Source organism: Amycolatopsis sp. NPDC004378 (assembly GCF_053602455.1).
In genome coordinates this window covers 225,064-324,523 of the sequence record NZ_JBSGDR010000009.1, presented here as the reverse complement: position 1 = coordinate 324,523, position 99,460 = coordinate 225,064, and the positions used below count along the sequence as shown (strand labels likewise).

Below are 99,460 nucleotides of genomic sequence, written 5' to 3'. Positions count from 1 at the left end.
CAAATATTAATTTTTTTTTTTGGTTTTTTTTGTTTTTCTGTGTTTTCTAGTGATCTTTGTTGTTTCCGGGGGTGTCGGATCCGCCCTGAACACTCACGACCAGCCGCGGCGGACCCGCTCAGCCGGAGTCGCGCTTGCCCATCAGGGAGAACGCCACCACCAGGGCCACCGCGACCCACGTCAGCAGCGTGCCGCCGCCGGTGAGCGGGCCGAGGTAGGTCGCCGAGTCCGTCTTGAGCTGGGCCGTGCTCAGCTGCTCCGCCGCCGACGCCGGGAAGTACGCGAGGATGTCGCGCTGGACCCACGCCGGCAGGAACGCGCCCAGGATCGCCGGGGCGAAGATGAAGCCGATCGCCGTCGCGATGGCGCCCGCCGCGCTGCGGAACATCACGCCGAACGCCAGCGCCAGCAACGCGAACGCGGCCATCTCCGCGCCCCAGCCGAGCAGGCTGCGCAGCACGCCCGGGCCGCCGAGGCCGAGCGTCGGGATGTCCGGGTTGATGCCGAGGACGAGCTGGCCGATGAAGAACGCCGCCGCCGCGAACACCGTGCCGAGCACGAAGGACAGCAGCCCGACGACCACGGCCTTCGAGATGAGGACCCGGCCGCGGTGCGGGGTGATGGCCAGGGTCAGGCGCATCATCCCGGTCGAGTACTCGCCGGACACGGCGAGCGCGCCGAGCACCGACAGCAGGATCAGGCCGAGGTTCATCCCGACCATGCTGGTGCCGGCCGCGTCGAAGTCGATGCGCTGCTCGCCGGGCAGGTTCTTGTAGTCCTGTTCGGTCAGGAAGCTGAACAGCACGGAGAACCCGACGCTGACCACCGCCGCGGCGATGACGACGAGCCAGGTCGACCGGACCGACCGGAGCTTGGTCCACTCCGCGGTGAGCGTGTTCGTGATGCCGGGCGAGGTCTTCGCCGCCGGCAGGGCAGCCGTTGCCGTCGTCACGTCACTCACTCCCTTCCGCCGCGAGCGCGCGGGCCGTCTCGAGAACCTTGTGCTCCTCCGGCGGCGCGCCGTTGTGGGAGCGGTACTGCACGCTGTCCTTGGTGAGGTCCATGAACGCGGCCTCGAGGCTCGCGCGGACCGGCGTCAGCTCGTGCAACCCGAGCCGGCGTTCCAGGGCCAGGTCACCGATCTCCGGCGCGTCCATGCCGACGACGTTGAGCGAACCGTCGTCCAGCTTGGTCACCTTGCCGCCCGCGCGCTCGAGCGCTTCGGCGAGCTCGGCGGCCTGCGGCGAGACCACGTGGACGTGGCTGCGCGCGCTGCGCTGGGTGAAGTCGGTGATCGGCATGTCGGCGATCAGCTCGCCGCGGCCGATCACGATGACGTGCGCGGCGGTCTCTTCCATCTCGTTCATCAGGTGGCTGGACACGAAGACCGTCCGCCCTTCGGCGGCGAGGTCCTGCATCAGCGTCCTGATCCAGAAGATGCCTTCCGGGTCGAGGCCGTTGACCGGCTCGTCGAACAGCAGCGTCGGCGGGTCGCCCAGCAGGGCCGTGGCGATGCCGAGCCGCTGGTACATGCCGAGGGAGAAGTTCCCCACCTTCTTGCCCGCGACGTCGGTGAGGCCGACGGTGTCGAGCACCTCGTCGACGCGTTTGCGGGGGATGCCGCCGGCCTGCGCCACCCACTGCAGGTGCCGGTACGCCGTGCGGGATCCCTGGACGGCCTTCGCGTCGAGCAGCGCACCCACCTCGCGCATCGGCGCGGGCAGGTCGCGGTAAGCCTTGCCGTTGACCGTGACCGAGCCACCGCTCGGGGTGTCCAGGCCGAGGATCATCCGCATGGTGGTCGACTTGCCGGCCCCGTTCGGGCCCAGGAAACCGGTCACGACGCCAGGCTTGATGTCGAAGGACAAGCCGTGGACGGCGGTCGTGTCCCCGTATCGCTTCGTCAGATCTCGTGCTGTGATCAAGCGCTTGCTCCGTATTCGATCCTGGATATCGCTGTACCTGACTACCAGTCAACCGGCTGTTCCCCCGGCCGGGCTACTGCAGAAGGTCGCTTGTCACCGCAACCAAAGTTGCAACCCCCCGTACCAGCGTGATCGTCCCAGCACCGGGAGCGACCCGCAACCCGGGCAACGTCAACTTTCGATGGTCGGAAGACGACTTTCGAGGACTCACAACGCTGTGCGGCGTGTGCTTGAATCGATCACAAGAGATTTCGTCGACCCTCGTTCCAAAGGAGTTTCAAATGGCGAAAGACCAAGGTGGACGGCCGTTCGTTTCCCTCGTCATGGGATTGATTCTCGTCGCGGGCGGGATCGCGATCATCATCAACGCGGGCCAGCACACGATCGGCGTGGTCGGCGGCGGCGTGACGATAGTGGTGGGACTGCTGTTCTTCGTCCGCAGCGCGACGGCGCGCCGCACGACGGCCCAGGGGAGGCGCCGCTTCTTCATCTCCTGAAAAACGACCGCGGCGGAACTCGGCGGCCGTCCTGGTGTCCTTTGTCGGGGAAGGACACCGGGGCGGCCGCTTCCGTTCGTCCGCGCTTTCCTATTCTTCGGCTCCCAGCGCCAGCCGCACGAGGTCGTCGACGGCCATGTCGCCGAAGTCGTCCTCTTCCGGGTCCGGCACCTCGCGGCCGCTCAGTTTCAGCAGTGCCTCCAGCAACCCCGCTTCCCGGAACCGCGCCACCGGAATCGACGCCAGCGCCGCCCGGATCTCGTGCTCTTCCGCGTCCGCACCGGACTCCGGGAACAGTTCCTCGCCCAGGTACCCGGCCAGCGCCGCCGGGGTCGGGTAGTCGAAGATCAGCGTCGCCGGCAGGCGGACGCCGCTCGCGGTGCTCAGCCGGTTGCGCAGCTCGACCGCGGTCAGCGAGTCGAAGCCCAGCTCCTTGAACACCCGCGCCGGGTCCACGCTTTCCGGGCCGTAGCCCAGCACCGCGCCCACCTGCGCGCACACCAGCTCCAGCAGCGCCTCCCGCCGGTGCTCGCCGGACGCGGCCGCGAGCCGCTCCCGCAGGTCCGCCGGCGCCGCGGCCGCCGCCCGGCGCCGGACCGTGGTCCGGACCACTCCGCGCAGCTGGTCCGGAACCTCGCTCATCGCCCGCACGTCGACCAGCATCGGCACGAGCACCGCGTCCGGCGCGCCCAGGCCCGCGTCGAACAACGCCAAGCCCTGCTCGACGGGGAGTGGCGGCAGCCCGGACCGCGACATGCGCCGCACGTCGGCGTCGGTCAGCCCGGCCGTCATGCCGCCGGCCGGCAGCCACGGCCCCCACGCCAGCGCCAGCGCCGGCAGGCCCGCCGAGCGACGCCGGCGGGCGAGCCCGTCGAGGAAGGCGTTCGCGGCCGCGTAGTTCGCCTGCCCGGGTGCGCCGAGCACGCCCGCCGCCGACGAGAACAGCACGAACGCCGACAGGTCCAGGTCCCGCGTCAGCGCGTCCAGGTGGGCCGCGGCGGACGCCTTGGGCCGCAGCACGGCGTCCAGCCGGTCCGGGGTGAGCGAGCCGACGAGCCCGTCGTCGAGCACCCCGGCCGCGTGCACCACGGCGGTCAGCGGGTGGTCCGCCGGGACGTCGGCGAGCACCCGCGCCAGCGCGTCCCGGTCGGCCGCGTCGCAGGCGGCGAACGAAGTTTCGGCGCCCAGGGCGGAAAGCTCGGCCCGCAGCTCCTCGGCGCCCGAAGCGGCCGGACCACGCCGCGAAGCCAGCAGCAGGTGCCGGACGCCGGAGGACGCCAGGTGCCGGGCCAGCAGCCGGCCCAGACCGCCGGTGCCGCCGGTGATCAGCACGGTGCCGTCGGGATCGAGCGGCGCGGGCACGGTGAGCACGACCTTGCCGACGTGCTTCGCCTGGCTCACGTGCCGGAACGCCGCCGGCGCGTGCCGGACGTCCCACGCGGTGACCGGCAGCGGCGTCAGCACCCCGGCTTCGAACCACCCCAGCAGCCGGTCGAACAGCTCGCGGATCCGGTCGTACCCGGCTTCGACGAGGTCGAACGCCTGGTACCGGACGCCCGGGTGATCGGCCGCGACGCGCTCGGGATCGCGCACGTCGGTCTTGCCCATCTCCAGGAACCGGCCGCCGCGGGGCAGCAGCCGCAGGGACGCGTCGACGAAGTCGCCGGCGAGCGAGTCGAGCACGACGTCGACGCCGCGCCCGTCCGTCGCCGCCCGGAACTCGTGCTCGAAGTCGAGGGTCCGCGAGGACGCGATGTGGTCGTCCGTCAAGCCCGACTCCCGCAGCGTGTCCCACTTCCCGGTGCTCGCGGTGCCGTACACCTCGGCGCCGAGCTGACGCGCGAGTTGCACCGCGGCCATGCCGACACCGCCCGCCGCCGCGTGCACCAGGACGGTTTCGCCGGGACGCAGATCACCGAGGTCGGTCAGGGCGTAGAGCGCGGTCAGGAACACGACCGGCACCGAAGCGCCCTGGGCGAACGACATCCCGGCGGGCAACCGGCAGAGCAGGCGTTCGTCGACCTCCGCCACCGGCCCGAACGCGCCGCCGAACATGCCCATGACGCGGTCGCCGGGCGCGAAGCGCGTGACATCCTCGCCGACCGCCGTGACCACCCCGGCGCCCTCCAGCCCCGGCGAGGTGGCCGGGCCCGGGTACATGCCGAGGGTGTTGAGCACGTCCCGGAAGTTGACCCCGGCCGCGCGCACGGCGATCCGGACCGCGCCCGGCGCCACCGGCCCGGCGAACTCCGGGCAGGCCACCACGGTCAGCCCGTCGAGGGTGCCGCGCTCGGCGATGTCGAGCCGCCAGTCGCCCGCGGGCACGGTCAGCGCGTCCGTTTCCTTGGCCAGCCGCGCGACCCGGACCGTGCCGCCGCGGACGGCGACCTGGTTCTCCCCCGTCGCCACCGCGTCGGCGACGTCGAGGGAGCCGTCGGAATCCACCAGCACGAACCGGCCCGGGTGTTCCGACTGCGCCGAGCGCACCAGGCCCCAGACCGCGGCGAGCGCCGGATCCCCCGGCCCGTCGCCGTCCTCGGCGACGACCGCGCCGGAGGTCAGCAGCACGAGCTTGGCCGGGCGGTCTTCGGCGAGCCAGGACTGGATCAAGGTGAGCGCGGCCCGCGTCGCTTCCCGCACCGGCCGGGTCTCGAAGGGAACCACCTCGACGTCGGGCAGGCCGACCGGGTCGCCGTCGTACGCGGGCCAGGTCAGCCGGTACAGCGCGTCCGGCCGGGCGGTGAGCTGGTCGGGCGAGAACTCCCGCAGGGCCAGGGATTCCACGGTCGCGACGGCTCGCCCGGCGGAGTCGGCGACGGTGATCGCGAGGGACTCGGCACCGGTGCGGGTGAGCCGCACCCGCAGCGCACGCGCGCCCTCCGCGTGCAAGGACACCCCGCGCCAGGAGAACGGCAGGCGCCCGTTCGGGGCCGGGGGGAAGGGCAGGAACGCGGCCGCGTGCAGGACGGCGTCGAGCAGCGCCGGGTGCAGCCCGAACGCCCCGTCCGCGGTGTCCTCGGGCAGCTCGACCTCGGCGTAGACGTCCTCGCCGTGCCGCCACGCCCGCCGCAGGCCCCGGAAGACGGGCCCGTAGCCGAAGCCGCTGTCCGCGAGCCGCTCGTTGAGCCCGCCCGTCTCGAGGGTTTTCGCGCCGGCAGGCGGCCAGGCGGCGAGGTCGGCGCCGCGTACCGGGACCGCCGGGGTCAGCACGCCGCTCGCGTGCAACGTCCACGGGGTGTCGGCAGCCGCGTCTTCCGGGCGCGAGTGGATGGTCAGTGCGCGGGCCCCGGACTCGTCCGGCGCGCCGGTCAGCACCTGGAGCCGGACGCCGCCGGACGCGGGCAGCACCAGTGGCGCGCCGAGCGTCAGCTCCTCGACCTGGGCGCAGCCGGCGCGGTCGCCCGCGTCGACGGCCAGGTCGACGAACGCCGTGCCGGGGAAGAGCACCGAGCCGCCGATGGCGTGGTCGGCGAGCCACGGGTGCGTGCGCAGGGAGATCCGGCCGGTGCCGAGGACACCCGCGTCCCCGGCCAGTTCGGCGGTGGCGCCGAGGAACGGGTGCGGGCTGGCCGCCAGCCCGGCGGTCGCGACGTCGCCCGCGCGGCCCGCGGCCGTGCCGGGCCAGAACCGGCGGCGCTGGAACGCGTAGGTCGGCAACTCCGCCCGTGCACCCGGCGGGATCAGCTTCGCCCAGTCCGGGGAGAAACCGTGCACGTGCGCTTCGGCCACCGCGGTCAGCACGGCCTCGACGGCCGGCCGCGTGCGCCGCTGGGTCGCGGTCACGAACACCGCGTCTTCGACGCATTCGGGGACCATCGCCGAGAGCACCGCGTCCGGCCCGACCTCGACGAACCGCGTGACCCCCCGGGAGGCCAGCCAGCCGACGCCGTCGGCGAACCGGACCTCGTCCCGCACGTGCCGGACCCAGTGCTCGGGCGAGCGCAGTTCGGCGGCGGTGGCGAGCCGGCCGGTGCGGTTCGAGACCACGCCCAGCACCGGGTCCGCGGTGGACAGTCCGGCGGCGATCTCCCGGAACGGCGCGAGCATCGGGTCCATCAGCGGGGAGTGGAACGCGTGGCTGGTGCGCAGCCGCTTGGTTTCCCGGCCCAGCCGGGTGAAGTGCGCGGCGATGCCGAGGACGTCGTCCTCCACTCCGGACACCACGACCGACGCCGGGCCGTTGACGGCGGCGATCCCCGCCGACGCGGTGAGCAGCGGGCGGACTTCTTCTTCCGTCGCGCGCAGGGCCACCATCGCACCCGACGCGGGCAGCGCCTGCATGAGCCGGCCACGCGCGGCGACCAGCGTGCAGGCGTCCTCGAGCGTCAGCACCCCCGCGACGTGGGCCGCCGCCAGCTCGCCGATCGAGTGGCCCAGGACGAAGTCCGGGGTCAGGCCCCACGACTCCAGCAGGCGGAACAACGCGACCTCGACCGCGAACAGCGCGGGCTGCGTGAACCGCGTCCGGTCCAGCTGCTCGCCGCCCTCGGCGATGACGTCGCGCAGCGGGACGTCCAGTTCGGCGTCGAAGAGCGCGCAGGCCGCGTCGAAGGTCTCGGCGAACACCGGGAACTCCTCGCGCAGCGCGAGTCCCATGCCCGCGCGTTGCGCGCCCTGACCGGTGAACAGGAACGCCGTGCGACCCTCGCCGGTGACGCGGCCGCGCACGACGCCGGGGCCTTCGCCACCCTCGGCCAGCAGGCGCAGGTTCCGCAGCGCGGTGTCCCGGTCGGGCGCGAGCACGACGGCCCGGTGGTCGAACACCGTCCGGGCGGCCAGCGCGGCACCGATGCCGTCGAGACCGGCCGAAGCCACCGGAACCACTGCCGCGGCCTGAGCGGCCAGGGCCGCCTCGGTGTGGCCGGACAACGGCCACAGCACGGACTTCGACGGCTCCACAGTGGACTCGGCGGCGGGCGCCTCTTCCAGCACGGCGTGCGCGTTGGTGCCGCTGAAGCCGAACGCGGACACGGCGGCCCGGCGCGGCCGGTCCGCGGCCGGCCAGGCGACCGGCTCGGTCAGCAGCCGGACCTGCCCGGCGGCCCAGTCGACGCGCTCCGAGGGGACGTCGGCGTGCAGGGTCCGCGGCAGCACCTCGTGGTTCAGCGCCAGGACCATCTTGAGCACGCCGGCGACCCCGGCGGCGGCCTGGGTGTGGCCGAGGTTCGACTTGACCGCGCCGAGCCACAGTGGACGTTCGCGGTCCTGCCCGTAGGTGGCGAGCAGCGCCTGGGCTTCGATCGGGTCGCCGAGCCGGGTGCCGGTGCCGTGTGCCTCCACGGCGTCCACATCGGACGGTTCGAGCCCGGCGTCGGCCAGCGCGGCCCGGATGACGCGTTGCTGTGACGGGCCGTTGGGCGCGGTGAGGCCGTTGCTCGCCCCGTCCTGGTTCACCGCCGAGCCGCGCAGCACCGCCAGCACCCGGCGGCCGTTGCGCCGGGCGTCGGAAAGCCGTTCCAGCAGCAGGATCCCGGCGCCCTCGGACCAGCCGGTCCCGTCGGCGGCCTCGCCGAACGCCTTGCAGCGGCCGTCTTCGGCCAGCCCGCGCTGCCGGCTGAACTCGACGAACCCGGCGGGGCTGGCCATCACCGTGACACCGCCGGCCAGCGCCAGCGAGCACTCACCGGACCGCAGCGACTGCGCCGCGAGGTGCAGCGCGACCAGCGAAGACGAGCACGCCGTGTCGACGGTGACGGCCGGGCCTTCGAGCCCGAAGGTGTAGGAGACGCGGCCGGACAGCACGCTGGCCGCGTTGCCGGTGCCGAGGTGCCCGGCGACGTCGTCGGGCGAATCTCGCAACAGCGTCGAGTAGTCCTGGCCGTTGGTCCCGGCGAACACGCCGGTGCGGCTGCCGCGCAGCACCGACGGGTCGATCCCGGCGCGTTCGAACGCCTCCCAGGCGGTCTCCAGCAACAGCCGCTGCTGCGGGTCCATGGCGACGGCTTCCCGCGGCGACACCTCGAAGAACTCCGGGTCGAACCCGGCCGCGTCGTCGAGGAAACCGCCTTCCCGCGTGTAGCAGGTGCCGGGGTGGTCGGGGTCCGGGTGGTAGAGCGTGTCCAGGTCCCAGCCGCGGTCGGCGGGGAACGGCGCGATGACGTCCCGGCCGGTCTCGAGGAGCTCCCACAGCTGCTCGGGCGTGCTGACGCCGCCGGGGAACCGGCAGCTCATCGCGACGATCGCGATCGGCTCGTCGGCGGCCCGGGCCGCCGGCTCGGCGGGTCCGCGGTCGGCGGCGCCCAGGAGGTGTTCGGCGAGCGCGCGCGGTGTCGGGTGATCGAAGATCAGCGTCGACGGCAGGGCCAGGCCGGTCTCGCGGGCGAGGGCGTTGCGCAGCTCGACCGCGGTCAGCGAGTCGAACCCGAAGTCGGCGAAGGGCCGGTCCGCACGCACGCTCGCCGTCGAGGCGTGGCCGAGGACCGCGGCCACCTGGGCCCGGACCAGCTCGAGCGCGTCGGCGGGGACGCCGGACGAGGTGGCCGCCTCCCCGGTGAGACCGCTCAGCAGCGGCCGCGTGGCGTCGAGGTCGTCGGCGGCGAGATCGATCGGCACGACCAGGGCTTCGGGACCGGCCAACGCGCGGTCGAACAGGCGCAACGCGTCCCGGACCGGCAGCGGCCGGACACCGCCGTGGCGCATGCGGGCGACGTCCGCATCGGTCAGCTGCCCGGTCATCCCGCCGTCCGGGACCCACGGGCCCCAGGCCAGCGACACCGCGGGCAGCCCGTTCGCCCGCCGGTGCGCGGCGAGTGCGTCGAGAAAGGTGTTGCCCGCCGCGTAGTTGCCCTGCCCGGCGCCGCCGAGGACCCCGGCGGCCGAGGAGAACAGGACGAAGGCGGACAGGCCGTCGGTGAGTTCGTGCAGGTGCCAGGCCGCGTCGAGCTTGGGCCGCAGGACGGCGTCGAGCCGCTCGGGGGTGAGCGCGGCGACCACGCCGTCGTCGAGCACGCCGGCCGCGTGCACCACCGCGGTGAGCGGGCCGATCTCGCCGAGCAGGGCGGCCAGGGCGTCCCGGTCGGTGACGTCACAGGCGGCGAGCACGACCTCGGCCCCCTCCGCGGCCAGCTCGGCCTCGAGTTCCCGCGCGCCCGGCGCCTCCGGACCGCGCCGGCTCACGAGGACGAGCCGCCGCACGTCGTGCGCGCGGACCAGGTGCCGGGCCAGCTCGCCGCCGAGCGAACCGGCCCCGCCGGTGATGAGGACGGTCCCTTCCAGACGGACACCGCGTTCGTCAGAAGTGGACTCGACGAGCCGCGGCACGGTGACTTCGCCTCGGACGTAGGTGGCTTCCGGCTCCTCGACGACGAACGCGGCGGGAAGTTCGTCGGCGTCGGCCAGGACGAACCGGCCGGGGTGCTCGGCCTGCGCGGAGCGGACCAGGCCGCGCACCGCGGCACCGGCGAGGCCCCGGGTGACGAAGACCAGCTTGGACTGCGCGTAGCGGTCGTCGCTCAGCCACTTCCGCAGCAGCGCCAGGACTTCCCGGGCCTGGGCGTGGGCCGCCTCGACGACGTCGCCTTCGGCCTCGCACCGGAAGAACACGACCGGGGGGACGTCCCCGGCCAGGTCGTGCCAGTCGACGGCCGGGCTGGTGGCGGTCGCCGGGACCCGCTCGACGCGGTACAGCGCGCCGGACGGGGTGACCGCGCGCTGCCCGTCGAGCCAGTAGCGCTCGCGCTGGAAGGCGTAGGTCGGCAGGTCCACGACCCGCGCGCCCCGGCCGGCGAACACGGCCGCCCAGTCCGGGCCGAACCCGGCGACGTGCAGCCGCCCGACGGCTTCGGTGAAGGTGCGCACCTCGTCCCGGTCCCTGCGCAGGACGGGCACCACCAGCGCGTCCGGCACGCAGTCCCCGGCCATCGCGGCGGCCGCGCCGCCGGGCCCGGGCGTGACGAAGCGCGTCACCCGGTGCTCGGCGAGCCAGCGCATGCCGTCGTGGAAGCGGACGGTGGCCCGGATGTGCCCGGCCCAGTACTCCGCCGAGGCGACGTCCGAAGGCTCACCGGTCACATTGGACACCACGGGAATCTTAGGCGCCGCATAGGAAATCGTCTCGGCGACCGCGCGGAACGCGTCCAGGATCGAGTCCATGTGCGCCGAGTGGAAGGCATGGCTGACCCGCAGCCGCTTCGCTCCGGCGAACTGCGCGGCAACCTCGTCGACGGCGTCGACGTCCCCGGAGACGACCACCGCCTTCGGTCCGTTGATCGCGGCGATGCCCACGCCCTCGCGCAGCCGCGACCGGACCTCGTCCTCGGTGGCGGGCACGGAAGCCATCGCCCCTTCGGCGGACACGGACTGCATGAGCCGCGCCCGCGCGGCGACCAGGCGGCACGCGTCTTCCACCGAGAACACCCCGGCGACGTGCGCCGCGGCCAGCTCGCCGATCGAGTGACCCAGGACGAAGTCCGGGGTCAGGCCCCAGGATTCCAGGAGCCGGTAGAGCGCGACCTCCACGGCGAACAACGCGGGCTGCGTCACTTCGGTGCGGTCCAGGTCGCCGCCGTCGAAGACCAGCTCGCGCAGTCCGGCGAAGGCCGCGCAGATCTCGTCGAAGGCTTGCGCGAACACGGGGAACGCCGCGTACAACCCGCGTCCCATGCCCGGCTGCTGCGCGCCCTGACCCGCGAAGACGTACGCCGTCTTGCCCGGGACGGTTTCACCGGCGGACGTCAGCTCGGTGAGCCCGTCCCGCAGTTCCTCGGCCGTCTCCGCGACGACGACCGCGCGATGGTCGAACGCGGCCCGCGTGGTGGCCAGCGAAAACGCCAGGTCGACCGGTCGGTGTCCATCCACATGCGACAGAAGCCGGGCAGCCTGCTCCCGCAACGCCTCGGGACTCTTCGCCGACAGGACCACCGGAACCAGGCCAGGAGAGCCGGCGTCTTCGACGACCCCTTCGAGTTCGGGTGCCTGCTCGATGATCGTGTGGGCGTTCGTTCCGCTGACGCCGAACGACGAGACCCCGGCCCGGCGCGGCCGCTCGCCCGCGGGCCAGGCGACGGCCTCCTGCAGCAGCTCGACTTCCCCGGCGTCCCAGTCCACTTTGGACGTGGGCTCGGCGGCGTGCAGGGTGCGCGGCAGCAGTTCGTTGCGCAGCGCCATCACCATCTTGATCACCCCGCCGACTCCGGCCGCCGCCTGCGTGTGGCCGATGTTCGACTTCGCGGAGCCCAGCCACAGCGGCGCCCGTCCCGCGCGTTCACGGCCGTAGGTCGCCAGCAGCGCCTGCACTTCGATCGGGTCGCCGAGGGTGGTCCCGGTGCCGTGCCCTTCGACGACGTCGATGTCCGAAGAGGACAGTCCGGCGTCGGCGAGCGCGGCCCGGATGACCCGCTGCTGCGAAGGCCCGTTCGGCGCGGTGAGCCCGCTGCTCGCGCCGTCGGAGTTGACGGCCGAGCCCCGCACCACGGCGAGCACCGGATGCCCGTTGCGCCGCGCGTCGGAAAGCCGTTCCAGCAGGAGGAACCCGGCACCCTCGCCCCAGCCCGTCCCGTCGGCGGCATCGGCGTACGAGCGGCACCGGCCGTCCGGCGAGAGGCCGCGCTGCCGGCTGAACCCGATGAACGTCACCGGCGTCGACATCACCGCGACCCCGCCGGCCAGCGCGAGCGAGCAGTCGCCGCGCCGCAGGGCCTGCGCGGCCCAGTGCAGGGCGACCAGCGATGACGAGCAGGCGGTGTCGACGGTGACGGCCGGGCCCTCCAGCCCGAAGGTGTAGGCCACCCGGCCGGACGCGATGCTGGCCGCGCTTCCGTTGCCCACATAGCCTTCGAGGCTCGCGGGCAGGTCGGTCAGGCGCGTGGCGTAGTCGTTGTACATCACCCCGGCGAACACGCCGGTGCTGCTGCCGCGCAGCGTCGCCGGGTCGATCCCGCCGCGCTCGAACGCCTCCCAGGCCGTTTCGAGCAGCAGCCGCTGCTGCGGGTCGATCGTCTGCGCTTCACGCGGGGAGATCCCGAAGAACTCGGGATCGAACCGGTCGGCGTCGTGCAGGAAACCACCGTGGCGCGTATAGCACTTCCCGGCCCGCTCGGGGTCGGGGTCGTAGAGCGCGTCGAGGTCCCAGCCGCGGTTGACGGGAAACCCCGAGATCGCGTCGCGGCCCGAGGCCACGAGGTCCCAGAGGTCCTCCGGCGAGCGGACGCCGCCGGGGTAGCGGCAGCTCATCGCCACGATGGCGATCGGCTCGTGCTCGCGGTCCTCCGCGTCGCGCAGCCGCTCGCGTGTCCGGTACAGGTCCGCGGTGACCTTCTTGAGGTACCCGCGCAGCTTGTCGTCGTCGCTCATGCCCGTTCTCCGTCGGTGGAACGCACGGCTTGTTCGAGGACGTCCGCCGCCCGCCTGGCGCCCCCGGACGTCTCGATCGCGGCCCGCATCCGCGCGACCTCGGCCGCCACGGCCCGGTCGGCGGCCACGGCCAGGACGGCGTCGCGCACGTCGTCCCCGGTCACGTCTTCGAGCAACGCGCGGCCCAGGCCCAGGCGTTCGACCTGCTGGGCCGTCACCCGCGCCTCGGGCCGCTGCGGCACGGCGACCACCGGGACGCCGTGGCCGAACGCGTCCATCAGCGACCCCGTCCCCGCCTGGCAGACGACGACGTCGGTGTGCGGCAGGACCGCGCGGTGGTCGAGCCAGGAGTGCAGCTCGACGTTGTCCGGCATGGCCGCCGCGACGTCGTCGCCGACGTGCCCGGCGGTGGTCATCACGACGCGCCAGCCGGTGCCCGCGAAGGCCTGGCCGCAGGCGGTGAAGAAGCCGGGGTTGCTGTTGGACGACGTGCCCAGTGACACCAGCACGACCGGGTCCGTCGCGGGCGGGGCCCAGCCGCCGCGCACCGGGCCGCCGTCGCCGCCGGTCGGGCCGACGAACACGAACTCCTCGCCGAAGCACTCGGCGCGCGGCTGGAAGGCGCGGGGCACGAACACGAGGTTCGCGACCACCGCACCGCCCCGGGCGGAGTCCTGCGGACTGTCCAAACCGAACTCCGCGAGCCGCGCTTTCACCCGTTCACCGCAGGCGGCCAGCACGGGGTGCGCGGGGTCGAGCGGCTCGGCAAGCTCGGTTTCACTGCCGTTGAGCGGAACTTCGTCGTTGCCGCCGAACCCGGCGAACAGGCGGACGACGCCGCAGCCGGCGCGGCGCGCGACGAACCCGCCGACGTCGGTGCTCAGCACGTCCTCGACGACGAGGTCGACCGGGTGGTCCGCGAACGCCCGCCACGCGGTGGCCAGCGGCGCGAACGCTTCGTCGAGGTAGTGCGCGAGGACGGTCGCCAGGTCGTCGGCGGTGTGGACGTCCGGCATCGACTCGGGGAAGTCCGAGTGGTAGGTGAACACGTTCGCGCCGGTTTCGCGGACCACACCGGCGAACCGTTCGGCGACCACGTAGGACACTTCGTGCCCGCGCGCGAGCAGCTCGCGGACCACCGGCAGCGTCGGCCGGATGTGCCCGAAGCCCGGAAAACCGAAAAAGGCGACATGCCTGGCGGAGACGTCCACGCCGGTCACCCTAGGTCGGCCGGGGCCCGCTCCCCGGGCGCGCACAGGGAATCCAATGAATCAACTAGTGTCCCCGCGGAGCCGCCGGAAAGACCAGCATTCCTCCTAGTTTCTCCTCGCTACAACTGAGGACATCCCGTCCGCCGGCAACGCGAGGTGAATCGATGGACCGTCACACCGGCACCGGCTTGCTCCGCAAACCGGACGTGACGCTGCCCCACCGGCTGGCGAAGTCGGCGGCCGCCATCGACGGCGTCGCGACCCCGAACGCGCACCTGGCCGAGTGGATCGCCGAGCGCAACCTCGCCCACCACCACGAGGTGCGGCGCATCGAGTTCGGCGAGCTGCGCCAGTGGGGCTTCGACGCCGGGAGCGGGAACCTGCGCCACGAAAGCGGCCGCTTCTTCGGCGTCGAGGGGCTGGCGGTCGACACCGACCACGGCCCGGTCACGCACTGGTCCCAGCCGATCATCAACCAGCCGGAGATCGGCATCCTCGGCATCCTCGTCAAGGAGATCGACGGCGTCCTGCACTGCCTGATGCAGGCGAAGTCCGAACCGGGCAACGTCAACGGCGTCCAGGTTTCGCCGACCGTCCAGGCGACGAAGAGCAACTACACGCGCGTCCACGGCGGCCGGCCGGTCCCCTACCTCGAACACTTCCGCGACCCCGACCCGGAAACCGTGCTCGCCGACGTCCTGCAGTCCGAGCAGGGCTCCTGGTTCTACCGCAAGCGCAACCGGAACATGATCGTCGAAGCCCCGGAGTACGCCGTGGACGGCGAACTGCCCGACGACTTCCGGTGGCTCACCCTCGGCCAGCTGCACGAGCTGCTCAAGCAGGACAACCTCGTCAACATGGACGCCCGCACGGTGCTGTCCTGCATGCCCGCCGGGATCGAGGGGCACGAGGGCGACGCCGTGAGCGAGCTCGCCGCTTCGGTGGCGCGGTCGTCGGCCCAGCACACCGGCAGCCTGCACACCCGCACCGAGGTGCTCAGCTGGATCACCTCGCGGCAGGCGCAGCACGTCGTGCGCACCAGCCCGCTCCCGCTGCGCGACGTCGCGAACTGGGTCCGGACGCCGTCCGCGATCTCGCACGAGCTCGGCCTGTTCTTCAGCATCATCGCCGTCGACATCGCCACCAACGGGCGCGAAGTCGCGCAGTGGACCCAGCCGCTGGTCCGCCCGCACGGCGCGGGCGTGGTCGCGCTGCTGGTCAAGCGCGTCGACGGCGTGCTGCACGCGTTGCTCAACGCGCGGGTCGAGCCCGGCTACCTCGACGTCGTGGAGCTCGCGCCGACCGTCCAGTGCACCCCGGACAACTACGTGTTCACCGCACCACCGGACCGGCCGCCGTTCCTCGACATGGTGCTCGCCAGGAGCGAGGACCAAGTCCTCTTCTCCGCCCAGCTCTCCGAAGAGGGCGGGCGCTTCCACCACGCCTACAGCGACTACCAGATCATCGAGGTGCCCGCGGACTTCCCGGACGCCGGGCTGCCCGACTTCCGCTGGCTCACCCTCGCCCAGCTCAACGAGCTGCTGCGGCACAGCCACTACGTCAACGTGCAGGCCCGGAGCCTGATCGCGTGCCTGCGGGGCCTGCGGTGACCGGGGCGATCCGGCTCGGCGCGCTCGGCTGTTCGTCGATCGCCGCGCGGCGCACGCTGCCCGCCCTGGCCGGGGTGGCCGAGCTCGAACTGACCGAGGTCGCGGCGCGCTCGCCGGAGAAGGCGAAGGAGTTCGCCCGGCGTTTCGGCGTCACCGCCTCGACCTACGACGAGCTGCTGGACAGCTCCGACGTCGACGCCGTGTACATCTCGCTGCCGACCGCGCTGCACCACGAGTGGACCCGAAAAGCCCTGCTGGCCGGGAAACACGTGCTGTGCGAGAAGCCGCTCACGCTGAACCGGCAGCAGGCCGAGGACCTGGCCGGGCTGGCCACGAAGCAGGACCTGGTGCTGCGCGAGAACTTCACGTTCGTGCACCACCCGCAGCACACGCGGGTGCGCGAGCTCGTCGAGGGCGGCCGGCTCGGTGAGCTGCGGACGTTCACCGCGGCGTTCGGCATCCCGCCGCTGCCCGGCGACGACATCCGCTACCAGCCGTCGCTCGGCGGCGGGGCCCTGCTCGACGTCGGCGTCTACCCGCTGCGGGCCGCGCTCTTCCTGCTGGGCCCCGGGCTCCGGGTCACCGGCGCCACCCTGCGCTTCGACGAGACCGGCGTGGACGTCGCCGGGCACGCCCTGCTCACTTCCCCGACCGGCGTGACCGCGTCCGTGGAATTCGGGTTCGAGCACAGCTACCGCTCGCGCTACGACCTGTGGGGCAGCACCGCCGCGCTTTCGCTCGACCGCGCGTTCACCCCGCCGCCGGGGCGGCAACCCGTGCTGCGCATCGAAGAACAGGACCACGTCGAGGAGCTCTGGCTGCCCCCGGCGCACCAGTTCGAGCTGTCGGTGCGCTCGTTCGCCCGCGCCGCGCTGGCCGGGCGTGACGAGGGTGAAGCGGCGTGGCTGACCTCGTCCGCCGAAACCGCGCGCCTCGCCGACGACGTGCGCGCGAGCGCCACCGAGGCGGTGACCCCCTGATGGAGATCATCGGCAACGGCTTCATCGCGCGCCACACCCGGCGCTTCTTCGGCGACCGGCACCCGGACGTCACGCTCATCGCGGCGGGCGTGTCGACGGTGCTCGTCAACGACGTGTCGGCGTTCCAGCGCGAGGCGACGCTGGTCTACGACGTGATCCACCGCTGCCGCGCGGCCGGGCGCACCGTGATCTTCCTGTCCACGGCGTCGACCGGCATGTACGGCGCCGACCAGTCGATGGGCAGCGAGGCCGGCGCGGTCTTCCCGCTCACCCCGTACGGCAGGCACAAGCTCTGCCTCGAACGCGTCTGCGCGCTCTCCGGCGCGCGGTGGCTGGTGCTGCGGCTGTCGCACATCGTCGGGCCGGGCCAGCAGCCGCACCAGCTGCTGCCGTCGCTGACCCGTCAACTGCTCTCCGGCTCGGTCACCCTGCACTCGGGGGTGTCCCGCGACCTGCTCGACGTCGGCGACATGCTGGGGATGCTCGACTCGCTGCTCACCCAGGGCGTGCGGGACGAGGTGGTCAACGTGGCCAGCGGGCGCTCCGAGACCATCGAGCGCATCGTCGACGAGCTGGAGCGGCGCCTCGGCACCCGCGCCGAGCGCAAGCTGGTCGAAACCCCGGCCAAGCGCGGCGAGGTCCGGATCGACAAGCTGCGCGGCCTGGTCCCCGGGTTCGACGAGTTCGGCATCGGTCCCGGCTACCTGAAGTCGCTGCTGGACCGCAACATCGACGAGCTGACCGAGAACGCCCGGCGGCACCTCGAGGCCGAGCCCGCCGTCGGCCGGTTCTAGCCACCCGGCTCCCGTCCTTTTCGGACCACTGGTGGCGGTACGACGTCCGGCGCACCGTACTGGGGGCTGGGTGGCCGGACGTCGTACCTCGCAGGCGGGAGGGGGGAGTTCTCCCGCCGGGTCTTCGGGAGCGGTTCCGCGCGGTGGGGTGCTCGCCCGCGGTGGGTCGCGAGTTCGCTCATCGATTTCCCCCTCCGTCGCGGGCGGACCGCCCGCGCGGTGCTCCGGATATGAGCTAACCGGGAACGGCACCGGCCGGGCTAGGGGAAAAGGTCGCTGACGCCGACAACCTAAGTTGATCGTCTTGGTGTTCTCTCAGCACGAATGGAGTAAGAACACCGGGAAAATCGCGGGAATCACCATTCTTTTCGTTTTTCGGCTGTGGTAAGCACCGGTTCGAGAAGCCGCCGCGGCGTGTTGATCGCCGCCGACACCGCGTCGGGTTCGCCGGGCGCCGGCTCGAAGCCCGGGCCCGGCTCGATCCGGATCTCGGGCACCGGGACCACCGCGCCGCAGTCGCGGCACCGGCCGTCCGGATCCAGCAGGCCGCCGTCCCGGTCGTGCCGGACCGTGCGCTTCTCGCCGGCCGGCGAGTAGAACGCGTCGCCCCAGCCCATCAGCGCGCGCACGACCGGCCACAGCGCGAGGCCCTTGTCGGTCAGCCGGTATTCGCCGTCCGCGTGGACCAGGACGCCTTCCCGCACGAGGGACTTCAGCCGGCTGGTGAGGACCGCGCGCGGGATCCCGAGCTGGGCGGCGAAGTCCCCGAACCGCCGCACGCCGAAGAACGCGTCGCGGACGATCAGGAGCGTCCACCGCTCGCCGACGACCTCCAGCGCCCGCGCCAGCGAGCAGTTGCGGTCGGAGTAGGTGCTCGGAAGGGCCATGTCCCCAGCGTACGCCCTCGCAGTTCGTTCACTGAACTGCGTCGTGCTACGGTGACCTGGTTCAGTGAATGAACTCCACGGGAGGATGCGATGTACCTCGTCACCGGCGCGGCCGGCAAGACCGGGCGCGCGACGATCGACCTGCTGCTCGCCGGCGGCCACCAGGTCCGGGCCATGGTCCGCCGGGACGACGAACGCTCGCGCGCACTCGCCGCGGCGGGCGCCGAGGTGGTCCAAGCGGACTTCCTGGACCTCGACGGCGTCACGGCCGCCCTGCGCGGGATCAGCGGCGCCTATTTCTGCTACCCGATCCGCGAAGGCCTGCTCGAAGCGACCGCCGTCTTCGCCCAGGCGGCCACGGAAACCGGCGTCCGATCGGTCGTCGGCATGTCGCAGATCTCCGCCCGCCGCGACGCGCGCAGCAACGCGGCCCGGCAGCACTGGCTCGCCGAACGCCTGCTGGACCGGACCCCGCTGCTCACCACCCACCTCCGGCCGACGTTCTTCGCCGAGTGGCTGCCGACGTGGTGGGAACTGCGGGCCGGCGAAGGCCGCCTGCGTCTCCCGTTCGGCGACGGCCGGCACGCCCCGATCGCCGCGGCCGACCAGGCCCGCGTGATCGCCGCGGTCCTGACCGACCCCGAGCCGCACGACCGCGCCGCGTACTCCCTGCACGGCCCGGTCGAGCTCGACCACCACGAGATCGCCCGCGCCATGGCCGCCGCCCTCGGCCTCCCGGTGCGCTACGAGCCGATCAGCGTCGAGGAGTTCACCACGGCGATGACGGAACGCGGGTTTCCCGCGCACCTGGTGCAGCACCTGGGCCACGTCGCGATCGACTACCGCAACGGCGTGTTCGCGGGCACCAACGACGTCGTCGAGCGGATCGGCGGCCGGGCCCCGCAGTCGGTCGAGCAGTTCGTCCTGGCCCACAAGGCCGCCTTCGCCGGCAGCGGCCCCTACTTCGTCCCCTGAGGAGCACCATGTCGTCCATCCTGATCACCGGTGCCTCCCGGGGCATCGGCCGCGCCATCGCGCTCGAACTGACGCGCCGCGGGCACCGGGTGATCGCCACCGCCCGCCGGCCGGAGGCGCTCGCCGACCTCCCCGTCGCGGCGCGCCTGCGCCTCGACGTCACCGACCAGGACAGCGTCGACCAGGCGCTGCGCGAGGCCGGCGTCGTCGACGTCCTGGTGAGCAACGCCGGCGAGACCGTCCGGTCGCCACTGGAAAGCGTTCCGCTCGCCGAAGTCGAGCGGCTGTTCCGGCTCAACACCCTGGGCGCGCTGCGGGTCGCCCAAGGCGTGCTGCCGGCGATGCGCGAACGCGGGACGGGTCACCTCGTCTTCGTCTCGAGCGTCCAGGGCCGGCTGGTGCTGCCGGTCATCGGCCCGTACGGCGCCAGCAAGTGGGCGCTGGAGGCGATCGCGGAGACGCTCGCGCTGGAGACGGGTCACTTCGGCGTCAAGGTGAGCATCGTCCAGCCGGGCGCGGTCTCCTCGGGCGGCGCCGAGCGCGCGAAGGTGTTCGTCGCGGAAGAGGACCCCTATGCGGCGCTCTACAAGGCACTTCCGGCCCTTCGCGGCGAAGCGGTGACGCCGGAGGAAGTGGCCGTCGCGGTCGCCTCCACGATCGAGCAGACGACTCCTCCGCTGCGGGTGCCGGTCGGCGCCCCGGCCGGGAAAGCCTTGCGGGCGCGCAAAGAAGCACCGGAGGACCGGCCGTTCCTGCCCGTGGAGATCGACTGGTAGCCCGCAAGATACTTGAACGGGCAACTAGACGGGAGTACTAGTGGTGTCAGGACCGGCACGGTCCGTTCACTCTTCAGGGGAGAATTCATGAAGTTGGGGTTCAGCCTTCCGGTGTTCGGCAAGGCGGCGGCCACGCCGGGCGGGATCGCCCGGTACGCGCGCGAAGCCGAACAGGCGGGGGCGGCCAGCCTGTGGGTCGGTGACCGGTTGCTGTCGCCGGTCGCGCCGGTGGTGCCCTACCCGGGCTACGACACCATGCCCGAGGAGTTCCACACGGCGCAGGACCCGTTCACCGCACTGGCCGTCGCGGCCGCGGTGACCGAGACGGCGATCCTCGGGTCCAGCACGATCAACGCGACCCAGTACCAGCCCGCGAACTTCGCGCGGCTGCTGACCAGCATCGACGTGGCGAGCAACGGCCGGCTGCTGCCGGGCCTGGGCATCGGCTGGTCGCCCGACGAGTACGCGGCCGTCGGCATCCCGATGTCCGAGCGCGGCAAGCGGCTCGACGACCTGCTCGACCTGCTCGAGACCTGGTGGACCGAGGAGACGGTGACGCACGAGGGCGTCGGCTACACGATCGCGGAGTCGCACGTCGACCTGAAGCCGGTCCGCAAGCCGCCGGTGCACCTGGCCGGCTTCGGCGAGAAGTCCCTGCGCCGCGTCGCCGAGCGCGCCGACGGCTGGCTGCCGGTCTGGTCGGTGCCCGAGCAGTTCCCGGCGGACGTCCTGACGTCCACGGTGGCCAAGCTCCGCGCCGACGCCGAAAAGGCCGGCCGCGACCCGCAGGCGCTCGGCCTGGCGCTGCGGGTGAACGCCGCGCCGGAAACGGAACCGGAGCTGATCGCCGAGTCCGTGACGAAGATCGTCTCGGTGCTGGAGCCGGACCACACGTTCGTCGACCTGACCTACCTGACGAGCACCGTGGAGGAGCACCTCGACCTCACGGGCCGCTTGCTGGAGCTGACCGCGAAGGGCTGACCGCAGGCCCCTCCGGCCGTGCTTGCGGCCGGAGGGGTCATCCCGCCGGCGCTCGCGAGTTCGCGGAGGCGACGTCGCGCGTCAGCGGTGGGTGACCGTCACCCGGCGGATCACGACCTGGCCGAAGTTGCCCTCGTCGCAGGGCGAGCTGGTGCCGCAGTTGGCCTGGGTGTAGGCCCCGGCCTTGAAGTAGGCCCCGGAGAACTTCTTCGCGATCGTCGCCTTCAGCTCGCCGTTGTAGTACGCCTGGATCTTCCCGCCGCTCACCACGAACTTGGCCTCGAACGTCGTGCCGAGGACGTAGCCGGACGTGATGAGCTGGTAGTGGCTGTCGTCGCCGTTGGTGACGTAGAGATCGCCGCCTTCGAGGCGGAACACCGCGACGTCGTCGTCGGCGTCGTGGATCTGCCCGGCCACGACGTACGGCCGGCCGGCGGGCAGGTTCGTGACCGCCTCGGAGATCGTCATCGTGTGCGTGCCCGACGTCGACGACCACGACGCGTCTTCGCGGCCGTTGCCCGTCATCTCGCGCAGCTCGGAACGCGGGTTCTTCGAGCCGCTCGTCGTCACGCCGTCGACCGCGGCCCGGAACTGCACGCCGTCGCACCCGGCGGTGGGCACGAACCACGGCGACTTGACGTAGGTGGCCAGCGCGGGCTGCCGGATCTCGGCCGGGTTGCCGGCCGACCCGATCGGCAGCGTCTCCTTCCAGTTCGCCAGGTCGAGGACCTGCGCGGGGTACTGGCACGACGCCGCGGCGGCCGTACCGCCGGACACCCCCGCGAGGCTCGCCCCGGCGACGCAGCACCCCACCAGAACCGCACGGACCCTCATCGGACCCCCACTCGGTGCATCGATTTACCAAGTTGATCGACGAACACGCTAGGTCGGTACATCAAAAACATCAAGAGCAGCACTTTTGCCGGTACACCGATACACTCACGCCGTGGTGACGATCTACCAGGTGGCCGAAGCGGCCGGGGTCTCGCCGAGCACGGTGTCCAACTACCTGAACGGCCGCACGAGCCGCATGCAGGCGGGCACCCGGACCCGGATCGAGCACGCGATCTCCCGGCTGGGGTACCGGCCGAACCAGGCGGCCCGACAGCTGCGCACCGGCCGCGCCCGCGTCGTCGGCTTGGTCGTGCCGTCGGTGGCGAACCCGTTCTGGGGCACCTTCGCCCGGCACCTGGAAGGCGCCGCACTGGCCGAGGGCTACCACGTCCTGCTGTGCAACAGCGAGCGCGAGCCCGAGCGCGAACGCGGTTACCTCGAAGAGCTGTGGGACGACGGCGTCCGGGGCGTCGTCCTCTGCTCCGCGCTCCCTTCCCTGGCCCACGTGACGTCGCTGGTCGAGCGCGGCATGCGGCTGGTGGCGTTCGACCGCACCGCCCAGCCCGACGACCCGCCGGGGCTGGTGAACGTCGCGGTGGACAACGCGGTGGGCAGCGGGCTGGCCACGCGGCACCTGATCGACCTGGGCCACCGCCGGCTGGCGTTCGTCTCCGGCTCGCTGGCCAGCGTCAACCGGACCGAACGGCTGCGCGGGTTCCGCGGCGCGCTCGCCGCCGCCGGACTGTCCACTTCGGACTGCCCGGTGGCGGACGACCGCGCCTACGGGGACGTTGACATGGCGGGGGTGGGCCGCGCGGCCGTCACCGGGCTCCTCGCCGAACCCGCCCCGCCGACGGCGGTCGTCGCGATCAACGACCTCTGCGCCCTCGGCGTCTGCGCGGGCCTCCGCGACGCCGGCCTCCGGGTCGGCGCGGACGTCTCGGTCACGGGCTTCGACGACATCATGCTGGCCGACCTGGCCGCACCCCCGCTGACGACCGTCCGCCAGCCGGTCGCCCGGATGGCCGCGGCGGCGTTCGCCCACCTCCGCGACCGCATCGACGGCAGGACGCCGGAAGCGGGCGAATCCCTGCTCTTCCGCCCCGAACTCGTCGTCCGCGACTCGACCGCCCCGCCCCGCTGAAAGGACCGTCCATGCGCACACTCGCCGTCCTGGCCGTCACCGCCCTGACGCTGTCCGGCGCCCCGGCCGCCGCGGCCACCACCGCCTGGCCGGGCAGCTCCGCGGTGCACGACGCGGACGCCAAGGACACGTTCGGCGAGAACCTGAGCGGCCTCTCGTTCGAGAGCCCGGCGGTGCTGTGGGCGGTGCGCAACGGCCCCGGCACGCTCTACCGCCTGGTCCCCGACGGCGCGAACTGGACGCCCGACGGGAAAGGCCGGGCGCTGCACTACGCCGACGGCGGCGGCGACCCCGACGCCGAGGGCGTCGTCAGGACCGGAGACGGCGTCTTCGCGGCGACTGAGCGCGACAACGACGACAAGGACCGCAGCCTCCAGCAGATCCTCCGCTACGACCCGTCGTCGGACTCCCCCAACGCGACCGGCACGTGGAACCTCACGACCGACCTGCCGGATTCCGAGGCCAACAAAGGCATCGAGGCGATCTCCTGGATCCCGGACAGCCACCTCACCGCCCACGGCTTCCGCGACGACCACACGGGAGCCGCCTACACCCCGGCGACCTACCCGAACCACGGCCAGGGCCTGTACCTGGTGGGCCTCGAATCGACGGGCGCGATCTACGCGTACGCGCTGGACCTCACGAGCGACCACTACACCCGCGTGGCGACGTTCCCGAGCGGCTTGCCGGCGGTGATGGACCTGGAGTTCGAGCCGCAGACTGGCCACCTGTGGGCGGAGTGCGACAACACCTGCCACGGCCAGTCGACCACGCTCGACATCTCGCCCCAGGGCCAGTTCACCCCGACGGCCACGTACGCCCGCCCGAGCGGAATGCCGGACTACAACAACGAAGGCTTCGCGATCGGGCCGTCGTGCCAGTCGGGCACCAAGCCGGTCCTGTGGTCCGACGACAGCGCGGACAAGGGCCATGCCCTGCGCGGCGGGACCTTGCCCTGCTCGTGAGTCACCGCCGGCGTCATCCGAGGTCACGCTCGGAGTACTCCCCGGGCACCGAGCCGTCCCCGGCGTGCAGCTCTTCCTCCCGCTGCCGCAGCTCGACCCGGCGGATCTTCCCCGAGATCGTCTTCGGCAGTCCGGCGAACTCCAGGCGGCGGATGCGCTTGTAGGGAGCCAAGTTCTCTCGTGCGTACCGCAGGATCGCCGCGGCCGTGCCGGCGTCGGGCTCGTACCCGGCGGCGAGGACGACGTAGGCCTTGGGCACCGCCAGCCGCACGGGGTCGGGCGACGGCACGACCGCGGCCTCGGCGACGGCGTCGTGTTCGAGCAGCACGCTCTCCAGCTCGAACGGCGAGATCCGGTAGTCCGACGCCTTGAACACGTCGTCGGCCCGGCCGACGTAGGTGAGGTAGCCGTCTTCGTCGCGGCTGCCGACGTCACCGGTGTGGTAGAAGCCGTCCCGCAGAACTTCGGCGGTGCGCTCGGGGTCGTCGAGGTAGCCCGCCATCAGCCCGAGCGGCCGCTCGCGCAGGTCGAGGCAGATTTCGCCCTCGTCGCCGACCTCGCCGGTCGCCCGGTCGACCAGCACGACGGGGTAGCCGGGCATCGGCCGGCCCATCGACCCCGGCTTGAGCGGCTGACCGGGCGAATTGGCGATCTGGACCGTCGTCTCCGTCTGGCCGAAGCCGTCGCGGACGGTGACGCCCCAGGCCTTCTCGACCTGCTCGATCACCTCGGGGTTCAGCGGCTCCCCCGCCCCGACGACCTTCCGCGGCGGCGCCTTCAGCGCCGTGAGATCGGCTTGGATGAGCATCCGCCACACCGTCGGCGGCGCGCAGAAGCTCGTCACCCCGCAGCGGTCCATCTGCGCCATCAGGGCGACGGCGTCGAAGCGTTCGTAGTTGTGGACGAAGACCGTCGCGCCCGCGTTCCACGGCGCGAAGACGTTGCTCCACGCGTGTTTCGCCCAGCCCGGCGAGGAGATGTTCAAGTGGACGTCGCCGGGTTCGAGACCGATCCAGTACATAGTGGACAGATGCCCCACCGGGTAGCTGGCGTGGGTGTGCTCGACCAGTTTCGGCAGCGCGGTCGTGCCGGAGGTGAAGTACAGCAGCAAGGTGTCCGACGCCCGGGTCGGCCCGTCGGCGGCGAACTCCGGCTCGCTCCCGTACGCGTCGGCGAAGGGCAGCCAGCCCTCGACCGGCCCACCGACGGCGATGCGGGTGAAATCGCCGGCCGGGAACTTGGCCGCGTCGCGGTCGCGGGCCACGACGTGGCGGACCCGGCCCCGCTCGACGCGGTCGGGCAGGTCCGCCGGCCCGAGCAGCGTGGACGCGGGGATGACGACGGCGCCGAGCTTCATCGCGGCGAGCAGCACCTCCCACAGCTCCACCTGGTTGCCCAGCATGAGCAGCAGCCGGTCCCCGCGGCCCACGCCGCGCGCCCGCAGCCAGTTCGCGACGCGGTTCGAGCGCCCGCGCAGCTCGGCGAAGGTGTACTTCGCCTCGCTGCCGTCCTCTTCGACCAGCCACAGCGCGGGGCGCGCGGCGGAGTCCGGGTCGGTGGCGAGCGCGTCGAACCAGTCCAAGGCCCAGTTGAACTCGGCCAGTTCGGGCCACCGGAACCCCGCCACCGCGGCGTCGTGATCTTCGCGGTGCTCCAGCAGGAACCGGCGCGCGGACCGGAACAGCGCGGCGGAGTCAGTGGTCATCGGGCCTCCTCGTCGAGTGCGAGGCCGTATCATCCGAACCGCGTGACCCGGCTCGCTACCCCCGGTCAGGGGTGGCGCCGGGCGGACTCGACGAGGAGGTCAGGGTGTCCGGGGTGCTCCGACCGGCCGACGACGACCTCTACCGCCACGCCCTGCGCGGGATCCGCCGGCACACCGGGGTGCCACTCGCCTTCGCCGGCCAGGTGACCGACCGCCGGCTGGTGCTGTCCCACTTCCTGGGCTCGCGCTCGGCGGGCCTGCGCGGCCTGCACGTCGAACCGGGCAAGGGCGTCGGCGGCGCGGTGCTCGACCGGGTGCGCCCGCACGGGGTCGCCGACTACCGGGCCGCCCGGACGATCACCCACGACTACGACGACCCCGTGCTGGCCGAGGGCATCCACGCCACGATCGCCGTCCCGGTGGCGACGCACGGCCGCGTGCACGGCGTCCTGTACGCGGCGGTCCGGTCCGGCCTGCCGCTCGGCGACCGCGCGAACGACGTCCTGCTCCGCATCGCCGGCCGGATGGCGCGCGAGCTGGCGGTCCGCGACGAGGTCGACCGCCGTCTCGAGCTGCTCGGCACGGCCGATTCGGGCGCCGCGGACCAGCTCCGCGAGCTGCGGGCCGAGCTGGCCGAAATCGCGGCCGGCACCCCGGCCGGCCCGCTCCGCGACCGCCTGCTCCGGGCGTGCGGCCGGTTCACGCCGGCCGAACCGGCGGAGAGCACGCTGTCTCGGCGCGAACTCGACGTCCTCGAGCAGGTGGCGCTCGGCTGCACGAACGCGGAGGCCGCCGAGCGGCTCGCGCTCAAGGCCGAGACCGTCAAGGCCTACCTGCGGAGCTCGATGGCCAAGCTCGGCGTGCACAACCGTCACCAAGCCGTCCTCGCCGCGCGCCGGCTCGGCATCCTCCGCTGAACCGTCGCGATCCGGCCACCTGCTGTTCGCATCGGCTCAAGCAGACGGGAATAGCGTCCGGGTGCTGAAGAATTCTCCCCGGAAACCCGAATGAGGAAAACCATGCCCGAAAACCAGGCAGGCCCGACCCGAAGGTCCTTCCTGCGCAACGCGGGGCTCGCCGGCGTCGGCGCGACGGCACTGGGCGCGCTCGGCGTCCCGCCCGCCGAAGCCGACCCCGCGGACACAGCGAACCGAGGCGGCGGCCGGTGGAAGCCGGACGGCGAGAGCCGCCAGTTCACCGTCGCCGTCATGCCGGACACCCAGTACCTCTACTGGGGCAGCCAGAACAGCCTCAACCCGGAGCCGCAGGAAGCGTCGCTGCGGTACGTGATCGAGAACAGCGGAAAACCGGACCACAACATCGTCTTCCTGGCCCACCTCGGCGACCTGACGCAGGACGCCGACGTCACGTCGTTCCAAGCTGTCGACAAGACGTTCAAGATCGCCGACTCGGCCGGCGTCGCCTACAGCGTGCTCGCCGGCAACCACGACGTGTCCGGTGACGACACCCGCGGCACCACGCCGTACCTGCAGACGATGGGCCCGCAGCGGTTCCGCCGGCAGAAGTCCTTCCTCGGCTCCGACGCCAGCGGCTACAACACCGCGCACGTCTTCCGCGCCGCCGGGCGGGAGTGGCTGCTGCTGGCCATGGACTGGCGCACCTCGGCCGCCGGCTTCGCCTTTGCCAACGATGTCATCAAGCGGCACCCGCACCTGCCGGTGATCCTGACCTGCCACGAGATCGTCGGGCCGACCTACGGCGACGAGGTCTACCCGTACGAGTCCGGCGACCCCGAGAACAACGCCGACTTCAGCGGCTACGGCCAGACCGTGTGGGACTCGCTGATCAAGGACAACGACCAGATCTTCCTCACGCTCAACGGCCACTACTGGCCGTCGGGCCGCGTGACGAAGAAGAACACCGCCGGCCACGACGTCCACCTGCACATCACGAACTACCAGAACCGCTACATGAGCGGCGGCGGCATGCTGCGGCTGTACCACTTCGACCTGGACCGGAACACGATCGACGTCGAGACGGTCTCGCCGTGGATCCTCGAGAAGGACCCGGCCAAGCGCAACCGCATGGAGGTCCTGGAGGCGCGCCTCACCACGGCGGTCGACCGCTTCTCGATCCCGTTCGACTTCGAGCAGCGCTTCGCGGGCTTCATCCCGGTGCCGGTCCGCCCGGCGCGTCCGGCCGGCCAGGTCCTCGTGCCGGGCACGCTCGCGTACTGGCGTTTTGACAACGTTGACAGCGCCGTCCGGCAGGTGCGCGACCTGTCGGGCCACGGCAACGACCTGACGCTGCAGCCGGTCGCCGGAACGACCCCGGACGCCCTGACCCGGACCGACGACCACCACCCCGACCAACCGGGTCACGCGAGCCTGCGGTTCATGGGCGGCAAGAGCCCCCTGCACGGCGCGTATCTGACGACGGGCCCGCGGGCCCCGCTGAACACGGAGACGTTCGAGCACGGCTACACGATCGAGACCTTCGTGAAGATCCCCCGCGACTGGGACGGCGGGATCAACGGCAACATGCCGGTCCTGGTCCGCCGCGGCGCGTCGGGCGCCGCGGGCAAGCACGGCAAGAACACCGACCCGAAGGAGCCGGTGGCCCAGCTGATGACCACGAACAACGGCCGCGAGGTCCAGTTCAACTGCTACCCACTGAGCCAGACGTACCCGACGACCAACTGGAGCCACGGCCTGGCGGAAGAGCAGTGGTGGCACCTAGCGGTGGTGAACGACGGCCACCACACGAAGGTCTACGTGGAGAGCGCCCCCGTGGCGGACAACCCGTTCACGGACTCGGTGGGCATCGCGTCGTTGGGCCTGCCCTGGCTGCTGGGCGGCCACGAGTACGGCGGAGCCCTGGACAACGTATTCCACGGCTGGATCGGCGACGTCCGGATCGTCAACCGAGCGCTGCGGCTGGACGAGTTCATGACCAAGTGACCGGCGGGCAGCGGGTGACGTGGTCGACCACCCGCTGCCACCGGCCCTGCCGACGAACCTCGACGTCCAGGTGCCGGCTCTGGCGGCGACCACAGCGATCAAGCCGTCCGTTCCCGTCCTGCGAGAGACCACCGCCCGGCGGGCGGCCGTGTACCTGACGCTGGCCATGGTCTCGCTGATCAACTTCATCTCCTACGCCTCGCTGGACGTGCGGGCGCACGAGAAAGCCTGGGGCGACGCGCTCAACTACTACGCCATGTCCGAGCACACCGGAGCTCAGGTCGACAACCCGTTCGCGCTTCGGATGCTCAGCCCGTGGCTGGTGCACTTGGCCGGCAAGGTGACGGGGCTCCCGCTCGACGTGCTGTGGCTTGGGTACACCGACGTCGTCACGCTCGCGTGCGCCGTGGTGTTCTTCCTCGCGACGCCGGCGTACGTCGGTTTCCGCCTGTGGGCCCAGAACTTGATCGGCAGCAGTTACGGCTTCGGCAGCGGACAGGGCAACAAAGGCCCCGCCTCGAACATCGTCTACGCGCTGTCGTCGAACAAACACAGCGAGCACGCCGCCCTCTTCGACACGTTCCACTCCTTCTGGATCATCTTCGGCTACGGCCTATACGAGCAGTACCGGCCGACAGGTCGACGACGCCGTCCGCGCGCCTCGCCCTGGCCCGGGCCCGGTTCGTGCTCGTCGTCGGGGCCGCCACGACGCGCTCGATGACCACCGCAGCGTCGCCGCCGAGGTCGTCCAATTCCTGGCATGGCTGCGCGCCGGGACGAGCGCCCCGGCGCCGGTCCGGGGATGATGGCGGGTATGCGCATCTCGGCCAGGGCGGACTACGCGATCAGGGTGCCGCTGGAGCTCGCCGCGGACACCTCGCGGCCGATCACCTGCGCGGCCGTCGCCTCCGCCCAGGACATCCCGGCCCGGTTCATCAAGGCGGTCATGAGTGACCTGCGCCAGGCCGGGCTGGTCACCGTGCGGGACGTCGTCGTGGTGGTCGACGGCGAGTTCCTCTCCGTCCGCGGCGAGCCGCGCCCGGCGCCGGCCTACCACGGCACGGCCGCCGGGCTCACGCCGCGGCTTCGAAGCCAGGCTCGACGCACTTCTGCGCGCGACCACGCTCGCCAACTTGCTTGAAAGTGCGGCGCCCGCCCCGCGTCGCGACCTGAAAGGATCTTCGATGACCGACCTGTGGCACCAGCCGCTGCGCCACATCCGCGGCGCGGACCTGACCGGCGACACGAACCAGACGACGGGGATGACCCGGCTGGAGGCGATCTCCGGCAAGACCGTCGGGTCGTCGAAGGTGTGGATGGGCGAGACGCACGTCGCGCCGGTGACCAACTCCGGCGACCACCACCACGGCGAGGCCGAGACGGCGATCTACGTCAAGTCCGGCCACCCCGTGTTCGTCTTCGCCGACGGCGACGAGGAAATCCGCATCGAAACCGGGCCCGGGGACTACATCTTCGTGCCGCCGTACGTGCCCCACCGCGAGGAGAACCCGACCGACGAAGAGGCGGTCGTGATCATCGCGCGCAGCAGCCAGGAGGGCATCGTGGTCAACCTCCCGAGTCTCTGGTCCCCGGTCGACGTGCCCGAGGACTGAGGCGGCCGCACCGAGCACGTAGGCACGACCCTGCACGAGCACCCGCACCGCGCCTAGCGCAGCTGCCGCCAGGCTTCGCGGCGGCGGTGCTGGGCCTCGGGGTCGGCGACCGGCGCCGCCGAAAGCAGGCGCTGGGTGTAGGGGTGCGCCGGTGCGGTCAGCACCTCCTTCGCCGGCCCCTGCTCGACGACCTGGCCGCGGTGCATCACCGCGACCCGGCCGGCCAGCTGCTCGATCACCGCGAGGTCGTGGCTGATGAACAGGCACGCGAACCCGAACTCGCGCTGCAGCTCGCGCAGCAGGTCGAGGATCCGGGCCTGGATCGTGACGTCGAGGGCGCTGGTCGGCTCGTCGGCGACGAGCAGGTCGGGCCGCAACGCCAGCGCCCGGGCGATGCAGGCCCGCTGGCGCTGGCCGCCCGAGAGCTCGTGCGGGTACCGGGCGGCCAGCGAAGGCGACAGCTGCACCGCGTCGAGCAGCTCCGCGACCCGACCGTCCACTTCGGACGGCCGGACGGCCCGGTGCAGCCGCAGCGGTGTCGCGACGCTCTCGCCCACCGTCGTGCGCGGGTTGAGCGACGACAGCGGGTCCTGGAACACGACACCGATGCGCCGCCGGAGCGCCTTCGCTCCCCGCCCGCGCACCCGCGTGATGTCGGTGCCCCCGATGCGGACCGCGCCGGTGGTCGGGGCGAGCAGGCCGGTGACCGCCCGGGCCACCGTGCTCTTGCCCGACCCGGATTCCCCGACCAGGCCGAGGATCTCGCCCGGCTCGACCGACAGGTGCACGCCGTTCGCGGCGTGGACGGCGTGCGCCCGGAACCGGCCGCGGTAGGTGACCGAGAGGTTCTCGACCCGCAGCAGCGCCGCGTCGGCCGGGACGGGCTCGGCCGCGGGGTGCTCCCCCGCCACCACGTGCCCCGGGGACACTTCGGCCTCGGCCGTGATCGCCCGCTCGAGCCCGGTCGTGGCGGCCGCGCCCAGCGAGACCACGGAACCGAGCAGCTGCCGCGTGTACTCCTGCGCCGGCGCGGTGAACACGGACCGGACGTCGCCCTGTTCGACGACGCGGCCGTCGTGCATCACCACCACCCGGTCGGCGAGGTCGGCGACCACGCCCATGTCGTGGGTGATCAGCAGGATCGCCGTGCCCAGCCGTTCCCGCAGGTCGCGCAGGAGCTCGAGGATCTCGGCCTGCACGGTGACGTCCAGGGCCGTGGTCGGCTCGTCGGCGATCAGCAGCTTCGGCTCGTTCGCCACCGCCATCGCGATGACGACGCGCTGCAGCTGCCCACCGGACAGCTCGTGCGGGTACGACCGGAACCGCTCGGCCGGTGCGGGCAGCCCGACCAGGCCGAACAGCTCGATCGCGCGGTCCCGGGCCGCGGCGGCGGGCACGCTCCGATGGGTGCGGATCGCCTCGACGAGCTGGTCGCCGACGGTGAACACCGGGTTCAACGCGCTCATCGGCTCCTGGAACACCATGCCGACCTCGCCGCCGCGCACCGCGCGCAGCTCGGCCGGGGTCATCGCGTAGAGGTCCCGCCCGGCCAGCTCCGCTCGGCCCGTCACGCGGGCCGTGGGCGGGAGCAGGCCGAGCAGGGACATCGCGGTGACCGTCTTGCCCGAGCCGGACTCCCCGACCACCGCGACGACTTCGCCCGCGTGGACCTCGTAGCCGACCCCGCGGACGGCTTCGACGTCCCCGAACGAGATCGCGACGTCGTGCAGCCGCAGGAGCCCGGCTCCGCTCACTGGAGGATCCCGAACTTGCGGTAGTCGACGTAGGCCGGGAACCGTCCGATCTGGACGCCGCCGACCTGCGACCCGTGCAGGAACGAGTTGCGGGTGTAGATCAGCGGTACGACCGGCGAGTCGGCGAGGATCTTCTTGTCCAGCGCCGCCCACTTCTTGCCGGCGTCGGCCGGGTCCACAGTGGCCTGTGCCTCGCCGATGAGCTTGTCGACCTCGGGGTTGTCGTAGCGGGACTCGTTGTACCCGCCGTTGCCGATCTCGGTCGACTGGAACAGCGGCTGGATGTTCGCGTTGGCCGACGGGATGTCCGGCTGCCACGAGGTGAGCGTCAGGTCGTAGTCGGACAGGCCCTTGGTGTCCACTTCGGACGTGTAGGTGTCCTCGTCGAGCGGCTTGATCGTGACCTTGATGTTCGCCCGCGCGAGCGACGCCTGGATCGCCGCGGCCTTCTCCGGGTAGCCGTTTTCGTTGTGCGTGGCCAGGACCAGCCCGTCGAGCCCGTTCGGGAACCCGGCCTCGGCGAGCAGCTGCTTGGCCTTCGCCGGATCGCCGGACGGCGGTGCCGGGTACAGGTCGTACTGCTCGCGGCCCTGCAGGCCCGGCGTGATGAGCGTGGTGGCGACGTCCCCGGCCAGCTGGGCGCTGCCCGCGCTGGCGACCTGGTAGGCGGCCTTGTCGACGGCGTACTGGAACGCCTGGCGCACCTTGGGGTTGGTGAGGTTGCCGCGCTGGGTGTTCAGTGAAAGGTAGGCCAGTGCCCCGGATTCCGACGTCACCAGCCGCGACTTCGCCGACGCGTTGCCCTGGATCTGCGCCAGCTGGGCGGGCGAGGCGAACGACATGCCGAAGGCGTTGCGGTCCTTGCCGGTGTCGTCGATCAGCCGCTTGGAGATGACGCTGGTGTCCTGGCCGAGCTCGAAGTCGATGGTGTCCGCGTACGCCTTGCGCGTGGTGTCCTCGTCGCGGTTCCAGTTCGGGTTGCGCACCAGCTTCGCCGACTTGCCGCGCTCGTAGCTCTGCAGCTGGTACGGGCCGGACGCGACCGGGTGGTCACCGTAGTTCGCGTCGGCGCCCTTGCCCTTGGGCACCGGCGAGAACGCCGGCGTGCTGGCGACCCAGTTGAAGTCGCCGTAGGCGCGGGCGAGGTGGAACACGATGGTCTTCGGGTCCGGCGTCTGGATGGTGTCGAGTTCCTTGCCGTCGAACGGGCCCTTGTACGCCAGGCCCGGCGAGAGCAGGTCCTTGTGGTAGGCCAGGCCGCCGGAGAACGCGGGCGCGAACGAACGCTCGAGGCCCCACTTGACGTCCGCCGAGGTGATGGCGGTGCCGTCGGCGTACTTCAGGCCGTCCTTGAGGGTGAACGTCCACGTCTTGCCGCCGTCGGTGGCCTTCCCGGTGTCGGTGGCCAGGTCCGGCACGATCGTGGTGTCCTTGCCCGGCGCGACGTCCCACGACGTCAGCCGCCGGTGGATCAGCCCGAGCGTCGTGACGACGAGGTTCGAGCTCTTCGCCGGGTCCCAGGTGATCGACGGCGCGTCGTCGAGCAGGACGAGGTTCCCGCCCGGCTTGACGGTGCCGCCCTGCCCGGTGGGTGCGTCGTTGGCGCCGCACGCCGTCAGCAGCGTGAGGGCGGCCAGCACCCCCGCGGCGAACCGCAGCTTCTTCATCGTTTCCCCTTCAGACGAGGCGAGCCCGCGGATCGAGCGCGCCGTAGCAGAGATCGACCAGGAAGTTCAGGACGGTGACCAGCAGGGCCGAGAACAGCGTCACGCCCAGCAGGACCGGCAGGTTGAGCGAGGCGATGGCGTCGACGAGCAGCCGTCCGACGCCGGCCATGCCGAAGATCCGCTCGGTGATCACGGTTCCGGCCAGCAGTGCGCCGAGGTCCACGCCGAACACCGTGATGACCGGCAGCAGGACGTTGCGCAGCGCGTGCCGGCCCACGACCTTCCGCTCGGTGAGCCCTTTCGCCCGCGCGGTGCGGATGTAGTCCTCGCCGAGGGTTTCGAGCATCTGGCCGCGGGTGAGCCGCGCGTAGATCGCGGCGTGCAGGAACGCCAGCACGCACCACGGCAGCACGAGGTGCCACGCCCACTGGGCCGGGTTTTCGGTCAGCGGCACGTACCCGTTCTTCGGGACGACGTCGAGCGCGAACGCGAAGATCGTGATGCCGATCATCCCGGCGAGGTAGGCGGGCATGGACACCCCGGTCATCGCGGCGGCCATGGTGATCCGGTCCACGGCGGTTCCGCGCCGCAGGGCCGAAAGCACGCCGAGACCGACCCCGAGGACGATCCAGATCGCCGCCGCGCCGAGGGCGACCGAGAAGCTGACCTCGATCCGGCCGCCGATCTCGCTCAGCACGTCGACGTTGTTCTGGAAGTCCCAGCCGAAGCAGGGCGCGGTGCAGTGGACGGCCGCGGCGCCGGTGCCGAACGTGCGGCCGCCGAAGATGCCGCCGAGGAAGTCGAGGAACTGGTGGTACCACGGGACGTCGTAGCCCATGAACTCCCGCGCCAGCTGCAGGCCCTCGGGCGAGCACGGGCGGCCGCAGGCCATCCGTGCCGGGTCGGCGGGCAGGACGTAGAACACCACGAACGTCACGAAGGCGACGACGAACAGGACGAGCAGCATCCCGGCGAACCGGGTGACCACGAACCGGGCGGTGCGCATCAGGCAGCACCGCCGGAGCGCGGGTCGAGCGCGTCGCGGACGGCGTCGCCGACGACGTTGAACGCCAGCGTGATGAGGAACAGCATCGCCCCGGGGAAGACGAGGTACATCGGGTCCGTTTCGAAGAAGTCGATGGCCGCGCTGATCGTGCGGCCCCAGCTGGGCGTCGGCGGCAGGACGCCGACGCCGAGGAACGACAGCGCGGCCTCGTTGCCGATCATCGACGGGATGGTCAGGCTGGCGACGACGATGATCGGCGCCCAGAGGTTCGGCAGCAGCTCCTTGGTGAACACGTGCCACGGCCCGCCGCCGACGACCCGGGCCGCGGCGACGAAGTCGCGCTTCGCGAGTGTCAGGGTCTGGGCCCGCACGATGCGTGCGATGCGGGGCCAGCCGAAGAGCCCGAGCACGACGACCAGCGTGATCTGGCGGGGGAAGTCGACCGGCAGGACCGCGCCCAGGGCGATCATGAAGATCAGGTAGGGGAAGCCGAGGATGACGTCGGCGGTCCAGGTGACCAGCCGGTCCCACCAGCCGCCGAGGTAGCCGGCGCTGACCCCGATCACGACGCCGAGCACCGTGCCCAGCGCGGTGGCGCCCAGCCCGACGAGCAGGGACGTGCGGGCGCCGTGGGCGACGAGCGCGAAGAGGTCGACCCCGGTCAGCGGTTCCACCCCGAACCAGTGGGCACCGCTGACGCCGCCGAGCGCGCCGGCGGGCAGCCCGGTCGGGCCGAGGGTGGCGATGTCCGGGGCGAGGCCCTGCCCTTCGGCCAGGACGAACAGGTCGGCGCCGGCGGCGAGCAGCAGGATGACGACGATCAGCACCGCGCAGACCGGCGTCCACCGCCCGGTCCGGACGGCACGCCACACGGCGGCGGGCAGCGAGCGCGCCGCGAGTGGCGGGAGCGAGGGGGTGGACACAGCACCTCAAGGGTTCAGCCGTTCGAGTGACGACCGGACCCTATGAAGTTTTTCGGTGATCGATCCACCGTCTCATCATGTGGACGGCAACTCACGTCCATCGCGCCCGAATTCGCCGCAAGCGCGGCGATTGGCGGGGTTTTGTCAGAGCCGTTTCCAGGCTGTGGACGCCGAAGTGGTTCAGGCTGCACGGCCGGCGAGTCCGAAGTCTCATCGTGAGCCACGTTCTTGCCGCACGTCCCCGGCACCGGTCGCACGGCCCGCGAGGTGGTCCAGCAAGCCGTGCGCCGCGGCCAGGGTTTCCGGCAGCCGGTGCAGCCGGACGTCTGCGTGGGCGGTGGCCAGCTGCGGGTCACGGGAGAACCGATCCGCGATCCGGCGGCGTGCGTGCCGGATGCGACGGCTCGTACCGGCGTCCCGCTCGGCGAGCACCACCGCGGCGGACCGGCCCAACGCGGCTGTGGTTTCCCCGCCGTCGAAGACGCCGCGCAGCACGTCGGCAACCAGGGCCATCGCCATCGGCCGGGACCAGCCGGTCACCTGCGACAGGTCGAGTCCGATCACCAGCAGCACCAATGTCTCCGGCACGCCGCGGTCAGCCCGCGCGGATCGCTGGTACACCTCGCCCATCCTGGTCCGCAGGTACGACTCCGTGGCCAGACCGCTGGACGATTCCGTCGTCGCGTGGCCGCAGGCCCCGCTCGCGACGTCGGCCCAGCCGATCGCGGCGGCGCGGAGCATCGGGAAGGGCGCCGCGTGAGGGTCCGCCGAGACCAGCCCGTCGGAGTCGGACTCGCGGTCCAGGACCGCGTGGAGCGCGGCAACGTCGTAGAGCGTCTCGTCCAGCCCGGCGCCCGTCTGCGCTCGCGATCCGCCAAGCAGGGTCAACGCCGTGGTCAGGTCGCCGTCGAACAGCGCCGCGCCGCACACGGTGTCCACCTCGGGTACCGCCCAGTCGCTCGGATACCGCCACCCGCTGGTGATACTCGCTATCCGCCAGCGGTTGCGCAGTCTCAGCACGACTCCCTCGGTCCCGCCGACGTGATCTCGGTCGCCCACTGGATCCGCCCCTCCAGGCCGTCACAGTTCGTGACAACGTGCCTCGTCCACGCGTTGGTGTCGATGGTGGGACCGGACGGGGTGCCGGCCGTGACGCGGTGCGGTCGCCGGGCCCGCCGGATGAGCTAACCCACCCGGGCTATGCGTCTCGAACTGGTGACGGAACCGGGCCGGCTCAACAGCCGGTAGCCGCCTGCGGCTCCGGGCTGTCGGGAAGGCTCGCGGCGGGTTCGGCGTCGAGCGCACCGGTGGCGGGATGCGGCCAGGGCACGCGGATCTCCGCGATGAGGGTGTCGAAAATCGGGGTGGCCGAGCCGGCCGCCGGATCGTTCATCGACGATTCCGTCGGGTCGCGGCCCCGCTCGGCGGGCGGCGCTCGATGCCGGGCCCGGAGACGCCGCCGGTCCGGCGCGCACGCCGCGGGGCACGATCGATCGCGTCCACGGCCGCTCGGCAGGTCACGCAGACGGCGACATGCGCGGCGACCAGTTCGGCACGACGCTCCGGGAGCTCGCCCCTGAGCCACGAGCCGAGGTGAGGTCGCGACTCGGCACAGGACCGCTCCCCCGTCTTGGGCAACTGCTGGGCTTGGAGGTAGGCCTGCCGCAACCCTTCGCGGGCCCGGCTGAGCAGCGCGGCGACCCCGTTGGGCGAGACCCCCAGCACGGGGGCCAGCTCGGCCGTCGTGTGCCCTTCGGCGACGGTGCTCCACAACACCATCCGCCACCGGACCGGCAGGGTGTGGAACGCCGACCTGACCAGCTCATCGGTCGAGCGCCGCAGGACCAGGTCGTCGGCACCGGCGGCGCTCGCGTTCTCCGGGACCACCGCACGGGGCTCGGTCCGGAATCGGTGCCGGCTCCACCGGGCAGCCAGGTTGCGCATCGTCACGACGAGGTACGGACGGAGGTTCTCGCGCGGCCCGCCTCCGGCGCGAAGCACCGCGAGGACGCAGGTGAACGCCTCCGCCACCAGGTCGTCGAGTTCGGCCGGCTGGGCGGCCCAGCCCACGGCGACCCGGCGCAGGGGCCCGGCGTGCCGGCGGAAGAGCAGTTCACCCGCTCGGGCGTCTCCCCGGCGGAACTCGGCGATCAGCCGAGCGTCCGAAGGGCCGCCATCGTCCACCGCATCCGCCATCGCGTTCTCCGATTCACCCGAAACCGGGCACTCTCCGTGATAAGCCGGGACCAAAAGTAACAGATACAGTGACGTAGCCCCTACCTGCTCCCCGGTAGGGTCCCTGCCGTGACGTCCCCTTCAGCGCCCGCGGGCCCCGGCGACGGCCGCGCCGCCCGCTGGGCGGGGCAGCGTGAACGCCGGCGTCGCGAGTTCATCGACGCCGCGCTGCGGGCGATCGCCGAGCACGGCCCCGACGTGTCCACGGGGCACATCGCGGACGCGGCGGGCGTGGCCCGTCCTCAGCTGTACAAACACTTCGACGACGCCGGCGACCTGAAGCGGGCGATCGCCGACCGCGCGACCGAACTCATCACCACCGCGCTGCAGCCGATCTGGGAACCGCACGGGAGCGCCCTTCAGATGATCGCCGTCGCGGTCGACGCGCACACCGGCTGGCTCGCCGAACACGGCAACCTCTACCGCTACCTGACCCGGCATTCCCAGATCGGGCGGACCGAGGGCCAGGACGCCGTCGCCGACGTCAAAACCGTCATCGCCCGCCAGCTGACCCAGGTGTTCGAGTTCTACTTGACCGCGTTCCGGCTGGACGCGCGCATCGCCGATGTCATTTCCTTCGGGGTCGTCGGTCTGGTGGACTCCTGCGCCGCGCAATGGCTCGAAAGCCCGCGGGGCATCACGCGGGCCCAGCTCACCGATCTGCTCACCCGCTGGATCTGGCGCATTCTCGACGACTCGCTCCGCGCCGGCGGGATCGAGCTCGACCCGCACCAGCCGTTGCCGTCCCCGCCCCGGGAGCAGCCGGCCTCCCGGGCGTGACCCTCACCGGCGGGAGCGCTGGGTCAGCCGGCGCGCCAGCGAGGTGGGGACCGGTTCGGTCGAGGTGAGGGAATCGGTGCCGTAGACCGACTCGGCGACCGAGCGCTTGAGGACACGGCATCGACGCAGGACATTCGGTGGGAACCCGCCACCTTCGGGCCGCGCCGGCGGGCCGTCGTCCGTACCCGAAAGGCGCCAGCCCGAGCCGAGGTCGATCAGGCTGCGGTGCTTGGGGGTGTAGTAGCCGCGGGAGACGCTCACGGCCAGACCGTTCGCGCCGCCGGCGGCCGCGAGCAGGTGCATGTGGTACCGGCTGGAAATCCAGGACTGCCCCGGCGCCACGGGCAGGCCGTGCCGCCAGACGTCGCGGAACGGGTGGAACTCGGCACCGTCGAGTTCGGCTTCCAGGAGGGCCGGGACGGTGCGGTCCACCCGCGGGATGCCTTCGACGACCGCCAGCCGCCGCGGATCGACGTCCCAGGCCCGCAGGACGTCCAGCAGCCGGGTGGCCAGCACGTCCGGTGCGGCGGCGCCGATGTCGGACTGCACGCACACCACGAACTCCCGCGGCTCCCGGCCGGGCATCGGTGCGGGCAGCTCGAGAAAGACGTCGTCGCACGTGCACGCACCCCGGTTCAGCAGGTCCGCCGACGGGGCGTCGCGCGCGTCGGCCACATCGAACTCGTCGGACAGCGACCGGAAAAGTCCGGTCACGCCGGGCAGGACCGGCACGAGGCCCTGGCCGGTCATGGCGGTGCGGGCGCCGGACCGCCGGGCGGCGGCGGCAACTCCGGCGACCAGCCCGAGGTGCCGGGGCCACAACGCGTTCAGGTAGCCGCCGCCGATCAGGTGCAGCACGTCGGTCCGGCCGAGCAGCTCGATGCCGGCGTCCCACCTCGGGGCGAGCCCGGGGTCGCCCACGGCCGCCCGCACCCAGTCCACCACGTCCGCCGGCTCGTCCGACGGTGCTTCCGCGCACAGCCGCCACAAGGTGTCCGTGCACCGCAGCCGGGGATGCAGCACGCCGAGCAGCAGCTGGGCGGGCCCGGGGGAATGGGTGTCGAGCCAGACGTCGGCGTCGGGTTCGGTCCTGGCCAGGTGGCGCAGCCACGTCGCGGCGATCAGCTCGTCGCCGAAGTTGGGGTAGCCGCTGGGCCCGACGAGGTAGAGCACGCGGCGCGCGCCGCTCGGCAGCGCCGAGGTGGCCGGCCGGAACCAGCCGACCCCGTTGCCCAACGTCACTGCGTGACGCTGATCTGCGTGTCCAACGCCTGATCGCCCTGCGCCTTTTCGTTGCCGGACGCGTCCTGCGCGACCCGGTCCTTGCCGACGCCGAGCCCTTCGAGGGCCGAGGCGATCGCCTCGGCGCGTTTCTCGGACAGCGTCTTCGCCTTGTCCGCGTCGGGGTAACCCGCGTGGGTGGCGACGCTGATCTTCACCTGGTTTCCCTGCAGCGCCTTGGCGATCTCGCCGAGCGCCTGCGACGCCTGCGCGGTCAGCTCGGCCTTCTCCGGCGTGAACGTGATCGGCGACTGCTGCAGCGCCTGCGCGATCGACGCGGTCACCTGCTGGGCCGCGTCTCCGGCGCCCTGGCCGGGCGAATTCGGCGCGCCGGCGCCCGACGACGAGGCCGTGCCGCCGGACGAGCTGAGGTCCGGGCCGGACGAGGCCGTACTGCCCGTGCCACCTGAGCCGCACGCGGTGACCGAGCACGCCACGATGGCCATTCCCGCCGCCGTTCGGGCAATTGTGCTGCGCATGAAGGTAAACTCCCTTTACTTTCGCTTCGCGTCGGCTGATGCCAGGGATACGAACACGCCGGGACCGCGGCGGCAACCACGAACGGAAGGCACAGCGGCGCAATCGGACGCCACCGATTCTCCGGCGGCGACGCCCCCACCAGGAAAACCTCGCACCCGCAACGGGTCCTGCCCGTGACTCGGCCGGCAACCGGAGATCCACCCACGTGAGGGATCATCGCGGTTCTCGTCCCAGTCGAACGCGAGATGAACAACACCCGGCTACCGCGGAAAAGCGCGACAGCATAGCTTCGACGGCACCGATCACCTACCACCGGCCACACCCTTCACCCTGCCAACGGGTTCAAGTTGCGCACCGACGCCGACCAACTTTGATGGAGCGCGCCAACCACGCCAAAAACTCGAGGAGTTCCCATGGGCATCGACTTCGACGATCTCAAGAACGTCGCCAACGGCGACAACGTCGACCAGGCCGCCGAGTTTGCGAAATCCCGATTCGGCGATCACGCCGACAAGATCGACGAAGTCGCCGACCGGGCAAAGAGCTTTCTCGGCAACGAATCCCGCGACGAGCAACCGAGCGGGCATCGAGACGGCGACAGCACGGCAGACGACGACTCCGGCCGGCCCCACGGCGGCGATTACGGTCGCCACGCCGCCGCCGACAGCATTTCGTCCTCGGAAGAGGAATACGAGACCGACACCGACCGCGGCTACGGCGGTTGAGTCACCGCCGGCGGACTGTTCGGACGCCATACCGCATACGCCGCGTCAGCCGGCTTACCCCCCGGGCGGGGGGTTGTGGCGCGTCGCGCCCAGGACCGACCCGAGAACCATGTCACCCTCGGTCACATGCTTCACGATCCCCGCACCCGGAAAGCGGAACCCTTCAATGAGTTCCAGCGAAACCTCGACGAGCTGATCCGCCAGACAGCCACGGCCCGCCGGCAAGGCCGCAGCCCGAACGACGCCACACTCGACCTCCTGCAGGTGTTGCACCGTCGAGACCACGCCTGGGCAGTGGTCCACCTGGCCTTCGCGGTCGCCGCTCTCGCGCACCACCGAACGTTCGCCGACGCCGCAAGCACTCCCGCCGCGTCGGAACGGATTCAAGCAAAGTACTGACTGCCGGCGCACTGATCGCCTGGCTGCACGTGGGCTCGGAGGTCGAAGAGAGCACTGCGCGATGACAGCACCGACGTCACACGTCCGCGACTGCCACCCTGCCGTCGATTCCGGTGATCGCGAGCGCTCGACGCACGACCGGTGACGGCAGGATGCGCATCGCGATGCCGCGCGAGGCGCACCGCCTGTCAAGCCGAAGAAGCGCGTGGAGGAGCGCGATGCCGCAGAAGGTCACCTCGGCCATATCGACCAGCAGTACATCCCCGGAAGCCCAGGCCGCCTCACCGAAGGCAGCGCCGACCTCGGCTCGATTGCTCCCGTCGAACTCGCCGCTCAGTACCACCTGTCCGGGCTGGACCTCGATCGTCGCCCTCGCCACCGGCGCTGTGCAGTCCATCCACTCGGACGGGCCATTCTCGAGCATGAGAATCCCTCCGGATGAGTCGCTGGCCGTCACCGGACGACATCGATCGTCTGTGGCCTTGGTGCCCAGGCTGGTCAGGGGTGAAACAGCCGTCCGGGACCGGGTGAGCGGCCGGGCTCAGGTCGGGTTCCCGGTGTGCTGCGCGCCCAGCTGTGAACGCAACGTGCTCAGGTCGCAGTACGCCCGCGGCGGCAGCCCGAAGCGGCGGCGGAACTCGTTGGTGAAGTGCGACGCGCTGGGGTAACCGACGGCCCGCGACACCGACACCACGGTGCCGTTGCCGCGCACCAGCAGGTCCCGCGCCGTGGTCAGCCGCATTTCCTTGACGAACTGGTACGGCGACTTCCCGGTGGACTGCCTGAACAGGGCGGTCAGCGCGGAGGGGCTCATCGCCACCTGCTCCGCCATGTCGGTGACGGTCAGCGGCTCGGCCAGGTTCTCCTGGATGAACCTGACGACCCGCGCGACCGGATCGTGGTTCTGTTGCGCCGCGGCGATTTCCAGCAGCCGCTCGTACTGCTCGGCCTGCAGCACGCGGTAGACCATCTCCTGCAGGTACGCCGGCGCCAGGATCCGCCGGTCCGGCCCGGTGGACAGCGCCCGCAGGAACCGGATGACCGAACTCATCAGCTCGGAGTCCAGCGCCGAGACGAACGCCTTCGACGCGTCCGGCGGACTGTCGACGAGCATTTCCGCGCGCCGCTGTTCGAGCATTTCCACCGACACCCGCCGGACCACGGCGGGGTCGATCTGCAGCACGAACGAGAGGAAGGGCTTGGTGACACTGGCCTCGAGGATCTCGGCCTGGAAGTGCAGGTGGCTGTTCAGCACCAGGTAGTTGAACGGGTCGTACCGGTAGGGCTGCCCGTCCACGGTCACGCACTTGCGGCCCTGGCTGACCACGCACAGCGACAGCGACTGGACCTCTTCCCAGCTGGGCGCCGTGGGCTCGTGGAAGCGGTAGATCGTCAGCCCCGGCCACAGGCCGGTGTTGCCACCGATCTCCGGTGCGCGTTCCGCCAGCTCGGAGATCAGGTCGCCAGGCGTCATCCGATCTTCCAGTGGCGGAACGGACCGCACCATGCCTGCCTCCGACGTCACGAACCCGCACCGGATACTCCGGCGACTCTCGGCCGTTTGGCCCTGAAAAGTCTACGCCCCGCAGACGAGTGAAGCGAGGCCGTTCGGAGCCGTCACCCGATGGTCTCGAACTCCCGCACGCTCCGTTCGGCCAGGTTCGGGATCGCTTCTCCCTGCACGTGCTTCTTGAACGCGTCGGTGGTGCGGTGGTCGGCGTACCCGGAGGCGTCGACGTACTTCTCGTACAGGACAAAGGTGTTCGGGTCGTCCCGGCTCACGTGGGCCTGGAACTCCAGCATCTTCTCCTCCGCCCGGTTGCCGGGCGTGACGGTTTCCAGGACCTGCCGGATCTTCTCCGCCTGCCCCGGCTTCGCGACCCAGGTGGCGACGACAACGTAAGCCATGAATCCTCCACAATGCTCGGAACTGCTCAGAACCTGGTGAAACCGATGGCGCGCAACTGTTCCCGCCCGTCCTCGCTGATGTCCGACGGCCGCCACGACGGGGACCAGACCCACACCACCCGGAAGTCCGCGACGACGGCGGCGTCCTCCAGCAGCGCCGTCCGGATCTGGTCCTCCATGATCCCGGTGAGCGGGCACGCGGGTGAGGTAAGCGTCATGGTCAGCGTGGCGACGTCGTGCTCGTCCACCGTCACGCCGCGCACGAACCCCAGGTCGACGACGTTGACCCCCAGGTCGGGGTCCAGCACGTCGTACAGCGCCTCCCGCACCGGAACCGACCGCGCGTCCGCCGGCGCGCTCTCGGCGACGGGTTCGTCCGCGGCCACGACGGGCGCCGGTACGGCGGCGGCTTCGTACGCACCTGCCGGTTGCAGTTCGACCCGTACGTCGGCTGTCTCGCTGCTGATCCAGTCGGCCTTGCCGTGGGCCTTCCGCCGCACCCGCACGATCGGCTCCGCGGGGGTGGCGGAACCGCCGGCCACGATCAGCTGCCGGGGCGAAAGCCCGGCTCGGCCGGCCTCCGCCAGCGCCTTGTCGAGCACCCGGGCGACCGGCTCACACGTCCGACCGGGCCCCCTCCGCAGCTTCGCGACCGCGTCCACGACGCTCAGCCCACGAACTCTTGCCAGCGCCGCCCGGGCGTCGGCGGCCGTCACCCGCGTCTGGGACGCCAGCGTTTCCAGCACCGCAAGGGTCGTCACGACAGTTCCTCCTCGGTGAACTCGGCGGGCTCAGGCCCGGGATGCTGCCCTGGTGCGCGGTAGCAGCCGTTTCAGCGGCACCGACTCGTCGGCGAGCTGCTCGGCCGTCACCTCGTGCGGTGCGAACAGCATCCGGCGGACCGCGAGCACGTCACCGGGCCGGTTGAGCGAGATGACACCCTGAATCCGGCCGTCCACCAGCGAAAACGCCGAGAAGCTGCGGTCAGCCGGCCGGCCGCGGAACACCACCGGATCGAAGGCACCCACGCGGCCGGTCGAATGCAGGCTGTGCTCGTACTGGTCGGACCAGAACCAGTGTGCCTCCTCGAACGGCGTCACCTCGCCGGCCAGGTTGGCGGCGACGTTCGCGCCCTGGCGCACGGCGGTGTCGTGGTGTTCGACCCGGATCCGCGTGCCGTACCGCGGGTGGTGCTGGGCCGCGACGTCACCGGCCGCGTACACGTGCGGCGCCGACGTCCGGCCGAACTCGTCGACCGCGAGCCCGCCGTTCGCCACGGCAAGCCCGGCGTCCTGCCCCAGCTCGACGTTCGGCAGTGAGCCGACGCCGACCACCACCAGATCGGCCTCCACGCGGTCGCCGCGGCTCGTGGTCAGCACGAACCCGTGCCGGCCGCGGTCGAGGGCCGTGACGTGCTCGCCCGCCCGGATTTCCACGCCACGTTCGCGATGGATGTCCATCAGCACCGCGCCGATGGTCGTGCCGAGCACCCGCGCGAGCGGAGCGGGCTCGGGCTCGAACAGGGTGACCCGGGTGCCGAGCGCGGTGGCGGACGCCGCGACCTCACAGCCGATGAACCCGGCGCCCAGGATCGCGATCCGCTGCGCCGTCACCAGTTCGGCACGCAATCGTCCGGCGTCGGCGGCCGTGCGCAGGTAGTGGACGCCCTCGCCGTCGAACCCGGGAAGGCGCCGCGACCGCGCGCCCGTGGCCAGCACCAGGTCGTCGTAACCCAGACTCTCCCCTGTGGACAGTGCCACGCTCCGGCCGGCCACGTCGAGGGCCACGGCGCGGACGCCGAGCCGCAACTCGACGCCGTTGGCCGCGTACCAGTCCGGTGTCAACGGCCGCACCGGTTCCGGCTGCCCCGTCAGGAACTCCTTCGACAGCGGCGGCCGCTCGTACGGCGCCTCCTTCTCCTCGCCGATCAGCACGACGTCGCCGTCGAAGCCCTGTTCGCGCAGGTGGGCGGCGGCCGACGCGGCCGCGACACCGCCGCCCACGAGCACCCGGCGCCGGGTCGTCATCCGAGGTCCACCCGGATCGTGCCGTCGTCGTCCACCCGGCAGGGGAACGAGGTGAGCCGGCAGTTGTCCGGGTTCACGCCGGTGCCGCTGCGGGCGTCGAACACCCACAGGTGCCGGGAGCAGGTGAGGGTCTCGCCGTCGAAATCGCCCTCGTCCAGCGCCCAGGCCTGATGCGGGCAGCGGTTCCGGTACGCCCGCACGTCACCGTCGATGTTCATCAGCAGGACCTTCTCCCCGCCGACCTCGACGCCCGCCATCTCGCCTTCCCACAGCTCGTCGAGCTGCATGGCCTCCTGCCACTGCCCGGTCACCGCTCCGCTCATCGCGCCGCACGCATCCCTTCCGGCTCGAAGATCGGCTCGTGGAACGCCTCGCGGGCGGCTTTCGCGCCGGCGGCCACCTCGCCCGCCGGACGGCCGTGCTCCGGTCGGGTCTCGAGCAGCTCACCCAGCCCGGCCGCCGCCGCGTCCGCGATCGGCGACCAGCGGTCGATCCAGCGCCGCAGCACGTCGGCGTTCGAGGGCCGCTGCTCGACGGCGAACCGTGCCAGCGCCGAACTCCACCGGTTGCGCCGGTTGTTGTCCTCCTGCAGGAACGACAGCAGCAGCCACGACTCTTCGTCGCGGTTGGCGCGCGAGACCTCTTTGAACTGCCGGACCAGCACGTCGTCGAACGTCGGCGCGAGCACCAGGTTCAGCGCGACGAACGCCTCACCCCAGTCGTAGCTGACCAGTGCCTTCTCCACCGCGCGCCGGGCCGGCTGCCAGGCGTCGAGGGTTTCCCAGAGCCGCCGCTCGGCGGTGCCGGCACCGCTGTCCGGGTGCGCGATCTGCAGCTCGCGGGTGCGGTACGCGGTCAGCGTGACCCGGCGCAGGTAGTCGGCCGTGGCGAAGCCCGCCGTGTTGGTCACGTACGAGGTCGGGGCCAGGTAGCCGAGGTACGCCTGGATCTGCTGACATCCGTGCAGCAGGTAGCGCGACGGGGTGAACAGGGAGGTCAGCAGATCCAGCTGTCCGGGCGCGAGCGCGGCGTCCGAACCCGCGTACTCCTCGAGCACGCCACCGGTCTTCGCCTCGGCTTCGGCCTGCACCGTGACGTATGTCTTGTACGTCAAAGCGTCCGGGTCGCGGAAGGCGTCCCAGTCCTCGACCTGCAACGGCGACTTGTCGCGGTAGGTCAGGAACCACAGGTTGGCCGGCGAGGACGGGTTCTGCTCGAACGCGCCCGTGCGGTTCTTGCGCAGCGTCCAGTTCTGGGCGTGCGTGACGACCTCGTAGTCGCTCGGCATCCGGCGGATGTCGCCGAACGCGCTGAACGTCTTGCGCGGCCTAGCCTTCTTCGGCTGCGTCATGCCCTCACCCCTTCACCGGCCGACGCGGCTTTCCGCGCCGCGATCCGTTCCCAGACGATCGCGCCGCTCGTGGTGATGACGCGCCCGGCGAAGGACGACATCATGGTCTCGAGCGAGCGGATCTCGAACTCGTGGCCGAGGTATCGCCGCAGCGTGTCCTCGGTCAGCACGACCCGGTCCTCACCCTGGATCCGGACGTAAGCGCCCCGGTCGACGACTTCGATCTCCTTGTCCGGGTTGTCGTCCTCGATCGCCGCGATCACCTGCTCCACCTCGTCGCCCATCCGCAGGATCGGGCCCACTGGGTTCTTCATCGTGCTCCCTCCGGCAGGTCGTACTCGACGCGGACGTGGTCCAGCGGTCCGATGCCCGCCTCGGCCACGGTCAGCTCCGGCGGCAGCCGCCGTCCTTTGTGGAACACGATCTTCTCGGCGTCGCGGGCCCGCACGCGCTTGCCCTCGACGTGGTGGGCGACCGCGGCCGCCACCTCCCGGATCGTGTCCGCCGTGGTGACCGGCACCAGGAGCTGCACGAAGTCGTCCGCGAAGACCGCGTTGAGCGGCACCAGCTGCGGGGCTTGGTCCTCAGGACCCAGTTCGACGGTCTCGGGCATGGCTCACTCCTCCCCGGCGCCGGTGGCCAGTGCCAGGCCGGTCGCGGGACGGCCGACGTAGTCCCTCGTCCAGGCCTCGTAGTCCGGGTCGTCGCCCATCACCTCGGGCGTGAGGCCCATGTGGGTGAGGATGCCGCCGACGTCCATCGGCTGGATCTGCCCGGCGAGGAACCGGTCGATCAGCGTCTCGTGGTTGACGTTGTCGCGGTCCTTCCACCAGATCTGGCGGCAGGCGTTGGTGCAGAAGTGGTGGGTCTTGCCGTCGTAGTCCAGCTGCCAGCTCGGGACGCGCCAGCGGCCGGACCGGGTCTGCTCGGCGTTGCAGCAGGGCAGGTTGCACATGCTGCACAGCCACGGCAGGGTCTCGGGGAGCGTGGCCTCGACGTTGTTGGCGTTGATGTTGTCGATGATCACGTCCCACTTGTCGCCGTAGACGTTCTCCCAGTTCGGGTACTTCTCGCGCAGCCAGTCGCGCTCGTCCTTGCTGACGGCGGCCTTCGGGCGCCACCACAGCGTCGGGCGCCACGTCCACAGGCCCATGTGCAGCCCGTGGTGCCAGGTGTCGAGGCCGCGCATGAACTCGTCCCAGAACCACGGCTTCTTCAGCCCGTAGTCCTCGATCGTGTGGACGAACTGGTCGACGATCCACTCCTCCATGAACTCCCGGTAGGACTGCTTCCGGTGTTCCAGCGGGGTGTAGTAGTCCATCGCCGGGCCGGTGAGCGCGGCGAACGCGCGGGCCGAGCCCCAGAAGTTCTTGTCGATGATCCACTGGGCGCGCACGGGGTCGTGCTCGACGAGGATCTCCATCGTGGGGCCGCCCTGCTGCGAGTGGCGGGCCTCGTCGGTCTGGATCGAGGAGATCATGTTGGCGAAGTTCACGTCGCCGGCCTCGAGCGCGTCGGCCGAGAGCGCGATGAACTGCAGGTTGGTGAAGCCGGTTTCGAAGGTGAACGGCAGCGCGATCGCCAGGTCCACCACGTTCGGCGCGATCATCATGCCGTCGAACAGGTTCCGCAGCGAGATCGGCACCCAGTTGTCCACGTGGAACGTCTTCTGGGTCCAGTCGTACTGCGGGTCCTTCTTGATGAACTCGTGCCCGAAGAACGTGGTGATCTGCGCGTGCCGCAGCTCGTCCAGCTGGCCGAAGGCGGCCATGTTGCGCCAGGCCGCGTTGAGCCCGAACCGCGCCATCTTCAGTTCGCCGAGCACGGCCGCGTACTCGACCAGCGCCACGCCGCCGAAGTGCATCTTGGTGGCGGACTTCCAGCCCTCGTCGAGGTGGTCGAACGTGGTCGAGCGCTGGAGCGCGGCCTTGACCGCGTACGCGGACTGCTCCTTGTCGCGCTGGGTCGTCACGTAGTCGGGGTAGGTGACCTTGTAGTCCTCTTCCCAGTCCAGCCAGGCCTCCCGCGGCACCTTGCCGGTGCCGCTGTGCCATTCGGGGAACACGGCCTCGTCGTCGACGTAGCCGTAGGTCCAGTCGACGTCGCGGACGAACCCCTGCCACTCTTCCCGCTTCAGCAGCGTCATCGGTGCTTCCCTTCTCAGTCGACTTCGAGGTGGCCGAGCTGGCGGTTGATGCCTGCCGCGTCCCAGTAGGCGGAGATCCGGTCGATGAGCCCGTCGCCATCGACGTGGAAGATGAAGAGGTGCGGCTCGCTGAACTGCTGTCCCCGCGGCTCGGCGGCGCCCCAGGCGAGCTGCTGGGTGCCGCCGATGTCGCAGCGGACCACCACGTCGCCGTTGTCGTTCGCATCGACGCTGTGCACGTCGGCGAACAGGTCGGGGAACGAGGCGATCAGCCCGACCCAGATGGTCTTGCCGACCGTCTTGACCTTGCCGTCGCCGCGCAGCACACGCTGCTTCCCCCACAGTTCGAACGGCACGTAGAAGAAGTCGGCGTTGTCGGCGCACAGGTCGGTCATCGCGTCGACGTCGTGACTCCGGTAGGCGTCGAAGAAGGCGGTGACCCGGCCGGCCGCTTCCCGGCTGCGGCTGCGCGGTTCGGTTGTCGTCATCGGATTCCCCTCACACGAGCGAGATCTGGTCGAGGCGCTTCACGGCGAGCCGCCGGTACAGCTGGTTCTGGCACCAGTACGCGTCGACGCCGGTGATGCGGTCACCGGAGACGGTGAACCGCCAGGCCTGGTCCACGTCGAGGTGCTTCTCCTGGTTGATCGCGCCGAGGTAGCCCGCCGCCTGGGTGCCCTCGACCTTCAGCTCAGCGGTGACCGCGGAGCCGGTTTCGATCAGGTTCTTGACCGCCACGATGAGGTCCGGGAACGCGGTGACCGTTTCGGTGAGGAACGCCCGCAGCTCGGCCGCGCCGCCTTCGCGCAGCCCGGTCGGGTGGATGTCCACGCGCACGGAATCGTCCACAACGGACAGTGCGGCCTCGACGTCACGGCTGCCGAAGGCGGTCAGGAAGGCCGACACCGCCTGCGTGGGGGTCTCGGTCCGATCCCTGCGGGTGAAGAGTTTCATCGCTGTCCCACCGCTTTCAGCAGCGCGTCGGCCGTCGCCTCGGTGGAGGCGGGGTTCTGGCCGGTGATGAGGTTCCGGTCGACGACCACGTGCGAGACCCACGCCAGCGGACCGTCGTCGAACACCGCGCCCGCGTTCTTCAGGGCCGTGTCCACGTACCACGGCAGGCCGAGCTTGCCCGGCGCCGTCTGGTCCTCCTCTTCGTCGGTGAAGCAGGTGAGGCGGTACCCGTCGAAGAGCCACTGCCCGTCTTCGCGGTCGGGGGCCGACAGCAGCAGCGCGGGGCCGTGGCACAGCGAGGCGATCGGGGCCTGCTTGTCGTGCAACACCTTCAGCAGCCTTGCCACGTCGGGGTTGTCGGCGAGGTCGACCATCGGCCCGTGCCCGCCCGGCGCGAACACGGCGTCGAACTCGGCGAGCTGCTCGTCGCTCAGGTCCGCCAACGAGGTGGGCTGCCGGAAACCCGGGATGGCGTCCAGCTTCGCCTTGCGGTCGGCGGCCAGTCGCCGGCTCGCGTCGTCCAGTTCGGCGACCGCGGCCCGGATCTCCTCCGCGGGTAGGCCGCCGTCGAGACCGTCGTCCACCATCACGTCGGCCAGCTGCCGGTCTTCGCGCCAGGCGATCTTTGCGGCCCTGCTGACCAGTGCGTGGGCCTCGACCGGCGAGAACCCCCGGGCCTTGAGCCGCTCGGCGATCCGCCGGACCGCGACCAGGCCCAGCTCGGTGTTCTGGTGCAGCGTGATCCGGATGTCGTCGGGGTCGTGGTGGAACGTGCGGGTCACGGACGCGAAGAAGTCCTGGTCCTCTTCGGGGTAGTGGAAAAAGGACTCCAGGCCGTAGGGATCGGCGAACGGCGGTTCGCCGTCGGGCGTCAGCACCACGACCTCGGCTCCGGCGTCGACGAACCGTTCGTACGGTTTGACGGCCTCTTCGGCGAAGTAGCCAGTGGGGTGCCGGCTGCCGTCGGCGAGTTCGATCTCCTTCGCACTCGAGACGAGGTAGGCGATGCGCGCCATGTGACCTCCAGGTGAACGTGCGGTTTCGGTGGGCGTGTCGAGACGCTAACTGCCGTGTACTCCCGGCCGCATCGAAGATTCCAGCGGAAGATGTGCGGATTCCGGCAACCGGTGCGGGTTCCGGGCGAGGTCTGCAAGATTCGTGCGGGAACCGGCGCACAGCACGGCCGCGGCGGTTACGTTCGGGCGGCCTTTCCGGCCGGCGGTGCCGGAGTCATCCCTTTCGAGAGCGAGGTCTTCCCCCATGACGCGCGTACTGTTCGCCGTATCCGGCTCGGCCCACTGGACACTGGCTGACGGCACCCGGCACCCGTGCGGCTTCTGGCCCGAGGAGCTGGCGGTGCCGCACAAGATCTTCCGCGACCACGGTTTCGACCTCGTGATCGCCACCCCGGGCGCGGTGGTCCCCACGGCCGACGAGGCCGGTTTCAGCCCCGAGATGAACGGCGGCTCGGCCGAGCCGGGACAACGGTTCCGCGCCTACCTCGACAGCATCGCGAGCGAACTCGGCGCACCCGCCGACCTGAACGAGGCCGACCCCGCCGAGTTCGACTTCGTGTTCGTCCCAGGTGGACACGGGCCGATGGAGGACCTGGCTGCCAGCAAGGAGTTCGGCCGGCTGATCGCGGAGTTCGACGCCGCGGGCAAGCCCGTGGCCGCGGTCTGCCACGGGCCGGCGGCGCTGCTGCCGGCGACCGGCGCCGACGGCCGGTGGCTGTTCGCGGGCCGCCGGGTGACCGGCTTCAGCAACGTCGAGGAAGGTCAGGTCGGCTTCGCCGACCGGGCACCGTGGCTGCTGGAGGACCGCCTCGCCGGCGAAGGCGGTCAGTTCGAGAAGAGCGCCGGCGCGTGGGAGCCGCACGTGGTCGTGGACGGAACCCTCTACACCGGACAGAATCCGGCGTCGTCGGCCCCGCTGGCCGAGCGGCTCGCCAAGGCGCTGAAGCCGGCCGAGACCGTCCGCTGAGCCGTGATGGGGGTGCCCGCGGGAGCACCCCCATCACCCGTTCCGGACGTCGAACTCCACGCGAAGCGCACGAAGATCCGAATACGCGCGCGGGGTCGCCCCGAATCGCGCGCGGAACTCGTTGATGAAATGCGACGCGCTCGCGTAGCCGACCGCCTTCGACACCTGCGTGACACTCAGCCTGCCTTCGATCAACAGGTCGCGCGCGCGGTTGAGCCGCATCTCCTTCACGAACTGGTACGGCGATTTCCCCGTCACCTCACGGAAGAGGTGCGAAAACGCCGATGGGCTGAGCGAAACCCGCTCCGCCAGGTCGCTCACCGTAAGCGGCTCGGACATGTTGTCCCGCACGTAGGAGACCACCTCGCTCACCGGGTTGCGCGCCACTTCCGACGCCGCGATCTCCAGCAGCCGCGCATATTGCCCGGCTTGCAGGATCCGGTACACCATTTCGGCCAGGTAGATCGGCGCCAGTACCCGGCGGTCCGCGCCGGTGCCCGTCGCGCGGAGGAACCGCAGGGTGGCCGACATCAGCGTGCAGTCCAGCGGGGTGACGAACGCCCGCTCGGACTGGTTGTGGGCCACCCGGTCGAAGGTGGTGGCCCGCCGGTCGAGGACGTCGGCCGACACCCGCCGCACCAGCGCGGGGTCCACCTGCAGCACGAGCGAAAGGAACGGCCTGGCCGGGGTGGCTTCGAGAATCTCCGCGGTGAAGTGCTGGCGGTCGCTCAGCACGAGGTAGTTGAACGGGTCGTACTCGTGCGCACGCCCGTCGGCGACCACGCACTTGCGCCCCTGCGCGACGATGCACAGCGACAGGGACTGCACCTCTTCCCACTGCGGGGCGACGGGCCGCGTGTAGCGGTAGAAGGTCAGGCCCGGCCAGCCACCGGAGTTGCCTCCGAGTGCGGGCGCGCGGCCCGCGATTTCGGCGATCAGGTCACCTGCTGTGTGGCGTTCTTCGAGGGGCCGGAGCATGTCCGTCACGTCGTTCGCCTCCCGTCCGTGGACCCTCGTCGGCCCAGATCTCCACGGTAGGCCGCAGCCGGTGCCACGGGACTGCGGATTCCAGGCGGCTGTCTGCGGATTCGCGCACGGCCTGCTCGGCGGACTGGTGAACACACGGGTCGTCACGACCACGGTCGACGCGGCGCACCGCCCTACCCCGGGCAGCAAAAAAGCCCAGGTCACAGACCTGGGCTTTGCTCCCCCGCTTGGACTCGAACCAAGAACCCTCCGGTTAACAGCCGAATGCTCTGCCAGTTGAGCTACAGGGGAATGTCGCTCACTTCCGGTGCCGGTCTCTCCGACCGACGAGAAGAACTTTAGCCCATGCCCGCTCCGCCGCTCGCACCCACCCCCCACTTAGCGCAACCGCCCCCCTCGGGCCGTTTTCCTGGACAATGGACAGTCGGACGACCTACGGACGGAAGGCGTGGACGCGGATGAAGAAGTTCCTGCTGGGGGCAGGCCTGGGGTACGTGCTGGGCGCCAAGGCAGGCCGGGGGCGGTACGAGCAGCTCGTGCGCACCTACCGCCGGGTCGTCGACCACCCGATGGTCCAGGGGGCCGCCGGGGTCGCGCGCGCCAAGATCAGTGAGAAGGTGCGGCGCTAGACGCGGGCGACGAAGAAGATCCTGCGGAACTCGAACCACGTCGTACCGTCGGCGCGGGCCGGGTAGGCCGCGGCCAGGCGCGGGGCCAGCTCGGCGCGGAACTGCTCCCATTCGGCGTCCGGCAGCGCCGCCCGGATGGGACGCAGGGCCGTTCCGGTGATCCATTTCAGCACCGGTGACGACCCCCGCAGCGGCTGGACGTACGTCGTTTCCCAGGCGTCGACGCCGCAGCCCGCGTCGGCCAGGAGGTTCGCGTACTCCAGCGGGCTCGAGACCGCGTCGTCCTCGCGCAGGACCACCTCCGCGAGCCGGGACGACCAGGCCGGGGACGCCGCCAGCTCCCGGGTCAGCGCGTGCGAAGGCGCGGCGAAGTTGCCCGGCACCTGGATCGCCAGGTAGGCGCCCGAAGGCAGCGAAGAGACCCAGCGGCGGAGTACCGCGTCGTGGTCCGGCACCCATTGGAGGACGGCGTTCGACACCACGACGTCGGTGTCCGGCGCCGGCGTCCAGTCGCGGACGTCGAGCACCGTCGCGTCGAGGCCGCGAGCCCGCGCGGCGACCACCATTTCGGGTGAACTGTCACTGCACTCCAGCGCCGCCGAGGGCCACCGGTCGCGGAGGGAAACCGTCAGGTTGCCGGGCCCGCAGCCCAGGTCGACAACGCGCCGCGGAGCAGTGGCGCCGATGCGGGAAACCAGGTCGTAGAACGGCCGGGCCCGCAGGTCGGCGTAGTCGAGGTACTTGTCCGGATCCCACACGGCAGCCTCCCGGTAAACAGTACGCCTGTACTGAGTACGAGCGTACTGCTATTCGGCGGGGTTGACCAGCTTCGCGGCGACCTGCTCGGCGATGGCCGTCACCAGCTCGACGTCGGTGCCGGGGTCGGGCCGGACCTGCAGGACGCTGCCGTCGCGCCCGGGCACCTTGCGCTGCACGAACCACGCGCCCCCGGACCCGATCTCCTGCCGGTGCCGCGACCGGATCGAGCCCTCGACGCGCTGGTAGGCCTCGCGCGGCACCTTGCCCGGCGCCGGCAGCCGGAACCGGACCGGCGGCAGGTCGGCCAGCACGACGGCCGTGCCCGCGGTACCGGCCTCGGACGACTCCGTCAGCGTGAACACGCCGTCCGCCCAGGCCGCCTTGGCGATCAGGTGCCAGCCGACGCGGCGCGCGCCGTCCTCGGCGGGGACCCACAGCCCCAGTGGCGTCACGACCAGGTGGCCGCCGCCCTCGACCGGGGCGCTGTCGACGACGTCCTCACCCGGGTCCAGTGCACCCGCGAAGTCCGCGGGCGTGCGGTCCCCCAGCAACCTGCGCAGGAAGCCCATGTCAGCTCCACGTGCTGGCGGCGGCCTGCTCGCCCAGCGACTTCTTGTACTGCTCGAGCGCGACGAGGTCGCCGAACAGCGCGCGGTAGTCGTCCGGCGCTTCGACCGGCGAGAGTCGCTGCAGCTTTCCCTTGATCTCGGCGATCTGCCGGCCGACGAGCCCCTCCTGCAGCCGGGCGAGAATCGACGAGATGTACCGGGAGTCGACTTCGTCCTTGGCCTGCAACGGTTCCACGGCCAGTTCGGAGAGCACGCGCCGGACCGTCCCTTCCGGACAGTGCGGGGCCGCCGCGTCCAGCAGCGCCGGACCGGTCAGCCCCGAGCCCGCGCCGCCCGCCTTCAAAACCGCTTCGTGCACCGCGACGTACACCGGGTGCGTGAACGCCTCCAGCGGCAGCGCGTCGTACTCCGGCCCGGCGATCGCGGGCTGCTGCAGCGCGGCCTTCAGCGCCTCGCGCTGGACGGCGAACCGCGGGTCCTTCGGCGCCGGGCGCGCGACGTCCTGGGCCGCCGGGGCCGCCGGAGCCGGGGCACCGGCGCGAGCCGGCTGCTTCAAGGGCGCACCGCCGCGCCGGTCGGTCGCGCCCGCGCTGCCGCGGACCCGGTTGACCACCTGGGCGACGTCCTGCCAGCCCACCCACCAGGCGAGCTTCGACGCGTAGCCGTCGCGGGCCGCGCGGTCCTTGATCGACGCCACCATCGGCACGGTCTTCTGCAGGGCCGCGACCTGGCCGTCGACCGAGTCGAGGTCGTAGTTCTTGAGCGTGCTGCGGATGACGAACTCGAACAGCGGGGTCCGCCGCGCGACCAGGTCCTTCACCGCGCTGTCGCCCTTGGCCAGGCGCAGCTCGCACGGGTCCATGCCGTCCGGCGCGACCGCGATGTACGTCTGGCCGGCGAACGTCTGGTCCCCCTCGAACGCCTTCAGCGCGGCCTTCTGGCCGGCTTCGTCGCCGTCGAACGTGAAGATCACTTCGCCGCGGAAGGCGTCGTCGTCCATCATCAGCCGGCGAAGCACCTTCATGTGGTCTTCGCCGAACGCTGTGCCGGACGACGCGACCGCCGTCGGCACGCCCGCCGCGTGCATCGCCATCACGTCGGTGTAGCCCTCGACCACGACCACCTGGTGCCGCTTCGCGATCTCGCGCTTGGCCAGGTCGAGGCCGAACATGACCTGGGACTTCTTGTAGATCGGCGATTCGGCGGTGTTGAGGTACTTCGCCGAGATCCGGTCGTCGTCGAACAGCCGCCGGGCGCCGAAGCCGACCACGTCGTTGCCGACGTCGCGGATCGGCCAGACCAGCCGCCGGTGGAACCGGTCCATCGGGCCGCGCTGGCCCTCCTTGGACAGGCCCGCGGTGAGCAGCTCCTTGACCTCGAAGCCGCGGTTGAGCAGGAACTTCGTCAGCTTGTCCCAGCCGCCGGGGGCGTACCCGCAGCCGAACGTCTTGGCCGCGGCGGCGTCGAACCCGCGCTCGGACAGGAAGTCCCGCGCGGCACGCGCCTCGTCGGTGACCAGCTGCTCGGCGTAGAACTCCTGCGCGGCGCGGTGCGCCTCGACCAGCCGGGTGCGGCTGCCGCGGTCGCGCTGGATCGTCGCGCCGCCGCCTTCGTAGGTGAGCCGGATGCCGACCCGGTCGGCCAGCCGCTCGACGGCCTCCACGAACGAGATCAGGTCGATCTTCTGGATGAACTTGATGACGTCGCCGCCCTCGCCACAGCCGAAGCAGTGGAAGGTGCCGTGCGTCGGGCGGACGTTGAACGACGGGGTCTTCTCGTTGTGGAACGGGCAGAGGCCCTTCAGGCTGCCCCCGCCGGCGCGGCGCAGCGCCACGTACTCCCCGACGACCTCGTCGATCCGGTTCCGCTCGCGCACCTCCGCGATGTCGCTCTCCCGAATCCGTCCTGCCACGTCACCCACTCTAGTCTCGCCCGTTGCGGCACACTCGGGGCATGGTCTCCACGCCCACCGCCCAGGACACGTTAGCCGCGGAGTTCGCCGAGCACCGCGGCCACCTGATCGGGGTCGCCTACCGGCTGACCGGCACCCGCGCCGACGCCGAGGACGCGGTCCAGGAGTCCTGGCTGCGCCTGGCGGGGCTCGACGACGCCGGCCGCGCGGCCATCCGCGACCTGCGCGGCTGGCTGACCACCGTGGTCGGCCGGATCTGCCTCGACCGGCTGAAGTCGGCCGCCGCGCAGCGCGAGAAGTACGTGGGCAACTGGCTGCCTGAGCCGGTCGTGACGCCGTTCGGGCAGCCGGTGAGCGAGGACCCGCTCGACGTCGCCGTCCGCGACGACGGCCTCCGGATGGCCGCGCTGGTCGTGCTCGACAAGCTGACGCCGGAGCAGCGCGTCGCGTTCGTGCTGCACGACGCCTTCTCGGTGCCGTTCTCCGAGATCGCCGGCGCACTCGGCGTCTCGGTCGAGGCCGCGCGCCAGCACGCGTCACGGGGCCGCAAGGCGCTGGCCGACGCCGACCCGGCGCCGCGCGTCCCGCTGGAGGACCAGGCGAAGATCCTCGAGAAGTTCGTCACCGCGCTGCAGCAGGGCGACGTCCGCGCGATGACCGAGCTGCTCGCCCCGGACGTCGTGCTCATCGGCGACTCGGACGGCAAGGGCCGCACCGCCCGCCAGCTCATCGTGGGCCCGGACAAGATCGCCCGGTTCTTCGTCGGCCTCACCCACAAGTACGCACCCGGCATGGTCGAGCGGGGGGCGCCCGTGCTGGTCAACGGCGACCTCGGCATGTACCTTCCGCCGATGCCGGGCCGGGAGGGCTTCCTGGCGCTGGACGAGCACGTGCAGTCGGTCAGCATCCGCGACGGGAAGATCGTCGCCATCTACGACGTCGTGAACCCCGACAAGCTGACCCGGATCACGCGTCCCGGAGCCGGGCCTTCGTGATCCCGGCGGCGAGCACGAGCGCGGCGAAGGCACCGAAGTAGGCCAGCGCCCAGCCCGGGCCCAGCGGCGAATCGGACAGGACGCCGGCATTGCCGCCGTCGCGCCCGGCGTTCGCCCCGCCGGTGCCGCTGAGGAACTTCGTGGCGGCGTTCAGCGGCAGCCACCGGTGGATCGCCTGCCCCGCCCGCGGGATCAGCTGGACGACGTTCTCCGCCATCAGCGGGTAGCCGACGAGCAGCGCGACCGCGCCGGCCGTGTGGCGCACGAGCAGCCCGGAGCCGACCCCGGCGACGGCGGCCAGGGCGAACACCGGGCCGGTGCCGGCGACGATCGTCCAGTCCGCGCCGCTGTCCAGGGCGAGGTCGGCGTCCGGGGCGAGGACGCGCGCGACCAGCCACGCCGCGAAGGCGCCGGCCTCGCCGAGCACGAACGCGTACCCGGCCACCAGCACGGCCTTGGCCAGCAGCACCGGTGTCCGGCTCGGCACGGCCTGGAAGGTGCCGTGGATCGTGCCGGAGTGGTACTCGCCGGTCACCGCGAGCCCGGCCAGCACCAGCACGGCGACCAGGCCGAGCTGGGAGCCGAACTGGGTGCTCGCGACGGTCGGCGGCAGCCGTGACTCGGTGGCCGTCAGCGCGGTGAGCGCGGCCGGGGCCACCAGCGCGACCACCGCGAAGAGGCCGCACGTCCAGGGCGTGGCGATGCTGAAGAGCTTGATCCGTTCGGCGGCGACGAGGTGCATGCCCGGAACGGTCCCGCGGGAGACCCCGGCGGCGCGTCCCACCGGGGTCGGGTTCGGGAGGTCCTACGGGAGCGGGACGCGGCAGGCGTCGCCCGAGGTGAAGCCCTGGTCGACGATGCCGAGCGCGCTGTTCATCCGGGCCCGCGAGTTCTCCAGCGCGATCTGGTAGGTCAGCTCGACGACGCCGTCGCGGCCGAACTCGCGCTCGAGTTCGGCGACCTGCTCGTCGGTCACGGTGACCTGGTCGCCGGACATCGCGTCGGCGTAGGCGATCGCGAGGCGTTCCTGACGGCTGAAGGCGGGCGAAGCCGCGTAGTCGTCGATCTTCTTGAGCCGCTCGACGTCCAGGCCGTCGTGCTTCTGCAGCATCGTGCCGAAGTCGACGCACCACGAGCAGCCGATCCTGGTCGCGACGCGGTAGACGGCGAGTTCGCGCACGTTCGCCGGCACCTTCTTCGACGCCCGTTCGGTCAGCATCTCGTGCACCGCGTAGGTGCGGAGCAGGGCCGGGTGGTGGGCGGCGACGGCCATCGGCTCGGGCACCGCGCCGTAGCGGCGGCCCGCGAACCGGTACATCAGCTTCAGCACCAGGCCGGCTTCGGACGTCTTCTTCGCGGGGATGCGAGGCATCTGGACTCTCCTTCGTTCGCGGTCACGAAGGGGACGAGACCGCTTCGGAAGACGTGACAGCGGGCGCCGTGAGCCACGCCACCAGCAGGATCGCGGCGGCGGCGGCGAACACCACGGTGAGGCCTGCGGCGCCGAGCCCGCCGGTCGTGACCAGCGCGAGCCAGCCGAACACCGCGGCGCCGGCGAGCCCGCCGCCCTGACGGGCGAAGGTCAGCGAACCGAGCGTGACACCCATCAGGTCCCGCTTCGCGCGAGTCTGGCCCAGGACGGTGTACGCGGACGTACAGACCGCGAAAGCCGCACCGATCGCGAAGAGCCCCGAAGCGAGGAGCCAGGGCGTGCCGCCCAGCGCGGCCGCGACGGCGACCGCGGCGAGCCCGGCCGTGCCGAGCAGGCAGCCGAACCGGCCCCACGCCGCCATTTCCGGGCGTTTCCGGGCCAGCGCGGCGAAGGACGCGGACAACACGAGCTGACCGGCGGTCATCGCGACGAGCAGCACGCCGGTCCCGGCCGCGTCCGCTCGTAACGCCGCTACCAACGCGACGTAGGTGAAGGTGCCGTAGAGCCCGGCGCCCGCCAAGGCGTTGACGACGACTGCGCGTGCCAGAACGGCGTCGGCGAAGACCTTCGGCGAGATCAGCGGACTCTTCACCCGCCGCTGCCTGCGCACGAACAGGAACCCCGCGGCCACGGCGGCTCCGCCGAGGATCGGCGTCCACAGTGGACTGCGAGCGAGGCCGTCGAACGTGCCGAGCGCGACCACCGCCGAGCCCGCGAGCACCAGCAGGACGCTGCTCCCGGCGTCGAACTCCTCCTGCGTGCGCCGCGGTTTCGCGGGCAGGCCGCGCAGGCCGAGCACGAGGGCGGGCACGCACAGCGGCAGGTTGACGAGGAAGATCCACCGCCAGCCCGGGCCCGCCGCGAGCAGCCCGCCCAGCGGCGGACCGCCCAGGGTGGCCGCGGCGAAGACGGCCGTCTGCCAGCCCTGGCGGCGCAGCAGCTCGTCGCGGTCGAACAGCTCACCGAGCGCGCTCATCGCCGTGACGACCAGGCCGCTCCCGCCCACCCCCTGCAGGGCGCGGGCGGCGATCAGCGACCCGACGTCGGGCGCGGCGGCGCACCACGCGGAGGCGGCGGCGAACACCAGGACCGACGCGGCGAAGGAGCGCCGGCGGCCGTAGAGGTCGCCGAGCCTGCCGTGCAGCGGCGTTGCGACGGTGAGCGTGAGCAGCCCAGCGGCGGTCACGGCGACGAGCCCGGTGCGCGCGTGCAGGTCGGCGCCGATCGACGGGAGGGCCGCCGTGACGATCAGGCCGTCGAGCTGGGCCATGGCCATGCCGAGCAGGAGGCCGGCGAAGGCGAGGTTCCGAGATGCGTGCATAAAGCACACGTTATAACGTGCCTTATGCACGCATCAAGGTCGGGCGGTCCGGCCCTCTTCCGCCTCGTCCGGCACTGGGCGCGCCAGTGGGCCCCGGACGTCGTCCAGCGCTTCGACGCGGACGCCCCGCCGGCGTGGACGGTGCCGAACCTGTTCGTCATCCAGGCGATCGACGGCGCGACGGGCGACGAGGTGACCGTCGCGGACGTCGCCCGTCAGCTGGGCATCGACCGCTCGGTGGCCAGCCGCATGGTCGGCGAAGCGGGTCGAGACGGCTTCGTCGTGCGCTCGACTTCGCCCCGCGACGCGCGCCGCGCGGTCCTGACACTCACCGAAGCCGCGAAGGAGTTCCTCGCCGCTTCGCAGGCCCACCAGCGTCAGGCGTTCGAAGCACTGGTGGGCCACTGGGCCGAGGAAGACCGCGAGCGCTTCGCGGCCTACTTGAGCCGCCTCGCGGACGAGGTCCTCGGCTAACCCTCCGCGAGGATCGCGTTCAGCGCTTCCCAGGCGTGCCAGGCCCGCGTGACGCCGAACTGGCCCAGGAACCGCAGCGCGGCCCGCACGTCCTCCGGCGACGCGCCACCCCGCCGCGCGCGGCCGACGTGCGTGCGGAACGTGTCGGCCAGCGTTTGGTAGTGGACGTCGACGCTCATGCTGACCAGGCCGCGCTCGCGCTCGGAAAGCGTCCCCGGCCCGTGGCCGGTGCGCATCCTTGACTGGAGTTCGAAGTACTCGCGGAACTGCGGATCCAGCTCGTCGATCCGAGCCCTGGTCGCCTCCGGAAGCGGGCTGGGCCCGGTCGACAGCAGTTCCGGCGCCAGCAGTTCGGCTTCGTCCGGGGTGATGCCGAGTTCCGCTTCGAACTCCGCGATCCGCTCGATCCCGGCCGTCGCGACGTGGTAGCCGCAGTCGTAGGAGACGAACCTCAGCAGCTCGCGGATGTCCGAAGTGGACACTCCAGCGGCCAGTCCGGCCCGCACGTGGGCGGCGAACGCCGAGCCGAGGCTGCCCTGGCAGACGTCCGCCGTGACGCCCAGGAACGTCTTCTCGCGTTCGGTCAGCTCGGGGATCGCGCCGGCGAACTTCGCGCTGGCGCCGGCCATCTGCGCGAACACCGGGTCCAGCACAGCCGATTCGGTGGTGGTCAAGGTGGTGCTCCCTCAGTTAGTGAACGTACGTAGCGCTACAGCTGTAGTGCATATGACGCTACACCTGTAGCGCAATGGGTGTCCAGCTACACTGGGGCGACCATGACCGAACCCCGACGCCGTCCCAACGCCCGCGGCAAGGGCGAGCTGCTGCGCGACGAGATCGTCACGGCCGCCGTGCGGATGCTCGACGAGCTGGCCGACGACGAAGCGCTCTCCCTGCGGGCCGTCGCGCGCGAGGTGTCGATCGCCGCGACGTCGGTCTACCTGCACTTCCCCGACCGCGACGCGCTCGTGCTGGCCGCCATGCAGCGCTGCCACGACGAGCTCGTCAGCACCGGCGACGCCGCCGCGGCGGCCGCTTCGGACCCGGCGGACGCGCTGCGCGCCCGGATCCTCGCGCAGGCCGAGTGGGCCCAGGAGCACGCCGGGCTCTACAAGGTGCTGCACGAAAGCGCGGTCCACCGGCGCCACGGCATGCCGTTCAAGGAGGTGATGGTCGCGCGCACCACCGAGGCCGTCCAGCGGTGCATGGACGCCGGCCTGGCGCCCGCGGACGACGCCGCGACCGTCGCCATCGACCTGCGGACCGCCGTCAACGGCATGCTCGCGCAGCGCATCAACGAGCCCGACCTGCCGTGGCCGCCCGCCGTCGAGCAGCTCGACCGGTTCCTGGTGAAGCTGGTCGGCCTGGACTTGTGATCAGGCCGCGAACCGGCTTGGGTGCTCGGGTATGAACCCGGGTTTCCCAACGGTGATCCCGCGGCTGGTGGTGCGCGACCTCGTCGCCGCCGTCGCGTTCCTGCGCACGGTCTTCGGTGCCACCGGCGAGGCCGAAGGCGGCCGGCCCGCCGAGATCCGCATCGGCGACTCGCTCCTGATGGTCTCGGCCGAGGGCGAGCGGGAGCTGTTCCCCGCGTTCCTCCACGTCTACGTCACCGACGCGGACGCGACGTACCGCCGCGCCCTCGACTGCGGCGCGACCAGCCTCGAGGCCCCGGCGAACACGCCCTACGGCGACCGGCGGGCGATGGTCCGCGACCCGTTCGGCAACGTCTTCCAGATCGCGCACCGCCGTGCTTGACCGCGTGCCGCGGCTGCGCCAGGTCGTGCTCGACGCGACGGACGCCCCGGCGCTGGCCGAGTTCTACCGGCGGCTGCTGGGGTTCTCCTACCGCCCGGGCGACGCCGCCGGCTGGCTGGTCCTGCTCGACGCGTCCGGCGTGCCACGGCTGGCGTTCCAGCAGGTCGCGTCGCTCCCGCCGCCGACGTGGCCCACCGGTCCGCGGCCGCAGATGATGCACCTGGACCTGACCGTGGAGACGCGCGCGGAGCTGGACGAGCAGCACTCACGCGCGCTCGCGCTGGGCGCGCGGCTGCTGGCCGACGAAGCGGACGATCCCGAGGAGCCGTTGCGGGTCTACGCCGACCCGGCGGGTCACCCGTTCTGCCTCTTCGTCGGCCCTACTCCCCCGTGAGGCCGTCGATCGACTCGCGGATGAGGTCGGCGTGACCGTTGTGGCGGGAGTACTCCTCGACCATGTGGACCAGGATCCAGCGCAGGCTCACGGTCGTGCCGTCCCGCAACGGGCGTTGGGCCCGCTGGGAAAGATCGCCGTTCTCCAGGGCTTTCGCGGTGAGCTCGCGGGAGCGGGCGACGGCCGCCTCCCAGAGCGCGCGGAGCTGCTCCGGGGTGTCGTCGGCGGCGGAATCCCAGTCCCAGTCGGCGTTCGCCGCCCAGTCCACCGTGTCGAACGGCGCCGTGTGCGCACGGCCGAACAGCACCCGCGAGAACCACTGGTCTTCCACGTAGGCGAGGTGCTTCAGCATGCCGCCGAGCGTCATCGTGGCCGGCGGGTGCGTCGCGCGCAGGCCGGCCGCGTCCAGCCCGGCGCACTTCCAGGCGAGCGTCGCGCGGTGGAAGTCGAGGAAGCCGAGGAGGGTGGCGGTTTCGTCACCACCGGCGGGCGGCTCGGGCCGGCCCTGTTCGTCCACTGAGCTCACGGGCGCCGACTCTACCGAAATTGTCGGTGGGGTCCGCTAGGTTCCGATCATGGCTGAATTCGTACTGGTGGCAGGGGCTTGGCTCGGCGCGTGGGCCTGGGACGACGTGGTACCGGCGCTGCGCGCGGCCGGGCACGGCGCCCATCCGGTGACGCTGTCGGGCCTGGCCGAGCGGAGCTCGGTACCGGCCGGGCAGGAGACGCACGTCCAGGACATCGTCGACGTCGTGGAGGGTGGCGACCTGTCCGACGTCGTCGTGGTCGGGCACAGCTACTCGGGAATCCCGGTGGGCCAAGCAGCCTCACGGATCGGAGGGCGGCTGAAGCGGGTCGTGTTCGTGGACTCGAACGTCCCGGCGGACGGCGAGTCGTTCACGTCGTTCTGGAGCCCTTCGCAGGTCGCGGAGCTGACCGACCGCGGCTTCTGGCCACCGTTGGCTGCGGAAGACTTTGCGGGACAAGGACTTTCGGACGCTTCGATCGCCCGGATCGTCGGCGGTGCGACCCCGCACCCGGCGGCGTCGCTGACGGAACCGGCTTCGGTGAAGGGTTCGCTGGCCGACCTCCCGGCGACGTACATCAAGTGCCTCCTCGACGGCGACACCCCGAGCCCGGACGTGGCGGAGCTGCTGAAGAGCGACCGGTGGGAGCTGGTGGAGATGGAGACGGGCCATTGGCCGATGGTGTCGCAACCGGCGGAACTGGCCCGGATCCTGCTGGCGGTCGCATGATCGGTCAGGGACGGGCCGAACCGGCTCACATCCCGAGAGCGGCCACCGACCCGGCGATCCCGCCCTCCGGCCGCGTGACAGGCCGAGCCCGCGACCCAGCCGAACCCACCCACCTCCCGCGAACGGCAGCCACCCCGGCGACCCCTCCCTCCGGCCGCGCGACACGTCAGGCCGGACCCGCGACCCGGCCGAGCCCACCCACATCCCGCGGGCGGCCACCGACCCGGCGGCCCCGCGCACCAGTCGTGAGACAAACCAGGCGGGCGGCAACCACCCCGGCGATCCCGCGCACCATTCGCGAGCCAAATCAAGCGGGCGGCCACCGACCCGGCATGGGCGTCAGGGCGTCAGCGGGCGCACGTCCCAAACCCACACCCCGCCGACGAACTCCGCCGGCTTGCGGAGCAGTAGCTCCACAGTGGACTTGAGCGCTTCCTGGTTCTGCCGCGGGCCGACCACCAGCACGTCGGCGTTCCAGTACCGCAGGTCCGCCAGGGCCTGCGTGCGGTCGGCCTCTGTGACCTCCGCGGCCTGGCCCGTCTTCTCCACCTCGGCGAACAGGTCCGAGGTCGGGCGCGGCACGGCGCCGTAGCGGCCGCGGCGGTCGTCCGGGGAGGTCGGGCCGACGAAGTAGCCCTCCGGCATCGGGTAGCCGAGGCCGGCGTCGACCTGCCAGTGCAGGGGCTCGGCCTCACCCGTGCTGGGGAGCGGCACCGGCACCAGCGAGCCGCCCGGGGCGACGTACTGGCGCCAGATGCCGTCCGCGAAGAACGGCGGCGAGAGCGGGCGTTCGTGCGTCACCAGTGCGGTCGGCGCGATCGGGAGGAGCACCGCCACCACCGCGCCGATCCAGATCATGCGCAGCGGGAAGCGTTGCTTGCCTTCGAGGAGCTCCGGCTGCTCGGCCGCCGCCGTCCAGACGCGGTGCGTCGCGATCGCCAGGAGCCCGCCCACCACCGGGATGCACCCCATCGCGAGCCGGGACTCGAGCAACGAGTCCAGCAGCGGCAGCTGCCCGAGCCACTTCCACGGCCCCGGGATGCCGGTGTCGTCGTGCGCCACCGTGATTTCGATGCCCAGCGAAAGGAGCGCCATCACGTACATCGTGATCGCCAGCGCCCGCGAGACGACGTCGCGCCAGAGCCAGATCGTGAGCATCACCATCAGCACGATCAGCGGCCAGCCGAAGAACGCGTTCTCCTCCGTGCGGTTCATCGACACGTCGGCGGCCGCCTCGGGCGAGCCGGCGATCGACTGCGTCGCGAAGCGCGTGAACGCCGCCGTGTCGTTGCCCGCCGAGCCGTGCAGCAGCGAGTGGAAGCTCTGCGGGCCGAAGAACTGCCAGTACAGCGGGAACCCGGCGATCAGCAGAGCGACGACCGCGCCGACGCCGACCCCCTTGGCCAGCGGCGCCAGCATGCCGCGGATCTCGGCGCGGTGCGGGATCAGGTAGGCGATCGCGAAGACGAGGAACGTCAGCGCGAAGATCGCCAGCGGCTCTTCTCCGAGGAGGATCTGCCACGCGACGAGCACGCCGAGCACGATGCCGTTGCGCACCGGGCGCTCGCCGTGCGCGATCTGGATCGTCTTCAGCGCGATGAACGGCAGCACGAACAGCACGACGAAGTTCGGGTGCGCGTTGCCGTGCGAGATCATCGGCGGCGCGAAGCCGCAGAACGCGCCGCCGATCGCGGCCGCCGTGCGGTTGGGCACCAGGTGGCGGGAGAACACCCAGTACCAGCCGGTCGCGGTGCCCGCGAGGCCCGCGGTGAGCACGATGGCCCAGGTCAGCGTCGCGCCGAAGGTCAGCGTGATCGGCGCGAGCGGGATGTTCAGGCCGAACATCGCCGCGTTCGCCGCCATGTTCACGCCGAGCGGGTAGTTCTGCAGGTCCGTCGTGAACGGGTTCTGGAAGTGCAGGACGGCCTTCGCGACGACCGTCGAGTACCACTCCCACTGGCTCTGGTCGGAGGCGCCGTTCCAGAGGTAGCCGCGCTTGAGGTCGAACCACAGCCCGTTGTAGAGCAGGATCGTGAACAGCAGGAACCCGCCGGTGATCGCGGAGTCCTGCCACGCCCAGCGCTTCGGGCCTTCGGGTGGTTCGGGGGCGGGCGGCACCAGTTCGGGAATCGCTTCGGACTTCAAGCTCACGGTTCGACCACCCTGGCGACGAAGTGGAGGGCCCCGGTGCCGGCGTGCCGGACCAGCAGCAGGAACGGCCGGTCGACCGTGACGGTGACCGGTTCGTCGATGACCATCGAGGTGAGGCGCATGGTCAGCGCGGTCGCCGCGGCGCCCTCGAAGCCCTGCTCGTCCACCCGCAGCACGGCCTGGTGCAGCACCTCGGACACGGTGAGCCGCGGGTCCGGGGAGAGCCCGCTCAGGTCGGCCTCGTCGGTGAACATCGTGGTGACGCCGAGGCCGCGCAGCACGCCGGTGAGCGAGCTCGGGACGTCGAGCGAGATCTTGGGCAGCGCGAGCTCCACGGCTTTCGCGCCGATCCCGTCGAGCAGGCTCGTCAGCACGGCCTGGTCGAGGGCCGCCTCGGCGTCGGCGAGGTCGCCGTCGGGCAGCAGCACGACGGCCTGCAGCCCGCCCGCCGCGACGAGCTGCACGGCCTGCCAGCCCGCGACGTGCGCGTAGCCGACGCGCTCGCTGAGCCACATCGTCGGGACGTCCCGGGTCCCGGACGGCGCGTGGAACGGCGCGTCGGCGGTGTTGGCCTCGCGGAAGGGCAGCTTCCACGCCGCCTTGAGGTAGAGCGCGTTGACCAGCACGGCCGCGACGTCCGGGTCGATCGAGCCGGACGGCAGCAGCTCGGGGATGAGCCCGCGCGTGGTGCGCTCGACGTCCTCGTTGATCAGGGCGCGGGCGGCTTCGGGGTCCTTCTCGAAGGGCGCGCTCGCGACGGCGGCGCCGGGCCACTCGGCCAGCTCGGTCTTGAAGGAGTCTTCGAGCGGGAGCCGGTCGTCGGCCCAGAGCGTGTTGGCCACGGCGAGCTCGGCTTGTTCGCCCCGGCCCTCTTCGACGAGCTGCGCGGCGTCCCGGAGCAGGGTGATCTGCTCGCCGGGGTCACCGAGCAGGGCGACGAGCTCCTCGCGGGTCCGCCCCCGGGCGGCCCGCGCGGCCAGGGTCAGCGCACTGGCCACCGAATAAGGCGAGAAACAGGAGTTCGCGCCCCCGGCGCCGAGGGCCGCGTGGACGGCGAGGGCGAACCGGAGGTGGCTGTCCGTGGCCATGCGGGCGAGAGTACCGGAACGGTTCACCCCGCCGGGCGGCCACGCGGAACTCCGCCCACGGGTGACAAATCCCCCACCGCACAGCCCACCACCGAATGCCAGAACCACCACAACCAGGTCCGCCCCGACTCGCCTCCCCACGACGGTCGGCCCGCGTGTCTGGAGAGGCATCACCCGTGATTGAGCGGGCATCACCGCGATGCCCCTCCAGACACGCGTGATGCCCCTCCAATCACGGGTGATGCCCCTCCACGCACGCGAGAAGACGGGGTTAGCCGTGGTGGAGGCGGGTTACGTGCCAGGAGTACCAGACGTGGGCCTGCGCGTCGGTGAGGGAAGCCACCTGGTCGACCACCACGCGGAGCAGGCCGGCGTCGTCGGGGGCGGTGTTCCACGCCGGGACGAACAGCGGGTCCAGGGACTCCGGGGCCCGGCGGGCCAGCGCGTGCACCAGCTCCACCAGCAGCTCCCGCTGGCCCTCCTGCATCGCGAGCCGGCGGCGGTCGCTCATCACGTACCGCAGTGCCAGTGCCTTCAGCAGCGCCACCTCCGCCGCGACCTGCTCCGGCACGCACAGCCGGGCCCGGTAGCGCCCCAGCGGGCCCTCGCCGAACTCCGCGCGCGTGCCCGTGACCGCCGCCGTCGTGAAGCGGCCCACCAGCTCGCTCGTCAGGCGCTTCAGCGCGACCTGGGCGCCCGGTGAGCCGTCGGGCTCCGCCGAAGCCAGCTCCGCCACCACCGGCAGGGCCAGCAGCTCCTTCGCCGCATCCTCCAATGTGGACACCGACTGCGCCGAGAAGTGCTTGGCCGCCGCCTCGGCGACGGCGGCGCGCTCGTCCGCGTGGGCGAGCACGCGCAGCTTGATCCGGCCGGCCAGCACGCCGTCCTCGACGTCGTGCACCGAATAGGCGACGTCGTCCGCCCAGTCCATGATCTGCGCTTCCAGGCAGATCTGCTCCTCGGGCGCGCCCTCGCGGAACCACGCGAAGACCTCGGTGTCGTCGGGGTAGACGCCGTACTTGGCCATGCCGGGCTTGCGCGGCCACGGGTACTTGGTGGTCGCGTCGAGGCACGCGCGGGTCAGGTTGAGCCCGCCGGTCTCGCCGCCGGGACCGAGGAGCTTCGGCTCGAGCCGGGTGAGGATGCGCAACGTCTGCGCGTTGCCCTCGAACCCGCCGCACGCGGCCGCCACCGAGTCGAGCGCGCGCTCGCCGTTGTGCCCGAACGGCGGGTGCCCGATGTCGTGCGCCAGCCCCGCGGTGTCGGCCAGGTCCGGGTCCGCGCCCAGCTCCTCGGCGATGCCACGGCCGATCTGCGCGACCTCCAGGGAGTGCGTCAGCCGGGTGCGCGGGACGCCGGTGACCTCGGCGCCTTCCCCCGGCCCGACCACCTGGGTCTTGCCGGCGAGCCGCCGCAGCGCGGCCGAATGCAGCACACGGGCCCGGTCGCGCGAGAAGGCGCTTCGCCCGTCTTCGCGCGTGCCGGGCAGCGCCGCGCCCTTCGCCGGTTCCGGCAGCAGGCGGGCGGTGTCGTGCTCGGTGTAGTCCACCCGACCAGCCTAAACGCCGCCACTGACAAAAAACTCAACCCAGGAAGGTGGCGAACAGGTCGTCGGCCGGGGTCTTCGTCACCCGGTAGAACAGCAGGGCGCCCGTCTCGCGGACGATGTAGCGGAACTGGGTGACGCGCTCCTGCACGATCGGCCCGCTGTGCGTCGGCGCGGTCCAGGCGTCGAGGCCCAGGTCGTCGGCCATGGTCCGGGCGCGGAAGGAGTGCCACGGGTCGCTGACCAGCACCGCGGTGTGCCAGCTGCGCGCTTCCACCTGCTCGGCGACCGCGCGGAGGCTGCGCAGCGTGTCGCTGCCTTCCCCGACCGCCAAGGTCGCCGACGCCGGCACGCCGTGCCGGGTCAGCCACAGCTGGCCGGCCCGCGCCTCGGTGAAGTTGTCCTCGGCCTTCTTGCCGCCCGTGGTGACGATCGTCTTCGCGACGCCCGAGTCGTAGAGCTGCTTCGCCTTGACCAGCCGCGCCGCGTAGATGTCCGACGGCTTGCCGTTGTACTGGGCCGCGCCGAGCACCACGATCACGTCCGCGTGCGTGCGGTCGTTCACCCGCGCGACCTGCCAGACGCGGAACGCGGTGCCACCGACGAGCGCGAGCACCATGAGGACCGTGCCGAAGGCGATGCGGCGCGCCCAGTTCGCGCGCGTCGGCTTCCTGCGTTCAGCGGTACCCACGGCGCCCATTCTGTCAGAGCCAGCCGCGCTCCTCCGCGACGCGCACGGCTTCGGCGCGCGTCCGGGCGCCGGTCTTGCCGATCGCGGCGGACAGGTGGTTGCGCACGGTGCCCTCGGAAAGGTGCAACGCGCGCGCGACGTCGGCCACCGTGCTGCCGTCCTTGGCCTCCCGCAACACGTCCCGTTCGCGCCCGGTGAGCGGGCTGGCCCCGGTGGCCAGCGACTCGGCGGCCAGCGCCGGGTCCACCACCCGGAGTCCACTGTGGACTCGGCGGACGGCTTCGACGAGCTGCTCGGGCGGGGCGTCCTTGACGACGAACCCGGCCGCGCCGGCCGCCATCGCGCGGGCCAGGTAGCCGGGCCGCCCGAACGTAGTGCAGATGATCACCCGGCACGACGGGAGCGCGGCCCGCAGGTCGGCGGCGGCTTCCAGGCCGTCCTTGCCCGGCATCTGGACGTCGAGCAGGGCGACGTCCGGCTTGGTTTCACGCGCGGCGGCCACCACCTCGTCGCCCGAGCCGACCTGCCCGACGACCTCGATGTCCGGTTCGAGGCCGAGCACGGTGGCCAGCGCGCCGCGCACCATGGCCTGGTCGTCGGCCAGCAACACCCGGATCAAGCGAGTCCTCCCGCGGGTTCGGCGCGCACGGCCGGGGCGGCCGCGCGGGGTTCCGGCAGCGGGATCTCCGCCCGCACCAGCAATCCTCCCCCGGGCCGGGCCGACGCCCGCAGGGTGCCCCCGACCGCGTCCAGCCGCTCGGTGAGCCCGCGCAGGCCGTTGCCCGGGACGACCCCGGTGGCCGTGCCGTCGTCCTCGATCTCCAGCCAGGTGTCGCCCAGCTTGACCGTCACCTGCTTGGCCCCGGAGTGGCGCAGCACGTTCGTCACGGCCTCGCGCAGGACGTATCCGAAGACGCTCTGGAACTCCGGCCGCACGTTGTCGACCGCGTGCGGCAGGTCGGCGTCGATCTCCGCCGCCCGCAAGGCCGCCCGCGCGCCGGCGACCTCGGCCGACAGCGACACCTCGCGGTACTCCGACACGGTGGCGCGGACGTCGGACAGCGCGCTGCGGGTGAGGCTTTCGATCTCGCGGATCTCCTCGACCGTGCGCGGGATGTCGCCCGAGCTCTCCAGCACCCGCCGGGCCAGCCCCGCCTTGACGGTGATCGTGGTGAGGCTGTGCCCGAGCAGGTCGTGCAGATCGCGGGCGACGCGCTGGCGCTCGTTGGTGACGGCGAGGGTGGCGATCTCCTTGTTGGCCAGCTCCAGCCGCCGGATGGCGCGGATGAGGTTGGCCATGAAGAACATCGCCAGCGTCACCGAAGCAACGGTGATCAGGTCGCCGTAGTCGTCCAGGAACTTGCCTTCGACGAGCAGCAGCACCGCCCCGACGAGCAGCGTCGCGACGTCGACGATCACCGCCCACGCGGCCGGGGTCAGGAAGACCATCACCGCGGTGCCGTAGAGCAGGATGAACGGGCTCGCCGAGGTCGCCGCGACCACGCCGAGCCCCAGGACGTTCATCCCGATCCCGAACGCCAGCTTCGCGGTCCGCGGCCGACGGAAGGCGAACGGGAACAGCAGGTAGCAGAGCGCGTAGGCGTAGACCAGCACCCAGATGAGCACCACCCCGGCGTCCAGCTCGGGCCGGGCGGCCAGCGACTTCGTGACCGGGATCAGGAAGGGCAGGAGGAACACCACGCCGGCGATCGGCCAGCGCGTACGGTCCGGGCCGCCGCTGTCCGGGTCGGAGAGCGGGTCCTCCCACCAGGCTTCCTTGCTGTTCAGCCCGAACCGGCGCTGCTCCGACTCCGCCATCCCTCGTCCCCTCCGCCCCTCAAACGCGGGCGCTGTCCTTACGGTAACGCCTGATCACCAGCGCCCCCAGCACGACCGTCCACGCCGCGAGCACGCCCACGGCCGTCGGCAGCGAGACCACCATGTCGGTCGTCACCGCGGGCCGCGCCACCTGCAGCACCCAGTACGTCGGCATGATCTGCGCGACGTCGTGCATCCAGGCCGGCATGCCTTCGAGCGGGATCCACAGACCGCCGAGGAAGCCCATACCGAGGGTGACGATCATGCTGATCGGCTGCATCGTCTCCGGGGTGCCGAACTGCCCGATCAGCAGGCCGAGCAGGACCAGCGGGATCGTCCCGAGCCAGACGCCGGCGAAGATCCGGACCCAGCCCGCCGCGTCGAGGTGCACGCCTTCGACGGTCACGGCCAGCAGTGGCACGAGGACGAGCGCGGGCAGCCCGACGAGCATGCCGGACAGGCCCTTGCCCGCGAGGTAGCCGGTGCCGGTGAGCGGCGTCAGCCGCAGCTGCCGCTGCCAGCCGAGCGCGCGTTCCAGGGCGAGCCGGCCGCCGCTGGTGTTGGCCGCGGCGAACGTCCCGAACGTCATCATGTTGATCATGATCACCGCGGCGATCGCGGCGTGGTCCGGCGCGCCCGCCTTGGTGAAGACGTTGGCCTGCAACAGGAACATCAACACCGGGAAGGCGACGACGAAGACCAGGAACCGCGGCTGCCGGAAGTTGCGGCGGATCTCGGTGAACAGGTAGGTGGTCATCGCACGGTCTCCGCGGGCTCGTCGGCGGTCAGGGACAGGAAGGCGCCTTCGAGGCCGACAGCGCCGATTTCGACGTCGTGCACGCCCGGGACGGCGGCCTTGAGCGCCCACAGCGTCGCGTCGGAGTCGCCGCTGGAGATGGCGACGCGGTCGCCGCGCAGCTCGAACTCCTTGACGCCGGGCAGGGCCGCGATCACGGCTTCGGTGGCGCCCGGGACGGCGGCGCGCAGCGTGCGGCCCCCGGCCAGCGCCCGGACCTCGGCGACCGAACCGTCGGCGACGACGTGCCCCCGCCGCATCAGCACGACGCGGTCGGCGAACTCCTCGGCCTCTTCGAGGTAGTGGGTGGCGAACAGGACCGTGCGGCCGGACTCGGTGAACGAGTACATCGACTGCCAGAACTCGCGCCGCGTGCCGACGTCCATCGCGGCGGTCGGCTCGTCGAGGACCAGCAGGTCGGGGTTGCTGACCAGGGCGACGGCGAAGCGCACGCGCTGCTTCTGGCCCCCGGAGAGCTTGTTCGCGCGACGGCCGGCCAGCTCCTCGACGCCCGCGGCGCGCAGGGCCTGCGCCAGGGGCATCGGCTTGCGGTGCAGGGCCGCGACCATGCCGACGGTCTCCGCGACCGTCAGGTCGTCCATCAGCGCGCCGCCCTGCAGCATCGCGCCGATCAGGCCGGCGCGGACGGCGTCGATCGGCTTCCGCCCGAACACGCGGACGTCGCCGGCGTCGGGCTTGGTCAGCCCGAGGATCATGTCGACGGTGGTGGACTTGCCGGCGCCGTTCGGGCCGAGCAGGGCGACCACCTCGCCCGGGGCGATCGTGAGGTCGACGCCGTCGACCGCGGCCACGTCGCCGTAGTGCTTGCGCAGGCCGGTGAGGTGGACCGCGGCCCCCGCCGCCACCGCCTGGGAGTCTGTTTCTCGCATGCCCCCAGGCTGCCGCCCCGGCGGCCCGGATCCCCAGACCGTGCGTCACGACCTGACCGTGACAGGTGTCAGGGGTATCCGGGGCCCCGGGGTGTTCAGCAGCCGATCAGGCGCGCGGCCAGGTACGACTCCAGCTTGTCGATCGCGATGCGCTCCTGCGACATCGAGTCGCGCTCGCGCACCGTGACGGCCTGGTCCTCGAGCGAGTCGAAGTCCACCGTGACGCAGTACGGCGTGCCGATCTCGTCCTGGCGGCGGTAGCGGCGGCCGATCGCCTGGGCGTCGTCGAAGTCGACGTTCCAATGCTTGCGCAGCGTCGCCGCGACGTCCTTCGCCTTCGGGGTCAGGTCTGCGTTGCGCGAGAGCGGCAGCACCGCGACCTTGAACGGCGAAAGCCGCGGGTCGAGCTTCAGCACCACGCGGGTCTCGACCGTGCCCTTGGCCGTCGGCGCCTCTTCCTCGTGGTAGGCGTCGACGAGGAAGGCCATCATCGACCGGCCGACGCCCGCCGCGGGCTCGATCACGAACGGGCGGTAGCGCTGCCCGGCCGCCTGGTCGAAGTACGACAGGTCCACGCCCGAGTGGTTCGAGTGCGTGGTCAGGTCGAAGTCGGTCCGGTTGGCGATGCCTTCCAGCTCGCCCCACTCCTGGCCCGCGTTGAACGCGAACCGGTACTCGATGTCGACGGTGCGCTTCGAGTAGTGGGAGAGCTTCTCCTTCGGGTGCTCGTAGTGGCGCAGGTTCTCGGCCTTGATGCCGAGGTCCGTGTACCACTCCGTGCGCTGGTCGATCCAGTACTGGTGCCAGGTCTCGTCCTCGCCCGGCTCGACGAAGAACTCCATCTCCATCTGCTCGAACTCGCGCGTCCGGAAGATGAAGTTGCCCGGCGTGATCTCGTTGCGGAACGACTTGCCGATCTGGCCGATGCCGAACGGCGGCTTCTTCCGCGACGTCGTCTGGACGTTGAGGAAGTTCACGAAGATGCCCTGCGCCGTCTCCGGGCGGAGGTAGGCCAGGCCCTCTTCGGACTCCACCGGGCCGAGGTAGGTCTTCAGCATCATGTTGAAGTCCCGCGGCTCGGTGTACTTGCCGCGCGTGCCGCAGTTCGGGCAGGGGACGTCGGACAGGTCGTCCTCGGTCGTCTGCTTGCCGCTGCGCGCTTCGTACTCCTCGGCCAGCTGGTCGGCGCGGAAGCGCTTGTGGCACGACAGGCACTCGATCAGCGGGTCGGTGAACACGTTGACGTGCCCCGAAGCCACCCACACCTGGCGCGGCAGGATCACCGACGAGTCGAGGCCGACGACGTCGTCCCGGCCCTGCACGACCGTCTTCCACCACTGGCGCTTGATGTTGTCCTTGAGCTCGACCCCGAGCGGCCCGTAGTCCCACGCCGAGCGGGTACCGCCGTAGATCTCCCCGCTGGGGAAGACGAAACCACGGCGCTTGCACAGGCTGACTACGGTATCGATGGTGTTCGTGGGCACTCCACGCTCCGGAAGCATGCGGGGACGGTTATCGGACTAGAACCTCAAGGGTATCCGCCGGTGCCCACGTCTTTTCGCGCAGGTTACGGCCGGGACACCAGCGACGCCGTGACGACCCGGTTGTCCTCGTAGCCCTCGCTGCCGCCGACGTACTCGCCACCGCAGGTGACCAGGAGCAGCTTGTGCGGCCCGTCCGGGTCGAACAGCTGCGCCGAGCGCCCGGCCAGCTCCGACTTGTGGATCGTCTCGGTCGCGTCGACGCGGTAGACCCAGGCGCCGCCCGCGGCGTCGGTCAGCTTGACCTCCTGACCCTGCTTGACCTGCCAAAGCTCGGTGAACGGACCCTTCTTGCCCTTCCAGTTCACGTGCCCGGACAGCAGCGCGACGCCGTGGTCCGCGCCGAGCTTCGCACCCCACCAGGCGGCCTCGTCGAGGCCTTCGGGGATCTTGAGCGCGCCGGCCTGGTCGAGGTCCTCCTGGACCAGCTCGGCGGTGCCGCCGCCGGGCAGGCTGAGCCGCACGGGCGCCTGTCCGGTGTCCCGCTGCGCCGGCCGGTCCGCGGCGGCGACGGGCGTGGTCGTGCCGTTCGCGACCGCGGGTTCATCCTTTCCGGTGAAGATGAGCAGGGTCGCGACGATCGCCGCGACCACGAACGCGCCGGCGACCCCGACGATCCACCAGCGGCCGGAGCCCTTCTTCCGCTCCGCCGGGTTCCGCTCCTGCATGCGCCTGTGCTCCTTCGCTGGTCGTGCCGTTGCGAAGACAGACATGCGGCGGCGGGCGCGGGAGGTTGCACCGAACCCGGCGCCGCGGCTGGTTCAGGCGGTGGGGCGGGTCACCAGCTTCGCCGTGACCAGGCGGTTCTCGTCGTAGCCCTCGGTGCCGCCGACGTAGTCGCCGCCGCAGGTCGCCAGGACCAGGCGGTGCGGGCCGTCCTGGCCGAACCACTTCGCGGCCTGCGCCGGCAGCGCCTCCTTCGGCAGCGTCACGACGTCGTACACGCGGTAGAGCCAGCGGCCGCCGCGCGCGTCGACCACGCTGATGTCGTCGCCGTCGCGCATGCGCCAGAGCTCGTCGAACGGCCCTCGGCGCCCTTCCCAGTTCACGTGCCCCGACAGCAGCGACGCCCCGTGCGCCGCGCCCAGCTTGGCGCCCCACCAGGCGGCGTCGCCGAGGCCGCGCGGGATCGGCAGCACGCCCTGGTCGGTCAGCTCGGTGCGGACCAGGCGGGCGGTGGCGCCGTCGGGCAGCCGGACCGTGCCCGGACGCTGCTGCGCGGCCGATTCGCTGTCCGCGGGCAGCACGGCCGGGGCCGCGTTCTCCCCCGGCAGCGAACCGGGCGCCGGGGCCGCGAGCGACGGCTGCTTGGGCGGCAGCCAGGTCAGCAGGATGACGCCGGCCGAGAAGGCGGCGACGGCCAGCGCCGCCGCGACAGCGGCCAGCCCGGTGCGCAGCACCTAGTCCGTCCCGGACTTGCGCCGCCTGCCGAGCAGCAGCGCGACGGCGGCGAAGAACACCCCGCCGAACAGCAGGCCGATGCCGAGCGGGACGCGCGAGCCGTCACTGCCGGTGTCGGGCTCGGCCGCGCCGAGGTAGCCGGCCGGGACCTGCGTCGGCACCGCGGCCTGCGTCGCGCTCGTGCCGCCGCCGGTGCCGCCGGCGTCCTTCGCGACGAAGCCCTTCGGGATCGAGCAGCTGACCCCGCCGAGCACGATGTTCGTCACGACGTCCTGCAACGCGGTGCCCGCCGCGTCCTTGACGTGCGTGGTGATCTCGACGTGCCAGCCGGCGACGGCGGTGTAGTCGCCGCCGCGCCAGCCGTCCTGGCGGATCAGCTGGTCGAACGCGGAGACGCGGGTCAGCCTGAGGTCGGACACCGAGGTGTCCTTGGACGCGTTCGTGATGTCGCCGGGCGGGCCCAGGCGCAGGTTCTTCAGCTCCAGGCCCGCGGTGCCGCCGGGCATCGGGACGATGCCGAGGCCGCCGCCCTGGCGCACCCACAGCCGGGTCACCGTCGAGGTACCCGTGAGCTTCGACGGCGCGGTGCAGTCGACCGACGTCTTCGCGCCCTCGAGCACGAGCACGGTGTTGTCGGTCGCGTTCGCCCCGCCGCGCGAGTTGTCGCGCAGCGCGTAGTTCGTCTCGGCGACGGCGGTGGGCACGGTGGTCGCCTGCAGCGCGGCGACGACGTTGTGGTCACGGATCGCGACGCCCGGCGGGTACGGGTTCCCGTTGGTGTAGTGGCCGAGGTCGATCTGGTAGTGCCCGCCGAAGGTGGCGCGCTCGCCGTCGTCCTTGGGAACCGAGACGCGGTCCGCGCCGAGCTTCGACTGGCCGGGCAGCAGCGGCGAGCGTTGCGTCTCGGTGATCAGGGCCCCGCCGGGCTGGCCCGCGCTCGAGATCCGGACGGACGCGACGTTCGCGAACGAAACCGGTCCGGTCTTCTCGTCGACCCCTTGCGCTTGGGCACCGGCCACCCCGGCTCCGACCAGCGGGAACAGCACGGCCGTCAGGACAGCCGCCTTCGTCACGAAACGGGTCATGTCTCCCCACTGCTCTGCTCGGGCGGGTCGTCAGCGTACGAGAAGCGACGAAACGCTCCGCGACAACCTTGCACCGTCGGCCACGACATGCGAAGCCGAAGAGGCAATTCCCCACGAACTCACCCGAATGGAGTAATACGACCGGCCGTAGCCCGTAGCCCCGGTGACGGAGCGGGGCGCGTCCCGGGGGAACACTAGGATGGGTGGCGCCGTTATCGGCAATGACTACGGAATTCATGTCGCGGCGACGAGGGTGGAGGCGGGTATGGCGACGGTGACCGGGGGCGGCGCCCAGCCGGGTCTCGCGGAGTGCGCGCCGGCGGTGGCCGCGGCACCGGCCCACCCGCCGTCGGCGGTCCTGAGCGACGCCGGCGACCTGCTGCGCGCGCTGGCGGCGCCGGTCCGGATCGCGATCGTGCTGCAGCTGCGCGCGGCCGACCGGTGCGTGCACGAGCTGGTGGACGCCCTCGACGTCGCGCAGCCGCTGATCTCCCAGCACCTGCGGGTGCTGAAGACGGCCGGCGTGGTCCAGGGCGAGCGGCGCGGCCGCGAGGTCGTCTACCGGCTCGCCGACGACCACCTGGCGCACATCGTCGTCGACGCCGTCGCCCACGTGCAGGAAGGAAAGTGATGACCCCCGCCGCCCAGCCCGCCGCACACCGCGGCCAGGCCCCGGTGCCCGGGCGCCGATCGACCCGCCAGCGGGCCGCGGTCGTCGAGTTGCTGAGCACCGTCGACGACTTCCGGTCGGCCCAGGAGCTGCACGACGAGCTGCGCAAGCGCGGCGACGGCATCGGCCTGACGACGGTGTACCGCACGCTGCAGTCCCTCTCCGAGGCCGGCGAAATCGACGTCCTGCGCACGGATTCGGGCGAAGCGATCTACCGCCGCTGCTCCGCGCACCACCACCATCACCTGGTGTGCCGCGTGTGCGGCCGCACGGTGGAGGTCGAGGGGCCCGCGGTCGAGCGGTGGGCCGAGAAGATCGCCGCCGAGAACGGCTTTTCGCAGATCTCGCACACGGTGGAGATCACCGGGACCTGCGCCGAGCACTGAGCCGCGGAGGCTCAGTATTCGTACGGGTCCTTCGGCGTGGGGACCGTCTCGATCGAAGACAGCGTGAAGTCCGGCGTGTAGCTGTTGTTCCTCGTCGCCGTTCCCGGCACCACCTGGCCGGTCACCTGGATCCACGCGTCGGTCGCCAAGTGGTCGGCTTCGCCGCCGCGGAGGTGGACCGTCACCGGGAACGCGTCCGCCGCGCAGCAGCTGATCACCAAGCGCGCCAACAACGTTGTGCCGTTCGTGTGCACGACGAAGCCCGTCAGGGAGATAGTGCGGCCGTTGAGCGTGCCCGCCGCGTCCCAGCCCGCGCGCGTGACGAACTCGTTCACCGGCAGCGGCACCACGGCGCCCGCCGGCAGCGGCGGGAAGGCCGCCGCGTTGGCCGCCGCCGCGCTCGCCGGGACCCGGGCCTCGGTGCGGATCACCGAGTCCGCGCCCAGCGCGGGCGGGGCCACCAGGAACACCGCCAGCACCGGCACCAGCAGCAGCCACGCGGGCCGGGCCGAGTGCGAGTGGCCGTGGTCCGGCCCGTCCGGCGCCGTGCCCGGCTCCGCCCCCGCCGCGACCTTCGCCCGCGCCGCCCGCAGGTCACGCGCGATCGCCACCACACCCAGCACCACCATCACCGCGCCACCCGCGATGACCCACGGCTGCTGCGCGGGCTTGACGTAGCGCAGGTAGTCGCCGTTCACCGCGATCTTGACCAGCGCGCCGCCGAGCAGGACCAGCAGGATGTTCTGCGTCTCGCGCCTCATACCAGCCCCACCACGAGCCCGGCCGCCACCGCGCACACCGCCGCCACCACGAAGGTCACCGGGGCGAACCGGATCGCGAACGACCGGCCGAACGTGCCCGCCTGCAACGCGAACAGCTTCACGTCCACCGCCGGCCCCACCACCAGGAACACCAGCTTCGGCAGCAGCGGCAACGCCGTCAGAGACGCCGCCACGAACGCGTCCGCCTCGCTGCACAGCGCCAGCACCACCGCGAGCACCGCCATCACCACGATGCCCAGCACCAGCTGGTCGCTGAGGACGCCGAACCAGCGCGCCGGCACCAGCACGTTCAGCGCCGACGAGATCAGCGCCCCCAGCACCAGGAAACCGCCTGCCTCCACCAGATCCGTGCGGGCCGTCTCCGCGAAGACGCGCCAGCGGTGGCCGTCGGAAACGTCCGGCAAGCGCCGCAGCGCGCGCTCGGTGATCCACTCGAGCTTGCCCCACCGGGCCCACAGCCAGCCCATCACCATCGCCGTCGCGAGCGAACCCGCGAAGCGCGCCACGACCATCTCCGGCTTGCCCGGGAACGCCACCGCCGTGGCCACCAGCACCACCGGGTTCACCGCCGGCGCCGCCAGCAGGAACGTCAGCGCCGCCGCCGGGGCCACACCCTGGCCCATCAGCCGCCGCGCCACCGGCACCGAAGCGCATTCGCAGCCCGGCAGCGCGACGCCGGCCAGCCCGGCGACGCCGACCGCCGCCCCGGCCCGCCGCGGCAGCACCTTCTCCAGCACGCGGGCCGGCACGAACGCCGCGATCGCGCCGCTGATCAGCACGCCCAGCACCAGGAAGGGCAGCGCCTGCACGCAGACGGCGACGAACACGGTCGAGCCGGTGCGCAGCGCGGGCACGTCGAACGCCTGCTGCAGCCAGCCCTGGCCGAGGATCGCGACCAGCAGGATCGCGCACAGCACCTCGACCGAGCTGACCCGGAACCGCCGGGTCCGCCGCGGGTTGTCGGAAACGATGTTCACGACGGCGATGATGCCAGCCGGGTCCGGCAGCGAGAGCACCGCACAGCCGCGAACGGTCGAAAAGCGCCGGATTCCGGCGGGAATTCGCCGTTCGCGGCGAACCGGACAGCCCGTGTGGGTTACTCGCCGGGGGCGATTCCGGGCAGATCGGTCCGCAGCTGCGAGGCCGTCGACACCACGAGCATCAGCAACGTGCCGAGCGCCGCCTCGTCCAGCCCGGCCGCGGGGAAGGCGTACCGCAGCGTCACGTCGAGGCCGTTGTCCGAGTGGCCCACCCCGAGCGTGCCGAAGAGCCCCTGGCCCGCGCGCTCGGCGACCGCGACCGACAGCTCCGGGCGGTCCGGCAGGTCCCAGCCGACCACGCAGGTCAGCGAGAGCACGGTGAGCCCCTCGCCGAGCCGGGTGGCCTGGATGACGCACGGGACGTCGCCGTGCGAGAACGTCAGCGCACCGTCGTCGTCGACGCGCACTTCGAGGTAACGCTCGAGGGCGTCCTTCGCCTGCGTCAGCAGCTCCGCGGTCTCGGCCGCTTCGGTCGCGCTCATGACGACGCCTGGTCGACCGCGCCGCCGAAGCGGCGGTCCCGCTTCGCGAACTCCAGGCAGGCGCGCCACAGGTGCGTCCGGTCGAAGTCCGGGAACAGCGTGTCCTGGTAGACCATCTCGGCGTAGGCCGACTGCCACAGCAGGAAGTTCGACGTCCGCTGCTCGCCGGAGGGCCGCAGGAACAGGTCCACGTCCGGCATTTCGGGCTGGTACAGGTACTTCCCGATGGTCTTCTCGGTGACCTTGCCGGGATCGAGCTTGCCGTCGGCGACGTCCCGCGCGATCCGCTGCATCGCGTCGCCCAGCTCGGCGCGGCCGCCGTAGTTGACGCACATCGTCATGTTCAGGGCGGTGTTGTGCTTGGTCTTCTCTTCGGCCGCCTGCAGTTCCTTGATCACCGACGCCCACAGCTTCGGCCGCCGCCCGGCCCAGCGGATGCGGACGCCGATCGAGCCGAGGTAGTCGACCTGACGGCGGATCGTGTCGCGGTTGAAGCCCATCAGGAACCGCACCTCTTCGGGGCTGCGCTTCCAGTTCTCGGTCGAGAACGCGTACACCGAGAGCCACTTGACGCCCAGCTCCACGGCGCCGCTCGCGACGTCGATCATCACCGCTTCGCCGCGCTTGTGGCCTTCGATCCGCGGCAGGCCGCGCTGGTTGGCCCAGCGGCCGTTGCCGTCCATGACCAGCGCGACGTGCTTCGGGACCAGCTCTCGCGGGATTTCCGGGGGCTTCGCGCCCGAGGGATGCGGATCCGGGGCCCGCAGCTCGTATCGCGACGCCTTGTTCTCGCGTCCCCTGCGCAGCACTGGGCGCCTCCCTGGGTGGTTGACCGATCAGGCCGACCCTACTGCCCGGGCTGCACCGCTTCCCGGGCGCGTCGCTCGACCAGGGGAAGCGACCGGAGCTGGCGCTCCAGATGCCACTGCAGGTGGGCCGCGACCAGGCCGCTCGCGTCGCGGCGGGTGCCGGCCAGGGTCGCCTCGGCCAGCGGCCATTCGCCGTGCAGGAGGGCGGTGAGCAGGTCCAGGACCTCGGGGGCGGGGTGCACGCAGCCGGGCACGCGGCAGTCCTGGCACATCGAGCCGCCGGCGGCGACGCTGAACGCGTTGTGCGGGCCGGGCAGGCCGCAGCGGGCGCATTCGGTGAGCGCGGGCGCCCAGCCGGCGTAGGACATCGCGCGGAGGAAGAAGGCGTCGAGCACCAGGGACGAGTCGCGCTCCCCCGCGGCGAGCGCGCGCAGCGCTCCGACGACGAGGAGGTACAGCTTGAGCACCGGCTCGCCCTCTTCGGCCGAGAGCCGGTCCGCGGTTTCGGCGATCGCGCTGGCCGCGGTGTAGGCCTGGTAGTCGGCGACCAGCGGCAGCTGGAACGCGTCGACGGTCTCGACCTGGGTGATGACGTCGAGCGTGCGGCCGGTGTAGAACTGCACGTCGACGTGGCCGAACGGCTCCAGCCGGGCCCCGAAGCGCGACGACGTGCGCCGCACGCCCTTCGCCACGGCACGGACCTTGCCGTGCCGCCGCGTGAGGAGGGTGACGATCCGGTCGGCCTCACCCAGTTTGTGCGTCCGCAGCACCACGCCGGTGTCGCGGTAGAGGTTCACCACCCCGACATCGTCCCACTCTCGGGCGATGCCGGGGTGGAGCGCCCCGCAGAACCGCGAGGATCAGCAGTAGTACCCGGAGCAGTAGCTGACGCTGGAGGCCGCCACGACCGCGATGATGATCCAGATGATCGCGAACACGCAGCCGAGCGCGCCGATGATGGAGGCGATGAGGCAGAGCGTCTTGGTCGTCTTCGACGCCTGCTCCGCCATCATGTAGTTGCCCTGCATCTTGTACGTCTGGACCTCGTTGGACTTCATGATCGCGAAGATCGCGAGGATCCAGCAGAGGAAGATGCAGCCGATCGCCCAGCCCTTGTAGTCCTTGATGGCGTTGATGTCGCCGCCACCACCGGGCATGCCGTAGCCCGGGGAGCCGAAGCCACCGGTGGCCGGCTGGCCGTACGGCGCGGGCTGGCCGTAGGGCGCGGGCATGCCGCCGGACGGCGTGCCGTAGCCGGGCTGCTGCGGCTGCTGGAAACCGCCGGACTGCGGCTGCTGGCCGTAAGGCGGCTGCTGCTGGCCGTAGGGATTGGTCATGAACTTGTACCCCAACTATTCGTGAACGTCCGCCGGGTCACCCGGCGGTGGTGCGCGGAAACGGCTTACTGCTGGTGCGGCGGCTGGTCGTTCGGCGGCTGACCGAACTGGCCCGGCTGGATCTTCTGGGTCGCACCGGCGTCGCCCTGGCCTTCGGGACGCAGCATCTGGGTGCGCTCGGCCTGCTCGTCGAACGCGGACCCGCCCCCGGCGGGGGCGTCCGGGCGGAGCATCTGGGTGCGCTCGACCTCGTCGAAGGGCGACCCGCCCGGCGGCGGGGCGAGCGGCTGGCCCGGCGGCTGGCCGAACCCGCCCGGCTGCGGCGGCTGACCCCCGGCCGGCGGCTGGCCGAAGCCCTGCGGCTGCTGCGGGAAGCCACCCGGCGCGGGCTGGCCGAACCCGCCGGACTGCGGCTGCTGCTGCGGGAAACCACCGGACGACGGCTGGCCGAACTGGCCGGGCTGCTGCCCCGGCGGCGGGTAGCCGCCGGGCTGCCCGAACGGCTGCGCGCCGGGCTGGCCGAACGGCGCCTGGCCGGGCACCGGCGAGGCTTCGCCGACCACGACGACCGAGTTGACGATCTTGTCGGCGAAGGTCTGGCTCTTGTCGTCCCACAGCGGCCACAGGTAGCCGATGTAGCAGGGCAGGCCGTCGACGATGTGGCAGATGTCGCGCAGGATGGCCGTGCCGACGCCGACCGGCTGCCCGGTCTGCTCGGCGACGAGCTTGATCCCGACGACGCGCTTGCCGAGCGACTGGCCGGTGTTGCCCTGCTGGATCCACCGGTTGTAGATGGTCCAGCCGAGGCCGACCAGGCCGCCGAGCCCGTAGAGGAGGAAGCCGATGCCCCGCGCGCCGGTGAACATGAGGATCACCGCGAGGAGGTAGATGACGAGCACCGGTGCCTGGTCGATGATCAGGGCGCCGGCGCGCTGGCCCCAGTTCGCGTAGTTCTGCGGTGCGCCGAAGGGAGTGCCAGGCTGGCCGAACGGGGCCGGCTGCCCGAACGGCGCAGGCTGCCCGTACGGGGGCGGCGCCTGGCCCGGCTGCGGCTGTCCGAACGGCTGCTGGCCACCGGGCGGCTGCCCGAAGGACTGCTGGCCGTAGGGATCGGTCATGTGGGTCTCCCCCTCGCTGGTCACTTCCCCGACGTCGCGGAACGGATCCGCCCTCATCGGTCCGGTCCGCGGGAGCGTACTCGCTCCGGTGACGGTCGCGCCTCCCAGGCATCCGCTGTCCGGGTGACCCGACCGCGGGTCCGACGCGAGGGGCGCGTTTCCGGTTCCCCTGCGTGATCGTTCAGACGCGCAGACCGGTGAACGGCGCGAACGGCAGGTTGCGGATGACGAACCAGACGACGAACACGACCGAAAACGCCAGCGGCGTCCAGCGCCAGTGCAGCCAGCTCGCGACGGCCCGGCCGCGCAGGCGTCCGACGGTCCACGCCGCGATGCTCCACACGAACAGGAGCACGACGACGAAGGACACGGCGTTGTAGTGGACGGCCGCGGGGATGTCGCCGTGCATCAGGCTGTAGGCCATCCGCAGGCCGCCGCAGCCCGGGCAGTCGATGCCGAGCAGGGCCTTGGTCGGGCAGACCGGCAGGAACCCGCCCGGCGTGGTCGGGTCGCCCGCCCAGACGACCGCGCAGCACACGCCGAGCCCGGCCACCACGGCGAGCGGCGGGCCCAGCGCCCGCAGCTTCGCCTTGGTGCCGTGCGCGGGGAATCCCGTGTAGACGGTCGTCGCCGTCACGGCGTGATCCGATCGGCGCTGACCCCGACGACCACGAGCATGACCACGATGAAGATGACGTAGAGCAGCAGGAGGATCCCGATCGAGATGGCCGACCACATCGCCCACTTGCGGGCGTCGTCCGCGGCCTTCTGCGCCTCGGCGTGGTAGCCCTGGAACCACAGCGAGCTCACCTGGCTGGACTTCACGATGGCGACGATGCCCAGCGGCAGGCAGCAGAGCACCGTGCTCAGGATCGCCCACACCATGTTGTTGTCCGGGGGCGGCCCGTAGTTCGGCGGTCCATAGCCGTAGCCGTAGCCGTAACCGGGAGGCGGCGGCCCGCCCGGGGGCGGGTACGGCGGCGGGTACTGGTCGGTCACCGGAATCCTCCTGCTGCTCGGCTACGTCAGTATGACGACGTGCTGAAGCCGAAGGTGAAGGCCCCGGCGACCACCAGGATGATGTACAGCACGCTGAGCGCGACACCCACGATCGCCGAGATGATCGCCCACTTCTTGGCGGCTTCGGACGCTTCCTGCGCGGCGGCCGTCTGCCCCTGCGCCCACAGGCTGTTGACCTGGGTCGACTTCACGATCGACACGATGCCGAACGGGAGGCAGCAGAAGATCGTGGTGAGGATGGCCCACACGAGGTAGTTGCTGGGCGGCGGGCCCGGCTGGTAGCCACCCGGCTGGCCGCCGGGGTAGTTCGGCTGCCCACCGGGGTAGTTCGGCTGGCCGCCGGGCTGGTTCGGCTGGTCGCCGGGGTAGTTGGGCATGCCCTGGCTGTCGGTCATGGTCGGTCGTTCCCCTTCGTCGTGCTCCCTGGACGACCACCGGGTTCGCCGCCGCCCCGATCGGCTGCGGTGTGGTCGAAGCCGCGACTGTAGGGGGCCGGAACGTCGCGTGCCCGGCGTTTGCTCCCGCCGCGACCGAATCGAGACCAGGAATTCGGCTGACGCTCCCCGGCCGGGTCAGAAACCCAGCCGGCGCAGCTGGCGCGGGTCGCGCTGCCAGTCCTTGGCCACCTTGACGTGCAGGTCGAGATAGACCTTCGAGCCGAGCAGCCGCTCGATGTGCCCGCGTGCGGTGGCACCGACCTCGCGCAACCGTTCGCCCTTGTGCCCGAGGATGATCCCCTTCTGGCTGGGGCGTTCGACGTAGAGGAAAGCGTGCACGTCGATCAGGTCGTCGCGGCCTTCGCGGGGCAGCATCTCCTCGACGGTGACGGCGATCGAGTGCGGCAGCTCGTCGCGGACGCCTTCCAGCGCCGCCTCGCGGATCAGCTCCGCGACCAGGGTCTGCTCGGGTTCGTCGGTGAGCTCGCCGCCCGGGTAGAGCTGCGGGCCCTCGGGCAGCCGCTCGACGAGCAGCTTCGCCAGCGTGTCGACCTGGAAACCGTCCACTGCGGACACCGGGACGAGCTCGGCGAAGTCCATCACTTGCTGCAGGGCAAGCAACTGTTCGGCGACCTGCTGCGGCTGCACGAGGTCCGTCTTCGTGACGATGCCGACGACGGGGGTGCGCTTCGCGATCTTCTGCAGCTCGGCGGCGATGAACCTGTCGCCGGGGCCGATCTTTTCGTTCGCCGGCACGCAGAGCCCGATGACGTCCACTTCGGACCACGTGGCGTGCACGACGTCGTTGAGCCGCTCGCCGAGCAGCGTGCGCGGGCGGTGCAGGCCGGGGGTGTCGATGAGGACGAGCTGGGCGTCCTCGCGGTGCACGATGCCGCGGATGGCGTGGCGCGTGGTCTGCGGCTTGCTGGAGGTGATCGCGACCTTGGTGCCGACGAGGGCGTTGGTCAGCGTCGACTTGCCCGCGTTGGGACGGCCGACGAAGCAGGCGAAGCCGGAGCGGTGCTCGGTCATCGCTCGAGCACCTTGAGGACTTCGCCGTCCGGGGCGGCGAGGATGATCGGCGCGTACTTCGCGATGTCGCGAACGGCGTGCACCGACGCCTCCTTGAGCAGGCCCTCCTCGGAGACGACGGCGGCGGCCTCGATGCCTTCGGCGCCGCTGGAGAGCGCGGCGGCGACCGCGGCCTGGAGCGCGGTGAGCTTGAACGACGGCTGGTCGACCGTGCCCGCGGCGTAGGTGCGGCCGTCGGTGTCGCGGACCGCGGCGCCCTCGGGGGCCTGGATGCGGGCGCGCGAGGACCGCGCGAGGGTGACCAGCTTCTGGTCCTCCGCCTCGAGGTCAGGCATGTTCGACGCTCCTGTCGCGTTCGTCGGGGTGGGGCAGGCGCGTGCGGCGGCGCGCGGTCCGGTCGGCCGGGTCGGTCATCGCCTCGGCGTCGGCCGGGTGCACGACCACGGACGTGATCCGCATGCGGCCCCGCCGGTCCTTGCCCCCTTCGGCGAACAGCCGAAGGCCGGCGACCTCGGCTTCGGCCCCCGGTAGCGGGACCCTACCCAGTCGTTCCGCGAGCAGCCCGCCCACGGTCTCCACGTCGTGGTCTTCGAGGTCGAGGCCGAACAGTTCGCCCAGGTCGTCGACGCTCATCCGGGACGAGACGCGGACCGCGCCGTCGTCGAGCTCCTCGACCTCGGGGCGCTCGTCGGCGTCGGACTCGTCGGTGATCTCGCCGACGATCTCCTCGAGCACGTCCTCGATGGTGAGCAGGCCCGCGGTGCCGCCGTACTCGTCGACGGCGATCGCCATGTGGTTGTGCGAGCGCTGCATTTCCTTGAGCAGCTCGTCGAGGCGCTTCGAGTCGGGGACGAAGGACGCCTCGTTCATCAGCGTGTCGACGACCGTGCTCGACCCGTCCGGGTCCATGTACGCCGACATCAGGTCCTTGATGTTGACGACGCCGACGATGTCGTCGACGGACTCGTCGATCACCGGGAGCCGGGTGAAGCCGGTGCGCAGGGCGAGCGCGAGGGCCTGCCGGACGGTCTTGGTGCGCTCGATCCAGACGATCTCGGTGCGCGGCACCATGACCTCGCGGGCGACGGTGTCGCCGAGCTCGAACACCGAGTGGATCATCTCGCGCTCGGAGTCCTCGACGACGCCGCGTTCCTGGGCGAGGTCGACGAGCTCCCGCAGCTCGACTTCGGAGGTGAACGGGCCTTCGCGGAAGCCCTGGCCGGGCGTGATCGCGTTACCGATCAGGATCAGCAGCCGGGACAGCGGGCCGAGGACCGAGCCGAGGACGCGGACGGGCCCGGCGACGTAGCGGCCGATGCGGTACGGGTGCTGGCGGCCGAGGGTGCGGGGGCCGACGCCGATGAGGACGTAGCTGACCACGACCATGACGACCGCGGCGACCAGCACGGCGAGCCCGAGGGGCCGGATGCGGGTGCCGAGGGCCACGGTGACGAGCACCGTCGCGGTGAGCTCGCAGCCGAGGCGCAGCAGGAGCAGCAGGTTGATGTGCCGCCGTCGTTCGGCGACGACGGCGGAAAGGTGGCGCGCGCCGGGCAGCCCGAGCCGGGCGAGGCCGTCGGCCCGGGCCTGCGAGACGGTGCTGATGGCGGCGTCGGCCGCGGCGAACACGCCCGCGAGGAGCACGAGCGCGATCGCGAAGAGGAGCTGGACCATGGCTCGCGCCTAAGGCGTTTCCCCGGCGGGTGGTTGTTCGCCGGCGTCGAGCCCGGCGAAGCCGAGGACACGGTCGTCGGAGCTGCGCTGGGCGTCACGCTTCTGCAGGGCCGCGACGGCTTCCTGGTACTCGCCGAGGATCCGCTTCTGGAGGGCGAACATCTCGCGTTCCTCGGCGGGCTCGGCGTGGTCGTAGCCGAGGAGGTGGAGGCAGCCGTGCACGGTGAGCAGGTGCAGCTCGTCGATCAGGGCGTGGCCCGCGGTCTTGGCCTGGTCCTTGGCGAACGCTGGGCAGAGCACGATGTCCCCGAGCAGCGCGGGCGACGCGTCGGGCGCGTCCGGGCGGCGGGAGGAGTCGAGCTCGTCCATCGGGAAGGCCATGACGTCGGTGGGGCCGGGCAGGTCCATCCAGCGTTCGTGGAGGTCTTCCATGACGTCGAGCGTGACGAGCAGGATGGACAGCTCGGCGAGCGGGCTGACCTCCATCTTGTCGAGGGCGTAGCGGGCGGCCGAGACGATGGACGTCTCGTCGACGTTGACGCCGGACTCGTTGGCGATCTCGATGCTCACCGCCGGTTGCCCTTCCAGCCGTTGCCCTGCTGTTGCTGCGCGTCCTGCACGGCCTGCCACTTCTCGTAGGCGTCGACGATGTCGCCGACGAGCTTGTGCCGGACGACGTCCTGGCTGGTCAGCTCGGCGAAGTGGAGGTCCTCGACGCCGTGGAGGATGTCGCGGACGACCCGGAGGCCGCTGCGCTGCCCGCTGGGCAGGTCGACCTGGGTGATGTCGCCGGTGACGACGATCTTGGAGCCGAAGCCGAGGCGGGTGAGGAACATCTTCATCTGCTCGGGCGTGGTGTTCTGCGCCTCGTCGAGGATGATGAAGGCGTCATTGAGCGTACGGCCGCGCATGTAGGCGAGCGGCGCGATCTCGATCGTCCCCGCCTGCATGAGCCGCGGGATGGACTCCGGCTCGACCATGTCGTGCAGCGCGTCGTAGAGGGGACGCAGGTACGGGTCGATCTTCTCGTTGAGCGTGCCGGGCAGGTAGCCGAGGCGCTCGCCGGCTTCGACGGCCGGGCGGGTCAGCACGATGCGGGTGACCTGCTTGGCCTGCAGCGCCTGGACGGCCTTGGCCATCGCGAGGTACGTCTTGCCGGTGCCGGCGGGGCCGATGCCGAAGACGACGGTGTGCTTGTCGATGGCGTCGACGTAGCGCTTCTGGTTGAGCGTCTTGGGCCGGATGGTCTTGCCGCGGCGGGAGACGATGTTGAGGCTCAGCACCTCGGCCGGGGACGCGTCTCCGCTGGAGAGCATGGAGACGGTGCGGCGGACGGTGTCGGGCCCGACCTGCTGCCCGCCTCCGGCGAGCTGGACGAGCTCGGCGAAGACGCGCTCGGCGAACGCGACGTCGGCGGGGGTGCCGGTGAGGGTGACCTCGTTGCCGCGCACGTGCACGTCGGCGGCCAGGAGCTCTTCGGCGACGCGCAGGTTCTCGTCGCGGGACCCGAGCAGGCTCAGGGCGGCGGCGTCGGGAATGGGGAACCGGGACTGCGCGGCCTGGGTGGCGGCATCCTCGGTCTTCGGGACGTCCCCGGGGACGTCGGGTCGGGCGGCTCCACCCGGTACGGTTCCGGCCACGTGGCCTCGGCCCTGCTTTCTGCATGAGGGACTGCGGACCCCTCCGATGCTACTGGCACCCCCCGACAGGACGCAGGCCGGTTTACCGGTCAGCCGCCGTGCGCGCCGAAGAACCCCAGCTGTTCCCCGCCCAGCACATGGGCATGAACGTGAAACACGGTCTGCCCGGCATCCCCATCAGTGTTGAAGACCACGCGATACCCACTCTCAAGGATCCCCTCAAGCTCGGCAACCTTACGAGCAGTGGCAACAAGATCACTCAGCAGCTGCGGGTCGGCTGCGGCAAGCTCTCCGACGTTCCGATACCGCTTCTTGGGCACGACAAGCACATGAACCTTCGCCTGCGGCCGAATATCCCGAAAGGCGAAGGTGGAGTCATCCTGGTAGACGACATCGGCAGGAATCTCCCCACCGATGATCCGCTCGAAGAGAGTCTCGGCATCACTGTCGCTCATAGGAGCACCCTAGCGACAGCAAGCAAGCCGCCATCGCCCCCAGCCACACCCGCCAACGCCCCCCAACCACACGAGAACCCACGCGGGGGTCCGGGGCTCGCCCCGGCGGGGGCCTGGGGGTCCGACCCCCAGAAAACACAACGAACGCAAAGCGGCCCCCGACCGAGCGAAGCGAGGAAGGGGGCCGCGGCGCGGTAGACCCTGGGGGTCGATCTACCGCAGCCGCGGCGGCCGCCGGACCGAGGGGGGAGGTGCCCGGCGGGGTCTGTGCTTTCCCAGTGGCGCGCCGAAACGGTGGGTGGCGCGTTAGTAAACGAGAGTAACGGGTCGGAGTGTGATCGCGCCATAACTGGGCGCAAAATCGGGGGGCTTTTTTCCGGTGATCTTTTCACCGCCACCGGGTGGTGAGGGCGCCGAGCGCGCCGAGGGCGACGGCCGCGGCGGTGGAGGTGCGCAGGACGGTCGTGCCGAGGCGAACGGCCTGAGCACCGGCTTCGCACAGGGTGCGAAGCTCGGCGTCGGTGATGCCGCCCTCGGGGCCGACCACGAGGAGGATGTCGCCGGTGTCGGGGAGGGCGAGGTCGGTGAGGCGGGCCGGGGTGCCGGATTCGAGCACGATCGCGAGGCTCATGGTGGCGACCAGCTCGGCGAGCTCGCCGGTGGTGACGGGTTCGGTGACGTCGGGGACGTGGGCGCGGCGGGCTTGTTTGGCGGCCGCGCGGGCGGTGGCGCGCCAGCGGGCGAGGGCTTTGCCGCCGCGGTTGCCGTCTTCCCACTTGGCGACGCTGCGGGCGGCGCGCCAGGGCACGACGGCGTCGACGCCGGCCTCGGTGGCCAGCTCGACCGCCAGCTCGCCGCGGTCGCCTTTGGCGAGGGCCTGGGCGACCACGACGCGCAGAGCGGGTGGTTCCTCGGTCCAGTGTTCCTCGACCGACAGCGTGACCGCGGCGTCGCGGCCCGGCTGGACGGCCTCGACGACGCAGCGGGCCATCGCGCCGGCGCCGTCGGAGAGCACCAGCCGCTCCCCCGCGCGCAGGCGGCGGACCGTGGCCGCGTGCCGGGCTTCCTCGCCGTCGAGGACCGTGCGCCCGGAGGCGGGCACGGACGCGGCGAGGAAGACCGGCAGGGTGGTGTCGGGCACGGGTCAGCGGTGGTTCTTGGCGCGCAGCTTGGAGAACAGGCCGCCGTGCTTGTTCCCGTTGGACGACAGCGTCGGGGCTTCTTCGCCGCGCTGCTGGGCCAGCTCGACCAGCAGGTCGCGCTGGGCTTCGTCGAGCTTGGTCGGCACCTGGACGTCGATGTGGACGTGCAGGTCGCCGCGGCCGTCGACGCGGCCGGAGGACCGCAGCCGCGGCATGCCCTTGCCGGTGAGGACGAGCTCGGCGTTGGGCTGGGTGCCGGGCTCGATGTCGAGCTCGTAGTCGCCGTCGACGAGCGTCGCGATGGGCACGGTGGCGCCGAGGGCGGCGGTGGTCATCGGGATGCGGAAGTTGCAGTGCAGGTCGTGGCCCTGCCGGACGAAGACCTCGTGCGGGGTCTCGTCGATCTCGACGTACAGGTCGCCCGCCGGGCCGCCGCCGGGGCCGACCTCGCCCTGGCCGGACAGCCGGATGCGCATGCCGTCGCCGACGCCCGGCGGGATCTTGGCCGTGACGTTGCGGCGGGCGCGGATGCGGCCGTCGCCGCCGCACTGGCGGCAGGGGTCGGGGATGACCTCGCCGAAGCCGCGGCAGACCGGGCACGGGCGGGCCGTGACGACCTGGCCGAGGAAGGACCGCTGGACGGACTGGACCTCGCCGGCGCCGCCGCAGGTGTCGCAGGTCTTGACCGAGGTGCCTTCGGACGTGCCGGCGCCGCGGCAGAGGTCGCAGACGATCGCGGTGTCGACGGCGATCTCCTTGTCGACACCGGTGGCGCACTCCTCCAGGCTCAGGCCGAGCCGGATGAGGGCGTCGGAGCCGGGCTGGACCCGGCTGCGGGGCCCGCGGCCCCGGCCGCCACCGCCGCCGGCCGCGCCGAAGAAGGCGTCCATGATGTCGCCGAGGCCGCCGAACCCGGCGAACGGGTCGCCGCCCCCGCCGCGCCCGGCCCCGTTGTCCATGGGGTCGCCGCCGAGGTCGACGATCTTGCGCTTCTGCGGGTCGGACAGCACCTCGTAGGCCGTGGTGACCTCGCCGAAGCGGTGCTGCGCGTCCTCCGACGGGTTGACGTCGGGGTGCAGCTCCCGGGCCAGCTTCCGGTACGCGCGCTTGATGTCCTGATCGCTCGCGTTCTTCGCCACCCCGAGGATGCCGTAGTAGTCCCTCGCCACCGTCTCTGCTTCTCCTTCTGCTCTGCCCGGCTCAGCGGCCGGCCAGGATCTGCCCCACGTAGTTGGCGACCGCGCGCACCGCGGCGATCGTGCCGGGGTAGTCCATCCGGGTCGGTCCGACCACCCCCATGCCGCCGAGCACCACGTCGTCGCGGCCGTAGCCGATCGAGACGACCGAGGTGCTGCGCATCTGCTCGTCTTCATTTTCCTCACCGATGCGCACCGTGATCGCACCGGGGTTGCGCGCGGCGGCCAGCAGCTTGAGCACGACGACCTGCTCCTCGAGGGCTTCGAGGACCTGGCGCAGGGAGCCGGGGAAGTCGGCGACGTTGCGGGTGAGGTTGGCGGTACCGCCCAGGACCAGGCGTTCCTCGGGGTGTTCGGCCAGGGACTCGACCAGGACCGTCGAGACGCGGATGAGCGCGTCCCGCAGCTCGCCGGGCGCCTTGTCGGGCAGCTCGGCGACGCGGGCGGCGGCCTCGTTGAGCCGCCGTCCGGCCATGGCCGTGTTGAGCACGGTCCGGAGCCGGGCCACGTCCTCCTCGGTGACGACGTCGCCGAGGTCGACCGTGCGCTGGTCGACGCGCCCGGAGTCGGTGATCAGCACGAGCATGAGCCGCGCCGGGGTGAGCGGCACCACTTCGAGGTGCCGCACGGCGGCGTTGGTCAGCATCGGGTACTGGACGACGGCGACCTGCCGGGTCAGCTGCGCGAGCAGCCGGACCGAGCGGCGGAGGACGTCGTCGAGGTCGGTGCCGCTGTCGAGGAAGGTGGTGATGGCCTTGCGTTCGGCCGTGGAGAGCGGCTTGATCTCCGAGAGCCGGTCGACGAAGAGGCGGTAGCCCTTGTCGGTCGGCACGCGGCCGGCGCTGGTGTGCGGCTGGGTGATGTAGCCCTCTTCTTCCAGGGTCGCCATGTCGTTGCGCACGGTCGCGCTGGAAACGCCCAGGTTGTGCCGCTCGACGATCGCCTTGGACCCGACCGGCTCCTGGTTGGACACGTAGTCGGCCACGATCGCGCGCAGCACGTCGAAGCGGCGCTCATCCGCGTTGGCCACCGGTTCCTCACCTACCTCGCTCGCTGCTCACCCCGAGTTTACGGAAGCCTGAGCCGGTCGTGCTCAACCCCGGCCCGCCCGGCGGCGGGCCACGTCCGGGTAAAGGCCCGACAAACGAATTCCCATGCATTCTTCCCGAAACAATTTCCCGGGTTGTCGGGGGAACCGAAAAGCGGTTTGCTGCCTCTGATCCGCATGCCCTTCCCCGACTTCCGAGGTCGCCGTGAACCCCACTGAACCCGCTTCGGCCGGAATGCCCGACATCGCCCGGCGGGCAGCGGAGGCGAAGGCGCGCCTCGAGCACATCGCCGCGACCGCCACGAGTGCCGACGGTGCCGTCACCGTCACCGTCAACACCGGCGGTGCGCTGCAGGAACTCTCCTTCGGCCCGCGTGCGGACGAGCTGCCGCGCACCCGGCTGGCGGCCGAGATCCTGGCGACGGCCAAGCGCGCCCAGGTCGACGCCGCCCAGCAGCTGACCGCCGTGATGGCGCCCGTCATCGGCGCCGACAGCGACGCGATGAAATTCCTGAAGGAACAGATCCCGGCGCCCGAACTGCCGGAAGAAGAAGCGGCGCCGCCGCGCTGGGAATTCGCCGAGAAGCCGCAGGAAAACCCGCCGCCCCCGCGCCCGGCCCGGCCGTCGCGCCCGGACGACGACGAAGACTTCGGCGGCCCGATCCTGCGCCGGGGGCTGTGATGGCGGGCGAAGGGATGAAGGTCGACTTCGACGTCCTCGGCGGGCACGAGGACGAGATCCGCGAGATCGCCGACCGCGTGCAGCAGGCGGTCGACGCCGCGGGCACCGCACAGGCGCTCGACTTCGACGCGTTCGGGCTGGTCGGGCAGGTGTTCGCGATCCCGATCCAGGTGTGGCTGACCACCGCCGACGGCTTCCTGAACGCGGCCGTCGAGGCCGGGCACGACGTGGCCGACCGCGTGAAGAAGGCGCACACGGCCTTCCGGGAGCACGAAGAGAAGACGAAGTGCCTGCTCGAAGGCATCGGCAAGGAGCTGCCCGCATGACCGAGAACTCCCTGGTCGCGACGGCCGAGTCGCCCGGCGGCCTCACCACCGGCATGGGCGACCCGGCCAAGGGCGAGCTGGACAACCTCAACGCCCAGACCGGCGGCGCCGGCATCTTCAGCGACGCCGCGTCCACGCTCACCGACGCCCGCAACGGCGACTGGGGCAACCTCGCGATGGACGTCGGCACCGACGCCCTCGACCTGCTCGGCGCGGCGATGGACCCGCTCGGCACGCTCGCGAGCGCCGGAGTCGGCTGGCTGATCGAGCACATCAGCTTCCTCAAGGACGGGCTCGACAAGCTCGCGGGCAAGCCCGAGGCGATCACGGCCAAGGCCGTGACCTGGACGAACATCGCGAAGCAGCTCAACGAGACCGCCGAGTCGTACGAGCAGAAGGCGAAGAAGGTCCAGGAGTCCTTCAGCGACTGCGGCTCGGCCGAGGCCTACCAGCGGACGGCGGAGAGCTACGTCGGCGTCCTGCGCGGTGCCGCGTCGCACGCCGAAGGCGCGTCGACGGCCATGAACATCGGCGCGGCCCTGGTCGGCACCGAGCGCGGGCTGATCCGTGACATGATCTCGTCGTTCGTGGGCGAGCTGATCATCAAGGCCCTGGCCGCGCTCGCCGCGTCCTGGTGCACCTTCGGCGGGACGATCGCGGCGTTCATCGCCGACACCGTCGTCGAGGGCGGGGTGCTGGCCGAGAAGATCAGCACGCGCATCACGAAGGTCGTCGAGAAGCTGGAGAGCCTGGCGAAGGGCGCCGGCAAGTCGAAGGCGGCCCTCGAAGGCGCGGCGAACGCGCTGAAGAAGGCCGGGAAGAGCGTCGACAAGATCGTGGACAAGAGCGTCGACACGGCCGCGAAGATCGAGCAGAAGGCCAACGAGCTCAAGCAGGCCGGCAAAGAGGCGAAGTCCGCCGAGGAGACGGCGAAGGGCTGGAGCGACGCCGCTGAGTCCCATGTCCCCGGCCGCGAAAAGGTCGAAGGCCTCGGCGACAAGTACTCGGAGGACGGCCGCAGCGCGCTCAAGCCGGCGGAGTGGCAGAAGGCCGGCGGCTATCCGGGGTGGAGCACGGCGGACACCGTCGGTGTCGTGACCGAGGGCCGCCGTCAGGAGAACGAACAGATCGACCGCTATCACGAAGGCCGGGAGGCCTACGAGAAGGAACACCCCGAAGGCGGGGCCGAGTGATCGAGCAGGCCGAGGTGGAGCTGGCCAACCGCCACGGCCGGCTCCACCCCTCGCAACGGGGAAAGCTGCTCGACTTCACCTTCTGGGTCGCGGCCGTCCTGGTCGTCGCCGGCCTCGTGGTGGCGGTGCTGGTCTCCGCCGCGGCGGAGACCGCCGCCGAAGTCCTCGGCACCCTCGTCCCGATCCTGGCGATCACCGCGTGGTTCGCGTTCGTCTGCTGGCGCCGGCTGGCGGACGTGCGGAGCGGTCAGCTGGTCGCGACCACGGGCTGGACCCACGACTTCGGCAGGCAACGGCCCGGCGACGGCCACCCGATCGCGCTCTCCACCCGGCTCAGCCAGGGCTACAACGAGCACTACTACCTGAAGACGGGCGGCCGGACCTACCCGCTGGAACGGAAGCTCCGCGAGCGGATCCGGCCGGACCGCGTCAACACGGTGCTGATCGCCCCGCGGTCGAAGCTGCTGATCAACGTCCTGCCCGCTTAGACCGCCTCGGTCAGGGCGTCGAACTCGGCGTCGGTCAGCTCGATGTCCGCCGCCGCGACGTTGTCCTCGAGGTGCGCGACCGACGACGTCCCGGGGATCGGCAGCACCACCGGCGACCGCTTGAGCAGCCACGCCAGCGCGAGCTGCGACGGCGTCGCCTGGTGCTCCTTCGCCAGCGTGCCCAGCGGGCTGTCCTCGCCGGCCAGCGCGCCCGTGGCCAGCGGGAACCACGGGATGAACGCGATGCCGTGCGCGGCCGCGTGCTCCAGCAGCGGCTCGGCGTCGCGCTTGGCCAGGTTGAACAGGTTCTGCACCGAAACGATCTCGGCCGTCTTCTGCGCCTCCTGCAGGTCGGCCACGCTCACCTCGGACAGGCCGATGTGCCGGATCTTGCCTTCCTCCTGGAGCTTCTTCAGCTCGCCGACCTGCTCGGCCACCGGCACCTTCGGGTCGATCCGGTGCAGCTGCAGCAGGTCGATCCGCTCGAGGCCGAGGTTCCGCAGGCTCAGCTCGACCTGCTGGCGCAGGTACTCGGGGCGGCCGACCGGGACCCACTGGTTCGGGCCCTGCCGGGTGAAGCCGGCCTTCGTCGCGATGACGAGGTCGTCGGTGTACGGGTGCAGCGCCTTCTTGATGAGCAGGTCGGCGACGAACGGGCCGTAGGCGTCGGCCGTGTCGATCAGGTTCACGCCCAGCTCGACGGCGCGCCGCAGCACCCGGACCGCTTCCTCGGGGTCCTTCGGGTCACCCCAGACACCGGGGCCGGTGAGCTGCATGGTGCCGTAGCCGAGGCGGTGCACCGGCAGGTCGCCGCCGAGGGTGAAGGTGCCGGAGTTCTTCGCGCTCATTCTTCTCCTGACGTCGTCCGCGGGTCCCCTCTCCGGTGCCAACCCGGCGGCCCCGCGGACGATTCCCGTTCAGGAGTTGCGCGGGAAGCCCAGGTTGACCCCGGCGTGCGAGCGGTCCGGCCAGCGCGACGTCACGACCTTCGTCCGGGTGAAGAAGTGGAAGCCCTCCGGCCCGTACGCGTGGCTGTCGCCGAACAGCGAGTCCTTCCAGCCGCCGAAGGAGTAGTAGCCGACCGGGACGGGGATCGGGACGTTGACCCCGACCATGCCGACCTCGACCTCGTTCTGGAACCGCCGGGCCGCCGCGCCGTCGCCGGTGAAGATCGCCACGCCGTTGCCGTACGGGTTGGCGTTGATCAGGTCCAGCGCGTCGTCGTAGGACGCGCTGCGCGCCACCGACAGCACCGGGCCGAAGATTTCGTCGGTGTAGATGGACATTTCGGGGCGGACGTGGTCGAACAGCGTCGGGCCGAGCCAGAAGCCGTCGCCGTCGACCTCGATGCCGCGGCCGTCCACGACGAGCGACGCGCCCGACTCGACACCGGCGTCCACATAGGACGCCACCCGCGCGTGGTGCGCCTTGGTGACGAGCGGGCCCATCTCCGACTCGGGGTCCCGGCCGTCGCCGACGCGCAGGCGCGCCATCCGCTCGCTGATCTTGCGCACCAGTTCGTCGCCGACCGGGTCGACGGCCACGACCACCGACACCGCCATACAGCGCTCCCCCGCCGAGCCGAACCCGGCCGACACCGCGGCGTCCGCGGCGAGGTCGAGGTCCGCGTCGGGCAGCACGACCATGTGGTTCTTCGCCCCGCCGAGGGCCTGGACGCGCTTGCCGTGCCGGGTGCCGGTTTCGTAGACGTACCGCGCGATCGGCGTCGACCCGACGAACGAGATCGCCTTGACGTCCTCGTGTTCGAGGAGCCCGTCCACCGCCACCTTGTCGCCGTGCAGCACGTTGAGCGCGCCCGCGGGCAGCCCGGCCTCGGCCAGCAGCTCGGCGATGAACACCGCGGCCGACGGGTCCTTCTCGCTCGGCTTGAGCACGACGGTGTTGCCGCACGCCAGGGCGTTGGGCACGAACCAGAGCGGCACCATGGCCGGGAAGTTGAACGGCGAGATCACGCCGACCACGCCGAGCGGCTGCGCGATCGAGTAGACGTCGACGCCGGTCGAGGCGTTCTCGCTGAAGCCGCCCTTGAGCAGCTGCGCGGCGCCGCAGGCGTACTCGACGTTCTCGATCGCGCGCGCGACCTCGCCCGCCGCGTCGGACTCGACCTTGCCGTGCTCGCTCGTGACGATCTTCGCCAGCTCGTGCTTGCGCGCGGAGAGCAGCTCGCGGAAGGCGAACAGCACCCGCGTCCGGCCGGCCAGCGACGTCCCGCGCCAGCCCGGCAGCGCCGCTTTGGCCGCGGCGACGGCGGCCTCGACCTCGGCGTCGCCCGCGAAGTCGACGTGCGCGCGGACCTGCCCGGTCGCGGGGTCGAACACCTCGCCGGAGCGCCCGGCGGTCCCGGTGAACGGCTTGCCGTCGATCCAGTGGCTGATGCGGTCGGTCACGGCAGGCGCTCCTTCGCTCGGGGACGTCCTCCCGAGTCTCGGGGCGGGCGCCACGCCAACGCCATCGGCAACGTGTACGTCAGTTGACTCCCGGCCGTACAGTCTGTCCCTGCCGATCAGACCGCGAGGAGCCATGTACCCGACCGTCGCCGAGGTGCTCGCGCTGCCGGTGCTGCGCCAGGGCCGCCCGCACGTCGTCGCCGGCACGGCCGGGCTCGACGCCCCGGTGCGCTGGGCGCACGTCGCCGAGGTCGCCGACATCGCGCACCTGCTGCGCGGCGGCGAACTCGTGCTGACGACCGGCGTCGCGCTGCCCGACGACGGCCCGGCGCTGGCCCGCTACGTCGCCGACCTGGCCGGGGTCGGCGCCGCCGGCCTGGTGATCGAGCTGGTCCGGCACTGGAACGACAAGCTGCCGGCCGCCCTGGTCGAGGCCGCGGAGAAGCACGGGCTGCCGCTGGTGACGCTGTCGCGGGAGACGCGGTACGTGAGCGTCACCGAGGCGGTGAACGGCCAGATCGTCGACGCCCAGGTCGCCGAGCTGCGCGCCGCCGAACGCGTGCACGAGACGTTCACCGCGCTCACGGTCGCGGGCGCCGAGCCCGGCGTCGTCCTCGGCGAGGTCGCGCGGCTGACCGAGCAGCCGGTGGTGCTGGAGACCCTTTCGCACGAGGTGCTCGCCTACGACGCGGCCGGCACCGATCCGGCGGAGCTGCTCACCGGCTGGCCCGCCCGGTCGCGGGTGGTCCAGCTCGGCGAGCGGACCGGCTACCACCCGGCGTCCGGCTGGCTGGTGACGGTGGTCGGCGCCCGCGGGCACGACTGGGGCCGGCTCGTCGTGGTGTGCGCCGACCCGCCGCCGCACCGCCACCGCG

102 protein-coding genes, 1 tRNA gene and 1 pseudogene (1 of these 104 cut by a window edge) are annotated in these 99,460 nt (G+C 71.6%); 32 read left to right on the top strand and 72 right to left on the bottom strand.

Annotation, left to right across the window (positions count from 1 at the left end; genetic code table 11):
- Positions 1 to 118 precede the first annotated feature (118 nt).
- Both ACWEN0_RS26855 and ACWEN0_RS26850 read right to left on the bottom strand, forming a co-directional pair.
- The gene (locus ACWEN0_RS26855; RefSeq protein ID WP_451979010.1) at positions 119 to 952 is read right to left on the bottom strand and encodes an ABC transporter permease; all 834 of its coding nucleotides are present in this window, start codon (positions 950 to 952) and stop codon (positions 119 to 121) included.
- Between the two features lies 1 nt (position 953).
- The gene (locus tag ACWEN0_RS26850) at positions 954 to 1,925 is read right to left on the bottom strand and encodes an ABC transporter ATP-binding protein (protein ID WP_451979007.1); all 972 of its coding nucleotides are present in this window, start codon (positions 1,923 to 1,925) and stop codon (positions 954 to 956) included.
- Between the two features lie 281 nt (positions 1,926 to 2,206).
- Between ACWEN0_RS26850 and ACWEN0_RS26845 the strand changes: the two genes are divergently transcribed.
- A complete protein-coding gene (locus ACWEN0_RS26845) occupies positions 2,207 to 2,422 on the top strand; it encodes a hypothetical protein (RefSeq protein WP_451979004.1) in 216 nt (71 codons plus the stop codon).
- A gap of 90 nt (positions 2,423 to 2,512) precedes the next feature.
- Here the strand turns inward: ACWEN0_RS26845 and ACWEN0_RS26840 are convergent.
- A pseudogene (locus tag ACWEN0_RS26840) lies at positions 2,513 to 12,700 on the bottom strand (SDR family NAD(P)-dependent oxidoreductase); the annotation flags it as partial.
- 8 nt (positions 12,701 to 12,708) lie between these two features.
- Positions 12,709 to 13,923 carry a macrolide family glycosyltransferase gene (locus tag ACWEN0_RS26835; RefSeq protein ID WP_451979001.1) on the bottom strand — a complete coding sequence of 405 codons (1,215 nt, stop codon included), beginning with the start codon at positions 13,921 to 13,923 and terminating at the stop codon, positions 12,709 to 12,711.
- 164 nt (positions 13,924 to 14,087) lie between these two features.
- On the opposite strand from ACWEN0_RS26835, the gene ACWEN0_RS26830 reads away from it, so the two are divergent.
- From ACWEN0_RS26830 to ACWEN0_RS26820, 3 genes are read left to right on the top strand one after another with little or no spacing between them, the layout of a single operon-like run.
- Positions 14,088 to 15,533, top strand: a complete 1,446-nt coding sequence (locus tag ACWEN0_RS26830) for an NDP-hexose 2,3-dehydratase family protein (protein ID WP_451978998.1) — start codon at positions 14,088 to 14,090, stop codon at positions 15,531 to 15,533.
- On the top strand, positions 15,512 to 16,513 hold the full coding sequence (locus ACWEN0_RS26825) for a Gfo/Idh/MocA family protein (RefSeq protein WP_451978995.1): 1,002 nt from the start codon (positions 15,512 to 15,514) through the stop codon (positions 16,511 to 16,513). The genes ACWEN0_RS26830 and ACWEN0_RS26825 overlap by 22 nt, the downstream gene beginning before the upstream one ends.
- Positions 16,513 to 17,307, top strand: a complete 795-nt coding sequence (locus ACWEN0_RS26820) for an NAD-dependent epimerase/dehydratase family protein (protein ID WP_451978992.1) — start codon at positions 16,513 to 16,515, stop codon at positions 17,305 to 17,307. The genes ACWEN0_RS26825 and ACWEN0_RS26820 overlap by 1 nt, the downstream gene beginning before the upstream one ends.
- A gap of 356 nt (positions 17,308 to 17,663) precedes the next feature.
- On the opposite strand, the gene ACWEN0_RS26815 is transcribed toward ACWEN0_RS26820, so the two are convergent.
- Positions 17,664 to 18,194 carry a winged helix-turn-helix transcriptional regulator gene (locus ACWEN0_RS26815; protein ID WP_451978989.1) on the bottom strand — a complete coding sequence of 177 codons (531 nt, stop codon included), beginning with the start codon at positions 18,192 to 18,194 and terminating at the stop codon, positions 17,664 to 17,666.
- Positions 18,195 to 18,284: 90 nt separating this feature from the next.
- Here ACWEN0_RS26815 and ACWEN0_RS26810 point away from each other — a divergent pair, with 90 nt between their 5' ends.
- The 3 genes from ACWEN0_RS26810 (at position 18,285) to ACWEN0_RS26800 (ending at position 20,926) form a co-directional block, all read left to right on the top strand.
- Positions 18,285 to 19,169: an NAD(P)H-binding protein gene (locus ACWEN0_RS26810; protein ID WP_451978986.1), complete on the top strand. Its 885-nt coding sequence runs from the start codon at positions 18,285 to 18,287 to the stop codon at positions 19,167 to 19,169.
- A gap of 8 nt (positions 19,170 to 19,177) precedes the next feature.
- Positions 19,178 to 19,945 (top strand): SDR family oxidoreductase, encoded by a 768-nt coding sequence (locus tag ACWEN0_RS26805; protein ID WP_451978983.1) that lies wholly within the window; start codon positions 19,178 to 19,180, stop codon positions 19,943 to 19,945.
- An 87-nt stretch (positions 19,946 to 20,032) separates the two neighbouring features.
- Positions 20,033 to 20,926 carry a TIGR03619 family F420-dependent LLM class oxidoreductase gene (locus ACWEN0_RS26800; RefSeq protein ID WP_451978980.1) on the top strand — a complete coding sequence of 298 codons (894 nt, stop codon included), beginning with the start codon at positions 20,033 to 20,035 and terminating at the stop codon, positions 20,924 to 20,926.
- Between the two features lie 81 nt (positions 20,927 to 21,007).
- Here the strand turns inward: ACWEN0_RS26800 and ACWEN0_RS26795 are convergent, their stop codons facing one another.
- Entirely contained in the window at positions 21,008 to 21,760 is a 753-nt protein-coding gene (locus ACWEN0_RS26795) for a polysaccharide lyase family 7 protein (RefSeq protein WP_451978977.1), read from the bottom strand.
- A 112-nt stretch (positions 21,761 to 21,872) separates the two neighbouring features.
- Here ACWEN0_RS26795 and ACWEN0_RS26790 point away from each other — a divergent pair, with 112 nt between their 5' ends.
- Positions 21,873 to 22,904: a LacI family DNA-binding transcriptional regulator gene (locus tag ACWEN0_RS26790; RefSeq protein WP_451978974.1), complete on the top strand. Its 1,032-nt coding sequence runs from the start codon at positions 21,873 to 21,875 to the stop codon at positions 22,902 to 22,904.
- A gap of 11 nt (positions 22,905 to 22,915) precedes the next feature.
- Complete coding sequence (locus ACWEN0_RS26785) at positions 22,916 to 23,869, top strand: SdiA-regulated domain-containing protein (protein WP_451978970.1); 954 nt, start codon at positions 22,916 to 22,918, stop codon at positions 23,867 to 23,869.
- Between the two features lie 13 nt (positions 23,870 to 23,882).
- Here ACWEN0_RS26785 and ACWEN0_RS26780 read toward each other — a convergent pair whose 3' ends face one another.
- Entirely contained in the window at positions 23,883 to 25,574 is a 1,692-nt protein-coding gene (locus ACWEN0_RS26780; protein WP_451978967.1) for an AMP-binding protein, read from the bottom strand.
- Between the two features lie 104 nt (positions 25,575 to 25,678).
- Here ACWEN0_RS26780 and ACWEN0_RS26775 point away from each other — a divergent pair, with 104 nt between their 5' ends.
- The 5 genes from ACWEN0_RS26775 to ACWEN0_RS26755 all read left to right on the top strand — a co-directional run bounded on the left by ACWEN0_RS26775 (position 25,679) and on the right by ACWEN0_RS26755 (position 30,108).
- Entirely contained in the window at positions 25,679 to 26,491 is an 813-nt protein-coding gene (locus ACWEN0_RS26775) for a LuxR C-terminal-related transcriptional regulator (protein ID WP_451978964.1), read from the top strand.
- 102 nt (positions 26,492 to 26,593) lie between these two features.
- Complete coding sequence (locus tag ACWEN0_RS26770; RefSeq protein ID WP_451978961.1) at positions 26,594 to 28,495, top strand: LamG-like jellyroll fold domain-containing protein; 1,902 nt, start codon at positions 26,594 to 26,596, stop codon at positions 28,493 to 28,495.
- A 19-nt stretch (positions 28,496 to 28,514) separates the two neighbouring features.
- Complete coding sequence (locus tag ACWEN0_RS26765; protein ID WP_451978958.1) at positions 28,515 to 29,216, top strand: hypothetical protein; 702 nt, start codon at positions 28,515 to 28,517, stop codon at positions 29,214 to 29,216.
- A gap of 39 nt (positions 29,217 to 29,255) precedes the next feature.
- Positions 29,256 to 29,636: an Rrf2 family transcriptional regulator gene (locus tag ACWEN0_RS26760; protein ID WP_451978955.1), complete on the top strand. Its 381-nt coding sequence runs from the start codon at positions 29,256 to 29,258 to the stop codon at positions 29,634 to 29,636.
- 43 nt (positions 29,637 to 29,679) lie between these two features.
- Positions 29,680 to 30,108 (top strand): cupin domain-containing protein, encoded by a 429-nt coding sequence (locus tag ACWEN0_RS26755; RefSeq protein ID WP_451978952.1) that lies wholly within the window; start codon positions 29,680 to 29,682, stop codon positions 30,106 to 30,108.
- Between the two features lie 53 nt (positions 30,109 to 30,161).
- Here ACWEN0_RS26755 and ACWEN0_RS26750 read toward each other — a convergent pair whose 3' ends face one another.
- The 7 genes from ACWEN0_RS26750 to ACWEN0_RS26720 form a co-directional block, all read right to left on the bottom strand.
- A complete protein-coding gene (locus ACWEN0_RS26750; RefSeq protein ID WP_451978949.1) occupies positions 30,162 to 31,862 on the bottom strand; it encodes an ABC transporter ATP-binding protein in 1,701 nt (566 codons plus the stop codon).
- Complete coding sequence (locus ACWEN0_RS26745) at positions 31,859 to 33,529, bottom strand: ABC transporter substrate-binding protein (protein WP_451978946.1); 1,671 nt, start codon at positions 33,527 to 33,529, stop codon at positions 31,859 to 31,861. The genes ACWEN0_RS26750 and ACWEN0_RS26745 overlap by 4 nt, the downstream gene beginning before the upstream one ends.
- Before the next feature lie 10 nt (positions 33,530 to 33,539).
- Positions 33,540 to 34,535, bottom strand: coding sequence for an ABC transporter permease (locus tag ACWEN0_RS26740; RefSeq protein WP_451978943.1), 996 nt, complete (start codon positions 34,533 to 34,535; stop codon positions 33,540 to 33,542).
- Complete coding sequence (locus tag ACWEN0_RS26735) at positions 34,535 to 35,458, bottom strand: ABC transporter permease (protein ID WP_451978940.1); 924 nt, start codon at positions 35,456 to 35,458, stop codon at positions 34,535 to 34,537. Before ACWEN0_RS26735 ends, ACWEN0_RS26740 begins: the two co-directional genes overlap by 1 nt.
- Positions 35,459 to 35,668: 210 nt before the next feature.
- Entirely contained in the window at positions 35,669 to 36,397 is a 729-nt protein-coding gene (locus ACWEN0_RS26730) for a GGDEF domain-containing protein (RefSeq protein WP_451978937.1), read from the bottom strand.
- A 295-nt stretch (positions 36,398 to 36,692) separates the two neighbouring features.
- A complete protein-coding gene (locus tag ACWEN0_RS26725) occupies positions 36,693 to 36,851 on the bottom strand; it encodes a hypothetical protein (protein WP_451978935.1) in 159 nt (52 codons plus the stop codon).
- Positions 36,848 to 37,654: a sigma-70 family RNA polymerase sigma factor gene (locus ACWEN0_RS26720; RefSeq protein ID WP_451978932.1), complete on the bottom strand. Its 807-nt coding sequence runs from the start codon at positions 37,652 to 37,654 to the stop codon at positions 36,848 to 36,850. Before ACWEN0_RS26720 ends, ACWEN0_RS26725 begins: the two co-directional genes overlap by 4 nt.
- 108 nt (positions 37,655 to 37,762) lie before the next feature.
- Here ACWEN0_RS26720 and ACWEN0_RS26715 point away from each other — a divergent pair, with 108 nt between their 5' ends.
- Positions 37,763 to 38,473: a TetR/AcrR family transcriptional regulator gene (locus tag ACWEN0_RS26715; RefSeq protein WP_451978929.1), complete on the top strand. Its 711-nt coding sequence runs from the start codon at positions 37,763 to 37,765 to the stop codon at positions 38,471 to 38,473.
- Between the two features lie 3 nt (positions 38,474 to 38,476).
- Here the strand turns inward: ACWEN0_RS26715 and ACWEN0_RS26710 are convergent, their stop codons facing one another.
- Complete coding sequence (locus ACWEN0_RS26710) at positions 38,477 to 39,715, bottom strand: polysaccharide pyruvyl transferase family protein (RefSeq protein WP_451978926.1); 1,239 nt, start codon at positions 39,713 to 39,715, stop codon at positions 38,477 to 38,479.
- Complete coding sequence (locus ACWEN0_RS26705) at positions 39,712 to 40,233, bottom strand: OmpA family protein (protein ID WP_451978924.1); 522 nt, start codon at positions 40,231 to 40,233, stop codon at positions 39,712 to 39,714. The genes ACWEN0_RS26710 and ACWEN0_RS26705 overlap by 4 nt, the downstream gene beginning before the upstream one ends.
- 414 nt (positions 40,234 to 40,647) lie before the next feature.
- On the opposite strand from ACWEN0_RS26705, the gene ACWEN0_RS26700 reads away from it, so the two are divergent.
- Complete coding sequence (locus tag ACWEN0_RS26700; protein ID WP_451978921.1) at positions 40,648 to 40,959, top strand: Rv0909 family putative TA system antitoxin; 312 nt, start codon at positions 40,648 to 40,650, stop codon at positions 40,957 to 40,959.
- A 126-nt stretch (positions 40,960 to 41,085) separates the two neighbouring features.
- Entirely contained in the window at positions 41,086 to 41,358 is a 273-nt protein-coding gene (locus ACWEN0_RS26695; protein ID WP_451978918.1) for a hypothetical protein, read from the top strand.
- Positions 41,359 to 41,434: 76 nt separating this feature from the next.
- Here ACWEN0_RS26695 and ACWEN0_RS26690 read toward each other — a convergent pair whose 3' ends face one another.
- The 13 genes from ACWEN0_RS26690 to ACWEN0_RS26630 form a co-directional block, all read right to left on the bottom strand.
- Positions 41,435 to 41,782, bottom strand: coding sequence for an STAS domain-containing protein (locus ACWEN0_RS26690; protein WP_451978916.1), 348 nt, complete (start codon positions 41,780 to 41,782; stop codon positions 41,435 to 41,437).
- Between the two features lie 117 nt (positions 41,783 to 41,899).
- Complete coding sequence (locus ACWEN0_RS26685; RefSeq protein ID WP_451978913.1) at positions 41,900 to 42,832, bottom strand: AraC family transcriptional regulator N-terminal domain-containing protein; 933 nt, start codon at positions 42,830 to 42,832, stop codon at positions 41,900 to 41,902.
- 143 nt (positions 42,833 to 42,975) lie between these two features.
- A complete protein-coding gene (locus ACWEN0_RS26680) occupies positions 42,976 to 43,266 on the bottom strand; it encodes a putative quinol monooxygenase (RefSeq protein ID WP_451978910.1) in 291 nt (96 codons plus the stop codon).
- A gap of 26 nt (positions 43,267 to 43,292) precedes the next feature.
- Positions 43,293 to 44,027 carry an iron-sulfur cluster assembly protein gene (locus ACWEN0_RS26675; RefSeq protein ID WP_451978907.1) on the bottom strand — a complete coding sequence of 245 codons (735 nt, stop codon included), beginning with the start codon at positions 44,025 to 44,027 and terminating at the stop codon, positions 43,293 to 43,295.
- 30 nt (positions 44,028 to 44,057) lie between these two features.
- Positions 44,058 to 45,293 carry an NAD(P)/FAD-dependent oxidoreductase gene (locus tag ACWEN0_RS26670; RefSeq protein WP_451978904.1) on the bottom strand — a complete coding sequence of 412 codons (1,236 nt, stop codon included), beginning with the start codon at positions 45,291 to 45,293 and terminating at the stop codon, positions 44,058 to 44,060.
- Positions 45,290 to 45,616, bottom strand: coding sequence for a Rieske 2Fe-2S domain-containing protein (locus tag ACWEN0_RS26665; RefSeq protein ID WP_451978901.1), 327 nt, complete (start codon positions 45,614 to 45,616; stop codon positions 45,290 to 45,292). The genes ACWEN0_RS26670 and ACWEN0_RS26665 overlap by 4 nt, the downstream gene beginning before the upstream one ends.
- Positions 45,613 to 46,644 carry a toluene hydroxylase gene (locus tag ACWEN0_RS26660; protein WP_451978898.1) on the bottom strand — a complete coding sequence of 344 codons (1,032 nt, stop codon included), beginning with the start codon at positions 46,642 to 46,644 and terminating at the stop codon, positions 45,613 to 45,615. The genes ACWEN0_RS26665 and ACWEN0_RS26660 overlap by 4 nt, the downstream gene beginning before the upstream one ends.
- Entirely contained in the window at positions 46,641 to 46,958 is a 318-nt protein-coding gene (locus ACWEN0_RS26655) for an MmoB/DmpM family protein (RefSeq protein WP_451978895.1), read from the bottom strand. The genes ACWEN0_RS26660 and ACWEN0_RS26655 overlap by 4 nt, the downstream gene beginning before the upstream one ends.
- On the bottom strand, positions 46,955 to 47,257 hold the full coding sequence (locus ACWEN0_RS26650) for a toluene-4-monooxygenase system B family protein (RefSeq protein WP_451978892.1): 303 nt from the start codon (positions 47,255 to 47,257) through the stop codon (positions 46,955 to 46,957). The genes ACWEN0_RS26655 and ACWEN0_RS26650 overlap by 4 nt, the downstream gene beginning before the upstream one ends.
- A gap of 3 nt (positions 47,258 to 47,260) precedes the next feature.
- On the bottom strand, positions 47,261 to 48,790 hold the full coding sequence (locus ACWEN0_RS26645; RefSeq protein ID WP_451978889.1) for a toluene monooxygenase: 1,530 nt from the start codon (positions 48,788 to 48,790) through the stop codon (positions 47,261 to 47,263).
- A 14-nt stretch (positions 48,791 to 48,804) separates the two neighbouring features.
- Positions 48,805 to 49,278: a nuclear transport factor 2 family protein gene (locus tag ACWEN0_RS26640; protein WP_451978886.1), complete on the bottom strand. Its 474-nt coding sequence runs from the start codon at positions 49,276 to 49,278 to the stop codon at positions 48,805 to 48,807.
- 10 nt (positions 49,279 to 49,288) lie between these two features.
- Positions 49,289 to 49,744, bottom strand: coding sequence for a nuclear transport factor 2 family protein (locus ACWEN0_RS26635; protein ID WP_451978883.1), 456 nt, complete (start codon positions 49,742 to 49,744; stop codon positions 49,289 to 49,291).
- Complete coding sequence (locus ACWEN0_RS26630) at positions 49,741 to 50,760, bottom strand: DJ-1/PfpI family protein (RefSeq protein ID WP_451978880.1); 1,020 nt, start codon at positions 50,758 to 50,760, stop codon at positions 49,741 to 49,743. The genes ACWEN0_RS26635 and ACWEN0_RS26630 overlap by 4 nt, the downstream gene beginning before the upstream one ends.
- A gap of 244 nt (positions 50,761 to 51,004) precedes the next feature.
- Here ACWEN0_RS26630 and ACWEN0_RS26625 point away from each other — a divergent pair, with 244 nt between their 5' ends.
- Entirely contained in the window at positions 51,005 to 51,727 is a 723-nt protein-coding gene (locus ACWEN0_RS26625; RefSeq protein ID WP_451978877.1) for a type 1 glutamine amidotransferase domain-containing protein, read from the top strand.
- A 33-nt stretch (positions 51,728 to 51,760) separates the two neighbouring features.
- On the opposite strand, the gene ACWEN0_RS26620 is transcribed toward ACWEN0_RS26625, so the two are convergent.
- Positions 51,761 to 52,705, bottom strand: coding sequence for an AraC family transcriptional regulator N-terminal domain-containing protein (locus ACWEN0_RS26620; protein ID WP_451979048.1), 945 nt, complete (start codon positions 52,703 to 52,705; stop codon positions 51,761 to 51,763).
- A gap of 227 nt (positions 52,706 to 52,932) precedes the next feature.
- A tRNA-Asn gene (locus ACWEN0_RS26615) sits at positions 52,933 to 53,005 on the bottom strand.
- A 125-nt stretch (positions 53,006 to 53,130) separates the two neighbouring features.
- Between ACWEN0_RS26615 and ACWEN0_RS26610 the strand changes: the two genes are divergently transcribed.
- Entirely contained in the window at positions 53,131 to 53,343 is a 213-nt protein-coding gene (locus tag ACWEN0_RS26610; protein WP_143051031.1) for a hypothetical protein, read from the top strand.
- Here ACWEN0_RS26610 and ACWEN0_RS26605 read toward each other — a convergent pair.
- Genes ACWEN0_RS26605 through dnaG form a run of 3 tightly spaced genes read right to left on the bottom strand, consistent with a single transcriptional unit; the run spans position 53,340 to position 56,592 of the window.
- Positions 53,340 to 54,101, bottom strand: a complete 762-nt coding sequence (locus ACWEN0_RS26605) for a trans-aconitate 2-methyltransferase (protein ID WP_451978874.1) — start codon at positions 54,099 to 54,101, stop codon at positions 53,340 to 53,342. The two genes, ACWEN0_RS26610 and ACWEN0_RS26605, sit on opposite strands and share 4 nt — an antisense overlap.
- A gap of 48 nt (positions 54,102 to 54,149) precedes the next feature.
- Positions 54,150 to 54,671 (bottom strand): hypothetical protein, encoded by a 522-nt coding sequence (locus ACWEN0_RS26600; protein WP_451978871.1) that lies wholly within the window; start codon positions 54,669 to 54,671, stop codon positions 54,150 to 54,152.
- Between the two features lies 1 nt (position 54,672).
- Positions 54,673 to 56,592 (bottom strand): DNA primase, encoded by a 1,920-nt coding sequence (gene dnaG / locus ACWEN0_RS26595; protein ID WP_451978868.1) that lies wholly within the window; start codon positions 56,590 to 56,592, stop codon positions 54,673 to 54,675.
- A gap of 32 nt (positions 56,593 to 56,624) precedes the next feature.
- On the opposite strand from dnaG, the gene ACWEN0_RS26590 reads away from it, so the two are divergent.
- Positions 56,625 to 57,578 carry a sigma-70 family RNA polymerase sigma factor gene (locus ACWEN0_RS26590; RefSeq protein ID WP_451978865.1) on the top strand — a complete coding sequence of 318 codons (954 nt, stop codon included), beginning with the start codon at positions 56,625 to 56,627 and terminating at the stop codon, positions 57,576 to 57,578.
- Here the strand turns inward: ACWEN0_RS26590 and ACWEN0_RS26585 are convergent.
- The 3 genes from ACWEN0_RS26585 to ACWEN0_RS26575 form a co-directional block, all read right to left on the bottom strand.
- Positions 57,550 to 58,320 (bottom strand): hypothetical protein, encoded by a 771-nt coding sequence (locus ACWEN0_RS26585; protein WP_451978862.1) that lies wholly within the window; start codon positions 58,318 to 58,320, stop codon positions 57,550 to 57,552. The two genes, ACWEN0_RS26590 and ACWEN0_RS26585, sit on opposite strands and share 29 nt — an antisense overlap.
- Positions 58,321 to 58,383: 63 nt before the next feature.
- Positions 58,384 to 58,950 (bottom strand): carboxymuconolactone decarboxylase family protein, encoded by a 567-nt coding sequence (locus tag ACWEN0_RS26580; RefSeq protein WP_451978859.1) that lies wholly within the window; start codon positions 58,948 to 58,950, stop codon positions 58,384 to 58,386.
- A 22-nt stretch (positions 58,951 to 58,972) separates the two neighbouring features.
- Complete coding sequence (locus ACWEN0_RS26575; RefSeq protein WP_451978856.1) at positions 58,973 to 60,331, bottom strand: MFS transporter; 1,359 nt, start codon at positions 60,329 to 60,331, stop codon at positions 58,973 to 58,975.
- A 24-nt stretch (positions 60,332 to 60,355) separates the two neighbouring features.
- On the opposite strand from ACWEN0_RS26575, the gene ACWEN0_RS26570 reads away from it, so the two are divergent.
- Complete coding sequence (locus tag ACWEN0_RS26570) at positions 60,356 to 60,805, top strand: MarR family winged helix-turn-helix transcriptional regulator (RefSeq protein ID WP_451978854.1); 450 nt, start codon at positions 60,356 to 60,358, stop codon at positions 60,803 to 60,805.
- Here ACWEN0_RS26570 and ACWEN0_RS26565 read toward each other — a convergent pair.
- Positions 60,802 to 61,479 carry a carboxymuconolactone decarboxylase family protein gene (locus ACWEN0_RS26565; RefSeq protein ID WP_451978851.1) on the bottom strand — a complete coding sequence of 226 codons (678 nt, stop codon included), beginning with the start codon at positions 61,477 to 61,479 and terminating at the stop codon, positions 60,802 to 60,804. The genes ACWEN0_RS26570 and ACWEN0_RS26565 overlap by 4 nt on opposite strands.
- A gap of 102 nt (positions 61,480 to 61,581) precedes the next feature.
- Between ACWEN0_RS26565 and ACWEN0_RS26560 the strand changes: the two genes are divergently transcribed.
- From ACWEN0_RS26560 to ACWEN0_RS26550, 3 genes are read left to right on the top strand one after another with little or no spacing between them, the layout of a single operon-like run.
- Positions 61,582 to 62,181, top strand: coding sequence for a TetR/AcrR family transcriptional regulator (locus tag ACWEN0_RS26560; protein WP_451978848.1), 600 nt, complete (start codon positions 61,582 to 61,584; stop codon positions 62,179 to 62,181).
- A gap of 31 nt (positions 62,182 to 62,212) precedes the next feature.
- A complete protein-coding gene (locus ACWEN0_RS26555; protein WP_451978845.1) occupies positions 62,213 to 62,563 on the top strand; it encodes a VOC family protein in 351 nt (116 codons plus the stop codon).
- A complete protein-coding gene (locus ACWEN0_RS26550) occupies positions 62,556 to 62,957 on the top strand; it encodes a VOC family protein (protein WP_451978842.1) in 402 nt (133 codons plus the stop codon). The genes ACWEN0_RS26555 and ACWEN0_RS26550 overlap by 8 nt, the downstream gene beginning before the upstream one ends.
- Here ACWEN0_RS26550 and ACWEN0_RS26545 read toward each other — a convergent pair.
- Positions 62,944 to 63,483 carry a DinB family protein gene (locus ACWEN0_RS26545; protein WP_451978839.1) on the bottom strand — a complete coding sequence of 180 codons (540 nt, stop codon included), beginning with the start codon at positions 63,481 to 63,483 and terminating at the stop codon, positions 62,944 to 62,946. The genes ACWEN0_RS26550 and ACWEN0_RS26545 overlap by 14 nt on opposite strands.
- 49 nt (positions 63,484 to 63,532) lie before the next feature.
- Between ACWEN0_RS26545 and ACWEN0_RS26540 the strand changes: the two genes are divergently transcribed.
- Positions 63,533 to 64,213 (top strand): alpha/beta fold hydrolase, encoded by a 681-nt coding sequence (locus tag ACWEN0_RS26540; protein WP_451978836.1) that lies wholly within the window; start codon positions 63,533 to 63,535, stop codon positions 64,211 to 64,213.
- Between the two features lie 339 nt (positions 64,214 to 64,552).
- On the opposite strand, the gene ACWEN0_RS26535 is transcribed toward ACWEN0_RS26540, so the two are convergent.
- The 12 genes from ACWEN0_RS26535 to ACWEN0_RS26480 all read right to left on the bottom strand — a co-directional run bounded on the left by ACWEN0_RS26535 (position 64,553) and on the right by ACWEN0_RS26480 (position 77,220).
- Complete coding sequence (locus ACWEN0_RS26535) at positions 64,553 to 66,364, bottom strand: glycosyl transferase (protein ID WP_451978833.1); 1,812 nt, start codon at positions 66,362 to 66,364, stop codon at positions 64,553 to 64,555.
- Positions 66,361 to 67,452 carry a serpin family protein gene (locus tag ACWEN0_RS26530; protein ID WP_451978830.1) on the bottom strand — a complete coding sequence of 364 codons (1,092 nt, stop codon included), beginning with the start codon at positions 67,450 to 67,452 and terminating at the stop codon, positions 66,361 to 66,363. Before ACWEN0_RS26530 ends, ACWEN0_RS26535 begins: the two co-directional genes overlap by 4 nt.
- A gap of 271 nt (positions 67,453 to 67,723) precedes the next feature.
- On the bottom strand, positions 67,724 to 69,001 hold the full coding sequence (locus tag ACWEN0_RS26525) for a deoxyguanosinetriphosphate triphosphohydrolase (protein ID WP_451978827.1): 1,278 nt from the start codon (positions 68,999 to 69,001) through the stop codon (positions 67,724 to 67,726).
- 34 nt (positions 69,002 to 69,035) lie between these two features.
- On the bottom strand, positions 69,036 to 69,689 hold the full coding sequence (locus tag ACWEN0_RS26520) for a YdcF family protein (protein ID WP_451978824.1): 654 nt from the start codon (positions 69,687 to 69,689) through the stop codon (positions 69,036 to 69,038).
- A 13-nt stretch (positions 69,690 to 69,702) separates the two neighbouring features.
- On the bottom strand, positions 69,703 to 70,308 hold the full coding sequence (locus ACWEN0_RS26515) for a response regulator transcription factor (RefSeq protein WP_451978821.1): 606 nt from the start codon (positions 70,306 to 70,308) through the stop codon (positions 69,703 to 69,705).
- Positions 70,305 to 71,507: a sensor histidine kinase gene (locus ACWEN0_RS26510; protein WP_451978818.1), complete on the bottom strand. Its 1,203-nt coding sequence runs from the start codon at positions 71,505 to 71,507 to the stop codon at positions 70,305 to 70,307. Before ACWEN0_RS26510 ends, ACWEN0_RS26515 begins: the two co-directional genes overlap by 4 nt.
- Before the next feature lie 19 nt (positions 71,508 to 71,526).
- Positions 71,527 to 72,264, bottom strand: a complete 738-nt coding sequence (locus tag ACWEN0_RS26505; RefSeq protein WP_451978815.1) for an ABC transporter permease — start codon at positions 72,262 to 72,264, stop codon at positions 71,527 to 71,529.
- Positions 72,261 to 73,193 carry an ABC transporter ATP-binding protein gene (locus ACWEN0_RS26500; RefSeq protein WP_451978812.1) on the bottom strand — a complete coding sequence of 311 codons (933 nt, stop codon included), beginning with the start codon at positions 73,191 to 73,193 and terminating at the stop codon, positions 72,261 to 72,263. Before ACWEN0_RS26500 ends, ACWEN0_RS26505 begins: the two co-directional genes overlap by 4 nt.
- 95 nt (positions 73,194 to 73,288) lie before the next feature.
- A complete protein-coding gene (locus tag ACWEN0_RS26495) occupies positions 73,289 to 74,677 on the bottom strand; it encodes a glycine--tRNA ligase (protein WP_451978809.1) in 1,389 nt (462 codons plus the stop codon).
- Positions 74,678 to 74,760: 83 nt separating this feature from the next.
- Entirely contained in the window at positions 74,761 to 75,402 is a 642-nt protein-coding gene (locus ACWEN0_RS26490; RefSeq protein ID WP_451978807.1) for a class F sortase, read from the bottom strand.
- Positions 75,403 to 75,495: 93 nt separating this feature from the next.
- The gene (locus ACWEN0_RS26485) at positions 75,496 to 76,134 is read right to left on the bottom strand and encodes a class F sortase (RefSeq protein ID WP_451978804.1); all 639 of its coding nucleotides are present in this window, start codon (positions 76,132 to 76,134) and stop codon (positions 75,496 to 75,498) included.
- Positions 76,135 to 77,220 carry an LPXTG cell wall anchor domain-containing protein gene (locus ACWEN0_RS26480; RefSeq protein WP_451978801.1) on the bottom strand — a complete coding sequence of 362 codons (1,086 nt, stop codon included), beginning with the start codon at positions 77,218 to 77,220 and terminating at the stop codon, positions 76,135 to 76,137.
- Between the two features lie 265 nt (positions 77,221 to 77,485).
- Here ACWEN0_RS26480 and ACWEN0_RS26475 point away from each other — a divergent pair, with 265 nt between their 5' ends.
- A complete protein-coding gene (locus tag ACWEN0_RS26475; protein WP_451978798.1) occupies positions 77,486 to 77,851 on the top strand; it encodes an ArsR/SmtB family transcription factor in 366 nt (121 codons plus the stop codon).
- Positions 77,851 to 78,276: a Fur family transcriptional regulator gene (locus tag ACWEN0_RS26470; protein WP_451978795.1), complete on the top strand. Its 426-nt coding sequence runs from the start codon at positions 77,851 to 77,853 to the stop codon at positions 78,274 to 78,276. The genes ACWEN0_RS26475 and ACWEN0_RS26470 overlap by 1 nt, the downstream gene beginning before the upstream one ends.
- Before the next feature lie 11 nt (positions 78,277 to 78,287).
- On the opposite strand, the gene ACWEN0_RS26465 is transcribed toward ACWEN0_RS26470, so the two are convergent.
- From ACWEN0_RS26465 to hrcA, 19 genes are all read right to left on the bottom strand, one after another.
- Positions 78,288 to 79,037 (bottom strand): TIGR03943 family putative permease subunit, encoded by a 750-nt coding sequence (locus tag ACWEN0_RS26465; RefSeq protein ID WP_451978792.1) that lies wholly within the window; start codon positions 79,035 to 79,037, stop codon positions 78,288 to 78,290.
- Entirely contained in the window at positions 79,034 to 80,035 is a 1,002-nt protein-coding gene (locus ACWEN0_RS26460; RefSeq protein WP_451978789.1) for a permease, read from the bottom strand. The genes ACWEN0_RS26465 and ACWEN0_RS26460 overlap by 4 nt, the downstream gene beginning before the upstream one ends.
- Positions 80,036 to 80,154: 119 nt before the next feature.
- Positions 80,155 to 80,580, bottom strand: a complete 426-nt coding sequence (locus ACWEN0_RS26455; RefSeq protein WP_451978786.1) for a YbjN domain-containing protein — start codon at positions 80,578 to 80,580, stop codon at positions 80,155 to 80,157.
- Entirely contained in the window at positions 80,577 to 81,389 is an 813-nt protein-coding gene (locus ACWEN0_RS26450; RefSeq protein WP_451978783.1) for an isoprenyl transferase, read from the bottom strand. Before ACWEN0_RS26450 ends, ACWEN0_RS26455 begins: the two co-directional genes overlap by 4 nt.
- A gap of 38 nt (positions 81,390 to 81,427) precedes the next feature.
- The gene (gene recO / locus ACWEN0_RS26445) at positions 81,428 to 82,189 is read right to left on the bottom strand and encodes a DNA repair protein RecO (protein WP_451978780.1); all 762 of its coding nucleotides are present in this window, start codon (positions 82,187 to 82,189) and stop codon (positions 81,428 to 81,430) included.
- 60 nt (positions 82,190 to 82,249) lie between these two features.
- Positions 82,250 to 82,726: a CD225/dispanin family protein gene (locus ACWEN0_RS26440; RefSeq protein ID WP_451978777.1), complete on the bottom strand. Its 477-nt coding sequence runs from the start codon at positions 82,724 to 82,726 to the stop codon at positions 82,250 to 82,252.
- Between the two features lie 65 nt (positions 82,727 to 82,791).
- A complete protein-coding gene (locus tag ACWEN0_RS26435) occupies positions 82,792 to 83,844 on the bottom strand; it encodes an RDD family protein (protein WP_451978774.1) in 1,053 nt (350 codons plus the stop codon).
- A gap of 181 nt (positions 83,845 to 84,025) precedes the next feature.
- Positions 84,026 to 84,481 (bottom strand): DUF2752 domain-containing protein, encoded by a 456-nt coding sequence (locus ACWEN0_RS26430; protein WP_451978771.1) that lies wholly within the window; start codon positions 84,479 to 84,481, stop codon positions 84,026 to 84,028.
- The gene (locus ACWEN0_RS26425) at positions 84,478 to 84,843 is read right to left on the bottom strand and encodes a CD225/dispanin family protein (protein WP_451978768.1); all 366 of its coding nucleotides are present in this window, start codon (positions 84,841 to 84,843) and stop codon (positions 84,478 to 84,480) included. The genes ACWEN0_RS26430 and ACWEN0_RS26425 overlap by 4 nt, the downstream gene beginning before the upstream one ends.
- A gap of 26 nt (positions 84,844 to 84,869) precedes the next feature.
- Positions 84,870 to 85,259, bottom strand: a complete 390-nt coding sequence (locus ACWEN0_RS26420; RefSeq protein WP_451978765.1) for a CD225/dispanin family protein — start codon at positions 85,257 to 85,259, stop codon at positions 84,870 to 84,872.
- A gap of 177 nt (positions 85,260 to 85,436) precedes the next feature.
- Positions 85,437 to 86,333 (bottom strand): GTPase Era, encoded by an 897-nt coding sequence (gene era / locus ACWEN0_RS26415; protein ID WP_451978762.1) that lies wholly within the window; start codon positions 86,331 to 86,333, stop codon positions 85,437 to 85,439.
- Positions 86,330 to 86,668 carry a cytidine deaminase gene (locus ACWEN0_RS26410; RefSeq protein ID WP_451978759.1) on the bottom strand — a complete coding sequence of 113 codons (339 nt, stop codon included), beginning with the start codon at positions 86,666 to 86,668 and terminating at the stop codon, positions 86,330 to 86,332. The genes era and ACWEN0_RS26410 overlap by 4 nt, the downstream gene beginning before the upstream one ends.
- Positions 86,661 to 88,007 carry a hemolysin family protein gene (locus ACWEN0_RS26405; protein WP_451978756.1) on the bottom strand — a complete coding sequence of 449 codons (1,347 nt, stop codon included), beginning with the start codon at positions 88,005 to 88,007 and terminating at the stop codon, positions 86,661 to 86,663. The genes ACWEN0_RS26410 and ACWEN0_RS26405 overlap by 8 nt, the downstream gene beginning before the upstream one ends.
- A 9-nt stretch (positions 88,008 to 88,016) precedes the next feature.
- The gene (gene ybeY, locus ACWEN0_RS26400; RefSeq protein WP_451978753.1) at positions 88,017 to 88,577 is read right to left on the bottom strand and encodes an rRNA maturation RNase YbeY; all 561 of its coding nucleotides are present in this window, start codon (positions 88,575 to 88,577) and stop codon (positions 88,017 to 88,019) included.
- On the bottom strand, positions 88,574 to 89,647 hold the full coding sequence (locus ACWEN0_RS26395) for a PhoH family protein (protein WP_451978750.1): 1,074 nt from the start codon (positions 89,645 to 89,647) through the stop codon (positions 88,574 to 88,576). Before ACWEN0_RS26395 ends, ybeY begins: the two co-directional genes overlap by 4 nt.
- Before the next feature lie 89 nt (positions 89,648 to 89,736).
- Positions 89,737 to 90,102 (bottom strand): histidine triad nucleotide-binding protein, encoded by a 366-nt coding sequence (locus tag ACWEN0_RS26390; RefSeq protein ID WP_451978747.1) that lies wholly within the window; start codon positions 90,100 to 90,102, stop codon positions 89,737 to 89,739.
- Between the two features lie 388 nt (positions 90,103 to 90,490).
- Positions 90,491 to 91,243 carry a 16S rRNA (uracil(1498)-N(3))-methyltransferase gene (locus ACWEN0_RS26385; RefSeq protein WP_451978744.1) on the bottom strand — a complete coding sequence of 251 codons (753 nt, stop codon included), beginning with the start codon at positions 91,241 to 91,243 and terminating at the stop codon, positions 90,491 to 90,493.
- Between the two features lie 3 nt (positions 91,244 to 91,246).
- Complete coding sequence (gene dnaJ, locus ACWEN0_RS26380) at positions 91,247 to 92,413, bottom strand: molecular chaperone DnaJ (protein ID WP_451978741.1); 1,167 nt, start codon at positions 92,411 to 92,413, stop codon at positions 91,247 to 91,249.
- 31 nt (positions 92,414 to 92,444) lie between these two features.
- Entirely contained in the window at positions 92,445 to 93,470 is a 1,026-nt protein-coding gene (gene hrcA, locus ACWEN0_RS26375) for a heat-inducible transcriptional repressor HrcA (protein WP_451978738.1), read from the bottom strand.
- 223 nt (positions 93,471 to 93,693) lie between these two features.
- Between hrcA and ACWEN0_RS26370 the strand changes: the two genes are divergently transcribed.
- The 4 genes from ACWEN0_RS26370 to ACWEN0_RS26355 are packed head-to-tail and all read left to right on the top strand — an operon-like array spanning position 93,694 to position 96,177.
- Positions 93,694 to 94,170: a YbaB/EbfC family nucleoid-associated protein gene (locus tag ACWEN0_RS26370; RefSeq protein WP_451978735.1), complete on the top strand. Its 477-nt coding sequence runs from the start codon at positions 93,694 to 93,696 to the stop codon at positions 94,168 to 94,170.
- Positions 94,170 to 94,496, top strand: a complete 327-nt coding sequence (locus ACWEN0_RS26365) for a type VII secretion target (protein WP_451978732.1) — start codon at positions 94,170 to 94,172, stop codon at positions 94,494 to 94,496. The genes ACWEN0_RS26370 and ACWEN0_RS26365 overlap by 1 nt, the downstream gene beginning before the upstream one ends.
- Positions 94,493 to 95,689, top strand: coding sequence for a PPE domain-containing protein (locus ACWEN0_RS26360; protein WP_451978729.1), 1,197 nt, complete (start codon positions 94,493 to 94,495; stop codon positions 95,687 to 95,689). The genes ACWEN0_RS26365 and ACWEN0_RS26360 overlap by 4 nt, the downstream gene beginning before the upstream one ends.
- Positions 95,686 to 96,177 (top strand): hypothetical protein, encoded by a 492-nt coding sequence (locus ACWEN0_RS26355; protein WP_451978726.1) that lies wholly within the window; start codon positions 95,686 to 95,688, stop codon positions 96,175 to 96,177. The genes ACWEN0_RS26360 and ACWEN0_RS26355 overlap by 4 nt, the downstream gene beginning before the upstream one ends.
- Here the strand turns inward: ACWEN0_RS26355 and ACWEN0_RS26350 are convergent.
- On the bottom strand, positions 96,174 to 97,025 hold the full coding sequence (locus ACWEN0_RS26350; RefSeq protein WP_451978723.1) for an aldo/keto reductase: 852 nt from the start codon (positions 97,023 to 97,025) through the stop codon (positions 96,174 to 96,176). The genes ACWEN0_RS26355 and ACWEN0_RS26350 overlap by 4 nt on opposite strands.
- Positions 97,026 to 97,094: 69 nt before the next feature.
- A complete protein-coding gene (locus ACWEN0_RS26345) occupies positions 97,095 to 98,585 on the bottom strand; it encodes a CoA-acylating methylmalonate-semialdehyde dehydrogenase (RefSeq protein ID WP_451978720.1) in 1,491 nt (496 codons plus the stop codon).
- A 133-nt stretch (positions 98,586 to 98,718) separates the two neighbouring features.
- Between ACWEN0_RS26345 and ACWEN0_RS26340 the strand changes: the two genes are divergently transcribed.
- Positions 98,719 to 99,460, top strand: partial view of a PucR family transcriptional regulator gene (locus tag ACWEN0_RS26340; RefSeq protein ID WP_451978717.1) — the 5' end (the start) only. 893 nt of this gene lie beyond the right edge of the window; the window shows 742 of its 1,635 coding nt (coding positions 1–742); its start codon is at positions 98,719 to 98,721; its stop codon lies off the right edge, out of view.

Excerpts from the sequence above, each read along its gene's own strand:
- ACWEN0_RS26845 (WP_451979004.1), top strand. The coding sequence starts at position 2,207 with ATGGCGAAAGACCAAGGTGGACGGCCGTTCGTTTCCCTCGTCATGGGA.
- ACWEN0_RS26830 (WP_451978998.1), top strand. The coding sequence starts at position 14,088 with ATGGACCGTCACACCGGCACCGGCTTGCTCCGCAAACCGGACGTGACG.
- ACWEN0_RS26820 (WP_451978992.1), top strand. The coding sequence starts at position 16,513 with ATGGAGATCATCGGCAACGGCTTCATCGCGCGCCACACCCGGCGCTTC.
- ACWEN0_RS26815 (WP_451978989.1), bottom strand. The coding sequence starts at position 18,194 with ATGGCCCTTCCGAGCACCTACTCCGACCGCAACTGCTCGCTGGCGCGG.
- ACWEN0_RS26810 (WP_451978986.1), top strand. The coding sequence starts at position 18,285 with ATGTACCTCGTCACCGGCGCGGCCGGCAAGACCGGGCGCGCGACGATC.
- ACWEN0_RS26805 (WP_451978983.1), top strand. The coding sequence starts at position 19,178 with ATGTCGTCCATCCTGATCACCGGTGCCTCCCGGGGCATCGGCCGCGCC.
- ACWEN0_RS26800 (WP_451978980.1), top strand. The coding sequence starts at position 20,033 with ATGAAGTTGGGGTTCAGCCTTCCGGTGTTCGGCAAGGCGGCGGCCACG.
- ACWEN0_RS26795 (WP_451978977.1), bottom strand. The coding sequence starts at position 21,760 with ATGAGGGTCCGTGCGGTTCTGGTGGGGTGCTGCGTCGCCGGGGCGAGC.
- ACWEN0_RS26785 (WP_451978970.1), top strand. The coding sequence starts at position 22,916 with ATGCGCACACTCGCCGTCCTGGCCGTCACCGCCCTGACGCTGTCCGGC.
- ACWEN0_RS26780 (WP_451978967.1), bottom strand. The coding sequence starts at position 25,574 with ATGACCACTGACTCCGCCGCGCTGTTCCGGTCCGCGCGCCGGTTCCTG.
- ACWEN0_RS26770 (WP_451978961.1), top strand. The coding sequence starts at position 26,594 with ATGCCCGAAAACCAGGCAGGCCCGACCCGAAGGTCCTTCCTGCGCAAC.
- ACWEN0_RS26760 (WP_451978955.1), top strand. The coding sequence starts at position 29,256 with ATGGCTGCGCGCCGGGACGAGCGCCCCGGCGCCGGTCCGGGGATGATG.
- ACWEN0_RS26755 (WP_451978952.1), top strand. The coding sequence starts at position 29,680 with ATGACCGACCTGTGGCACCAGCCGCTGCGCCACATCCGCGGCGCGGAC.
- ACWEN0_RS26745 (WP_451978946.1), bottom strand. The coding sequence starts at position 33,529 with ATGAAGAAGCTGCGGTTCGCCGCGGGGGTGCTGGCCGCCCTCACGCTG.
- ACWEN0_RS26740 (WP_451978943.1), bottom strand. The coding sequence starts at position 34,535 with ATGCGCACCGCCCGGTTCGTGGTCACCCGGTTCGCCGGGATGCTGCTC.
- ACWEN0_RS26725 (WP_451978935.1), bottom strand. The coding sequence starts at position 36,851 with ATGAACGATCCGGCGGCCGGCTCGGCCACCCCGATTTTCGACACCCTC.
- ACWEN0_RS26720 (WP_451978932.1), bottom strand. The coding sequence starts at position 37,654 with ATGGCGGATGCGGTGGACGATGGCGGCCCTTCGGACGCTCGGCTGATC.
- ACWEN0_RS26705 (WP_451978924.1), bottom strand. The coding sequence starts at position 40,233 with ATGCGCAGCACAATTGCCCGAACGGCGGCGGGAATGGCCATCGTGGCG.
- ACWEN0_RS26700 (WP_451978921.1), top strand. The coding sequence starts at position 40,648 with ATGGGCATCGACTTCGACGATCTCAAGAACGTCGCCAACGGCGACAAC.
- ACWEN0_RS26695 (WP_451978918.1), top strand. The coding sequence starts at position 41,086 with ATGCTTCACGATCCCCGCACCCGGAAAGCGGAACCCTTCAATGAGTTC.
- ACWEN0_RS26690 (WP_451978916.1), bottom strand. The coding sequence starts at position 41,782 with ATGCTCGAGAATGGCCCGTCCGAGTGGATGGACTGCACAGCGCCGGTG.
- ACWEN0_RS26685 (WP_451978913.1), bottom strand. The coding sequence starts at position 42,832 with ATGACGCCTGGCGACCTGATCTCCGAGCTGGCGGAACGCGCACCGGAG.
- ACWEN0_RS26680 (WP_451978910.1), bottom strand. The coding sequence starts at position 43,266 with ATGGCTTACGTTGTCGTCGCCACCTGGGTCGCGAAGCCGGGGCAGGCG.
- ACWEN0_RS26670 (WP_451978904.1), bottom strand. The coding sequence starts at position 45,293 with ATGACGACCCGGCGCCGGGTGCTCGTGGGCGGCGGTGTCGCGGCCGCG.
- ACWEN0_RS26665 (WP_451978901.1), bottom strand. The coding sequence starts at position 45,616 with ATGAGCGGAGCGGTGACCGGGCAGTGGCAGGAGGCCATGCAGCTCGAC.
- ACWEN0_RS26660 (WP_451978898.1), bottom strand. The coding sequence starts at position 46,644 with ATGACGCAGCCGAAGAAGGCTAGGCCGCGCAAGACGTTCAGCGCGTTC.
- ACWEN0_RS26655 (WP_451978895.1), bottom strand. The coding sequence starts at position 46,958 with ATGAAGAACCCAGTGGGCCCGATCCTGCGGATGGGCGACGAGGTGGAG.
- ACWEN0_RS26650 (WP_451978892.1), bottom strand. The coding sequence starts at position 47,257 with ATGCCCGAGACCGTCGAACTGGGTCCTGAGGACCAAGCCCCGCAGCTG.
- ACWEN0_RS26645 (WP_451978889.1), bottom strand. The coding sequence starts at position 48,790 with ATGACGCTGCTGAAGCGGGAAGAGTGGCAGGGGTTCGTCCGCGACGTC.
- ACWEN0_RS26640 (WP_451978886.1), bottom strand. The coding sequence starts at position 49,278 with ATGACGACAACCGAACCGCGCAGCCGCAGCCGGGAAGCGGCCGGCCGG.
- ACWEN0_RS26635 (WP_451978883.1), bottom strand. The coding sequence starts at position 49,744 with ATGAAACTCTTCACCCGCAGGGATCGGACCGAGACCCCCACGCAGGCG.
- ACWEN0_RS26630 (WP_451978880.1), bottom strand. The coding sequence starts at position 50,760 with ATGGCGCGCATCGCCTACCTCGTCTCGAGTGCGAAGGAGATCGAACTC.
- ACWEN0_RS26625 (WP_451978877.1), top strand. The coding sequence starts at position 51,005 with ATGACGCGCGTACTGTTCGCCGTATCCGGCTCGGCCCACTGGACACTG.
- ACWEN0_RS26620 (WP_451979048.1), bottom strand. The coding sequence starts at position 52,705 with ATGCTCCGGCCCCTCGAAGAACGCCACACAGCAGGTGACCTGATCGCC.
- ACWEN0_RS26610 (WP_143051031.1), top strand. The coding sequence starts at position 53,131 with ATGGACAGTCGGACGACCTACGGACGGAAGGCGTGGACGCGGATGAAG.
- ACWEN0_RS26600 (WP_451978871.1), bottom strand. The coding sequence starts at position 54,671 with ATGGGCTTCCTGCGCAGGTTGCTGGGGGACCGCACGCCCGCGGACTTC.
- ACWEN0_RS26590 (WP_451978865.1), top strand. The coding sequence starts at position 56,625 with ATGGTCTCCACGCCCACCGCCCAGGACACGTTAGCCGCGGAGTTCGCC.
- ACWEN0_RS26585 (WP_451978862.1), bottom strand. The coding sequence starts at position 58,320 with ATGCACCTCGTCGCCGCCGAACGGATCAAGCTCTTCAGCATCGCCACG.
- ACWEN0_RS26580 (WP_451978859.1), bottom strand. The coding sequence starts at position 58,950 with ATGCCTCGCATCCCCGCGAAGAAGACGTCCGAAGCCGGCCTGGTGCTG.
- ACWEN0_RS26575 (WP_451978856.1), bottom strand. The coding sequence starts at position 60,331 with ATGCACGCATCTCGGAACCTCGCCTTCGCCGGCCTCCTGCTCGGCATG.
- ACWEN0_RS26570 (WP_451978854.1), top strand. The coding sequence starts at position 60,356 with ATGCACGCATCAAGGTCGGGCGGTCCGGCCCTCTTCCGCCTCGTCCGG.
- ACWEN0_RS26560 (WP_451978848.1), top strand. The coding sequence starts at position 61,582 with ATGACCGAACCCCGACGCCGTCCCAACGCCCGCGGCAAGGGCGAGCTG.
- ACWEN0_RS26555 (WP_451978845.1), top strand. The coding sequence starts at position 62,213 with ATGAACCCGGGTTTCCCAACGGTGATCCCGCGGCTGGTGGTGCGCGAC.
- ACWEN0_RS26540 (WP_451978836.1), top strand. The coding sequence starts at position 63,533 with ATGGCTGAATTCGTACTGGTGGCAGGGGCTTGGCTCGGCGCGTGGGCC.
- ACWEN0_RS26530 (WP_451978830.1), bottom strand. The coding sequence starts at position 67,452 with ATGGCCACGGACAGCCACCTCCGGTTCGCCCTCGCCGTCCACGCGGCC.
- ACWEN0_RS26510 (WP_451978818.1), bottom strand. The coding sequence starts at position 71,507 with ATGGCGGAGTCGGAGCAGCGCCGGTTCGGGCTGAACAGCAAGGAAGCC.
- ACWEN0_RS26505 (WP_451978815.1), bottom strand. The coding sequence starts at position 72,264 with ATGACCACCTACCTGTTCACCGAGATCCGCCGCAACTTCCGGCAGCCG.
- ACWEN0_RS26500 (WP_451978812.1), bottom strand. The coding sequence starts at position 73,193 with ATGCGAGAAACAGACTCCCAGGCGGTGGCGGCGGGGGCCGCGGTCCAC.
- ACWEN0_RS26490 (WP_451978807.1), bottom strand. The coding sequence starts at position 75,402 with ATGCAGGAGCGGAACCCGGCGGAGCGGAAGAAGGGCTCCGGCCGCTGG.
- ACWEN0_RS26480 (WP_451978801.1), bottom strand. The coding sequence starts at position 77,220 with ATGACCCGTTTCGTGACGAAGGCGGCTGTCCTGACGGCCGTGCTGTTC.
- ACWEN0_RS26475 (WP_451978798.1), top strand. The coding sequence starts at position 77,486 with ATGGCGACGGTGACCGGGGGCGGCGCCCAGCCGGGTCTCGCGGAGTGC.
- ACWEN0_RS26470 (WP_451978795.1), top strand. The coding sequence starts at position 77,851 with ATGACCCCCGCCGCCCAGCCCGCCGCACACCGCGGCCAGGCCCCGGTG.
- ACWEN0_RS26465 (WP_451978792.1), bottom strand. The coding sequence starts at position 79,037 with ATGAGGCGCGAGACGCAGAACATCCTGCTGGTCCTGCTCGGCGGCGCG.
- ACWEN0_RS26455 (WP_451978786.1), bottom strand. The coding sequence starts at position 80,580 with ATGAGCGCGACCGAAGCGGCCGAGACCGCGGAGCTGCTGACGCAGGCG.
- ACWEN0_RS26440 (WP_451978777.1), bottom strand. The coding sequence starts at position 82,726 with ATGACCAATCCCTACGGCCAGCAGCAGCCGCCTTACGGCCAGCAGCCG.
- ACWEN0_RS26435 (WP_451978774.1), bottom strand. The coding sequence starts at position 83,844 with ATGACCGATCCCTACGGCCAGCAGTCCTTCGGGCAGCCGCCCGGTGGC.
- ACWEN0_RS26420 (WP_451978765.1), bottom strand. The coding sequence starts at position 85,259 with ATGACCGACAGCCAGGGCATGCCCAACTACCCCGGCGACCAGCCGAAC.
- era (WP_451978762.1), bottom strand. The coding sequence starts at position 86,333 with ATGACCGAGCACCGCTCCGGCTTCGCCTGCTTCGTCGGCCGTCCCAAC.
- ACWEN0_RS26410 (WP_451978759.1), bottom strand. The coding sequence starts at position 86,668 with ATGCCTGACCTCGAGGCGGAGGACCAGAAGCTGGTCACCCTCGCGCGG.
- ACWEN0_RS26405 (WP_451978756.1), bottom strand. The coding sequence starts at position 88,007 with ATGGTCCAGCTCCTCTTCGCGATCGCGCTCGTGCTCCTCGCGGGCGTG.
- ACWEN0_RS26390 (WP_451978747.1), bottom strand. The coding sequence starts at position 90,102 with ATGAGCGACAGTGATGCCGAGACTCTCTTCGAGCGGATCATCGGTGGG.
- ACWEN0_RS26365 (WP_451978732.1), top strand. The coding sequence starts at position 94,170 with ATGGCGGGCGAAGGGATGAAGGTCGACTTCGACGTCCTCGGCGGGCAC.
- ACWEN0_RS26360 (WP_451978729.1), top strand. The coding sequence starts at position 94,493 with ATGACCGAGAACTCCCTGGTCGCGACGGCCGAGTCGCCCGGCGGCCTC.
- ACWEN0_RS26350 (WP_451978723.1), bottom strand. The coding sequence starts at position 97,025 with ATGAGCGCGAAGAACTCCGGCACCTTCACCCTCGGCGGCGACCTGCCG.